Genomic DNA, 115343 nt, shown 5'->3' on the forward strand with positions numbered 1-115343 from the left:
TAAACAAGTGTTTGGCTATTATATAGATAGCTTTCTACGACTGCTTTATCAGGATCTGCATCCAGCAGCAACGCCCAAGGATACGCTTCATTAGGGGCGATTGGACGAATCATGGCTTTTTGGCTCCTTTTTTATATTTCTGTTGATTCCTTTTAACTTTTCCGATAACGGTACGTTGGTTTGACTTTGTCTTTCGTATTTCGTTTTAAAGTAAACGTCTGGGGTACGTAATCTATTCCGCCTTTTACAAAGGGATGGCAGCGTAAGATACGAGCTACCCCCATCAAGCCTCCTTTGGCTGCTCCATGGACTTGGATGGCTTGGATCATGTATCCTGAGCAAGTCGGATAATAACGACAGCTAGGAGGAAATAATGGGGAAATAAAACGTTGATAGAAACGAACAAAGCCGATCAAAAGTTTACTCATTTCTTGCCAGCCTTTCTTTTTAGCGTACGATTCAGTAAAGATAGATAGAAAAAACTAGGACTCAGCACGTGGCGTAAGTCCTAGTTATGGTTTATTTCATAAACTCAAAGATATGATTCCAAAGACTTGGAGAGAATACTTTAAAAGGACTGCCGTCACCGATCACTCCATAACCAATCATCGTTCCTGCTAGGAACAATAAAATAGCTAATAAAATGACGATTAAAATTTTTATCAAGCTAGTTAAAATATAACGGTTCAACTTCACTTTTTTCTCTCCTACTCCTATTAGGCGTTAACTGGTACGACTTCTTCTACTGCGTCAGAAACTCGTTCAACAGATGCCCCTAATTGTTGCAATTTTTCGTGGAATTTGTAGTAGCCGCGATCCAAATATTTTAGATTGCGAACACGCGTCCGTCCCGTTGAACGCAAACCTAATAAAATCAACGCTGCTGCGGCACGTAAATCTGTCGCATAGACCAGCGCACCTTGTAATTCATGACCGCCTTCGATCACTGCAACGTTGCCGTCAATTTTTACATGGGCATTCATGCGACGCATTTCTTCTAAATGTTGGAAACGATTCTCAAATACCGTTTCATTCACAACACTCGTTCCTTGCGCTAATAATTGAATAGCAGACATTTGCGCTTGCATGTCCGTAGGAAAACCTGGATGTGGCATCGTTTTTACATCAGTCGCTTTCAAGCGTTCTGGTCCGACCACACGAATCCCTTCAGCGACTTCAGTCACTTCTGCACCCATTTCGATCAATTTTGAAATCAATGGACGATTGTGCTCTGAGATCGCATCTTTAATAATAACGTCTCCTTGAGTCATCGCTGCTGCAACCATAAAGGTTCCTGCTTCGATACGGTCTTGCACGATCGAATGATCTACTGCATGCAGGTGTTCGACACCTTCAATACGCATCGTTTCGGTTCCTGCACCAAAGACCTTGGCACCCATTTTATTCAAAATGTTTGCTAAATCAACGATTTCTGGCTCACGAGCGACGTTTTCGATGATGGTGATGCCTTTAGCTTTTACGGCAGCCATCATGATATTTTGCGTTGCGCCGACACTTGGGAAATCCAAGTAAATGCTATTGCCTTTTAACTCATCGGCGATCGCTTCTATGTATCCATCTTTTTGGATGATTTGCGCGCCTAGTGCTTGAAATCCCTTCAAATGTAAATCAATTGGTCGTTTGCCGATTGCACAGCCGCCAGGCATTGCCACTTTGGCATGTCCATTACGGGCTAACAAAGGCCCCATGACTACGATTGAAGCGCGCATTTGGCTCACATACTCATACGGTGCTTCGATTGCTAATTCTTGTGACGCATCGATCGTCATTGTGTTGTTTTCTTCTTCAAAATCGATTGCGACATTTAAATGCCGAATCATTTCTTTCATTGTTAATACATCGGAAAGGATCGGTACATTTGTTAATGTCGTTGTTCCTTCTTCCGCTAATAAGCTTGCCGCTAAGATAGGTAGAACAGCATTTTTTGCCCCTTCGATCTTCACTGTTCCAGTTAATCGATTACCACCTTGAACGATCATCTCTTCCATTTATGTTCCCTCCAAATAATGCAGTGACTCACACAAATCTTGCCAATTATAGCATAATATTCGGTGTTTTTGCATATATTAATGAAATTCTTAAAAACCTGTTAAAAATAAATTACGACATAGCGCAATCAACTCAAGGAAAAAAGTACTGGCGGTGTAGCCTAATGCAATCGCAAGAAACACCATGACCATTCGTATCTGAGTCGTTCGTAAGGCTTTAAAAAAAGCATCGATCCGCACAGATTGCAATGCCCAAAATGCTAAATAGATGAACGCTAAATGACTCACGATTCGAATGATTGCATCAATTCCATACACTTGCATACTTCCTGCTCCTTTTTTCATAATTGAACATTCCTATCATACCACAAAGATGTCAAGATAAAAAATAATCTTTCTTGAAACCTTCATGAAAAGACTTTAAAAAGTTTTTAAAACGTTTTCTTGAAGAAACAAAAAAACAAAGGCAAGATGCCCTTGTTTTTTAGGAATGTTTTGACACGTTGATTCGATTGATGGCGCGGTGCAAAGCAACCGTTGCGCGCCGAAGCTGGTCGATATCCTCGACTTGTTTGGCTTCTTCGATTTGGCGTTCTGCACGCTGTTTTGCTCTTTCTGCACGTGAAACGTCGATGTCACGATCACGTTCCGCACTATCGGCTACGATCGAGACAACATTGTCTCGCACTTCTAATATACCGCCGTTGACAGCGACCCAGTCGACATGGGTATCTGAATCAATCCGTTTGACCCGGACTTCATCAATCGTCAATGGAACGATGATTGGGGCATGGTGCGGCAAAATACCGATCTCACCATCTGTCGTACGTGCAACCACGATTTTCGCGTGATGATCGTAAACCAAACCAGCAGGTGTCACCACATTGACTGTTAAAAATTGATCCATGAGGTTCCCCTCTTTCTTCAAGGCTGGTTAATTAATAGCCAATTTTTTTCGCTTTTTCAATGACATCTTCAATTCGTCCAACACTGCGGAAGGCTTCTTCTGGAAGATCATCATATTTTCCTTCAAGAATCTCTGCAAATCCTTTGATGGTTTCTTCAACTGGCACATAAGAACCAGGTTGTCCCGTAAACTGTTCCGCTACGTGGAAGTTTTGAGACAAGAAGAATTGAATGCGGCGTGCGCGGGCAACTAAGGTTTTTTCATCATCAGACAGTTCATCCATCCCTAAGATGGCGATGATGTCTTGTAATTCCCGATAACGTTGCAACGCATGCTGTACTTCAGTCGCTACTTCATAATGTTTTTCACCAACGATTTCAGGTGCTAACGCACTAGAAGAAGACGCCAGTGGATCAACGGCAGGATAGATCCCTTGTTCGGTCAATTTACGTTCCAAGTTGGTTGTTGCATCCAAATGGGCAAAAGCAGTCGCAGGTGCTGGGTCTGTATAGTCATCGGCAGGGACATAGATGGCTTGAATAGACGTAACGGAACCTTTTTTCGTCGATGTAATCCGTTCTTGTAATTGCCCCATCTCAGTTGCTAATGTTGGCTGATACCCAACGGCCGACGGCATCCGACCTAGTAAGGCAGATACTTCAGAACCTGCTTGAGTGAAGCGGAAGATATTATCGATAAACAAGAGCACGTCTTGTCCTTCCACATCACGGAAGTACTCGGCTAATGTCAAACCAGTCAAAGCTACCCGCATCCGGGCACCTGGTGGTTCATTCATTTGTCCAAACACCATGGCTGTTTTTTCGATAACGCCAGATTCTTTCATTTCATTATAAAGGTCATTTCCTTCACGTGTCCGTTCACCAACACCTGTGAAGACAGAGATCCCACCATGCTCTTGGGCGATGTTGTGGATCAATTCTTGGATCAAGACGGTTTTACCAACACCGGCACCACCGAAAAGTCCAACTTTCCCCCCTTTTAAATAAGGAGCTAACAAATCAATGACTTTGATCCCAGTTTCAAGGATCTCCGTACTTGTTGACAATTCATCAAAGTCAGGTGCTTTTTTGTGAATCCCACTGCGGGGTGCCTCTTCAGGAAATGGTGCTTCTAAATCGATGGTATCGCCTAGGACATTAAATACCCGTCCTAATGTTTCTGTCCCAACTGGAACAGAGATGGAGGCGCCTGTATCGATTACTTCCATTCCTCGTTGTAAGCCATCTGTTGATTCCATGGCAATCGTACGGATAACGCCGTCGCCAAGTTCTAGGGCAGCTTCTAACACAACTTTTGTTTTCTGCTCATCTTTTTTGTAAACAATCAACGCATTGTTGATATCTGGTAATGATTGGTCTAGAGAGAATTCCACGTCAACAACGGGACCAATGACTTGAACAATCTTGCCTGAACTCATTCGTATTCCTCCATTCGTTCTTGAAACTATTCTAACGCGGATGCCCCCGCCACAATTTCAGTAATTTCTTGGGTGATCGCTCCTTGGCGCGCTCGGTTGTATGAGATCGTCAAGTCCCCAATAATATTTTTGGCATTATCTGTTGCTGTTTTCATCGCTGTCATTCCGGCAGCATGCTCGGCTGTTTTTGCGTCAACAATCGCACCATAAATCAAGCTTTCAGCGTATTGAGGCAGTAATTGATTCAAAATCGCTTCTCTGGAAGGTTCAAACAAGTATTCTTGTTCATAACTTTCGGCTTCTTCAGGATCTAAATCGGATATCGGCAACATTTTCTCCACACGAAATTGGCTAGTCAATGAATTGATGTGATGGTTATAACACACATATAATTCATCGAAGACCTCGTTTTGGTACATCGTGGTTGCCAATGTTACGATTTTACGTACCTCATCAAAGCTTGGTTGATCCGAAAGGTTTCTTAACTCGTACGCCAAATTGATGCCCCGTGCTTTGAAAAAGTCAGCGCCAGTTGCACCAATGGCAATCATGACATACTCTTCTTCTTTTGCATGGTCTTCATCCAGCATGGTCATCATTTGTTTTAAGATGGAACTATTATAGCCGCCCACTAGACCGCCATCAGAAGTGATGACGATATAGCCTGTGCGTTTGACCGGGCGACTAACCAACATACTGTTATAGTTCACACCATCTTTAGGACCAGAACCTGCAAGATCGGAAAGCTGCTGCGCAGTCAAATGCGTAACGATTTCACGTACTTTGTTGGCATACACTTGAAACTGTTTCGAATGAGCTTCAGATTTTGTTAATTTTGCAGCTGAAACCATTTGCATGGCCTTTGTGATTTGGCTGGTTTTCTTTGTTGAGGCAATTCGTTGCTTGATTTCATTTAATGAAGCAGCCATTTTCTCTCACCTCTTTTATGCGTTTTGCATTGTCGATATTTTATCTTGCGGTGTCACCCGAGAACTGTTGGATGCCATGAAAATATCTTTGAATGCTTTAATGGTGTCATCTAACAAGCTTTCTTCTGGCAAGTCTTTCGTTGTCCGAATGGTTTCAAAAATCGTTGCTGCGTTTGCTTCGATATACTCAAATAATTCTGCTTCAAAGTCCAATAGTTTATTGACAGGTACACTATCAATGAATCCATGCGTCAACGCATAAAGAATCACGACTTGTTTTTCGACTGCCAATGGTTCATGTAGTTTTTGCTTTAAGATTTCAACGGTACGACGACCGCGGTTTAATTTGGCTTGTGTCGCAGCATCTAGATCAGACCCAAATTGTGTGAAGGCTTCTAGCTCGCGGTAACTTGCCAAGTCCAAACGCAAGGTTCCAGCAACTTTCTTCATCGCTTTGATCTGTGCAGAACCACCAACCCGTGAAACGGACAATCCAGCCGCTACGGCAGGACGCACACCTGAATAGAACAGGTCATTTTCTAAGAAAATTTGTCCATCTGTGATAGAAATCACGTTGGTTGGGATATAGGCTGAGATATCCCCCGCTTGCGTTTCAACGAATGGCAGTGCCGTCATTGATCCGCCACCTAGTTCATCACTTAATTTCGCTGCACGTTCCAATAAACGAGAGTGCAAGTAGAAGACATCCCCTGGGTATGCTTCACGACCTGGCGGACGGCGTAGAAGTAGAGAAAGTTCACGGTAAGCGACTGCTTGTTTTGATAAGTCATCAAAGACGATCAAAACATGTTTGCCGTTATACATGAATTCTTCTCCCATTGCTGCCCCGGCATAAGGTGCGATGTAAAGCAATGGTGCTGGTTGTGAAGCACCTGCTGAAACAACGATCGTGTAATCAAGTGCACCGTAACGGCGTAATGTTTCTACTTGTGCACGAACCGTTGAGTCTTTTTGGCCAATAGCGACATAGATACAAATCATGTCTTGCCCTTTTTGGTTGATGATCGCATCGATCGCAATCGTTGTTTTCCCGGTTTTCCGGTCACCGATGACTAATTCCCGTTGGCCACGTCCGATTGGCACTAAAGCATCAATAGCTTTCAACCCTGTTTGCATTGGTTCCGATACGGATTTCCGTTGCATTACACCTGGTGCGGCTGCTTCAACTGGGCGTGATTTGTCTGTTTCGATCGGACCTAAGCCATCGATCGGTTGCCCTAATGGATTCACTACCCGGCCAATTAATGCATCGCCGACAGGAACTTCCATGATTTTACCGGTTCGTTTTACTTTGTCTCCTTCACGAATGGTTTCAAAATCACCTAGGATGATGATCCCGACGTCGTTTGATTCTAAGTTTTGTGCCATCCCATAAGAACCGTTTGAAAACTCAAGCAGTTCTCCACTCATGGCATTTTCTAAACCGTGGGCGCGGGCGATCCCGTCCCCAACATATGTGACAGTACCGATTTCTTCTACAGAAAGTTCGTTCTGATAATTTTTAATTTGCTCTTTGATCAAGGCACTAATTTCTTCTGCTTTGATGGCCATCCGATTCACCTCTTATCTCTTGTTTATCTGCCGATTTTTTGTCGCAGATAATCCAGTTGGCTCTTAATACTACCGTCGATCACTTGATGATTTGCTTCAACGATGACTCCGCCTAAAATCGTTGGATCGACCGTTTCTTTCAATTGTGCCTGCTTGTACCCAAGCTTATCGGCGATTTGCTTTTCGATTTTGCTTTTTTGTTCTGCTGACAAAGCAACAGCCGTTGTGATCGTTCCGAGAACAAGACCTTGATATTCATCGTAACGACGTTCGTATTCATCAATGATCAGCAATAGATCATCCATGCGATCATATTCATAAACGATCTCTAAGAAATTTCTGACCAAGCCTTCAAAGCCCTTCAGCAATTGATCGACTAATTGTCTTTTTTCATGGAGATCCAAGCGGTTATCCGTCACGATCTGACCAAATGTTGGAATCTCCTGATAAATCTGACGCAAGGTCATTAATTCTTGGTAAACTTCTGTCAAGCGCTGTTCTTCCATCGCCAATTCGAACAAGGCTTTTCCATAGCGTTTTCCCACTGTGAATTTATCGAGTTTCATTAACTGAACCCAATCCTTCGATATATTGATTGATTAGGGATTCATGATTTTCGGGAGTCAATTCGCGTCCTAAGATTTTTTCTGCGATTTGAAGCGAAAGTTCTGCAACATCATCTTTCACTTCTTTTAACGCAGTTTCTTTTTCAAGGGTGATATCTGAGTTTGCTTTTTCTTTCAAACGAGCCACTTCTTCTTTGGTCTCGCTCAAAATATTTTGTCGACTCAATTCCCCGCTATCTTTGGCGCTCTTGATGATCTCCGCAGCTTCAGAATGAGAACGTGCCAATTTTTCTTGGCGTTCTTTTTCTAATTTTGCTGCATTCAAGCGTGATTGTTCCGCTGAATCCAAATCATTGGCGATTTTATCTTCCCGTTTTTGCATCATGCTGCTGATGGCATCCCATGCAAAATGTTTCAATAAGAATAGCAAAAGAAGAATTGATCCGCTGACAACGATAATATTGCCAAGCATTGGATTTTGAACTTCCGCTATAACCAACTGATTTAGCATAACGATTCTTCCTTTCTGAAAGTCATTGTTTCATTAGAAAAAAGCAAAAACGAGTGCAATTGTTCGTTTCTGCCTTTTCGTGCTTGTCTTATCGGAAGACTAATAGCAGCGCGATAACTACCCCTAGAATCGGTACAGCTTCGACTAACGCGACCCCGATAAACATTGTTGAACGTAGTTGACCTGACATTTCAGGTTGGCGTGCCATTGATTCGATCGTTTTTGCGATTACTTGTCCGTTACCATACCCTGCACCAATTGCTGCTCCGATAATTGCTAATCCTGCTCCAATAAAGTTCATTCTTTTTTCCTCCTAATTGTATGTCGATTCGATTAATGTTCTGCCACGATTTTGTGGCTCATAAATACCATGGTCAATGTAACAAATACATAAGCTTGGATCGCTCCAATAAAGAGTGAGAAGCCAATCCAGATCATTTCTAGCGGCATCACGATCGGTAATGACCACCAACCAAGACTAATAAACATGTTGGCAATCAATCCTAATAACACTTCCCCCGCGAATATATTTCCATATAAACGCAAGCCTAACGTGATGACATTCGTAAATTCTTCGATGATTTTTAGCGGTAATAAGAACCCCACCGGTTTCAAGTACGAATTGATCAAGTAATTTTTGAAGCCCAACGACTTGATCCCAAAGAAATGTGTCAAGGAAATAACCATAAGTGCGAGTGTCAGTGTAACAAACGGGTCTGCTGTCGGACTTTTCCATAAGGTAATGTCATCTGTCGTCACGATTTTTGTGACTAACCCGATCTCATTTGCCACAAACACAAAAAGAAACATTGTTACACCGAGCAAATGAAAGTTGTTCACTTGAGATCCTGGTAGATTGTCCGCTACGATACCGCGAACAAAGTCAATGACCCATTCAATGAAGTTCTGCTTCCCTTTCGGTTTCATTTGCAGATTACGTGTACAAATAAAGACCACCAAAAAAACAATAATACAAGAAATGATTGTCATCATAGCTACAGTTCCATCAAACCATATAGGACCGATATGAAACATAAGCGATTTATCTTCCAATCTTTCTCACCTCTTTTCCTGTCATCTCCAGAAAAAAATCTGGTGTTACAATGCGTTTCCTCTCATAACAATCGGTATCATACCACCACGAATGGAAAATTTCAAAGCATTTTCAAGAAAATTAGACAAAAAACTCACAATGCCAAAAATCCTAAATTAAATGAAAAATCCCCGTGTCGCTATGTGGAAGAAAAAGCCTGTTATATCAACAGCTTTCCCTTAAATGCTACCAAATTTAGCGCGATTTTCAAAGCAATAACCTCTATCGGATTCTAAAAGAAGTTCTTAGAAAATTAGAAATTTCTAAGAACTCGGTCAATTTGTCTTTCTTGATCTTTGCGTTTCAAGGATTCCCGCTTGTCATATTCGCGTTTTCCTTTCGCTAAACCAATCAAAACTTTGGCATAACCATCCTTGATATACACCTTTAACGGAACGATCGTCATGCCTGTATTTTTTGTTTCGCCAATCAGACGAGCAATCTGCTTTTTATGCAGTAACAGTTTTCTTGTCCGTAGTGGATCATGATTAAAAATGTTTCCTTGCTCGTATGGGCTGATATGCACATTGACTAAGAATGCCTCACCATTGCGAATGCGTACAAAGCCGTCTTTCAAATTGATCCGACTGTTACGGATCGCTTTGATCTCTGTTCCCTGTAAGACGATCCCCGCTTCGATCGTATCGAGGATCGTGTAATCATGGCGGGCCTTTTTGTTTTGGGCGATTAATTTCCCTTCTCCTTTAGGCACGGGCCATCCCTCCAATTATTTTTTCTTGATTCCTTTGTAAAAAGGTTTTTTCTTTTTCACTTTGCCAGCTTTCTTTGACTTGCCTTTACCGGTTTGTTCAAAGCGTTTCCCTTGTTTTTTCTCAAGGTTGTGTTGTTTTTTCCCGCGACGGTTCGCTTCATTTTTTTGATGGTTGTTTCGTTTGTTGGCTTTTGGTGCTTGCAGTTTTTCGACTTCTTCTGCTGCTACCAATTCGAAATCGATCTCTCTTGTTTCAGGATCAGCTTTCACGACTTTGATACGAACTTTTTGACCAATTTTAAAGGTCAAGCCTGTCCGTTCACCTACAAGTGCCAGATGGTTTTCCAAATAATGGAAGTAATCTTGCTTAAGATTATTGATATGGATCAGCCCTTCAATCGTGTTAGGCAATTCAATAAACAAGCCAAACTTAACGACGGAACTGATGATACCGTCAAACTCTTCTCCTACTTTATCGGCCATATACTCAGCTTTTTTAAGCGCATCGACTTCTCTTTCTGCATCGACTGCTCGTCGTTCCATTTGGGAGCTGTGCATTGCGATGTCAGGCAAGATTTCAGCCCATTTGTTTTGGTTGGCTTCAGAGACATCTTCACTGTAAGAACGAATCAAGCGATGCACGATCAAGTCGGGGTACCGACGGATCGGTGACGTGAAGTGGGTATAATCTTCCGCTGCCAAACCATAGTGGCCGACGTTTTCTTCTGAATACTTCGCTTGCTGCATACTTCTGAGCAGCATCGTATTGACAACCATTGCCTCTGGCTTATCTGCGACATCTTCAACCACTTTTTGCAGTTGTTTTGGTGAAATCGAGCCGTTGGTTTGTTTGACTACAATCCCTAAAGCAGAAGCAAAATCAAAGAAGCGACGCATTTTCTCTTCTTTTGGTTCCTCATGGATCCGATAAATAAATGGTAAATGCTTCCGATTGAAATGACGCGCCACGGTTTCATTGGCTGCCAACATGAAGGACTCGATCAATCGTTCGCCGACGCCACGTTCTCGCAGAACGATTTCTTGCGGGTGCCCTTCTCCATCGACCAAGACTTTCGCTTCGCGGTCTTCAAAAGAAACCGCCCCACGCTTGATCCGCATCGTTTCTAACACGTGGTGCAAGGCGGCCATATCATGGAACATCGGTACTAGTTTCGCATATTCTTTGCTGGTTTCTGGATCATTGTCTTCAATAATTTGATTGACTGCCTGATAAGTCATGCGGGCACTTGTTTGAATAATACTTTGGAAAATATTGTAATCCGTGACGATCCCCTCTTGGTTGATCCACATTTCACAGCTCATGGCCAACCTTGGGACATTCGGATTCAACGAACAGATCCCGTTTGATAAACGTTGTGGGATCATCGGAATCACTCGATCCGTTAGATAGACACTCGTTCCCCGCTCAAAAGCTTCTTTGTCCAACGCACTGTTTTCTGTCACATAATAAGAAACATCTGCGATATGCACGCCCAAATAGAAGCTGCCGTCAGGCAATGCTTTTACCGTCACCGCATCATCCAAATCTTTGGCATCCGCTCCATCGATCGTTACGATCTGTTGATCTCGCAAATCCCGTCGTTCTGGAAAGTCAGCAGGATCGATCGTATCGGGTACAGCATCTGCCGCTGCCAAGGTTTCTTCCTCAAATTTTGTGGGAATCCCATTCGCCACGACGATCGATAAAATATCCATTCCAGGATCGTTTTTATGCCCCACAACTTTTGTGATCAACCCCTCTAAGCTTTTCGAATAGCCTTTTTCTGGATAATGGCTGATCTCAACGATCACGATGCTGCCGTCTACTGGACGAATTCCTTGGGCGCCGATAAACACCTTTAAATCGCTTAGTTTTTTATCTTTAGGTTGAACAACGCCATATAGATCCGATTCTTCGATCTCTTTTTCGTCAAATAATGTAAACTCGCCGACCAACTGACTGATGGCGCGTTGCTTGATTTCTACGACCTTTCCCTCTGCGCCGCGATCTGAAAAAGGATCGGCAACATGCACGATGTCTACAGCAACGGTGTCGCCGTCCATGGCATAGCCTGTTGCTTCTTTAGGGATATAAATATCGTCTTCTTCTTCATCCAACGTGACAAAGCCGAAGCCCCGCTCGTTGGCACGGAAGGTTCCTTCCACAAACACTCGTTTCATTGGTAATTTCACTTTGCCTTTTTTGTTAAAAATCACACTGCCTTCTCGTTCCATCGCCGCTACTGTCTGGACAAGATTCTTAAAGTCTGTACTTTTTTGAAGTCCTAGACCTTCAGCAATTTCTTCCATTGAAAAACTTTTTTTACGGCTTTCTTCGAGAAACTGAATAATTTTTGTTTTAATCGTTTCTGTCATAACTCACTCTTTCCAAGCAAGTGTTTCTAAGAAAGCAAACACATCCTGCTCTAATTTTTTCCGTTCTGGTCCAACTGTCACCACATGACCACTTTGAGGATACCATTGAAGCGTATAGGGAACATGGGACAATGCCGCTGCGGTTTTGAAAACCGTCTGTGGATCGATCATTTGGTCCCTTCCTGCTTGCGCCAGGAAGATTGGGCGCTCGATTTTTCCTAAATGCTCAGCTGTGGTTTGTCCGACTGTTTCGATTCCTTGCAGTTGTTCTCTGACCTTACGAGGGACTTTTGCCAATATTTCTTTTTGGGTCGCCTCATCTAAATCAGCGTAGGGTATGACCATTTCAGCATACTTTTCAAAATTGACTGGTACTTCGTTCTTGGTTTCAAATAACGGTGAGCAAAAAAGACCGCCGCCCATCAATGTTGGGTCTTGCGTCAAACGATCCATCGCTAAAATCCCACCCATCGAAAGTCCAAGAACGGCAACTTCCTCATAGCCTTTTTCTTTCACATAAGCAACTGCATCCGCAGCATCCTGCTGCCAAACAGTCATTCCTTGATTTAAGATATCATCTGGATTCGGTGTACCATGTCCAGTAAACATCGGTGTATAAACCGTGTAGTCTTTTTGTTCTAACGAACGACAAAGCATGCGCACATCGTTAGGACTGCCTGAATAGGCATGGAACAAAATGACCGCTCGTTTGCCGTGTTCAGCAAAAACCGGTTTTGGTTGATTAAATGTTTTCATGTTTCCTTTCACCTCACGTCCAATTCTACCATAGTTAGCAAGAATACTTCGACAAATGCGATCAAAATCTTCCCGTTAAAAAGAAAAAAACCTCTCTTTACGAGAGGTTCGCTAACAAAGTGATTAGTTTGATGAAAGAAAAGCCAAAATAAAGAGCAAGACCATCCAAACAAAACCTAAAATGGCCGTTGAACGCTGCATCACCGCTTCAAATCCACGGGCTTTTTGCTTACCAAACAATTGATCTGCACCGCCGGTAAAGGCACTAGCTGCACTATTTTGCTTGCTAGGCTGCATCATGATCGTAATGACCATTAAAATCGAAATAACGATCACAGCAGTTAATAAGATGTTATACACGTTAGCTCCTCCTTGCTTGCTAAAGTCGTCCTTTCCATTTTAGCATTTTCCGCTGGAAATTACTACTCTCTTTTTGTCATTGACCGTTGCAGGACGGTTTAAAAAAAAGACTGTCCTTTCTGACAGCCTTTTTCTCATAGATCACTTTCGTTCAAATCAGCGAACGAGTACGTCATCGTATTCTGGTTTTTCTTTGAACTCTTTGACCGCAAAGGAGCAGACAGGCATAATTTTTTTCTCTTCCCGTCTTGCTTTTTCAACAACCGCTTTGAGTAATTTTTGCGCCAATTGCTGGCCGCGATAATCAGGGTTGACGAAGGTGTGGTCTACTTCTAGAACATCATCTGGCGTTTCTTGCCATGTGATTTCTCCCACCTCTTTTTCTCCATCATACAAAGCAAAACGTTTATTTTCTTCTTTGATTTCCATTGCTTTCTTCCTTTCTATCAGACGATGTCTGTATTTTGTTTGATATTCTCAATGAATTGCAAAACGGTTGGCCAATATTCTGGTGCATCTTTCACTGCCTGTAAATGTCCCATATTCGCAAAGAGGACTTTTTGTTTCGGTCCAGCCGTTGCTTCCATTAAGGTATTGATCTCTTTTTCCGAAAGAAACGAATCTTTTTCTCCTTGTAAAAACAGCACAGGTAAATGGTTGCTGCCGACTTGTCGGGTCACCGAGATCTGCAAGAAGGGATAACCGACTAATTGTTTGCTATAGCGATTCGCTAAGCGCAAAAAGCGTTTGATCGGTAACCGAGAAAATTGCGGCAAGCTTGATCGGATCGCACTGTAAACGGACGTATAGCTGCTGTCTGAGATCAACCCAGCCACTTGCACCGGCATGACTTCTCCACTAGCCAGCAGCAAGGTCGCAGCCCCCATTCCTAAACCATAGAGGAAGATTTGTGTTTGTGGGTCTTTTTCCAAAATCTTATCGATCCACAAAAGCAGATCCATCCGATCTAGCCACCCTAAGCCGATCTCTTTGCCTTCACTGCGACCATGTGCACGTAAATCAGGAACCAAAACATTGTAACCAGCAGACCAGAATTTCTCGGCTGCTTCTTGACAATCTGCTTGCCCATCACTGCGATACCCATGCAAGCAGATCACCCACGTTTTTGCACACTGATCAAAGACTTCCGCTGTTAGGATCAGATCATCGGCGGTCGTTACCGTACATTCCGAACCTTGTGTCCAAAAAGCCGAACTCTTTGTTGCGATCCGCTCTTTGTATGGAATCCCCAGTTTCTTTCTGCCTTCTTTTTCATACCATTCATTGTTTCGCATAATGATCGCCGAAACAAAATAGCGTACGCCCTTTTTCAAAACAGACGTGCGATATACATAGTACACCAAAAAACCAAAAATAAGCAGTAGTAGCAATAGCCAAACCATAGGATCCCCCCTTCATTTTAGTTTACCATTTACAATGGATTTCAGCCAAAGTTTTGTCGCACGTCTTAAATAAGTCCTATACTTTAAAAAAACTTTGCCCTGACTTCTAGCAGAGAAGCAGGACAAAGTTTTAATTGGTTAACTATGTTTTCGTCGATAAAGTATGCCAACGCTTGTAACGAGTAAAATACTTCCAAGGATACTCCACTCATAAGAAGAGCGCTCGTTTGTCTTAGGCAATCGTTTTTCAGTAGTCGCATGGTTTGCGTCATTCTTGTTATCATCTTCCGATTGTTTAGAAGTATCTGGCTTTTTAGGTGACAACGGGACCTGCGGCTTTTTAGGATCACTCGGTGTTTTTGGTGTCTCTGGCCCTGTATAAGTGTTGACTAAGTTATAGCCATTTATTTTGGTGGTGTAATCTGGAACTTTTCCTTCTTGGATCGTGTAGGTATAGGCTTTTCCTTCGGCATCGTATTTTGGCAGCTTATCAAAGCGATAGGTCCAGTTGCCTTTTTTATCTGCTTTTACGATTTGATCGTCGATTTCCTTATCATTTTGCATCAGCTTGACAGTGATGCTTTCAGGACGGGTATTGAACTTGTTGTCGTTGTCATTCCAAGTTTTTCTGCCTGAAACTGTGGTTGTTTCCGTATTGACTAGGTCATAGCCGTTTACTTCACTGATATATCCAGAAACGGTTTCTTCTTGAATCGTGTAGACATAGGCTTTTCCCTTGGAGTCATACTTAGGCAGATTCTCGAAGTGATAAGTCCAGTTCCCTTCTTTATCGGCTTTTACGATTTGATTGTCGATCTTTTTACCATTTTGCATCAATTCCACAGTGATACTTTCTGGTCGGATGTTGAGCTGATTGTTGTTATCATTCCATGTTTTCGTACCTGAAACTGTTGTTGTTTCCGTATTGCGGTACGTATTGACTAGATCATAACCGTTGATTTCACTGGTGTATCCTGGAACATTTTCTTCTTGGATCGTGTAGGTATAGGCTTTTCCTTCGGCATCGTATTTTGGCAGCTTATCAAAGCGATAGGTCCAGTTGCCTTTTTTATCGGCTTTTACGATTTTTTCTGCGTATTTTTCGCCGTTTTGCATCAGCTTGACCGTAATGCTTTCTGGGCGTGTGTTGAATTGATTGTCGTTGTCATTCCATGTCTTCGTTCCCGATACTTCTGTCGTTTCAGTGTTACGGTAGGTGTTGACTAGGTCATAGCCATTTACTTTGGTGGTGTATCCTTCAACGGGTGTTTCTTGAATTGCGTAGTCATAGGTCTGACCAGATTCGTCGGTTGTTGGTAGATCGGTAAATTCATAATGCCATTCCCCCTCTTTATTCGGGGTAACCGTTTTTGTTTGGAACACTTCACCGTTTTGCAGTAATTGAACCGTAATGCTTGTCGGACGAGTATTAAATTTGTTGTCATAATCGTCCCACGTTTTGGTTCCGCTGACTGTCGTTGTATCAAGAGACAGCAGGTGATTCATTGCAGCTAGTTTGATTATCGGTACAACTGTTTCATTGGCTTGAAGATCCCAGCGATGGGTTTCCGCATTGACCAACACCGTATCAGCAATGATACTGCCGTCAACATTTTGGTGGACATCAACTGTATCACCAACAGCCAAAATCGTTCCTTGGAAGGGACTATTAATCGAAAGCTTTTGATTTTCTGGCTGATTAATAAAATTCCACAGGATAACGGCATCATCAAAATCTTCTGTTTCATGACTATTGCGCGTCGTGCCATCTGTATATTCTAGTTTGATTTGCGACTTGATATTAACGGTACTTGCTCCTTCGGTATCCACATTGATCAGCACAGGAGTCGTGCCTTTTGTTAGCCCTTTGATGGTAATTGGTGTATCTTTTTCTAATTCTGTTTTTGAAAGAGTAACGACTACCTTTTGATCTTCTTCATCAATAGTGTCTGCCGAAAAGGAAATTGGTTTCTTGTCGATTAGATAACCATCTGGCGCTTCTGTTTCAACAAAGGAATAGTCCCCTTCTGGAAGATCCGTTTCGATTACTTGTCCATCATCATTTGTGACCTCTTCATCAACCTCTTTATGTGTCTTTTTATTTTGAAGTTCGTAAACACCGTCATCAAGCGGGTTTCCTTGTTCATCCGTTAAGGTCAAAACAACCTCTTGCGTATCATTTTCAGCACGGGCGGTATTGATGACCCGCTGATTATTATCAGTAAAGTCTTTGGTTACACCGGGCGTTTGCGGATAGGCTCCTAGCCTTTCTGACGTCGCCTGTAACGTTGAGAATACCTTTTTAAAATCTATATACGGTTCACTTGCGGATTGATCTTGGAAAACTTCGGAAGTTTTCAAGTGATCCATTCTCTGTCCATTTACAAAAACGGCAGGTTGTTGATTTTGATCTGCTAAATCTACTGTGATTGATGGGCCAAAGACAACTTTGTTTTTTCTGCTATCAGTTCCTGACACAAAGGAAGAATTTGCGATCGTATTGACCTTTTGAATATAATTGATTTCTGTTGCCAACGAACCATCCTGAATACTGGTTCCAAAATTGACATTGCCATTTAGTTCTCCCACTGCTAAGTTTCCGTTCGTGTGGGTATTTAGCGTCGCATGGTTAGCAAAAATATGAAAATATTGGGCTTCTCCAAGAAGTGCGTCATCAACTTCTGGCACATCATTTTTAAAGCTGCCGCCACTTGATAGTTGTGAATCTGCTGGCGCACTTACTTGTGTATCAAGCGGTGATTCGATTGCTGTTGATGCGGTAGTTGATTCTGCTTGTGGTTGTGACTCGCTGCTTTTTGTGGCAGGCTGGTTTTCGGAAGCCTCTGTTTGTTCCTGACTGTCAGTAAGCACTGCTTCGGCACTCGTTGCTTCTGTGGATTGATTGTCAGGTAGAACAACTGCTACATCTGTTGTGTTGATAATATCTTCTTTCACTTGTCCATTTTCTTCCTCTGTTTGAAGAAACGCGGATTTGATTGTCAATGTTTCAAGACCTTTTGTCTGAAACGTTAGCGTCATTTGGCTAAAGGAGCTGCTAGTAGTTTCTTCCATCAGCTGCTGTCTTTGCGGATCATATGTAAATGGCGTGCCGTTGCTTTGGATTGATTCCGGCAGAACCGTTCGTTCTCCTTCACTCAAGCTGAATGCCAGTTGATTAGCAGCAGACTGCTGATTCTTTTCTACCTCGATCGTCCAAGTGATTTTTCCTGTCGTAGGATCTGGTAATGAGGTCACTTGCGCTGTTCCTTTTTCATTTTGAAATAGAATTATTTTGGTGTTTCCCTCGGCGTCCGCATGAGCTGTAACGACTGGTAACAATGGTGTCACATAGGACATTACAAGCAAAGACAACATAACAATCGGGTAAGATATTTTTTTCACATAAGTACGCATTTCTCTTCCTCCAAACAACAAATTTTACTCAGGTGATTATCCTAATCGGAAAGAAGAAAAAAAGCAAAGCTAGTAAAATTTCAATTCTGTGAAAAAAGTGAGAGAACCCATTGATACCTGTCTTTTGATTTCAAGTGAATTTGTGAAAATGAAATATTATTTCTTTAAAATCAAAATATAAAAGAATAATACTTTCATAAAAAATAGTCAAAATCGATAAAGATTTTTTTGATCGTGACCAAAGTCTTTTTGTTTCAACTCAACTACCCAAAGCCTTTGCCACGCCTTCAACAAAATTTCACTTGTTAGAAACTATCATTTTGAAAATACCGATGAAAACTTTCATAAAACATCCGTTTATTTTCATTTTATATTAAAAAAATTTTAGCAGATTCTTTAAAACCTTCTGGTTATTTTCTGTCTATTTATAAGATCTCTTAACTTTTATGAAACAAACAACTCTGATGTCGTGGCAGCTGATAAGAATCAGCCGCCCACAGAACATCAGAGCAAATCAATGAAATTGATTATTTATTTTTTAAGTTGTAGAAAGCTTGTAAGCCTTTGTATTCGGCAACTTCACCAAGTTGGTCTTCGATACGTAGTAATTGGTTGTATTTTGCAATACGGTCAGATACCTCAGCCCCCTCGTCTAACTTATTTTACAAGTTAGACGTAGCGATTTGTAAATTCTATTGCGTTTTATTATGCAACAAAACACTGGTATAAAAGCATTTAACCTAAACACTATCTTTTTCTCTATTGTTATCATTGAATGATATAATGAACTTTTAATATTGTAGAGCAATATTGTTAAGTAGAAACGTTTGTGTTTAACAATACCGATTTCATTTTCGGTACGTAAAAATAGGTACACCTAAAAAATATTCCAGTTAGAATAGGCAATGTGATATTTCTGTTCAAAATTAATCTTGAAACGTTTTTAAGTAAAAAGAGACAGAAAAAACCTATCTCTACTATTATGTATTCATTTATTCTGTTTAGATATTCCAATCATTCCTTTAGTCAATCAGTACTTCTTAAAACACATGGATTTTACATATGCAATTAAATAATTCATGAGTTTCTGCTTCAATCGAGTCTAATGGCAGTATTTTATCATCATTTAAATAGTAATCTCTGCTGAAGAATCCTGTTACATAATTAGTAAAAGTATCGTCTATGTTCTTCATAGATACATAGTTACGTGATTAGCTCTAACGTTGAAGCTACCGGTAAAGAATAGTTGGGTAAAATCCCAAAAGCTGTTACTCCATCCGATGGTAATCCCTTTATTAAGCTGTATACTGTTTCGCAATCATATTTTATTTGAAGCAAAGATAAATAATCACTTAACGCTATGTAATTATCTACTATTCCACCACCATTCAGAATATTAAAACCTTTAGTTTTTTATCGACTGAGATACTATTTCATCTTACACTTTAGAAGACAGTTTACTCCCAAATTAAAAGATTATCTGACAAAATTGAAGTACACCAATTCTTAAAATATCACAATAATTATATCAAGAAAGTATCGCAAGAACAAACATAAGTTCGTTTTCGCTCAAATAGAAAGGGAAACACTAGTTAAGTATTTCCCTTTCTGTTTTCAATATTCACTTAGCAACTCAATCTTTCCATCTAATGGTTGACCATCATTTATTTTTTCAGAAAGGTCATCAATAAATACACGTCTATTCTTTTCATTGTAGAACCTTACGCCCATTAATTTTACTGACTCATTTTCACCAATAAGTTCAATATCAGAACCATTTATTGCTTCCAACATTTCCTCTTTCCAAGCATCTTCTTTAACTCTATCTTCACCTTTTGGCTCCATATAAATTTGATAGATAAAATCTTCATTAGATAAATAAAGAATAAAATCAGGCATGAAACCTCTTGGTCCATTAAATTCAGTTAGTTTGAAACGAGTTGCTTTTTCATCGTTCCGAATAAGATAAACATCCTTGTACTTTAATTGTAATTGATGAATAAAGTTTTCCATCAACTGAACCATATTGTATTCCAAATTATTCATGATGGCATCCGTGTAAACAAACCAATCTTTCCCCTTCATAGAGTGCGTATCAATTCTTTGTGTAACATGTTGTCCTGTTTCAAATTTTGGAACAACCACTTCATAATCTTTCAGGGTTTCTTTAATTGCTACAGGTTTAAAGATTTTCAGTCCAATCTCTTTCTTGTAATTTCTACGAATTTTATCTTCACAGTAAGAAAGAAATCTATCGACTATTTCTAACTTTTCTGTCGGAGTCAAGTCTGATACATTTTGGTCTTTAGGTAAAGAAACAGTAATAGAAACACCTTTAAAGTATTGGCTACTATTTAATAACTCATTCATGGATTTTAACATTGGTAAATATTCTTTCAAATTAGAAAAGCGATAAAAAGGATTCCTTTGAATAGCTTTTTTAAAAAATCTCTTATCTACACTTAATGCCTGTTCATGGCGTTCAATTTGTTGATTCTGCTCTTTTTCTTGAAATTTTACTTCTAATGTACTTCCGATATACTCTGTAAGCCATTCATTTGGAATTGTAAACTTTTCCAAAGAAGAATAATCCTCTGGAGTTGTAGGTCTACTTTCATTGACAAATATCTGACCTTCTTTAAATACTTTAGTATTTTTAAAAGCATTCTTTATCTTTGTCGATAAAATACGTACTGTTTCATCATTAGCAGTGATCAAGTTAACTGCATTCATAGATTTTTCAAGATTTGCCAAATAACCTTTTTCATTTATTGTATGATAATGTAATGTTTCTAAGAATCTTAAATCATTGTTAGTATTATCAAATCTTCTTGTATAACTACGTTGTCCATCGTATTCATAAGGATAATACCTTGCACCACGACCAATCAATTGTGCTTCACTATCTGTAGCAGTTCTTGTTGTGCCAGCACCTTCTGAAATACGAACAATATCATAAAGATTTAGGACATCCCAACCTTCATTAAGTTTTGCCACCGCAAAAATTACTCGAATAGGATTATTTACATTTTCTAAGGTATTTAATAGAACTGCATTGTCTACACTTAACATATTTTTTTCATTTGCATTTAGAATGTTTCTTGGTGCAAAATCTTCTTGTATTTCACGAATAATTGAATCTAAGTCTTCTTCTAAATAATAAGTGAACACAATATCTAATGTTGAATTTGGAAGGACACTAGCTTTTCTTTGTTTAATATAACGTGTTAAGTCTTCAACTGAAAAATTTTCTATAATACTATTGAATTCCTGCTGCTTTGTTTCAGAAATTTTGATTTTACTTGATTTAAACATCACAATTGGCTTAAAATAATCTATTCCATTTTCTCTTGCTATAAGTTTCCTAAACTGACTCAAAAGAATAGCATCTTTCATTTTCATTTCATCACTATCAGTTGCTTGTAGACGCAATACATTTTTAGAAAAGCCATCATTCATAAATTGACCTAAATCGTATTTATAGATGATTTTATCGCTGTATTTTTGCGAAATAGTTTTGTCATCCATATTGATTGTTGCAGAAAACTCTAAAAGTTTATTATTGTTTCTTAAATACAACATTTTATTGATAGTGTTCTCCCAAGAAGTCTCTTCTTGCTTTTCCTTTTTGGTAGAAGCATTAAAGTGATGGGCTTCATCACCTAAAATAATAATATCTTCATCTTCTAAATTTTCTAAGGAAATACCGTTTTCCCTTGGTCGAGTCAATTCACCATGTAATTTTTGAATGGTAGACAATTTTAAATAGATAGTATTCTTATCTTTAACAGCTGGGAAATTATCAACAGCTTGAATGATGATTTGTTCTCCATCAACAAAGATACCGTTTGGATTAAATAAATACTTAGTAGAGCTACTATTTAACATGTTTTCTTGTGTTTTTTTGATAATTGCATCCGTATTAACTAGAAAAATAAAATTCTGATAACCCAATTCTTTATATAGGTAGAGCATTAGACTTGCCATCACCATTGTTTTTCCGGAGCCTGTAGCCATGTTAAATAAAAGGTGTTTACGCTGATAACCTGCATCACTAATACCACTTGAATAAAGGTCATCTTGCATCAATTGGAATCGCCTAAATGCTTCTTCTTGATAGAATCGTAGGTCATCTTTCAAATTTGTTTTTACATAATCAGGAACTTCATGAGGATTCATGGTATAAGAAATAGTTCTCATTTCCGTGTCTAACCATTCATAAAGGCGTTCTTTTGCCATTATGCATCACCTCTATTTTCATAAAAACTATGGTTAAATTTTTTGTCATTTTCAGAAATAGTAATATCTTCATCTTCGATTTCAGAGAAATTCACATATAACTGATTTTTATCCAATGCTTTTTTGAAAATTTCTTTTTGTTCTTCAAAACTTAAATCATTAAAAGAAATTGAGCCTTCCACTTCATCTCGTTCTTTTAATAATTCATTAGTCAGCTTCTCTCTGTCTAATTGGAAATTTAAATCTGCATTATTATCTAATTCATTCCACAAATTAATCAATTCCTCTTTAGTAGAAGTTTGATTAATCTTATCTATATATATTTGATTTAGTTCCATAAGTTCAGCATATACAAATGAACCTCCACCTTGCCAATCAACATCCTTAGAGATTCCACCTTGTTCACCATCAATCACTTTTTGAAGTCGAGGAACTGAAACAGTATTGATATAATCCATTTGTTCAATACCAATAAATTTTCTATTCATTTTCATTGCTACTGCTTGAGTAGTTGCTGAACCCATGAAGAAATCTAATACTAAATCATTCTCATTTGACCCTATATGAAGAATTCTTTGAAGTAATCTTTCTGGCTTAGGGGTTGAAAACATTTCATTTGATATTCCCAAAGTACGAGTTTCATTTTTTGCTTCTTGGTTATCTCCAACATCTTCTCTTTTCCAGATAGTAAGAGGTGTAACACCTTGCTTTACTTCAGATAGATATCGTTTCAATTGAGGTGCCCCAGTTCCATCTTTCCCAAAATAGAATCTATTCTCTTCAAGATATCTTTTGGCAGTTTCAAAACTAAATCTATATGCACTACCTTCAGGCGGATAGTATTCAATCCCTGTTTTAGGATTCTTGATCGGAAAAACTCCACTTTGGGAGAAAGTTTTAACTAAAACATTATCAGACCGCCATTTCCCTCTACCATCATTATCGTCGAATTTATAATATTTATTTTGTTTCTCTCCTCTTGGTAATAAATTGGGTCTCCAAATTTCTTTGTTTTTCGCATAAATCATGATAAAGTCATGGCTATCGGATAACCATTTTGAATCATTAGTGGGAGAATATCTTTTTTCCCAGATAACAGTATTTGTAAAATTGTCTCGTCCAAATATCTCATCACATAACACTTTTAAATATGCCTGTTCATCATCATCAATATTAATCCAAATACTACCATCTTCACTTAGTAATTCTCTGGCTATCTCCAAACGGTTTTTCATAAATGTTAGCCACGTTGAATGATTAAATCTGTCATTATATTTAAAAGAATCACCACCAGTATTATACGGTGGGTCAATGTAAATCATTTTGATTTTCCCTTGATATCGTTGCTTCATTGAGTGTAATGCGATTAAATTGTTCCCTTTTATCACTAAGTTTTCTGATTCAGAAATAGTTGAAACTGGTTTTACACCGTCTTTGTTAACTATTTTTGCATCTTTTAAAATCTTTGCATCAAATAAAGTATCAATTTCATCTCTAGCAATTATCTCATTATAAAATATTTCTTCTTTCTTTTGTTCTTCCTTAGTCATGCCTCCCTCTAAAACAGTATCTTTATAAGGAAAATCCAAAACAACATCAGTATTATATTGAATGTATCTTCCAGATGCGGATAATCCAAGTGTATTAGAGTATCTTGTGTAGCTATTTGACCAATAATCTTTATATCTTAATAAGTCTATAAATTCCTCTACTTTAAAAATAGAGGTTTCACCTGCTTGTATACTAAAAACTTCTCGAATTTTCTTATTCTTTAATAAAGCAGAAATTAATAATACATCATAATTTCTCAAATCGTTTATAACCACAGCTCTTTGGAGTTCTTCATCTTGCCAATATTTAGGGTATTCTTTTAAAATTTTCCGAATTTGTTTCATTAGATTTGTATCCATATCGTTAAACTCCCTTTTAACATCAATAAGTATAATTATAGCAAAACTAGCCCCGAAATACACTGGATTAAAAGCATCAACTATTATATAGTTATAGGAAAAAGGAGTTGACTTTATGGATTTATTTTGTCAATACATGTATAACAGTAATTCAAGTTTTTTACCAATATTTGTCAGTAATCCTCCTGGCCCAGCTATTTTAATATGGTCGTGTGAAGATATAACAAAAATCTCTGGTATAACAGTTGTTGAATCAATTGAGTATTCACTTTCTCCAACCGAATATGCAAGAATTTATGACATTCTAAAACATTTTGAAATGTGCAATATTCCTAATTTGTATATAAAATATCCTATGAATATGGAATATTTAATTATCAACGAAACTAACTATGATATTCATGCTGGTGCTCATCTCATTTCTGAAAAATTTGGACTTCCATTAACAACTTCTTTTTTTACAAATGTGAAACCAGTCAACAATTTATCAAAGGTAACAGATTCTTTTCATACTTGGAGTCGATCAACTTTTGATGGTATTAAGGTGAAAAAACAAGACTTGGACATGGTCGTCCTCTCCGAAAAAGATAATAGAATTTCTTGTCTTTTTGAGACTAAAAGAAGTGCTGCTAAGAAAGTTGGTCACTGGACTCCGTACCCTAATGACAAAAATAATTATCTTCAGTTAATGGCAGTCAGCGATATGCTAGGTACGCCCTTCTTTACAGTACACAATGACCACCCGAATACAGATACACCTCTGCGTAACGATTCTTTAGTTGATGTTTTTTCTTATAAGAATAATTCTGGAATGAGTTACGATGAATATGTAAACTCTACAAATCGTTTAATCTTATCTTGTGAAAAGATTCTGAAAAATTTACTTAATAGATAATAAAAAGAGAGATCAGATTTTGGACTTGTTTCTGACATCTCTTTTTATTTTATTATACTCATAGACACTTCACTCTCATTTTAAATTAAAATATATTGCCAAGAAAACTAACTCCTTATTTTTAGGTCTATATGTTATCTTCCAAAAAGGAATTTCATATCATCTCTTACAATTTTTTTCCTATTTCCCTTTAATTGATTAAATCTTTTATTCTTGATATCTATTTCAATTGCCAAATTTTCAATACATTTTCCATCTATAAAGAAATTCACTTCAAACGAGTCTATTTCCTCTTTAGTGTCATTCAGTTCTATGTATGCTCCAAGTTGATACCCATTCACAATACTCTTAAACTCTTCGTTTATCCCTTCATCAGGTTTTGGAAAAGAAAACACCTTATAATAACCTCTTGAATTTTCTGGATTAACAGTTAAAGCACACAGTCTTGCTTTATCAGCTATTCTATTATTTTTTAGTTCTTCTTCGTATTCTCCTTTTAAGGATTTACTAGCATAACTACTTTTTTTCATCTCTATTGCGATAAGATTTTCTTTAGAAGTATTTTTCTCCCCTCTATTATGAACTACTAAATCACAAAAAATATTTTCCATCACAATATCTTTATTTCCAGTTTTCATTGATACGATTTTTTTACCACCTGCAAATCCTCGATTAACTTCAACATCATAATAAAATCCTCTAAAATCATCATTCAAGTATTCTTTTAATTTTTGAGCTAGAGAACCACATAGTTGTCGTTCAGATGAATTTTCTTTAAATAAAGTTTTGTTCTCTTCTCCCCATTCTACTAGACAATTTATTCCGTTGATTCACATATCCCGCTTTATTATAAAATCTAATCAGATCTGCAACTTCTTCCTCGGTAAAGGTCTTTAACAGTAACTTCTTCTCCTTCAAATACCTAATATCTTTCACTACATTTTCAATCTCATATTCATCAGAAATATATCGATAAAAAATTTTAATTGATTGTAGCAAAGTATTAATATAAGTTTCCTTCTTCCCTTCTTCTTGCCAGCTTAAAAGGAATTTTTTTTATATGAACTTTCTTCACTGCTGTCACATCATTTAAACACAAATCATCCTTTAAATATCTACCAAACGCTGTCAGTTGAAATTTATATAATTCTATTGTTCTTTTTGACAAATTCCTAATTCTACAATCCAATGAATATTCTTCTAACAACTCTTTTAACAGCAGAAAAAACACTACCTCTCCTCTATGTTTATAGAGAAAAGATAGTGTTTTGTGTTTGTAGTTTACCATTCGTTATATAACCAGTATTGCTAACTTGAAACCCAAAACCAGCTAAAATCACCTTTACGTAATAATTGGTATAAGTGAGTTTCACAGTTAGCAGCCTGAATCATCGAATTGAATCAAACTATCAAAAACCATTTTTACCAAGTAATTACTTATTTATTTTTCAAGTTGTAGAATGCTTGCAAGCCTTTATATTCAGCAACTTCACCAAGTTGGTCTTCGATACGTAGCAATTGGTTGTATTTTGCAATACGGTCAGTACGTGAAAGAGAACCAGTTTTGATTTGGCCAGCGTTTGTTGCAACTGCGATATCAGAGATTGTTGAATCTTCTGTTTCACCTGAACGGTGAGAAACGACTGCAGTGTAACCAGCTTCTTTCGCCATTTCGATAGCATTGAATGTTTCAGTCAATGTACCGATTTGGTTAACTTTGATCAGGATTGAGTTACCGATACCGTTTTTGATTCCTTTTTCAAGGATTTCAGTATTTGTAACGAACAAGTCATCCCCTACTAATTGAACTTTGTCGCCTAAGCGTTCAGTTAATAGTTTCCAACCATCCCAGTCGTTTTCATCCATACCGTCTTCGATAGTGATGATTGGGTATTTGTTAACTAATTCTTCTAAGTAGTCAACTTGTTCAGCAGCAGTACGTTTTACGCCGTTTTCGCCTTCAAATTTAGAGTAGTCGTAAACACCGTTTTCGTAGAATTCTGATGATGCACAGTCAAATCCTAGGTATACGTCTTTACCTGGTTCTAAACCAGCAGCTTTGATTGCTTCTAAGATTGTTTCAACACCGTCTTCAGTTCCTTCAAAACGAGGAGCGAAACCACCTTCGTCACCTACTGAAGTTTCTAAACCACGTTTAGACAAGATTGATTTCAAAGCGTGGAATACTTCAGTACCCCAACGTAAGCCTTCTTTGAATGTAGGTGCGCCTACAGGCAAGATCATGAATTCTTGGAAAGCGATTGGTGCGTCAGAGTGAGAACCACCGTTGACGATGTTCATCATAGGAGTTGGCAATACTTTTGTATTGAATCCGCCTAAGTAGTGGTATAAAGGTACTTCTAGGTAATCAGCAGCTGCACGAGCAACAGCGATAGAAACACCAAGAATCGCGTTTGCGCCTAATTTGCCTTTGTTAGGAGTTCCGTCTAAAGCGATCATTGCTTTATCGATAGCCATTTGGTCACGTACATCGTAGCCGATGATAGCTTCTGCAATGATGTTATTTACATTGTCAACTGCTTTCGTTACACCTTTACCGCCATAACGAGCTTTGTCGCCATCACGTAATTCAACTGCTTCGTGTTCACCTGTTGAAGCTCCTGAAGGAACCATTCCGCGGCCGAAAGCACCTGATTCTGTGTAGACTTCTACTTCGATAGTTGGGTTACCACGTGAGTCTAAGACTTCGCGTGCGTAAACATCAGTAATAATTGACATGTTTTGTCTCTCCTTTGAGTTTGTTTTATCTTAAGGGGAAAGCCCCTTGCGAACAACTTAATTGTAGTGAAAAAATCACGATTCTGCAAATGTTATTTTCATGAAAATGAAATTATTTTACAGCATCTAATAATGCTAGGAATGAATCAGCTTGCAAGCTTGCGCCGCCAACTAATGCTCCGTCAACGTTTTCTTTTGCCATGTATTCAGCAATGTTTTCAGGTTTTACAGAACCGCCGTATTGGATACGCACGCTATCTGAAACTTCTTTGCCGTATAATTTTTCAACGGTTTTGCGGACAACGCCACAAATTTCGTCTGCGATGTTTGCATCCGCTGATTTACCAGTACCGATCGCCCAGATTGGTTCGTACGCAATCACAAGATTACTTACTTGACCGTCTGTTAAACCGTCTAAGCCAGCAGTGATTTGTCCTTCGATCCACTCCGCTGTTTTGCCAGCTTCATAGGTTTCTAGAGATTCACCACAGCATAGGATTGGGATCATGCCGTTTGAAAAGATTGCTTTGGCTTTTTTGTTGATGTCTTCATCTGTCTCATGGAAGTATTCACGACGTTCTGAATGACCAATGATGACATAGTCAACACCTAAATCTGCTAAAGCTGCTGGTGAAGTTTCACCAGTAAAGGCACCTTCATTTTCCCAGTAGCTGTTTTGAGCAGCAATTTTTAATTCTGTTCCTTCAGCAGCATTCACTAATGTTTCTAAGAATAGAGCTGGCGAACCGATCACAGAGTCAACTGTATCGTTGCTAGGAATTTTTGTTTTGACTGCTTCAGCAAATTCTTTTGCTTCTTTCGTAGTTTTGTTCATTTTCCAGTTTCCGGCAATAATTGGTTTGCGCATGTTCTGGCACTCCTTTTCGTTATCAAGCGTGCAAAGGAGATCCTTTGCACGGCTTGTCATTGATTATTTATCGTTGATCGCAGCTAGGCCAGGAAGTGTTTTTCCTTCTAGCAATTCAAGGCTGGCACCGCCACCTGTTGAGATGTGGGTAAATTTGTCAGCAAAACCTAATTGTTCTGCTGCAGCTGCAGAGTCACCGCCACCGATGATCGTTGTTGCATCTTCAAGGTTGGCAATTGCTTCACAAACACCGATCGTACCGTTTGCGAAGTTAGACATTTCAAACACACCCATAGGTCCGTTCCAAACGACTGTTTTTGCGCCTTTTAATGTTTCAGCAAACAAAGCGATAGTTTCAGGTCCGATATCTAAGCCCATTTGTCCTTCAGGAACATCACCAGTATGTTCTTCTGTTGGGACATCATTTGAAAATTCAGCAGCAGTGATTGAATCAACTGGTAATACTAATTTATCGCCAGCTTTTTCGATCAATTCTTTTGCTAATTCTACTTTGTCTGCTTCCACAAGAGAATTACCGATTTCCATGCCTTTTGCTTTGTAGAACGTATACGTCATTCCGCCGCCGATCAAGATTTTGTCTGCTTTAGGAATCAAGTTTTCGATTACGCCGATTTTGTCAGATACTTTTGCTCCACCAAGAATCGCGATCATTGGACGTTTTGGTTCTTCGACTGCTTCACCGATGAATTTGATTTCTTTTTCCATTAAGAAACCAGCAACTGTTGGGATACCTGTTGAAGCGATCCCTACGTTTGAAGCGTGTGCGCGGTGTGCGGTACCAAAGGCATCATTTACAAAAACATCGCCTAAAGAAGCCCAGTATTTACCTAGTTCAGGATCGTTTTTGCTTTCTTTTTTGCCATCGATGTCTTCGAAACGAGTGTTTTCAAAAACAACGACATCGCCATCTTGCATGTTGTTGATCGCTGCTTCTAATTTTTCGCCGCGGGTTTCATCCACGAAAGTTACTTCTTTGCCTAACAATTCGCCTAGACGTTTCGCAACTGGCGCTAAAGATTTTCCAGCTTTATCTGCTTCTTCTTTCACACGACCTAAGTGTGAGAAAAGAATTGCTTTTCCGCCGTTTTCGATCACGTAATTGATTGTTGGTAATGCTGCTTTGATCCGTGTATCGTCTCCGATCACTCCATCTTTCAATGGAACGTTGAAGTCCACACGTACAAGAACTTTTTTATCTTTTAAATCGATATCTTGAACTGTCATTTTCGCCATGAACAGATTCCTCCTAGCATAATTGTTAAAAAAAGCGGAGAAGCGCGATGCTTCCCCGCTTTCTCTTGCGATGGTTTAAATTAAAGTCGTTCGCAACTCTTATAGGTTAGCGAAGTATTCTAAAGTACGTACTAATTGTGCAGTGTATGACATTTCATTGTCGTACCAAGCAACAGTTTTAACTAATTGTTTGTCGCCAACAGTCATAACTTTTGTTTGAGTTGCATCAAATAATGAACCGTAAGTCATACCAACGATATCAGAAGAAACGATTTCGTCTGTGTTGTAACCGTAAGATTCGTTTGAAGCTTCTTTCATTGCTGCATTGATTTCATCAACAGTTACTTCTTTGTCAAGAACAGTAACTAATTCAGTTAATGAACCAGTTGCAACAGGAACACGTTGAGCAGCACCATCTAATTTGCCGTTCAATTCTGGGATTACTAAGCCGATCGCTTTAGCAGCACCAGTTGAGTTAGGCACGATGTTTGCAGCAGCAGCACGGGCACGGCGGAAGTCACCTTTAGGGTGTGGTCCGTCTAGAGTCATTTGGTCACCTGTGTAAGCGTGGATTGTAGTCATTAATCCTTCAACTACACCAAATTTGTCGTTCAATGTTTTCGCCATAGGAGCTAAACAGTTTGTTGTACATGAAGCACCAGAGATAACTGTTTCTTCACCTGTTAAAGTTTCATGGTTTGTGTTGTAAACGATTGTTGGAACATCGTTTCCACCAGGAGCTGAGATAACTACACGTTTTGCACCAGCTGTTAAATGTTTTTCAGCAGCTGCTTTAGAAGTGAAGAATCCAGTACATTCTAACACGATTTCAACACCTAGTTCGCCCCAAGGCAATTCTTCAGGGTTGCGGTTAGCTAAAACTTTGATTTCGTTTCCGTTCACATTGAATGAACCTTCGTGAACTTCAACTGTACCGTTGAAACGTCCTTGTGTTGTATCATATTTTAACAAGTGAGCTAACATTTTAGCATCTGTTAAGTCATTGATAGCCACAACTTCGATTCCTTCTACTTCTTGGATACGACGAAATGCTAAGCGTCCGATACGTCCAAATCCATTAATACCTACTTTAACTGTCATTTAAGATTTCCTCCTTATGAAAATCATAAAAATATTTATTTTAAAGGGTTGCCCCTTTTAAAATCTCATTTGCGCAAGCTTCATCGGTGATGAGCCAGGTTTGTTTTGGTGCATTTTTCATGTATGCATTGACCGCTTTGGCTTTTGATTGTCCGCCAGCGACCGCAAAAATGATTGGGACTTTTTGCAAATCTTTTAATTGAAGTCCGATGCGAGGAACTTTGTAGACGACCTCGCCAGCTTCGTTAAAGAAATACCCAAAGGATTCTGCAACTGCATTTTTTTGTTTTAACATCAGAATTTCTTGTTCTGACATTTTTCGTCGAGCCGCCATATGCAACGCCCGTCCAATACTATGAATAACACAATTCGCTTGACTTATCAAGTTTAAGACATCAACGATGGCGGGTTCTTTCAAGAGAAACTCGTAGGTGTTCATGCTTAATTGTTCTGGTACAAACAAGGAGCGATAATCGCCGTTTGTCTGCATCGCCATTACTGAGCTGACTGAGTTTGCTTGCACGTTGACTGATTCTCCGATACCGCCACGGGCTGGAACAAACAAGTTATGACGTTTGGCGGTTTCCAAATTGCCCAATTCCTCGGCAACTTTCGCCATTGTCGTCCCTCCCATCACTGCGATGGTGTTTTTGCCTTCTGGCAATAAGAGATCCAACGATTCATTCAGCAACTGGCCAAATTCAGCAATCACTTTCGGTTGTCGATCACCATCGCCGCTCGCAATCAAACAACGTCCGATGCCAAAGGTCTCTGATAATCGTTTTTCGATTTGGTGCATTCCGAACAGCTGATCCATCAGTGCACCGATCTTCGTGTACACTTCTTCTCCATAGGCGGTCAATTGCATGCCGCTTTTTGAAGAGTCGATCAGTTTTAGCTTTTTAAGGATATCTGTTTCCGTCCTCAACACGCGTTCCGTCATTGATAAACTTTCCGAAAGTGTCCGGCGGCCAACGGGCTGCATCCAATAAATATTTCTTAAGATACGGTAACGTTCCTGGAGTACAGCGAGAATATCCGGGGTGATTGCCTCAATCAATTTTAATTCATCGAGCATTTTATATCCTCCCGTTGGACAATTTTCGTCCTACAATGACTTAAAATGACCCATCGATTGCAAAAAAAATTTAAATCTGTTTCCTACACCAATAATAGTAGCACTTATCGCCTTGATACGCAACTATTTCAGTCACAAAATCTTGCTTTTCATAAAATCGTCATAAATTGAAAATGAGGAAAGGATCGATAAAAAAAGGAAAGGCTTTGCTGCCTTTCCTACTCGTTAATAGTATGTTTTGCTTTACTCGAATCGTTTCCGCTTGGAAGAACCAGGGATATTCATGGCTTCACGATACTTTGCCACCGTTCGTCTGGAAATATCGATGCCCTGGGCTTTGAGGGCATCTGTCAACTTCTGATCTGACAATGGTTTATTTTTGTTTTCTTCATCGATCAGTGCTTTTAGCTGCTGTTTGATCGATGCCGTCGTCAAGTCATCACCGCTTTCTTGTGTCGAAACTTTCTGTCCAAAAAATAGTTTTAATTCAAACACCCCAAAGGAGGTTTCCAAGTATTTCCCGTTGACCGCTCGGCTGACCGTTGATTCATGAATCCCTAATTCTTCGGCAACTTCTCTTAAAACCAATGGCTTTAATGGGCGATCTGGTTGAGTGAAAAACTCCTTTTGCCGTGCAACGATCTGCACCCCGACACGATAGATGGTATCCCCTCGTTGCAGCAAGGTCTTTTTCAGCCACTCGAACTCTTGGGCTTTATTGTCTAAATAACTTAATACCTCTGGATCACCGCTTTGCTTCAATTGATCAAAATATTGCTGCTGAAAGCGAACCTCTGGCAAGGCGCGTTTGTTTGATTTCACGATCGGCTGTCCTTTTTCAACCGTCACCCGCAGGTCAGGAACGATGTAAAGCCCATCGGTTGACCCAAACGCAGCCCCTGGTGTGGGGGTCAATGTTTGAACATAATCAAAGACCTTTTGGATCTCAGTTAATGGAATCTGCAGCGCTTTGCTGATTTTGTCCCACTTGCGCTCTGCCATTTCCGTAAAAAATTCTTCTAAAATGAGATAGGCCATTGGCGGCGCATAGTCATCTCTTTCCGTTTGCAGCATCAAACACTCTCTTAGATCACGAGCACCGACGCCTGCTGGATCTAGCTGCTGGATCAAGGTCAAGGCATCGAGCATTTGGATTGGGGTCCCACCAACAAGCTTTCCAGCTTCTTCCAAGTCAATCGTCAAAAAGCCGTTTAAATCAATGTACTCGACTAAAAATAAAACGATCGTCCGCAAGAAGGTATCTCGGTAGTTTAAATGCACTTGATCGATGAGGTATTCGAATAAAGACGTATGCTGGTCAGGGATCTGGCTTAAATAATCCATCAATTGTTCTGATGAGCCATTGCTTTTGCTTGGTGTGATGGGCGAATCATATTCCCCCAGATCAATCAATGGATTTTCTAATGCTTGGTTATCTATGAAGGACAATAATTCGTCTGCAGAAAATTGCAACACTTGGATCGATTGCTGTAATTTCTGCGTCATAGCAAGCTTTTGCGTCTGTTTTTGTTGTTGTGAAAATTGCTGTTGAAATTTCATCATTCTACCTCTTGTTTTTTTCACTGAAATTGGTTAAACTAATATTTGTGCTTCGCGCCTTTAGTGTAGTGGATATCACGTAAGATTCCGGTTCTTGAGACGGGGGTTCGATTCCCTCAAGGCGCGTTTTTTCTTTTCGTTACAAGTATACTCGATTCAAATCAATAATTCAAAAGCACTTAGGGACCGCTGATGCGGTTCCTTTTTTTATTTGTATCTATGTAAGAAGACGAACTCGTCCTTCAACGATTAAAAGCTGCTTGCAGCCATAAGGCGAAAAAAAGAAGAGGATTACTCCTCTTCTTCCTCTTCATCCGCAAAATCATCTTCATCATCGTCATCGATAATGGTTAGATCTTCCTCAATGCTGTCAGGTAATTCTTCTTCATCATCGGTGCTATTGTCGGCGCCGATTTCTTGCAAGTCTGAATTGTATGCCGAGATTTCTTCATCCTCGTCATCATCATCATCAAAGAGATCATCTTCTTCGTCATCTGACAAATCAGTATCCTCAGGATCATCATCGTTATAATCGATTGCGTCTTCATCATCGTTGATAAAGGCATTGACTTTTTTACGTTTGCGACGACGTGGTGTATCTTCATCCTCGTCTTCGATGCCATGGTTGACTTCTTCATCGATCGAATCAATGGCGTACCATGAACGTAAGCCCCAACGATTGTCGCCTAAAGAAATAAAACTACCGTCGATATTCAAGTCTGTATAAAACTGCGCCAATGAATCACGAATCTCGCTGTCTGAAGTTTCAAGATAGTTTTGAATTTGGTTGACCAAATCAGAAAAATCCATCACGTCACCGCGCTGCTCTAAAATCGCATGGGCAACTTCAATCATCGACAATTCGTTTTTATTTACACCTTCAAATACATTAATTTCCAAACGGGACACGTCCTTTCACAGTCTACTCCTAATCATACAAAATTACGCCTCAAATTGCAATTTTTTCTTTCAATTCCCCTTTGATCAAGCGGTAAATTCTAAAGATAGTTTGTATTCGCCGACTTTGTCAGCAGCCATGAACAAGTCATAATCAATATCGATCTTTCCCGAGTATGGACGGTCTTTCAAGCTAACGTGCAGGTGATTGGTGAAGGTGTGGAACATCATCAAACCATACGGGGTTTGGTAGCTCGTCTCTAACCGTTCCTTATAAGAAAATTTCAAACGCATGCGCATTTCCCCTGAGCGAATCAATTGAATCAATCCGTCTGGCATGATTTTCATCGTGACGGGAACGTCGGTACCGTCTGGCTGGATCTCTTTGTAACGGATATATAAGGTATCACCGATCTTGACTGCTTGTCCTTGCAGATCAAACAGAAAGTTCTCTGTTTCCCCTGCTTGACGTACATTGGTTGTTAAATGAATTGAGATTGGGATTCCTTTTGATAATTCTTGCATGTACGTGTGCCTCCTTTGAAGATTTCAGTTTTATTCTTGCTTTTTTTCATTCGTTTGTCAATCATTTCAGTTGATTCTCCTTGGTCTATTTCTTCATTGAAAATAAAAAAGCGAAAACAAAAGCAAGTTTTCATTCTTTTCTCCAAGTAATTTTCCAAGAATCGTATATAATAAGGATAACAGGTATTTTTAAAGGAGTTTAACCGATTTGACTATCTATATAATGGATCAAACTTTACCACGTATCCACAATCCTTATGAGCCGTTTGCTTTTACCGATGTTGCCACCGAAGCTGCTGGCAAACTGGAACAAGTTTATTGTCATTTTTGGCAGTTGTCCGATACGATGATTTTAGGAATGAAAGATACCCGGCTGCCTTTTTTGATAGATGGTCTGCAGGTTTTGAAAGAAGCTGGCTATGCCTCGATCATCCGCAACTCAGGCGGGCTTGGGGTCATCAATGATGCCGGTATTTTGAATGTCTCCCTCATTTTCCCTAAACATTTGGCTGCCACTACGGATGCAGCCTATGAAATGATGGCGACATTGCTACAAGCAGCCTTTCCTGAGCGGACAATTTTGGCTTATGAAATTGCTGACTCGTACTGCCCAGGCACCTATGACCTGAGTATTGACGGAAAAAAAATTGCTGGCACAGCACAACGACGGATCAAAGACGGCGTGGCTGTCATGATGTATCTGAGCATCAATGGCGACCAACCAGCCCGCGGCTCTCTCGTTCGTCGTTTTTACCAAGCAGGTTTAAAAGAGCGCTTTGGTACGGATGGCTATCCAGCCGTCAATCCTGCGAGCATGACCACTTTAGAAGCGGCTCTCGGCCGTAAGTTTACCACACAAGAGGTGATTGACCGCTTGCAAAAAGCCCTGCTTTTCTTGATCACAGACCAATCCCTATATCCGCTTGAGTCACTGGATCAATGGCTTTCAGAAAATGACCTTAGCCAACAAATGCAGCAACGCTTAGCTGGCATGGAAAAGCGAAATCACCCAATAAAGGAGTTTAGCGATGAGCCTACCATATAAATATCAAACCTTAGCGATAGAAAAAGTGTTTCGTGACCCTGTTCATAACTATGTCCATGTGCAGCACCAAGTGATTTTAGACTTGATCAATTCCAAAGAAGTGCAGCGTTTGCGACGAATCAAACAACTAGGGACTGCTTCTTTCACCTTTCACGGAGCAGAACACAGCCGCTTTTCTCACTCCTTGGGGGTTTATGAAATCAGCCGCCGCATTTGCGATATTTTCCAACGCAATTATTCGATTGAAAAAGTTGGACCGAACGGCTGGGATGATAAGGAGCGTTTAGTGACCTTGTGTGCAGCATTGCTTCATGATGTGGGCCATGGACCATACTCCCACACCTTTGAGCATATTTTCCATACAGACCATGAAGCCATCACAGTGGCGATCATCACTTCTCCTGAAACGGAAGTTCATCAGATATTGAACCGAGTGGAAGCTGGATTTCCTGAGAAAGTGGCAAGTGTTATCACTAAAACCTATCCAAATCCCCAAGTCGTTCAAATGATTTCCAGTCAAATCGATGCTGATCGGATGGACTACTTGCTGCGCGATGCTTATTTTACCGGCACTGAATATGGCACGTTTGATCTGACCAGAATTTTACGAGTGATTCGTCCGTACGAAGGCGGTATTGCTTTTTCTATGAATGGCATGCACGCTGTGGAGGACTACATCGTCAGTCGTTACCAAATGTATGTGCAAGTTTATTTCCATGCGAGTTCTCGAGGGATGGAAGTGATCTTAGCCCATTTGCTGGATCGTGCTGCAGAACTTTATCAAGTGGATCAGGAAATGTTTCAAAGCCATTCGCAACTGCTTCTCCCGTTTTTAAAACAAGAATTCACTTTAGATGAATACTTGAAACTCGACGATGGCGTGTTGAATACCTACTTTACCCAATGGACGGAAGAGAATGATCCGATCCTCAGCGATTTAGCCAAGCGGTTCTTAAATCGTAAACCGCTAAAATCCGCTCGTTTTGACGATGAGACACAGTTGCCGATGATTGAAGAAATGCAGGGACTGGTGGAAAAAGTCGGCTTCAATCCCCGCTACTATACTGCCATCAATTCAAGCTTCGATCTGCCTTATGATTTTTATCGACCAACTTCTGGTAAGCATCGGACACAGATCGAATTACAGGAAAAAGATGGTTCCCTTGTAGAATTATCCCAAGCCAGTCAACTTGTTGCAGCCTTAGCAGGACAAACCCAAGGTGACCAACGCTTTTATTTTCCAAAAGAAATGATTGACCCCAACATCCAAAATCACTATGATTTATTTGGAGAGACGTATCAAGAGTTTGCCAAGCACATTCGCAATGGTGCTTTGATCAAACCAAGCCACTAGGAGGAACTTATGAGTATCAAACTGATCGCCATCGATATCGATGGTACCCTGCTGAACAACGACCGCAAGATCACTCCAGCAGTTTACAAAGCATTAAAAGACGCAGAAGCACAAGGCGTGCGCATCGTTTTGTGTACGGGACGCCCCTTAACTGGTGTCCAAGATTTATTGAAGGAACTAGACTTATTTACGGACAATGATTTCGTGATTACCTACAATGGCTCTTTGGTTCAAAAAACCAAAAATCAAGAGATCATCTCTGAATTCGGCTTGTCCCAAGATGACTATCTCTTTGTTGAGATGACTGCGAGAAAATTAGGGGTTCACCTTCATGTAGAAACTGAGGATACCATGTATACCGCTAACCGCGATATCAGTCCTTACACGATTTATGAAGCCTTCTTAGTCAACATGCCATTGAAATATCGGACACCAGAAGAAATGACTGCTGACTTGAATATCATCAAAATGATGATGATCGATGATCCCGCAATACTGGATCAGATCATCCCACAATTGCCGAGCAGTTTGACCGACAACTACAATGTGGTTAAAAGTGCTCCATACTTCTTGGAAGTCCTAAATAAACAAGCCCATAAAGGAGCTGCTGTCAAAAAATTGGCGGAGCACTTAGGCATCAAACAAGAAGAAGTCATGGCGATCGGCGATAATGAAAATGATTTAACCATGGTGGAATATGCTGGTATCGGTGTGGCGATGGCCAATGCTACTGAAAACGTGAAAAATGCCGCAGATGTCCTAACCGCTTCAAATGAAGAAGACGGTGTAGCAGAAGTAATCAACAAGTATGTTTTAACAAATAACTAAGTGTAAAAAAAGTCAGGTTTCCTTTTTATCGGAAGCCTGACTTTTTTATTTTGCCAACCACTGTTCAACTGCCCATTTATGGCTGCCGCGTTTCAATCGTTGGATCGCTTCTTCTGGCGTGTGCCAAGACAACTGATTGGTTTCTTCTGTCGGTTCGCAAACTTTTTTCCACTGTGTCATTAAATAGAAATAGCCCGGGTGATGGTAAAATGTATCGCGATGGCGCGAATAGAAGTATTCAACTGCCTCCCCTAGATACTCAGCAATCTCCCCTTCAAATCCAAGTTCTTCAATCAATTCTCGTTGGATCGCTTCTTCTTTGCTTTCATTTGGCTCAATTTCACCACCGGGCAAAAAGTATGCGCCGTTGGGTGCTTGCACCAAGATCACTTCATTTTTTTCGTTTGGAAGAACGACATACGCCCCATATCTTGATTTGTATGGCTTCCCCGTTTCTTTTTCCCCGAACACAATTTCCTTTTCTGGCATGATTCCCTCCACCAACACTTTCTTTCCATTTTACCCTATGCCAATAGTCTGGACAAGCTGGAAATAACGCTCGGTTGTCTTTTATTCGTTACAAAAAGAGAAAATATGTTATCATACAACTATCAAGATCGAAAGGATGATTTACCCATGAAAATGGCTCACACATGTGTCCGCGTCAAAGACTTAACGGCTTCTCTAGATTTTTATCAAACTGCCTTTGGTTTTGAAGAATCTCGCCGTCGTGATTTTCCTGAACATAAATTTACTTTGGTTTACTTAACTTTGCCTGGTGATGATTACGAGCTAGAGTTGACGTATAACTATGACCACCCTGGCTATGAGTTAGGCGACGGCTATGGCCATATCGCCATCAGTACCGATGATCTAGAAGCGCTTCATGAGAAGCACCAAGCGGCCGGATTTGATGTCACTGACCTGAAAGGACTCCCAGGAACTTCTCCTTCTTACTATTTTGTGAAAGATCCTGATGGCTACAAAATCGAAGTTATTCGCGAAAAATAAAGCGAAGGTGATCGAAAAAAGGACCTCGTGTCCTTTTTTCTTTTTCGATTCATTTACTAGTAGAAAGGTTTGATCAAATGAAGCCCATTATCGGCATCGCTGCTAATGAACGACCAATGATTGAAGAAGCAGAACATTGGTTGTCCTATACACCCAAAAATTTTGTGACCCATATCCAACAAGCCCAAGGCATCCCCCTATTATTACCAATGGGTGTCGTGGAAGATGCTGCGACTTACATCAGCAAAATCGATAAACTCTTGTTAGCCGGTGGTCATGATGTCTCCCCTGTTCACTATGGCGAAGACCCTCATCCCTTGATTCAAGGCATTCATCCTGATCGTGATGTCTTTGAATTGGCATTGATCAAAGAAGCAGTGGCTCAAAACAAACCGATCTTTGGAATCTGCCGCGGCATGCAGTTACTCAATGTCGCATTTGGCGGGAGTTTGTACCAAGATCTCTCTTTGATCGATCACCCAACGATCAAACACGTGCAATTGCCGACGTTCTTTCAATTCCCTACACATCGGGTAAAAATCAAGGTAGACAGTCGTTTGGCTGCTCTTTTAGGCACAACCTATCACGTCAATTCTTTTCATCACCAAGCAGTCAAAACCGTTGCGGATGATTTCAACGTGATTGCCACCGCTCCTGATGGTGTCGTTGAAGCCATTGAATCCACTGCCTATGGCGCACCGATCTTAGGCATTCAGTGGCATCCTGAGCTAGCCGCTCACAAGCTGCCTTCTGAGCAATCGATCTTCAACTTTTTTGTGCAGGAATTCTAAAGTCTTGCCCCTTGTTTTCTAGATTTTAGCGAATAAAAAACGCCCGATCACGAAAAGGATCGGGCGTTTTGCTTATTTTTCGTTTTTCATTAACACTAATGATTGTTTCAACGTTGCTAAAATGCCATTGTCGTTATAGATCAAGACATTTGATTTATACATTTTTGCAGAAACCAGCATCAGGACGATCGTGGTAACAGCAAGAATTCCTACTGAAATCAATGCACCGCCGATACCCACTGTATCATTAGCAAGCCGTACTGGCATAATGAAGGAAGATAAAAATGGTACATAGGAAGTTACTCGTAAGACCACGTTATGAGGATCCATACCGCCTAGCACGATTCCAAGCATATACCCGCCCAATGAAAGATACGTCACTGGAATGATGGCCTTCGCCGTATCTTCTGCTTTGTTCACTAACGACCCGCAAAGGGCTGATAAGACCGAGTAGATCAAAATTCCTAAGAAGACGAAAACGATCGCAAACACCAGGAAGGGACCAAAAATGCCATCTGTCGAAAAGTTTGCCAACAAGTCTTTTACCATTGGGTTATCCTTGATCCAGAAATAGCTCCCGCCAAAAATCGCAACATAAGCAACTAGCTGGGTCGCTGCAACCATGATTACACCAGTCAATTTGGCATAGTAATGGATTTGCGCCCGTGTACTAGACAAAATGACTTCCATGATGCGTGTGCCTTTTTCAGAGGCGATCTCTTGTGCAATGATCTGTGCGTAAGTAATGATAAAGAAAAAGAGGATGATTGTTGCGATCATACTTACTAGTGATTGCATCGCGGTATTGTCTTCCCCATAAGTCATTTCGCCATCTTCACCGAAGGAAACTTTTTGACGATCAAGCGGTGCGACTTCACTAAGGACTGCCACTTGCTCAGCAGTCAAGCCAAGCTCACTAGCTCTATAGGAAGACTGCAAACCCGTCAATAACTGTTGGATCGTCAGCTCTAAAGCTTGCCCCATCGAGGACTCGCTTAATAATTCCCCTTGCAGCGTATCCCCAGAAGCAGTAATAAGTAACAAAGCATCAGCATCTTTGTCTGCCATCTGTTGCTGCCCTTGTTCTTCGCTGTCAACAATTTCAAATTCAAAATCATCGCCGCTTTGGTCCACAAAGGTCTGCGCAATGGCTGGTTCATTCGCATAAACGGCAATTTTGTCGACACTGTTCATACCATCAGCAAAATAACCAATGAGATAAAATGCCCCCGTTGCAATAAATGGCACGAGAATCATAATCAAAAACGAAATTGATTTGATATTTTTTTTATAAACATCTAATGCGATTACCCAAAACTTACTCATTCATTTTTCCCGCCTTCCGCTTAAAGATTTCTTCTAACGTTGGCGGTTGTTGATTGAACATAGGGATATAACCATCCGCCGTTGCTAAATCAAATAAGGTTTTTCCTACTGCAGGATCAGCGATCGTAATATCATAGCTGCCATCTTCTCTGGCAAGAACTTCCTCGACACCTGCCACTGCCAAGAGCTGTTCTTTCGTCAAGTTGGATTCTAAATAGACTTTCGTCCGCCCAAAGGATTCACGAATTTCATGAACTTTTCCGTTTAAGACGGTTTGACCATCCCGCAGCATAATCAAGTGATCGCAGATTTTTTCCACATTATCCATATTATGACTGGAGAAAATGACACATGAGCCATTTTTTTTCAGTTCAATGATCCCATTTTTCAACAGTTCTGCATTGACGGGGTCTAACCCACTAAATGGCTCATCTAAAATCACCAATTTTGGTTCATGGATCAACGTTGAGATCAGCTGAACTTTTTGCTGATTTCCTTTTGATAGCGATTTGACTTTATCGGTTTTCTTGCCTTTGACTTTAAATTTGTCCATCCAATAGTCGATTTTTGGTACGATGTCTTCTTTCTTCTTGCCTCGTAACCGCGCGAAATAGATCAATTGATCTTCAATCGTTACTTTTGGAAACAAGCCGCGTTCTTCTGGCAGATAGCCGATAATATTGTATTCTTTTTCACTTATTTTATGGCCATCCCATAATACTTCCCCTTGATCAGCTTTCAAGAAATCCAAGATCAATCGGAATGTCGTCGTTTTACCAGCACCATTTTGACCAATCAAGCCCATGATCTGTCCATCATTGATGGTAAAGGACAATTGATCGACTGCTGTATAATCGCCAAATGTTTTTACTAATTGTTTTGCTTCTAACACATGCTCACCTTCCCTGTCTAATAAAATATATCACTAAAGAAAAAGCCGATAACGGCGCCAATGATCGCTCCGACAAACATCAAGATGACGGTATCGCGGATCACTCGTTGACGCTTCGCCAGTTTCTCTGGTTCATTGTAATAACTTGCTCGATTTTTATATAAGAATTTCATCAGGATCGTGGTCAATCCTACCCCAATCGGGATAAACACCAGCCCCGTAATCAATCCTAGTCCAAAGGACCAAAATGGATTTGTGCGAATATTGAAATAACGGATCAAAAAGTAAATTGCTGCTAATATCACTAAACTGATCACCGAAAGTAGAATCGATTTTTTCATTAAATACCGTGTTTCATTATCGATCCGTTCTTGATAGCTTTCTTGGTCACTGAAAATCGCTGGTGTGTCAGGAGACGCTTTAAAATAAAAATAGCGATCTTTATAATTGCTGATATAAGTCCAGCCTCCTGCTTGATACATCGCTAAGTAATCAACGATCTCAGAGGGCTCTCCTTCGAAAAAGTCTACTGCATATTTGGTCGTTTCTGGGTCTCCTTTGATAAACTTCAAAAACCCTAACCGATTCATCTTCACAAAGTGCCACCCTAACGACGCTTGTTTTTGCAGACGAACCATTTCCTTTTCTGGGTAATAGGCTACACCAAGTGAAAGAAGGTATTTCTTATTGATGCCCATCTTGCTCTCCCCCTAACGCTTCGAAAACCTGTTCTCCGATTTGATAAAATAATTTGCGCCGTTGAATATCTTTCTCCAGAACTTGTCTTCCTTCTGGTGTAATCTGATAGATTTTTTTTCGGTCAACGCTTTCCTCTAAATCGATCCACCCCTTTTTCGTCAGCTTCTTTAAAATCGTATACATCGTTGCGGGACCAATCTCAAACGTCCCTTGGCTTAGCTCATGGATCTGTTTCATGATGAGATACCCATGTTTCGGCTTTAAAAGCGCTAATAAAATCAAATAGGTTGAATCTGTCAATGCCTCATCCATTTGATTCCTCCGTCCCACTAGCTATATCACTTAATGATATATTATCGAATGATATAACCAGCGTCAATCTTTTTTTGAAAAATAAAAGCCGTCTCCACTAGGGGAAACGACTTTTTGAACATTAGTTAGCAATTTTGACAGGCGTATTATAAGGGATGTTATAGTAAAACCATTTGGCATCTGGGACTGCTAAACGAATGCAGCCATGAGAAGCCCGAGTGCCTAATTTTCGTCCTTCAACAGAACTAAAAGCATTAGTGGACCAAGCAATGCTCGTTGGGATCGTGTGGAATAAATAGACGCCGTGATCTTTAAAGGAACGGTAGTAAGCGGCTCCTGAAAAAGCTAAGCCTTTTTCTGCTTGGATACGGAAATTCCCTAAAGGTGTTGGCGTATTGAAGGCACCGGTCGAGCAAAGCATCGTATAAATCACTTTATTTCCTGATTTGATGTAGACCCGCTGTTTGCTGATAGATACTTCAATGTTTAAGTTTTTAACGTTTAATGAAGGATATTTCCCTCCTGTAGTATACATCCAAAAGTTGCTATTTACATTTGTGGTTTGATTTTCCTTGACCCAACCGATTCGACCAGCTGGCGAAACGAGATACAAGTAATTGCCATCACTCGTTTTTGCTAGTTTGGTCGCTTGTGCCATATAGCCTTTGTAGGCACTCTTTTTCCCAAGTTTCGCACTATTTGGATCGGCTTTTTCAAAGAAATTGCCATCCCCATTCTTGACGACCACGTAGCGGCTAATGTTGCTTTGAGAAGTGATCGTATGGGCATTGGTCACCCCACTTGCATTGATGTAGCCTAACCATTTGTTGTTGAGATAGAGGGAGTAGTAGGTGGATCCGTTGAAATGTAAAAATTTTCCTTTAACTTGTATATTTTTATTCACATATTGTTCAGCAGTACCCAATTTTTTTGTGAAATTCAAATGTTGCCATATTATATCATTTTTATTTTTGATACGAATAGTTTTCTTTTCACTCTGCCAGACTCCTCCTTTTGTATTGGCTAACGTTACAGCTTTTTCATCAATATAGCCCATCCATTTGTCATGTGAGTCATAGATTGTCAGATAAGTTGTGCCATTAAAATGAGTATATTTCCCTTTGGCTAAATAGGTTTTATAATAAAAATTACTTGTATTATATTTTTGGTTTTTTAAATTAAAACTTCCCAACATAGTCATATTTTTTTTAGTCAGAGAAACATACTTGCCATAATTTTCATAGGCACCTTGAGCCCCATCTCTAAGTTTTACATTAGTTTCACAAATATAACCCATCCAATTATTTTTATTGTCAAAAATGGAATAGTAAACGAAACCATTCAGGTGGTGAAAGCTTCCCTTAACCTTATACGTTTTACCTTTTAACTTAGTTGTATTTCCTCTAGTTTTTCTTGTCAAAAAATTTTGCCATAGTGTAGACTTACTGTTAGTAATAGTCGCATATTTTGATTCAGCACGCCACACACCCCCAGGAGTTGTCGCTAACTTAACGCCGGTGGCTTTTATCCAACCGATGAGAACATTTTTATTTGAATACAATGCGTAATAGGCCACGTTACTATTCGTCGTGAATACTTCTTTGATTTCAAAGGTTTGACCAGTAATACTTGAAGAAGTGCTCGTTTTTTTATCTAAAAACACATCTTGCCAAAGCGGTTCTTTCGCACTTGTAACGGTTGCATATTTTTTCTCGGTTTTGAAGGTTCCGCTGGCAACTTTCACTGCTGCTTCTGCTACGACACCGACAACTTTTTGATCGTCACGAATTTCAAGATAGGTCCGCTTATCAACACCTTGATACCGTTTGACACTACGGTATACCTTGCCAGCTAATTCATTGATCGTTCCTTGCTCGATCAATTGATCCTTCTCTAAACGGTAAAGGATGTTTTGCGTTTCAGGATTGGCTGCTGCAACCGGATTGATTTTTATATATTGGTTATTATCTGCAACTGATTCAACATCAATGATCCCTAAGTCTGGTTCTTCAGAAGATTCTTCCGTCGATTGAGTAGATGAATCTTGTGTGGTCTCGGTCTGACTGGTCTCAGTCGCAGCCGTGCTAGTACTTGACGTTGTTTCTGATGAAGAGGTAGACGTTGATGAAGACTCAGTTGCCGTGCTTGACTCTGTACTCTCTGTACTTGCCTCTTGAGATGATGCTGCGCTCGCTTCTGAAAAACTTTCTGACGTCGTCTCTTGCGCAGCGACAGACGCTGTAGTCGGATCCCCTTCATTTGCTGCATAAACTTGTGTGATCGTTCCTGCGATGGGTGCGACCAGTACCCCAACAATCGCAACGCCTTGAAGCAACCCACGTTTCAACTTCTTCATTTTTATTCCCCCTTTAATCCTATTTTGGTATCACTTTCTTACTATATTAACAAGATATTTTTTAGTGCCACTACCCACTTTAAGTATACCACTGCCTAATAGAAAATTTGAAAAAAACGTCCCCAAAATAAAAAAAGCAATAGCCACTTTCGGCTATTGCTTCAAAAACGTTTCTTCTATTACATATGTTCCGCAACTAAAGCTTTCAATTGATCTTTTGTATGCACCCCAATTGCTTTATCAACGACTTGGCCGTCTTTTTTCAACAACAAAGTTGGAATAGACATGATCCCGAATGAAGCTGGTGTTTCAGGATTTTCATCCACATCCATTTTCACGATCTTCAATTCGTCTTCCTCATATTCATTCGCTAATTGTTCCAAGATCGGCGCTTGCATCCGACATGGACCACACCAAGTTGCCCAAAAATCAATAAGGACTAAGCCTTTATCGGTTTCTTCTGAAAAAGTTTTATCAGTAATTTCTTTTGCCATCGTACTTACCCTCCATTTTTAAAACTAAAAAAAGTATACCACGTATCGGAAGTTTTTTAAAATCGTCTGCTTACAAAAGGTAAGGGTTCTTAAAGGTTAGTTAAACTTCACAATGGTCGCCCCATTGCCCCCTTGATTTGCTGGCGCAAATTCAAAACTTTTCACCGAGCGATGGTTTTTCAAATAATCGGTAATCCCTTGACGCAGCGCACCGGTTCCTTTTCCGTGGACGATCGTCACTTGCGGATAGCCTGCCAAAATCGCTGCATCCAAATACTGATCCACTTCATTGAGGGCTTCTTCGTACCGCTTGCCTCGTAAATCCAACTGATTGACCACTGGACTGCTGTCAGCAGAACGAATCGTATTGACGATACGCTGTGTAGGCTCCTTCACTGGCGCTGCTGGTTGGAGATCTGTTTCTGGCAAATTCATTTTCAAAATACCGATTTGGACTTGCCATTGATTTTTGCCTGCTTTTTTCAACAAGACTCCTCGCTGCCCATAAGAAGTTACGAGCACTTCGTCTCCTTCTTTCAGCGTCTTGGCTGCCTTGGCTTTTTGCAGAACCTTGTTTTTTTGCAGATGTTCTTCTTGCTGTAGACCTGATAACTTGGTGCGCGCGTCAATCAGCTCGTGTTCTTTGACCTTCGTTTGACCGCCGGCTAACTGCATTTTACGAATATCGGCAATGATTTTTTCAGATTCTTCTTTGGCTTCTTCAACGATCTGATTGGCTTTTTGCCGAGCTTTCGCCAATTCTTTTTCACGTTCTTCAAAGAAATAACTATAGGCTGATTCTAGCTCTTGGTGCAAGCGGGCTGCTTCTTTTACATGATGACGGACTTCAAGATACTCGGTTTCCGTCATTTTTCTTCGATTTTCTAAATCAGCGATCATTTCATTCAGGTCTTGGCTTTCTCCATCCATGATCTCTTTGGCTTGATCAATGATCGTCTCTGGCAAGCCAAGTCTTTTCGAAATCTCAAACGCATTGCTTCGTCCTGGAACCCCGATCAACAAGCGATAGGTCGGACTTAGGGTATCAACATCAAATTCCATAGAGGCATTGATCGTATTGGATCGGTTATAGCCATAAACCTTCAATTCAGGATAATGGGTCGTCGCCATGACATAAGCCGACTTAGCACCAAGTTCGTCCAAAATCGCAATCGCTAGTGCCGCCCCTTCTTGAGGATCGGTTCCTGCGCCTAATTCATCAAAGAGAACTAAGCTTGTCTCGTCGACTTTTTTCAACACTTCAACGATCGTTGTCATATGAGAAGAAAAGGTCGATAGACTTTGCTCAATGGATTGTTCATCCCCAATGTCCGCAAAAATCTCATTGAAGACACCCATTTGGCTTTCTTCTTCTGCCAGAATCGGTAAACCAGCTTGGCCCATGATCTGCAATAGCCCTAATGTTTTTAAGGTGATGGTTTTCCCACCGGTATTCGGCCCAGTAATGACAACGGCTTGATAGTCTTTTCCAATCGTAATATCGTTAGGAACGACTTTTTCTTGATCGATCAATGGATGACGTGCTTGCTTAAAAAAGACATGGTTGTCTTGATTGATCGCTGGTACGATTGCCTTCATCTCTTTTCCAAAACGAGCCTTGGCATTCATGAAATCCATGATCCCGATCACATACGCATTATGGAGAATCTCTCTTTGATATGGGGCTAACTCTGCTGACAATTCTGCTAGAATACGTGTAATTTCATCCCGTTCCGCAATTTGATGCTGGCGCAAACGGTTATTTTGTTCCACTACTTGTTTCGGTTCGATAAACAAGGTTTGACCAGAGGAACTTTGGTCGTGGACTACCCCGCCGAAAACACCTCGGTACTCTTGTTTGACTGGAATCACATAACGCTCATTTCGCATGGTTACGATCGTATCACTTAGATACTTTGCATTGCCACCTCGGACGATGCCATCCAATGTCTCGCGAATCGTCCGTTCTGCTCGTCGGATCGATTGGCGAATTCCACGTAGTGCTGGAGAGGCATCATCTGTGACTCGGCCATCCTCATCGATAGCTTCTTTCAAGCGTCGATTCAAGGTTGGCAAAGACACCAACTGTTCTTCCCAGTGATACAAGCGGGAAAATTCAATCTCGCTTTCAGACAAATCAGCAAAAAAGCGTTTCAATTCCTGCGTAGTTGATAAGACACGGGCAACTTGTGCCAACTCAATGCCGTTTAAATCGGCGCCAATTTCGATCCGTTTCATTTGGGGACGAATATTCTCAATCTTTGGTACAGGGATTCCGCCTCTTAAACGTTGGATCTTGATCGCGTCTTCTGTTTCTGCCAGCCAAGAGGAAATGACTTGCATATCACTTGATGGCACAAGCTTTGCTAAGGCTTCTTTCCCTTGGGCTGTTACAATATACTGACCGATTTGACTCTTTACTTGTTCAAATCCTAAAACATCAAGGATCTTAGTATTCATTCTTTTCTCACCTGCTTTGTTTTAACTTTTTGTTCCTAAGAAAAAGGCAGAATGGCTCTGCAACCATCTGCCTGCTTTTTACCCAATCACATCTGTGATCCACAATCGATAGAAGTAATCTGAGAGAATCGGCGACCGATCAACGATGAAATTCGCAGTTCCGCTCGTTTCAAACAGATTTTGAATCGTGGCAAACGGGATCATTGAGAGAATCATGAAAAACATGTACAAATTGATATACATCAAGATAACATTCAAAACACCCGCAACTGCCCAGTCATAACCACCTAAAAAACTTAGGCGTTTGTAACGCAAACTGTCTGCAAAAATCACCACTAGTTTTGTGATCAGCCATCCAGCAAAGAGCACCATCACAAAAGCGATGGCTGCATAATAGGCTTTGTCTAAATCTAAAGCCAGTTCCATATCGTAGTATTTTAACTTTGAGTCCGCCGTTACTGACATATAAGGAACATAGAGCTCAATTTTCTTCGCAATTTCTTGGTAATTTGCTACTGCAAAGAAAAAAGAGATCAAATAGCCCAAAACTGAGACCAATTGTAAACTGGTTCCGCGCCGTGCGCCGCCGTAAAAGGCTGCCAACAACAAAACCAAGACAAATAATCCAATCATTTAGGTATCCTTTCTACGCCGCACTACCCATGGGCTGTCTTTTCTTGAATTTTTCGTTTCCTTTGTTCATTTAAGATCTGTTGTGCTTCCACATGATTATGGATCTCCACATCACTGCGACCTGTCTCATCGAGAACTTTCCGTGCTTCGGATTCAATCGCTTCGATCCGCTTAATGCGATTCTCAAGCTCCGTTGCTTTAATGGCTTGTCCTCGCAGCTCGTCCACCTTTTTTTGTAGGACCAAAAGCTGTTCTTGTTTTTTCAGCTGGTCGGAAACAGCGTTGATCGCTAATAAGATCGACGCTTGTTCTTGATCGGTTTGTGGCGATAATTGCATGATCTCAAGCAGTTGGTCATTGACCAATCTTGTCACCATATCCATGTGTTCTTTGCTTTCGCGTCCAATAATCGTGTAACTTTGATTCGCGATAACTGCTTTATAACGTTTCTTTTGCTCCGTCATAGGAATATTTCCTCCCATTGCTTACATTCTGCTCTATTCTATCACTTATTGAACATGTGTCGCAAACTCTTAACTATTATACGTGATTTTCTTATGAATTTCCATGCCAATCGTTTGTTTGCTGATCGTCTTAGTAAAAAAGAATAAGAAGTATGGTAAAATCTTAAAGTATCCTTTTGTCTACCTAAAAAAAGACAAAAAATCAGGAGGAATCAAATGAGTACGATCGTTATCAAAGTACCAACTTCAACTATCCAAAAGATGCAGCAATTTTACCAACGAGATTTGCTAGCTAAGAAAGTTCCTTATACAGTGTTTGTCGCCAAAAAAGGGCCAACGACGATCACTGCTTATACGTCAGGAAAAGTCATGTTCCAAGGAGCGACTGCTGAAAAAGAAGCTTCCTTATGGGGCGATACGGCAAGTGCTGTACCAGATAAGAAAAAAGCGACTGTTTCATCCACTGCGTTGCCAGCAGGATTTAGCAAAAAAAGCGTCGTCGGCAGTGACGAGGTCGGTAATGGCAGTTATTTCGGTCCTTTGGTGGTCTGTGCCGTCTATGCAAAAAAAGAGCAATTACCACAGCTGAAAGCTTTAGGAGTCAAGGACTCAAAAATGCTGACAGATCCAGAGATCCGTAAGATGGCGCCGAAAATCAAAGAATTGGTTCCTTACCAATTGCTCACCGTCACGCCCAGCAAATACAACGAGATCCAACCAAAATACAACACAGTCCGAATGAAAGTTGCTTTGCATAATCAAGCCATTCGTTTGCTTTTGCAAAAGATTGCTCCTGAGACACCAGATGCCATTTTGATCGATCAGTTCACGAACGAAAAAAATTATCGCACCTATTTAAAGTCGGAACAAGGAGCGGTCACTGAAAAGCTCTATTTTGCGACGAAAGGTGAACAATATCATTTAGCAGTAGCGGCAGCCTCTATTTTATGTCGTACAGTCTTTTTGGATGAATTAGATGCAGCCTCTAAAGAAGTCGGTTTGCGCTTGCCTTCTGGCGCCCACGCAGCTGCTGATCAAGTTGCAGCAAAATTACTGCAGCAAGGTGGCATAGCACTATTAGGCCAATATGCCAAACTGCATTTTGCGAATACCGAAAAAGCACAGAAACTCGCCAAGCTGTGAGTTCTCGTATTTTCAAAAAAACTGCCGCTACTTCTGAATAAAGGAAGCAGCGGTAGTTTTTGTCCTCAGTACCAGTTGAATGCTGGGAATCAAAGCCCTAAGCCAGCTGCTTCGATTCCCATCGTGATCAACCCAGCCAAATAATTTTCTGAAAATCGATCGGAAAAGTGTAATTTTGGCAAGACGCCATATTGAAACACTGCTGCCAGCTGCTTTTCCAAAAAGGAGCGCGACACGAGCGCCTGCCATTCAGAGGGCAAAAACAAAATGACTTGATGCGGGTCCGTCACTGCCACGATCGCTTGAAGAGTGGCAGTCACTTGTTCTGGGATCGCCTCTGTTGCCAAAGGGTAAGAAGCCGTGTAGAGATGCGGCAAATGCTTGATTTCGCCACTTAAATGGTTGGCTCCTTTAAAGAGCTGTTGGTCGATGACCAGTCCCGCACCTGGCGGATAATTTTTCGGAAAATAAATGCCAGCCACGATTTTTTTCTCTTCTTTGAAATGAAATACCGCAGCATTCACGTCATTCTCAATAAGCGTTTTTACAGCGATCTCCTTTTCAATCAATTCCCCTAGCGCCATGTCCTTAAATGCTGGAGCATCCATGATCTTCAGTCTTCCAGCAATTTCCACACCAGGAATTCCCACGACTGCCAAGCTGATTTTCGGGTATTCCTGTTTTATCTGACGAATCACTTGCAAGAACTGCGGCAATCGGCCCTCTGCTGACTGCTCATGATGCAAAATGTTCCCGACGAGATCGACGACTGAAAAACGAATCACGATCTGCTGGTCTTCTTCGATAAACTGAATGATCAACAACAGTGTCCGTTGCGCATTGTACTGGTAAGCCGCAGCTTGACGTCCTCCCGTTCGTTGCGGTTGATCCGTCGTCAAAAGCAACTGCTTTTCAATCAATTCAGGAAGCAGCTTGTTGATCGTTACCACGCTTAATTGAGAGGCATCTGCCAGTTGGCGCTTGGTCATAGGCGCTTGCTGCTGTTTTAGCAAATCCAGCAATACTGCCTGATTATGTAATTTAATGGTCGTTGGCTGATAAGCTTTCATTTTTCTCCCCCTCAACGCTCCTATTTTAACAGATAAAAAGCTGGGAATATACCTTTATTAATTTTGTTAACAAAGGTATAATAGATGCAACTTATTAAACAAAGTTTACTAAGTTCAAAAAAAAAAACGATCTATGTTGCTTATTAAAGGAGTTGTCGATAATGAAAATTGAACACATCGCACTATATGTCAATGATTTGGAAAAAATGAGGACATTTTATGAAACCTACTTTCAGGCGGTCAGCAACCCAAAATACCATAATCCGAAAACAGGCTTTCAGTCCTATTTTTTGACCTTTGATTCTGGAAGTCGGTTAGAATTAACGACCAAGAAATTTTTAAGCCCTCGTATCAGCGAAAGCTTAGGCTACACTCACCTTGCGATTGCAGTTGGTGATCAGGCTGACGTCGATCGTTACGCTCAACGGTTTGTTGAAGATGGCTACCCTCTTTTAAATGGTCCTCGTACAACAGGCGATGGCTATTATGAAGCAGTTGTCCAAGACCCCGAAGGCAATTTGATTGAATTAACCACCGACGATTTACCGTCTTAGAAAGGATTTTGCAATGAAAGAAGACTTTGATTATCAAGCGATGTTGGCTGGTCAATTGTATCAAGCTGCTGGCATTCTCCCTGAGAATGGTTCAGCGGAGGGAAAAAAACGTGCCCAGGAAATCAACCACTTACCAGTCGATGACAGAGAACGAATCATCGCCAAAGAAAAAGCACTCTTTGGCAAATTTGGGCAGCATTGCTTTGTCCAACCACCCCTTTATGTTGATTATGGTCGCCATGTTGAGATTGGTGATCACTTTTATGCCAATATGGATTGCATTTTTTTAGATGTCAATAAGATTCTGATTGGTGATCATGTGATGGTGGGACCACGGGTCAGCTTCTATACCGCCGGTCATCCAATCGATTCTGTGGTCCGCAGTCAAGATTTGGAATTTGGCCTACCGATCACCGTCGAAGATTACGTTTGGATCGGGGGCAATAGTACGATTTTACCCGGTGTCACGATCGGCAAACATGCCATCGTCGCTGCTGGTTCCGTCGTCACAAAAGATGTGCCGCCGAATACGATCGTCGGCGGCAATCCAGCCCGTGTGATCCGTGAGATTCAGCCGGCTGACAAAGAACATTGGGAAACTGCAGCCCAGCTCTATCATCAAAAACGAGCAGACTGGCAGAAGCAGCAAAAATAACGAAACAAAAGGAGACGCCATGATTTTTACAGACTATCACGTCCATAGTGATTACAGCGATGATTCTTGGTATTTGATGGAAGATGTAGTCAAAGACGCCATTAAACTAGGCTTAGCAGAAATCTGCTTTACCGATCATGTGGATTATGGAGTCAAAGAAGACTGGCAAGCGACGGATACGTACCTCGTCGGGGCCAATAAAGTTGTAAAAAATGTCTACTACGACTTGTATTTTAACGAACTGGCACGCTTAAAAGAAACATACAGTGACCAAATCAAGCTAAAAACTGGGCTGGAATTTGGGATACAAATGCACACGATCCCACAATTTACCCGTCTTTATCATTCGCATCCCTTTGACTTCATTTTGCTTTCCGTTCATCAGGTAGACGATCAAGAATTTTGGACTGGAGAATTTCAAAAAGGACGCAGCCAACAGGAATGCTACGAGCACTATTATGATGAAATGTATCAGCTAGTCACGACATATAAAGAGTATTCCGTCTTAGCCCATATGGATTTGATTCGTCGTTATTTAGATAAAGAGAAGGACGCTTTTGAACAAACGAAAGAACAAATCGCAGAGATCTTGAAAGTCGTGATCAAAAATGGCAAAGGCATTGAACTGAATACCTCTTCCCACCGTTACGGAATCAACGGGTATACGCCATCGATCGAGATCCTCAAGCTTTATCGTGACTTGGGGGGAAGCGTGATAACCATCGGCAGCGACAGTCATAAACCAGAGCAGCTCGGGTTTCAAATCAAAGAGGGACAAGATCTTTTACGGTCATTAGGATTTACTAAGCTCTGTACGTTTGAACAGATGCAACCGATTTTTCATCGTTTTGCTTAACCTAAAAACACCTGATAAAACACGCACTGAAGCGACCTCGACTCGTTAGAATTTTGGTCTAACTGTTCGAGGTTGCTCCATGATCAGGTGATTTTTTGTTGCTCAACGAACCGAATGCTTTCGCGCAAACTCCATGACTGGCGCAAAGTTCAGTAATAATAAGATGCCAATCAGCCCTACCCCAAATAATGCCAGATAAATTGGAACCAAGGCTAACAGCAGCCAACTACTAATGATGATCATAAAACTTAGCATATATCGGCTGGATTTCAAAATAAATAATTGGAGATTAAGCAAAAGAGCTTCCTTGATTGAAAGAGACGGTGCCGTTGCGACCACTAAAAAATAGTTGATCGCAAACGTCAAGGCGACGATCAGCAGAAACAGATTTAACCATTTCAATTCAGTGATTTGGATCGTGACCCTCAGTAACAATAAATTTGCACTACATAACCCAATAACGACTAAAACAGGAAGCCACCCTAGAAGACTACGCTTAAATTTCCTGCGATAGGCCAATAAAAACACTTTTGGGGTACCATCTTTCTCCTTTGCTTCTTTCAAATAGATGAGTAACGCTGTAAAAGCTGGTGCTACTGGCAAGAAGGACAGGAGAAACAATGGTAAGGTGCTAAGTTTGATTTCCATTGTTAGCAATAAAAAAAGAAGGGGTACATTGAACAACCAAAACAGCAGCGTACCTAGAAAAGTATAGATAATATAGTTTAAATAAGATAGATGATGAAACAGTTTGTAGCTATCTTTTTGATTAATCTCCGATTGTCGAACATTTTTTTTCATCTGTCGCTCCTTATAACCCTATTTTTCTATATGAGATCGTCAGTTTTTTCCATAAGCTCTTCACCTTATTTTGTCCCGCTATTGCCAATCCCCAAATTGATTTGGAATAAATATTTTTGTCCTAAGAAATAGATAATGATCTGTGGAAGTGTCAGCAGCAATGACATTACCATCAACATTGACATATTGACGGTACCCGCTGGATTGGAGGTGGCGGACATTGATTGTGCGCCTAAAGCTAAGGTCATTTTGCTCGTATCTGATACATAGATCAAAGGACCCATGATGTCGCTCCAAGCAAAGTTAAAGGTAAAAATAGCAATAGCAGCCATCGCTGGTTTGATCAACGGTAAGACTATTTTGGTAAAGGATCTAAATGGTCCTAAACCATCCATTTCTGCTGCTTCAAATAAGTTTCCCGGAATCGCCGTAATAAATTGGCGAGTAAAAAAGATATTATAGGCAGAGCCAAAGAATTGCGGGATGATCAGTGGCCAAAGAGTGTTATAAAGACCTAAGTTTCTAAAAATCAAAAACACAGGAATCAAGGTGATTTGACCTGGTAACATCATTGTTCCTAATACCAATAGAAACAATTTGTTTTTATGTTTATACTTCATTCGGGCAAAGCCAAAAGCAACCAGTGTCGAAGAAATAATTTGTCCAACAATGCTGAGAACGACGATCAGCATCGTGTTGAAAAACCACAACAAGATTGGTCGCTCTCCTGAAAAGGAATCTCTAAACAAATTGGTGAAATTGGACAAATAGAATTCCGTTGGCAGTAAAGTAAACTGTTCTTTGATATTTGACTCTGGCGAAGCTAGTGCAATCGAAATCATATAAACGAATGGAATGATCAAAATTCCCGCAAACAAAACCAAGGTCAGATAGATCAATAATTTAGATACTTTGGATAGATTTTTATCTAACACTTACTTCACCTCCTCTTCATAAAATACCCATAAGCTTGAGCTCTTCAGCACGATCAAGGATAAGACCATCACGATCATAAACAACACCCATGCCATTGCCGAGGCATAGCCCATCCGATAGAATGAAAAGGCATTTCGATAAAGGTAGGGAACGATCATTTCGCTGGCATAATCAGGACCACCACCGGTCATCATATACACTTGAGTAAAGGTCTGAAGGGACCCGATAACTCCGGTTATCAGGTTGAAAAATAAAATCGGCGAAATTTGGGGAATGGTTATACTAATAAACATTCTGAATCTGGATGCACCATCAAGAAGTGCCGATTCATACATTTCTTCCCCCACACTATTGATGGCAGACAGCATCAAGATCATTGTTCCACCGACGCCCCATAGAGAAAGGAATACGAAGCTCCAAAGCACATGGTCCTTACTCAACAGCCAAACTGGTCCGTCGATACCAAATAAGGCTAATGCCTGGTTGACTAATCCTTTGGAAGAAAGCAGACGGGTAAACAGCATCGTGCTCGCAACGATTGGTACAATGGAGGGTAAGTAATAGATGGTACGAAAAACACGCATCCCTTTCAAATGAAAGCTCAATAAATAAGCCATACCTAATGAAAGTAATAAATTGATTGGCACACTGATCAAGGTATATTGAAACGTATTTGCTAAAGCTTTTAAAAAAATATCATCCTTAAAAAGACGCAGGTAGTTATCAAACCCAATAAAATTAAATTCCGAAAACATATCCCAATCAGTAAAACTCATGATGATCGAAAAAATCATTGGTCCAATGGTAAAACAAACAAACCCAATGATCCAAGGTGAAACAAAGGCAAAAAACCAGCGGGACTGAGTCCGCTTACGCTTTTTTTGATTTAGTTGAAGTTGTGTCGCTGAACGATCCAATAGGAAACCCTCCTTAACTAAGGTGCTTAAGGAAGAAAATTTTTCTTCCCTAAGCTATCCTTTTTCTGAATTAATATTGTTCCATGATTTTTTCGCCAGATTCTTGCATTTTCTCAAGCGCTTCTTCTGGTGTTAAACGGCCAAGGAGCATTTCTTTTACTTGATTGCTGAACTCTCCGGTCAGTTCTCCGTAGTAAGGACCTTCGAAAATACCATCGATCACAACACGTTCTGTCGAGATTCCTACGACGTCCAAGCGAAGATCTTTCCCATTTACTTGTCTATTGGTAAATTCTTCAGAGTTCAATACTTTGATATTGGCAGGAGAATCCACTAAACTTTCACCAAGAATTTTTTGTGCTTCTTCGCTCGTCATATATTCAATGAATCGAAAGGCGGCATCTTGTTTGGTTGATTGCTTAGAAATCGCTAAGGCACTTCCGAAAGGCCACGTAACTTTTTCATTGAAAAAAGGCATCGGTGCAATATCAAAATTTAAATCATCCAGTTGTGTGAAGTTGCCAATATTCCAAAATCCTGTCGTCAACATACCAATTCTACCTTGTGAGAACATTGAATCCGCACCAGACTGCGCAACAGACTCATAAAATTCATATGTGCCAACATAACCGTCTTGGTATAGATTATTAAACCAAGTAAGAACTTCTAAGTTTTCGGGAGAATTGATCACAACCTCGTTATCTTCCACAAGGGAACCGCCATTGGACTTGATAAATACTCCCCAGTTTGGCACCCAATCCATTCCACTAGCACCATACTGAACCGTTTCGCCGTTTTCTATTTTTGTTAATTTTTCGGCAGCAGCTGTGTATTCTTCAATCGTCCAATCATTCGTCGGGTATTCGATCCCTGCTTCATCAAATAAGTCTTTATTGTAGTAAAGAATTTCTGGGCCCCCTCTATCCGGCAAACCAAATGGTTGGCCATCATAGGTATATTGGGTCATTGCATCCCCCCAATTGCTTTCTACGTCAATCGATGATTCCGCAATATAGTCTGAAAGATCAATAAATAATCCCTTAGAAGCAAAGTTTTGCCCATTTTCTGCCACTTGGACAACGTCAGGTGCTTCATTTCCGGCATACATTGTTTGCAGTTTGGTGTCATAATCACTTGGCACTTGAACGAAGTCTACTTTTATGTCAGGATTCGCTTCCTCAAAGGCTTTGATACGTGGCTCATAGATGGGAAGGTCACCTTCACCTCCCCACGTATAAAACTGGATCGTCGTGATTTCTCCATCCGAATCGTTATTGTTGTTTTCTTGCCCACAAGCAGCAAATAAGACTACTGAAGACGCCAATAAAGATGTTTTAGCAATTTTCCCAAAGTTCATAGCCATTTCCCCTTTTCTTATTCATTCGTTGTAACGCTCTTCAAGGTAACGATCGATTGCCGAGGGATTGTCAGAGCCTGAGAAGCGATGCTCTCTTTTAAATCAGACTCACTATCTGTCGTATAGCTGATGATTTCGTCAAATCCGACGCCTTGAAGAGCAATCTCTTTTTCCTGAAAACTATTATTGATAAGCACTGTAATAAGTTCTTCTTCGTTTGCTTCATTTTTCCCCAAAAAGCTTACAACATTCACCTCTTTGTCGTCGCTGATTGCGGAAACTCTCGTGTACCCTGGTCGAATAAACTTGCTGAAATTTCCCATCCCCCAAAGTCTTTTTGTCGGAATAATTTCTTTTGAACCCAAATTTACATAAATCAGACCATCTCGATAATCGTAACTACTGACTGCGATCCAATATTGCCAAGCAACCACATCAAGGATCGTTAAATCATCGTGCATCTCGTTGGCTAAGTTTAGGGCAGAGTCCATAGTGTAGTCGCGACCATTGATCATTTCTGTCCACTCAGACATTTTTAAGGTAACATCGATTTCCTTTTCGTCTAACCACTCTTTAAAATTCATTTTCTCGACGTAAGTCGTCCAATATGAATGGACTTCCCACGTGTCAAAGTAATTCATCAATGTATCATTTTCGATGATTGCTTCGAAATATTCCTTGCTGGTGTTTGCCCATTCTCCTAATTCAGGCATCGATAGCGCTATTTGTTTCAACTCTGGTCTTTTTTGTTTTTCTTCAATAAATACCTCTAAGAGTGCGACTACTTCAGCTGGATCGTAGTAGGTTCCCTCCTGGCCACCAGTCCAATCCCATTGTGGTTCATTGATTGGCGACACATGCGTGACGGGAATGCCTTCTTTTAAGAAGTGTTCCGTTACATCATAGACGTAGTTGGCAAATGCTTGATAATTCTCAGGAGCTAGATTACTGCGTTTTTCTTCCAGCTGATCACCATATGCAGAACCATTTTTCGTTAACCTCGTCAATGGGCTATTGACGAATAAATAGATATCATCAATTCCATAATCAACCGCTGTTTTCAGCATCCATCGTGCATTTTCATCCTTCGACCAATCATAGACTTCGGGTCCTTCTTCAAAACTTTCTGCTCGTCGCCAGGGATCTTCAATGCGAGGACTATTTTGTAACGTACTTCCGGCGCCTAAGTTGTAGCGATAAGACGTCAAGCCAATCCCTTCAAGCGGATCAAATAATAATTCTGCGATATATTCTCGCTTCGAAAGTTCTGCTGTTTCTTCTTCGATCCAGCCACCGACATCTTGACTCCACCAAGCTCCACTTGCGCCAAAGCTTTCAATTGTCTGATAGGTTTCTGCCGTATTTAAGGTGATCGTCGCCGTTTCAATGACTTCATCTGTCTCTGGCTCTTTTTCTTTCTGTGTATTTTCCTCGACCGTTCCACACGCTGTCAGTATACTCAATAAGACCAAAGGAATAAGAAGTGTCCGCTTTTTTATCATGTACTTCCCTCTCTATTCTTTAGAATCAATCGTGTATCTGGTAGTCCAGGTGAGCGCAGCGTCACAACTGTCTCTTTCTTGCGCGCTCCTGCTACAAAGCAAAGCAACTTTCCTTGCATCGTTCGACGGAATGACTCTGTATAAGCGGTAGTATCTGCTAAATCACCATTCTCCAAACCTAGTAATGTCCCATTTTCGACTTCTAAATAGACCATTACTTCTGCTGCTATCGGATTTTCGGCATAATCCAAGACTTGGCATTCGATTTGATGAAGGTTCTTATTTAGTGTTAAATCGGTAGCAGCCAATTTCTCCCGCCATCTTTGAGGAATTTCATAGTTCATAGCTACCAAAGCAGTTGGCGCTGCTTCGGGTCTTATTTCATCATGCAGAATCGTTTCTTCAAATACCGCTTCCACCGACAAGGTTTTTGGCTGATAGTTGATCCGTGCAACATAATAACCAAAGGTATCATCATAACGAACATCGGGTACTTCCAAGTTGCCAACCTTCAATCGAATCTCTTTTGCATTTGTATAACACCTTACTTCAATTTCTTGCTCAGCTGGGTAAGACCATTTTCGATAGGTGGCTTCCCATTCTGCTCTTCGTTTGTTTTTCTCGTAAGGAATCGTTGTCAAATAAACAGTCGGTTCTTGACTCCACCAGCTCTTTCTCTTGTAATAACTAGGCTTTTCAATACCAGCCAATGTCAATAAGCCTGCCCCAGATCCGTGAATTGGCCAGCCATGGGCTTCCCCTAAATAATCAATGCCCGTCCATAAAAATTGTCCAGCGATATACGGAAGAGTGTTTGCCGTTTGCCATTCTTTAAACCCGTGACTGTTCTCACTCCCAATAAAAGGTTTATCTGGGAATTTGCGATGATCCTCTTCGTATAGATGTTCTTTGTAGTTATAGCCAACGACATCCAAGTGATCGATCAAGCCAATTTTCGTAGATAATTCTGGAAAAGCTGCTGCCAAGGTAACTGGTCGAATCGGATCAAGTGTTTTGCTCAAACGGACCAGCTTTTCGGCTATCGTGCGTAACCTTCTCATATCAGGGCGATGTGGATTATAGATACGCTCAGCTTCAGGTTTGCTATTGTCATTATTCCCTGTCATTTCAGCAAACAATGGACTAGCATATGGATCATTGGGATAATCAATCTCATTGCCAATGCTCCAAGCAATGATCGATGGATGGTTTCGATTGCGTAAAATCATGTTTTCCAAATCTTTTTCATACCAAGTTGGAAAATGTTCTGCTGCTCCTTCTAACTTGGGTGGATACACATTATGACCTTGCCACCATTTATTTTTAGGATTTTCCCATTCATCAAATGCTTCATCAAAGACTAAAAATCCCATGGTGTCGCATAAACGATACAAAGCAAACGAATGAGGATTGTGTGCCATTCGTATAGCATTTGCCCCCATCTCTTTTAACTTTATTAAACGCCGTACCCATACCTCCATCGGAACAGCTGTACCGAAAGAGCCCGCATCTTCGTGCAAGCAAACACCTTTGATTTTCAGCTGCTGCCCATTTAAAGAAAAACCCTCATTGGCATCAAATTGAAAGGATCTGATCCCGACATACTCGTTGTATACGCTCTCATTTTCCTTCAAGGATTCTTCTTGATAGCTCAGCTTTGTTCGTAGCTGATAAAGATTCGGCACTTCAGGTGACCATAGCTCTGGCTTTTCAATTTTTGCCTTCAATGTGACTGTGCGGCGTTCCCCTGCGTTAAGTTGGATTTCCTGACTTATGTTCATCACTTTTTCCGTTTGTAAGCTTTCCAGCATTTGTTCGATCCTAACAACACGGTCTTGTTTTAAGGTATTTACTAGCCGATGTTCAATCACTAGCTCTGCTTGCTGGTCTGTAACACACGGGGTTGAAAAACTCGTTCCGTATTCGTCGATATAAATAGAATCATGAATTTCAAGAGAAACAGGACGCGTGATTCCATTTCCGTTATACCATCTTGAATCTGCCAAATCCGTGTGCTCGACACGGACACTAATAAGCAAGCTATCATCCGAATTGTAAGTTAAAATCTCTGTCAAATCATAATAAAATGAAGCATATCCTGAAGGTCTCATCCCCATATGATAGCCATTGATCCAAACCCGAGCGTTTTTATAAACACCTTCAAAATGAATTTTTACGACTTTATTCGTAAGGTCACCCAACGCTTGCAGCGACTGCTTGGTTCGATACCAACCTATCCCTCCGGGTAGATACCCTGTTCCGCTGGAAAAGTGTTTTTCAAAGGGATAAGAGACACCCCAATCATGAGGAATCGTTATCTTTTCCCAAGTAGAATCATCAAAATCTTTTTTCCATGCTTCTTTTTCTTCTTGTTTTGAGAATCGCCATTCATTCAAAAAACGTTTTTCCATTTAATCCCTAACCTCCCTTTTACCAATACTCAAGTAAAGAAATCGCTTTCTTTCACTTAATTTTACTAAAACATTTAATGAAGAACATAGTCTATCCGATTCATTTTCATGTATTATATGATATGAAGAAAAAAAGCGCCTACCTTTTCGTAGGTAATAGGAGGGAACTATGTACCACATCCATTCGAATATATTTAATCCTGAAATTATTTATGTCGTTGACTTTTGGAATAAAAAGAAAAATCTTCGGGGCTACCACCATCATGATTTCATTGAGATCAGCATCGTATTAGAAGGAACCGTTGATTACGAATTTAATGAGACCCGCACAAGGTTATTTACTGGAGATGCCCTCCTTTTTAACCCTGGTCTTCCTCATACCGAAATCCATCCGGCTGGGATGGAATCCCATGAACTTCATATCGGCCTTTCCAATATTCTGATCGAAGGACTTCCTTTTAATACCTTTCCAAATGAAAATCCCCTACTAGACTTGGGAATTTATCAAGAAGCGTTTTTCAAAAAAGCTTGGCAGCTGACCCAGGAGTTCAATAGCCATAACCTTCATCACGATTTGATGGGCAAAGGAATCATTCTCGAAATGCTAGCTTTGATTTTAAGAAGTTTGACGCCCTCCGATCCAAACAATTGCCTGGCAGTGATCTCTGAAAAAGATAAACAAAAACAAACGCTAGTGAACCATACGATTTATTATTTGGAGAATCATCACCAAGAAGACATCACATTGGAAATGCTAGCAGACATGCTTTATATTAGTCCTGCCCAACTTTCAAAAGTCTTTCGGAAAATCACTGGTCGTAGTCCGATTAAATATTTGATCGAGATTCGGCTCAAACATGCCTATGAGCTGTTGCTTCATACCAATTTGACCATCAAAGAAATCGCAGAAAAAGTAGGTTATCATGATCCTTTTTATTTTAGTAAACTATTTAAAAAGCATTATCATCTTGCTCCTTCTAACGTTCGTAAAAGAAACTAACTGAATTTGCAGACAAAAAAGGATGCATCGCTGCACCCTTTTTCTTATACGATTACTTGCTTCATATAGCCTGCTTCGTCAAAATCTAATGGGGAAATGCGAACCTGTCGATGAAATCCGCGGGCTTCTTCTGGATACTTACTAAGTGGAACAGCAAAGCTGTGATAAGCAATATAATACCTATCAGAATACTCTAAAATACTGTGATGACCGGTTCCAAAAATGCCTTTTTCAACATTTTTTTGTAAGACAGGATAATGATAGTGAATCGGTCCATACAATGAAGAGGAGGTACCATAATTCACATGATAGTCTTCGCTGCGGGTATCTTCTCCCGACCAAGTAAAATGATACAAATCATCTTTTTTCAAAACGGTAATGGCTTCTCGAAAATCTTCCAGCCCTTGATATTCTGCTAGCGTATCAAGTTTGACTGTTCGCATGTCATCTCCCAACGCTACGATCGCAGCCGTTCCTCCCGCAGAATTGCCAAACAATAGATAGTACTTTCCAGCTTCTACGTAAACAGATGGATCAATGACTTGACTCATGTTTAACCCATAGTCATCGATAAGGTCAGGACTCAAAAGCGGTTTCTCATCTGCAATAAAGGGACCTGTTGGATGATCCGCATAAGCGACACCGATTCCTGAGCGTCCATCCGCCATTTTTCCAGTAAAGTAAAAATAAAACGTTCCTTCTTTTTCTGCTGTACAGGGTGCCCACGCACCACCGATCGTCCATTTCACTTGCGAGGATGCTAGATCAAGGATCGTTCCTTTATTTGTCCACTGAGTAAGATCTTCTGATTCGAATATCGAAAAGCTTGTCCCAGACCAATCGGTAAAACCATCTGATGTTGGATATAAGTAAAATTTCCTGTTAAATGACACCAAATCAGGGTCTGCATAAAGACCATCTAAAACCGGGTTTTTCTGTTGATAATAGGTCAGTAACCGTTGATACTCATCATCTGTGATCGTGATCACTCCACCATGGCGCTTGATAGATTGACCGAAGTCAAAGGCAGAAACAGGTTCGAAAACGCCTGTTGCGAGATCATCACTTACTGCGATCCCATATCCGGTGCCTTTTTTAAAGTGATCTGCGATCAGCGCCCATTTGCCATCAGGTAATTGGTACAATTGCGGTCCTTCAACCCCTTCTAATTGAGCGAGATATTCAGAAGCTACTTCCTGATAGTCTCCTGTCAGCTGTTGACTTCGATCTAAAAAAATGCGACTATTTTCTTCGTTTTTTGTAAAACGATAATAATACCCCTGACTAAAAACAATCGTTGTATCGATCACATCCATCGTTTTTTCAATAAATAGCACTGGCTCAGTAAACGTCTGAAAATCCTTGGTAGAAACAGAATAAATCTTATGTTTTCCACTGACATTTGCAGCAAAATAGACAAAAAATGTCTCTTTTTCTGCGTCATAAATTGCCTCTGGCGCCCACAAATTACCGGCATCTTCTGGAGCGATCGTTGCGGTCCATGGGTTTGTCCAATACACCAGATCCGTTGATGACCAGATAACCATCTGGCGGCTACCATTGGTTTGAGCCTGTGCCCAGCCAAGTCCCTTTTCAATACGCAAATCTGTCGCAATGAGATAATACGTGTCCTTCCCCTTAACTAGAAAAGGATCTCTGACTCCTTTTTCCCCAAGATCACTTTTCAAAACGGGATGGCCTTGATTTAAATCTGTAAAAGTCAACCCATCCTTGCTCACACTAAAGTATACTTGCTCACCATTTTTTTGCTCGCCGGTGAAATGGCAAAATAAATAAGCCGTCATCCAATCCCTCCTAATTCCTTCTCTATGCACTCGACTTCCTTCTCTCTCATTTTATAGAAGTTCCCGTGAATTTGTATAAGTTGATGAACGAACTTTTATAAGATTTTGAAACACTTGCTTTTCTATTTTCTTACACGAGCGACTCCATTGACTGGCCATTCTTTGCTATTCCTTGTCAAAAATCATCGGCCATTGTTTGCTCATTTTCTTTTTACCTGAAGTTTGTGCAGCAAATAAACGAACAAAAAAAGCACACATCCGAAGGTGGATGCGTGCTTTCTCAACATTAAAATCGATTGAAGATTTTATACATTTATTTGAAAGAAGTTAGTTCGTCCAAGCAGCAACTTCTTCTGGGTGATTGGCTACCCAATCTTTGGCTGCATCTTCGGCTGACGTTCCGTCATTGATTGCTAACATGACTTCTTCCATGTCTTCTTGTGTCCAGTTGAAACGATCAAGTACTTCGTAGACTTCTGGCATGTCATCTGCTAATCCTTGGCGTACAACAGTGTTGATGCTTTCTGCTTCACCCATTGTTCCTTCTGGATCATCCAGATATTTCAGATCATATTTCGCAAACATCCAATGTGGAGACCAGCCAGTAATAACGATCTCATCTTGGTTCTTGATGGCTTGGCCTAATGCCACTGTCATCGCTCCTGAAGAAGAGGTAGCGACATTCCAATCGGAAAGGTTGTCATACGTTGCAACCGTATTTTCCGCTGCATTTACGACACCAGCGCCTGGTTCGATACCAGTGATGGTTTTTCCAGCTTCGTCAGAAAGGTCTGCGATGGAATCTACATCCATATAACTTGGTACAACGATCCCCAGTTTTGCCCCCTCTAAGTTAGGACCTAAGTTTTCAACTTGGTCTTGGTACTGTTCATACTGGGATTGATGCGTAGATGGCAGCCAAGCAGCAACCATCCCGTCAACTTCCCCTTTTGCCACCGATTCCCACATGATGGCATTATCCAAAGGCGTTGTATTGACTTCGTAGCCCATTTGCGACAAAACTTCTGCCACCACATGGGTAGATGCAACTTCCGTATCCCATTCGACATACGCCAAGTTCACCGTGCCTTTGCTGTCAGAAACATTTCCAAAGGCAAACGATGCTCCAATCAAAGCAACGACTGCCGCTGCAGCAATCCCGCCAAAAAGACGTTTTTGTTTGCGACTTGTCTTGCTGGCTGCTTTTTGATGTGCCGAACGATTCAAATTCTGGGTAAAGCGATCCATGATGATCGCCAAAATAACTAAGGATACCCCACTGACAAATCCGTTACCGACTTGTGCTCGTTGCAAGGCGGACAAGACACCGCGCCCTAACCCAGGAGCACCGATCATTGACGCAATCACGACCATTGATAATGCCAGCATCGTGGTTTGGTTGACCCCAGCCAAAATAGTGCTTTTGGCTAGTGGCAATTCTAATTTGATCAGTTTTTGCCAGCCAGTCCCCCCGAAGGAATCAGAGGCTTCCACCAATTCACGAGAAATTTGGCGAATCCCTAAGTTCGTCATCCGAACGGTTGGTGGTAGAGCAAAGATCACTGAGGCAAAGACCCCAGGAACCATCCCGATCCCAAAGAAAGCAACCGCAGGAATCAAATAAACGAAACCAGGCATTGTTTGCATAAAGTCTAAGATCGGCGTCACGATACTTTGCGCTTTTTCGCTTTTCGCCATTAAGATCCCTAGTGGAATCCCAATGATGATCGAAACCAAACTCGACAACAAGACCAACGTCACGGTGTTCATCAAGTCTGTCCATAATCCTTGGTTATAGATGAACAGCAACCCGACAAAAGTAAAGGCTGGCAAGCCGAATTTTTTGCGTGAAACGAAAAAGGCAGCAGCCGTCAATAAGACGATCATTAATAACGGTGGTACAAACAGTAATACATTTGTAATAGCGTCCATGATAAATTGTCCGAAAGACTGTAAGGCTGAAAACAATCCACTGAAAGTTCCTGTTAGCCAATCAGTAAAGTTTTCGACCCAATCAGCCACCGGAATCGTATGTTGTAAGAAATTATCCATTTGTCACTACCCCTTCCTCTGCTTGAGCGGCTGAATCAGTCTCAGCCAATGCTTCAATCACACTTCCGCGGATCACGACTCCGATCAAACGATCGTTTTCTACCACGGCTAAAGGTGTAGGCGAATCATAGATCAAATTGAAGATATCCGTTACCAGCATATCTTTATCGATCTTTTTAACATTTTTATCAATAACTTCCTTCAAGGTCAGATTGTTTTTCCGTGCCTCACGAGCAGACTCGGCTGTCAGGCTTCCTTTTAGGTGACGACGTTTGTCGACGGCTAACAGCATGCTGACTTCTTCTTTCCGCATCCGGTTCAATGCTACGCTTGGTCCATCGATCTCGATGTTCGTCGTCAATGCTGGGACCATGATGTTTTGCGCAGTCAAGACTTTGGAACGATCGACATCTTCCACGAAATCACGCACGTATTGATTGGCAGGATTCGTCAAAATATCTTCTCCTGTACCGATCTGCATGATCTGACCATCTTTCATTAAAGCGATCCGGTCACCGATCCGCAAGGCCTCGTTCAAATCATGGGTGATAAAGATAATCGTTTTTTGAACATTGGCTTGCAATTCTAAAAGTTCATCTTGCATTTCACGGCGAATCAGCGGATCTAATGCTGAAAAGGCCTCATCCATCAAGAGGATCTCTGGATCATTGGCTAACGCACGGGCAAGTCCCACACGCTGTTGCATCCCTCCAGACAGCTGGTCAGGGTATTGGTCTTTAAAAGAAAGCAATCCTGAGTTTTCTAACGCTTTTTCCGCTTTCGCTGTTCGTTCTTCTTTCGAGACCCCACGGACTTCTAGTCCGTATTCTGTGTTCTCTAAAATTGTCCGATGAGGGAAAAGGCCAAAGCTTTGGAAAACCATGTTGATTTTGTGACGGCGAACTTCTCGTAGTTCCTCTTTACTCATTTTGGCAACATCCACGCCATCTATGTAAATATCTCCGCCAGACGGCTCGATCAATCGATTCAATAGTCGAATCAATGTTGACTTCCCGCTTCCAGAAAGGCCCATGATGACGAAAATCTCGCCTTCGTTGACTTCAAAGTTCACATCATAGACCCCGACGGTGGCACCCGTTTTTTCTAAAATCTCGTTTTTGCTGCGTTGTTCTTTGACCATGGCTAGAGCTTGCTGCTTTTTCTTGCCGAAGATTTTGGTTAAGTGTTCCACTTTAACTTTACTCAAATGATTAATACTCCTTTTTCTGAAAAATTTCACGAAAGTGACCATACTATCTTAACAAGATGTGGTCACTTTGTCAAAAAAAAATTCCCCATGCTTTTTCTTTTGCAAAAAAAGCATGGGAATCAGGAAAAAGAATTACGCTGAATGGTCCGTTGGATAGAAGAAATTGGTCATGCGCTGCAACGCCAATTCATTCCCGACAAAATAAATCGTATTGCCTGCACTGAATTTCGCATAAGGTCCTGGTGACAACAGCAATTCTTCGGTTGTTTGGATCGCGATGACCGTCGCCCCTGTGGCCTGCCAAACATTCAATTCGTTGATACTTTTTTCCAAATGCTGCGCCTGTTCCGTCAGCTGAAGCTCAAAGGGCACAAACGGACTCATATGGTGTACCTTTTTGGTTTGCTGCACTAGCGTGTTCAACAAGTCAGAAAAATTATCCAGCTCTTGCTGCTGCCGCTCCACACTGTCTAAAATATCTTGTCTAATTTCTTGGATCGACTGCACATCTTGGTATTGTTCCACAAAGGCCTGTGCTTTTTCCTTTGAAGCAATATAAGCGCCGCTGCCATGACGGACGTCCATGATTTCTAAATCAACTAATACATTGATCGCTTTGCGGGCTGTTTCAGGAGAGACATTGAAATTGCTGGCTAATGTTGAGCGTGCATGGATCTTTTGCCCAACTTGGTAGCGATTTTCAACGATTCGTTCCGCGATCGCTACGGCAATCTGCTGATAACGAGGCAAAGCGACCTTCTTTTTATCTTGAAACTTATTCGTCATGATGAACTTCCTTTACTTTTTTTTCATCATAACAAGAAACATTGTTGGTGGCAACTATTCACTGGTTCGCGAATTTTTGATCAAGCGGGCACGAATGATCGCTTTTTCTTGCTGTATCTGCTGCTGTAGATCTTGCAGCAGTGTTTCATTTGTCTCATCAAGATCAATCAAAGTATAGGCAACTCCGGCTTTTCTCTCACTCGCCAAATTATCGATATCCACGCCTGCTTCAGAAATGATCCGCAATAATGGGGCAAAAGCACCAGGCTTGTCGTGATAAAACAGCGCTAAGCGATACGGTGCCAAAAAAGGCAACTCTGCATGGGGGAAATTGACCGATTCTTGAATCGTCCCAGCGCGTAAATAGGCATGCATGCGATCAAAAACTACGTGATCCCCCTTTTCCAAGGCATTGGTAGTACTGCCGCCGATATGCGGATAACACAACACTTTCGGTTGTCCGATCAAGCCCGCACTAGGAAAATCAGTGATGTATTGTTTGAGCTGATTTTTGGCTAATGCTTCTAAGACGGCTGCTTCTTCCACGATTTCCCCGCGACCAAAATTCATCAACACTGCATTTTTTTTCATCTGTTGAATCGTTTGTCGATTCAGCATGCCTTTGGTCTCTTGACTTAAAGGGAGCAAGACCGCCACAAAATCTGATTCGGTCAACAGCATTTGCAGGTCACTGACTTGCTCGTAATCGTGTGCTGCTTTCTTCGTTCGGGCATAGCCCAAAACCTCCATCCCTAGCTGATGACAGGCTTTTGCCACCCGTTCACCGATCTCTCCTAACCCTAAAATACCGATGGTTTTTCCAGCTAATTCTTCGCCAATCACTTCTTTTCGCCGTTCTTCAGCTACCTTCAACACCTCTTCTGCTTCAATTTGACCGGACGTTAGTTCTTCTTGCAAATCGGCTACCGTCTGGATCGCTTTGAATAAGGGGCGGACGCTGAGAAATAAATTGGATAGCACCAACTCTTTGACTGCATTGGCATTGACACCAGGACTATTGAAAACTACTGTGCCATTTTGAGTACACCGTGCCAAATCGATCGTATTGGTGCCTGTTCCTGAGCGAGCGATCACAGCTAATTCTGGTGTGATCAATTCGTTAGGAACCGTTGAACTGCGCACAAACAGCGCCTCTGGGGCCGCTTGATCTTTTAACGAGTATCCTTTTTTGATTGCTCGCTTAGCTATCGTTTCGGTCATCTTATCTAACTGATAAATCGTCTCCATAAAGCAGACCTCCTTTTGTCTTTAGTGCGTATTAGTCAAATAGTACAAAAAAGTGCGGTAAAATGATAGCAATACGCAAGAGAGGATGATTTCTATGCACCTATCGATCACAAATTTTCCAGATGAACAGCCGATCGTTGGCAAAGACTCGCAGCTTCAAGACACAACTTTAGGAGACTATGTCGAAATTGGCGAAGCCAATCACATTGATCATTCTTCCATCGGCAATTATACCTATACGGGGCAATATTGCTTTATTCAGAACAGCCAATTAGGACGTTTTATCAGTATCGCAGCGATGGTCCGCATCGGCCCTACCAATCATCCCTATGAACGCCCTAGTCAGCATCTTTTTGCCTATAATGGCGAAGGCTATGGATTTGCGCCAAAGGACGAGTCCTTCTTAGAAAAACGCAAAGCAAAAACGACCGTCATTGGCAATGATGTCTGGATCGGCCACGGTGCCGTGATCCAATCTGGTTTGACCGTCGGTGATGGTGCCGTGATCGCCTCAAACGCAGTCGTAACCAAAGATGTGCCGCCTTATGCGATCGTCGGCGGGGTTCCAGCAAAAGTGATCAAATACCGCTTTGATCCAGAAACGATCACTGCTTTGCAAGAAATCGCTTGGTGGAATTGGAATCGTGCAGAATTAAAAGCACGCTATTTAGACTTTCGCCTCCCAATCGAAGATTTTGTAGCAAAATACACCCGTTGATTATGCACTTTTTCCGCTTAGTACGAGGAATGAATGATAACACATCACAGTCATTCATTCTTCGAAAGTCTTTGCCCGAATGATTTTTTAGAAATAAATAAAAAACACAAAATATCTATTGTATCGAGGAATTCCTGTGCTAAAATGGAGAAATCAAATGAAGTTTTTCACGAACTTTTAAAGGAGTGTTCTATTTGTCCATTTTAGACTATCGTCCATTGAATCTATACACCAATTATCGCGAAGCTGCTGAGACGTTTCCTGACACCCCCATCATCCATGATGAAGTGTTGCCAGCATTTCCTGAGCTTGGCTATCGTAGTACCTACCGTTCGAGCCATGAAATGATTTTAAAGCGTGCTTATCAACTTGCCTCACTTGGCGTGCAAGCCGGAGATAAAATCATTCTGTATAAATCTTCAAAATTCGATACGTATTTGTTAGCAACGGCTGCTTCTTACCTTGGTGCCGTTCCTGCTATGATCTCCTATCATTTTCCTGCTGAAACCATCGAAGTGTTTGTGGATCGCTTAGAAGATCCTTACATCTTATTTGATGAAGAAACCGAAGGCCGCGTCGCACAAGTGAAAAATAGCAGTACTGACAAACAGATCGCTGTTCGCCATTTGCTACAACAACCAGAGGAACCAGTGGAACAAACTGAATTACCGGTGGATCAAATTTCCTATATGACCCATACTTCTGGAACGACGGGTATTCCAAAATTGATTTGTCATTCAGCAAACTCCATGGGCTGGCGGACAAAATGGCAAAAAACGATCTTCACCAAGATCGATCGCACCAAAGCTGACTCTGATTTAATTGCGTTCCATATTTCACCGGTGCACTCCCGCTTCAATATCGGTATCTCCTCCTTGATGGCGATGGGCTTCCCGATGATGCCATTAGCCAATGCCAACGGTGCTCATGTCGTAGGCATGTTAAAAGAATACCCACCGATCGCTTTGGAAACTCATCCAAACAATTTTGTCCAATGGAGCTTTGTGGCAAAAGAACAACCAGATGCTTTTGCTAATATTCGTTACTATCACTCAACCTTTGATGCTATCAACAATCAAACAATGGCGACTTTTTTAAATACTTCAGTAACAAAAGAAGCACTCTTTTTACAAGTCTATGGCCAAAGTGAGTGCGGGCCAATGATCCTAAAAGCACATACCTTAGAAAGCATCACTACCAACGATGCCCGTGATATGGGTGTCGGTCTGGAGGACTTAACGAGAGCGCGGATCGCCGATGCCGAGGGCAACGAGCTGCCAGCCAATACCGATGGGCACATCCATTTCCTTTCAAAAGGACGCGCGTTGACCTATTATAAAGAAGATCAGCGTTTTGCTGACAATGTCTATGGCGCTTGGTGGGACAGTGGTGATTACGGCATGATGGATGATCAGGGACATCTTTACTTAAAAGACCGTCAAGTGGACTTGATCAAAAATATTGAAAGCAATCTTGCCTTGGAAGACCTTTTGCTGGATCATTTAGACTTCCTTGCCGAAGTCGTGATCGTTCGCGACAAAGAAAACTCACCGCAACCAATCATTGCTTTAGCACCAAATCGTCAAATGGATTGGGATGCTTGGTGGAAAATGGTGGAAGATCTCCCTCACCTCAATCAGCCAATTTTACGCGACTACGAAGATATCCCACGAACAGCAACCATGAAAGTCCAACGACTACAAATTGAAAAAGAATTCAAAAACGCAGAATAAAGCAAAAGAAACGGCCAGCAGATTTCCCTGCTGGCCATTTCTTTTGCTTTCGCTGTTTTTTCTTTGCTGATGTTATTCTTTCGCTGATCGTTTTCTTGAGTAGATGCATTCTTTAGGTTGCCCATACTGACTTAGCTTTGTTTCTGCTAACGTGATGCCAAAGCCCTTTCCATCAGGTACCAGCAGCTTGCCTTCATGCAAAGTTGCAGGCTGTGTAATGACATCATCATAAAAGTAACGATCAGAAGCGGAAAGATCCCCAGGAAAATGGAAAATATCTTGACTCGCAAATTGCAAATTCATGGCTCGTCCCACACCAGACTCAAACATGCCGCCTAACCAAACGAGTAGCCCATGGGTTTGACATCGATCAAGGATTCGCAAGGCTTCGGTGATCCCACCGACACGGGGGATTTTCAGGTTGATCGCACGGCAGCTGTCCAGGGCTGCGACGGTATCGACGTCTTCTGCCGTTCGAATATCTTCATCCAAACATAGAGGCGTCTTCATCTGCCGCTGTAGCTGACTGTGCCCCACCAGATCTCGTACCTTAAGTGGTTGCTCGATCATCACCAAGCCTAAGTCATCAAGTGCCAAAATGCGTTCTGGCTCACTCTGATAGGCTCCGTTTGCATCTGCCATCAAAAGCAATTCTGGAAAGGCTTGTCGAATCGCTCGCAAGGGTACCAGATCTTGCCCAGGCTTGATTTTTAATTTGATTCGTTGATACCCTTGGGCGACATAATCGGCAACAAGAGCCACTAGTTTTTCGACAGAGTCTTGTATGCCAAGACTAACGCCAACAGCGACACTCGGTCGGGTTGCGGTATAAAGCTCTTTCACACTTTGATGCGTTTGCTTGCCATATAGATCCCAAATCGCTGTTTCCAAAGCCGATTTTGCCATGTAGTTTCCTTGGACCGTTTGAAACAGCTGCCAAACTTCTTGCGGATGCTCGATCTCTTGGTCAATCAATAATGGGATCAGTGCTGTTTCAATCACTTGTCGAGCAGAAAAGAGGGTTTCTTCAATGTAATCTGGCTGCTCAAAAGCGACCAATTCACCGATGCCCATCGTTTTATCCTCTGTCGTCACCAAATAAAGATCAAAAGCTTTTTCTGTTAATTGTCCATAACTTGTCACAAAGGGTTGTTTGAGGGGCAAGCGACAGGCGATGCGTTCAATTTTTTCAATCTTCATTGCGTTCTCTCCTTGTCAATCAGCTGACTGTGGCCCCGATCCTTTTACAAACCATTGATCGATTTCATGACGAACCTGTGTCGGCTGTTCTAAATGGATACAATGTCCAGCATTAGCAACGACTTTGATGGTCATCTCTGGTTGCAGCTGCTTCATTTGGTGGGCGATTTTACGAAACTTTACATCTTTTTCCCCCGCTAAATAAAGAATTTCACAAGCTAGCTGCGGAAGTGCCGACCAACAGCTTGGCTGTTTGCCAGTACCACCGTAAACCAAGCTTACTGCCAAGCCAAATTTGTTTTGCTGCAAGCGTCCTTGCCGTACAGCAGCCTGCTGCGCTAAAGGTAGCTCCTTTTGACTAGCAAACAACGGCAGTTCTTGCCAGTAATCGACAAAATCGACCAAAGGCTCCCTTAGTAAGCGCAACGCTAAGCGACGATCGTGCCGCTGACGAGCGAGTCGTTCTGCTGGATCAGCTAACCCGGGTGAACCACTCTCAAGCAAAAGATGGGTCACTGCCGTTGGTTCCATGACCGCCCAGACAATTGCGATTCGCGCCCCCATCGAGTAGCCATACAGGCCATAACGTTCAATCCCTAACTTCGCTAAAAGGTGTGCGAGATCCTCCACCAGTAAAGGAAGTTCATAACGCATGGGATGGACATAAATCGATGAGCGTCCATGTCCAATCAAATCGATTGCCAATACATTGTAAGAACCTTCCTCTGCAAAAACCGGTCGAAAGCTTTCCGAAGAACCCGTGAAGCCATGCAATGCCACAAGGGTTGGTAAGGATGATCGATACGGCTGCAGCCACTGATAAAAATAACTGACGCCATTTATCGTGTCCTTCATTGCTGCGCTCCTGCCTCGCTAAACTGCTGTTGGAGTGCTTGCCAAGTGTTGACCGGATCTTTTTGCTCACCCTTCACTTCGATTATTTGAAAGCGCGGCTGTTGACTTGTTTCCGCTAAAATCGTTTGAAACTCTAGCAAAGAGGTCGGTGTGTGCCAATCTGCCTCATATAAGGCCGCCACTTTTTGAAACTCAAGATCTAACGGAGTACCAAAGAGCGGGACAAAGTCGTTTGGTTCTAAGGTGTTTTGTGACAGAAAGGAAAAGATCCCACCACCGTTATTATTCAGTAAAATGATCGTTACTGGCAATTGATACTGGCGCAGTAGTTGTAGGCCGTTCATATCATGGTACAACGCTAAATCACCAATCAACAAGTAGGTAGGCTTTTGACTGGCGGAAGCAATCCCAGCCACGGTCGAGACAAGGCCGTCGATCCCATTGACGCCTCGGTTTCCATACACGCGATAAGTGGAGGTAGTTTTGCTGCCGTAGCGATCAAAAAAACGGATCGCATTGCTGTTTGCCAAAAGAATTTGCGCTTCTTCAGGCAAACATTGTTGGAGCATGCGCACAGCGCTGCTCTCATCCCATTGTTGCAACTGGGGACTTGCAGCAATCACCTGATCTGCCCGCGCTTGAAGTGCTTGCCATTGTTGTTGCCACGCCGTATGTTTGACGATCGGCAACTGGGTGATGGCCGCCACGAAGGCGCTGATCGCTGCTTCGATCAAATAGTTTGCCCGATGCAGCTGATCTTGCCACTGCCCTGATGGATCAACAAAGAGCCACGTCGTCGTATCGGCTGCTTTGTTCAACCATAATAGGACATTTTTGGTGACTGGTAAGCGACCAAAACGCACGACCACTTCTGGTTGGAAGGCAGAAGTCAATTGTGGGAAAACAAGATCGGCTTGACTGATAAATGTTCCTACTTTGGTACCGGCTGTCGCCAGATTGGTCAATGGATCGCCGACGATCGGCCAGCCTAATTTCTCCGAAAAAGCCAGCAACTGCTGCGCTTCTTCGATCGTAAGGCTTTCTCCAGCAATCAGAATACCTTTTTTATCAAAGTAAGGGGCTAGCTGGGTGATCATCTCTGCTGACAGCTCTTGTTGTGGTGCCAGATAGCTCACGTCTTGCTGCATACTGCATTGGCGACTAAAGTCAGGCAACAGCGGCTCCCGTAATGGAAAGTTGATTTGGACAGGGCCTTTCGGCTGTTTTTGCGCTTCGATCGTGCAAGTTGCAGCTTGCCAAAAACTATAACGCAACAAAGCAGGATCGTTTTCTGGCACCGTCATCTCTACCATCTTTTTGACATGAGAGGCATACAAATTCTGTTGATCCATTGCCTGTGGCGCCCCAACGCCCCGCAGTTCTGGTGGGCGATCAGCCGTTAAGACGATCAGTGGCAAGTTGGTAGCTTCTGCTTCACAAACAGCTGGATAATAATTGGCTGCTGCAGTTCCAGAGGTACACAGTAAGATCGTCGGTTGGAGATCAACTTTGGACATCCCTAAAGCAAAAAAAGCAGCCGAACGTTCATCGACAGCCACCGTACAGGTGATCTCAGGATCACGATGCAATAGTAGCGCCAATGGCGTGGAGCGTGAACCGGGACTAATGACTGCTCGCTTCGCACCCGCTGCTTTTAGTCCTTGGATCGCCGCTAGTAAATAGTCTGTCATGACTGTCTGGTTATTCATCTCCTAAGATCCCTCTCCTCATCGGTTGAAATTTTAACCGTGTTTCTTGACGTTCGGATTCCGCATCTGAATCGGCAACGATCCCACAACCCGCATACAGCGTTGCTTGATTGCCGCTAAAGAATCCTGAGCGGATCGCCACAGCAAACTCGCCAATATCTTCTTGAATACCCAACCAACCGATCGGTCCACCGTACATCCCTCTGCTGGCTGGTTCATGGGTACGAATCCATGAGACGGCTGCTTCTTTCGGTTCTCCCCCCAATGCTGGGGTCGGGTGTAGTTTTTGCACGGCGGTCAGAAAGTTGACTCCTGCCTTTCTTTGCCCTGCTAAAGGAACAAACAAATGCTGAATGTCACGATTTTTGATCACGGAACGGGCTTCTGATTGAAAGCCGTCAGCTAACAAAGTGGCCAATGCCGTTTCTAAGCGATCGACAACTACTTGATGTTCATGGGTATTTTTTGCGTCCGCTAAAAGGGCTTGTGCCAGTGCCTCATCTTCTTCTTTGGTTTTGCCTCTTGGTGCGGAACCTGCGATACTCACCGTTTCAAACTGATCGACAGTCGCTTTTAGCAAGCGTTCTGGCGTCGCACCAGCAAAAACATGGCCCCCATGTTCGATGGCAAAAAGATAGGTATTCGGCTGCTGTTGCGCCAACCGTTGCAACACCGCTGCACTAATGATCGACTGCTTCGTTTCTACCTTCATTCGTCTTGCCAGAACCACTTTTTTCAACGGTGTTTCAGTTGAGCGAATGGCTGCCACTGTCTCTTCGACCGCTTGCAGCCATTGGGGCACATCTAGTTCCTCTTGTGCCTGAAAAGCAGGCGTTTCTGCTACAAGACTCTTGTCCGAATTGGCCTTCAACCAGCTTGCGACTTTTTCCTGTAAGGCAGCGACTTTTTGTTGTCGTTGTTCCTCGGAAGAAGCGGCTACTGTATAAACGACGCCACACTGATCTCCAGTTTTGCTGACCAGTATTTCTGGCAACGCAAAGAGACCAGCACCTAGCTCAGCCCAATCCTGACTGACTTCTGCCTGTTCATCAAAAGCAAAGCCGCCAACTAACTGCGCCTGAAAAGGTGCCTCTGGTTGATAGTGGGCTTGCTTTAAGAGAGAGCGGACTTCTGAAAAGTCTGCAAGTTTGGGTTGCGAAAAAGTGGCTAACCAACCCAACCCTACTATACTGGTCGTTTCATCAGGGGTACGCCAGAAGTAGCGTTCCCCTCGATATTCTTGTGCCGCTGCATAAAGAGCCAGTAAGTCACACCTTTCTATAGGTTGATACTCACTCAAATAGGTTTTCCCGGCAGCGATCGCTGCCTCATAATTACTTGTTGATTTGCTGTTCAATGTAGTTCACTCTTTCTTCACTCAGCAATAGCCTTTTTAAAACTTTACCGCTTGCTGTGCGCGGCATTTCTCGCACGTGATAAAAGCGGCGCGGAAATTTATAATGGGCGATCTGCCCTTCTAACGTATCCAATAAAGCTTGGAAGTGGATCGGTTGATTTAACGTTAAATAAGCCGCGACAGATTGTCCCCACTCCTCGTCTGGTTCCCCCACCACAGCTGCCTCTTTGACCGCTGGATGCTGCAACAAGGCTTGCTCCACTTCTGCGGGATAGATGTTTTCTCCACCAGATATGATCAGTTCGCTTGCACGACTGACTACATACAAAAAGTCCTCTTGATCAAGATAACCTAGATCTCCTGTGGCAAACCAGCCCTCTTGGTCCCACTGCTGTGGACTGCGATCGTTCAAGTAACGAGTCGTGATCGCAGGTCCTTGCAGTTGGATCTCTCCGATCGGCTGGGTATTTTCAGCAGTCTGGTGGTCTGCCATTTTCCCATCAGTCGCAATTCGTAAATGGACACCTTGTAGGGGAACCCCAGAGGCGCCGATTTTTTCAGAAGCTTTTTCTGGCGGCAATGCCACCACTTGTGAACAGGTTTCTGTCATCCCATAGGATTGAATCACAGAAAGCTGATTTTGCTGGCATTTTTCCAATACACTTTTGGCAATCGGACCGCCGCCTAGCAGGATATAACGCAACGAATCAAAGCCTTGTTGGGGCACCAAGGGCAGCAAATCTGTCAACATTTTTGCCACCAAAGAAACGATCGTCCCTTTCCCTGCTTCAAGGTCTTTTGCCATTTCTCCAGCATCAAAGCGCTCATACAAACGAACACTCATCCCAAGTCGCAAGGACCGCAAGAGAATTGATAACCCACTGATATGATACAGCGGAACTGCACAAAGCCAACAATCCTCGCTAGTGATGGCTAAGTTTTTTTGAGTCGCTTCGGCACTTGCTAGATGATTCCCAAAGGTTTGAGGCACACCCTTGGGATTGCCAGTCGTACCAGAGGTATACATAATTGAAGCCACTTGCTCTGCTTGATAGATTGCTTCATTAGGAACAAACGAAGGAACAACAGAACCGATAAAAGCCTCCGCCTGTTTGATCGCTTGTCCAAAGGTCAAGCTGCGAACACCCGAAACCGCAGCCTGATCCGCCGTGATCACCCAGTCGCAGTGGGCATCTTGCAATTGGAAGGAGATTTCAGCGGCTGTCAATCGCGTATTCAGCAGCTGGACTTCGATCCCCAACTCCCATAACGCAAGGATCGTAAAGACCATTTCAGGGGCGTTATTGCTAAAAAGAGCTACCCGGTTTGGCTGATCAACGAATTGGGCTTGATAATAAGCAGCGTAAGCATAAACCTCTTTTTGCAAGGCAGCAAACGACCAGCTTTTTTCATGCCAATAAAAAGCTGGTCGTTCTGGATGAAGTTGTGCTTGCCTTTGCAGCCAACTCCCAGTCATTATGGGAATTTAGGGAATTGGTCGAAGTCTGGTTGACGTTTTTCTTTAAACGCGTCACGACCTTCTTTGGCTTCATCCATCGTGTAATACAATAAGGTCGCATCGCCAGCTAATTGCTGAATACCAGCTAATCCGTCCGTATCTGCGTTCATTGATGCTTTGATCATGCGTAACGCCAACGGGCTCTTTTGCAGCATCGTTTCTGCCCATTCCATCGTTTCATCTTCTACTCGATCAAGAGGAACGACTGTATTGATCCAATTCATCGCCAATGCTTCTTCGGCGGTATATTGTTTTGTCATGAACCAAACTTCCTTGGCTTTTTTATGACCGATCGTCCGTGCAAGATAGCCCGAACCATAGCCACCATCAAAACTACCGACGTTTGGTCCAGTTTGACCAAATTTAGCGTTATCAGCGGCGATCGTTAAATCACAAACCAATTGTAAAACATTTCCGCCACCGATCGACCAGCCTTTGACCATGGCGATCACCGGTTTTGGTAACGTGCGAATCAATCGCTGCAGATCCAATACATTTAAGCGAGGAACCTGATCTTCCCCAACATAGCCACCGTGACCACGGACTTTTTGGTCTCCGCCTGAACAAAAGGCTTTGTCGCCGGCGCCTGTCAAGATAATCACGCCGATGCCTGGTTCATCGCGACTGATCGAAAATGCATCAATCATTTCAAACACCGTTTTTGGTGTAAACGCATTGTGGACTTCTGGGCGGTTGATCGTGATTTTCGCCACTTTTCCATGTTGTTCAAACAAAATTTCATCGTACTCTTTTAAGGTTTTCCATTCTCTCATTACTTGTTCCTCCTCAATTCACATAGCTCTATTATACACATATCTAGTCGCTTTTCGTTAGAAATTGCTTTGGTTAAGGGAATTTCTTAAGACTTCTCCCCCCTGTTGCCGACTTTCTGAGATCTTCGGCTATTTCTATCAAAACTCGTGCTATAATCATGGTAACTTTCTTAGAAAAAGGAGCAAAAAATGAATTTACTGGAAGCCTTAGAAATCGAAGTAGAAGCAGCAACAGCCGATTTTGTTCGTTTACGGATGCCGATCAAAGCGCAGCACAAACAGCCTTTTGGTCTCGTTCACGGTGGCATTAACGGTGTTTTGATCGAGACCGCCTGCAGCATCGGTGCCAATCAAGCTTTGGCTCAAGAAGAGGCCTTTGCCGCCGGCGTTGACCTGCAAGTCAACCATCTAGCCGCCGCCCAAGAAGGAACCCTGATTGTAGAAGCTAGTCCTGATCGCATCGGCGCTCGTATCCAAACTTGGCAAGCCACTATTTGGTTAGCTAGCGGGTTAAAAACTGCCGTTGGGCGCTGCACTTTAACGACTGTGCGCAAATAATCCTTTACGCTCCTGCATTGTGCTCACGGGAGCGTTTTTTGGTCTGTTTTGAAGAAAGAGGTCACCAGTCAACGCCTTATTAAAGATATTCTTTCATTATAAAGATATTGAGAATGTGAGCGTGGTTTTTTCGAAAGGTACGTTGTTTTTTTACAGAATAGGGGTCTTTCGTTATAATGTAGCTAAGAAAGCGAGGCTTATTATGAAAAATAACCGATTGATCCACTTTTTAGGCGGCAAAACAAGCTATTATGTCTTAGGACTGATTATCTTGTCGGCAGTTGCTGTCTTTTTGCTAAATCAGATTTCTTTTTTATTTACACCCTTTTCAGCCATTCTTACAGCTATTATCCCACCCTTTTTATTTGGGCTGATCCTTTACTATCTGTTTAATCCGGTGGTCGATAAATTGGAAACGAAAAAAATTCCCCGCAGTGCTTCGATTGCTGGGATCTATCTGTTGATTCTTTTGTTGATCGTCTTTGCTGGTTTCCAGCTTTATCCGATTTTGGAGCAGCAAACCACCGATCTGATCAATAGCTTACCAAGTTTGGTCAGTGACTTTGAGAAAAACGCGACCGCCTTTTTAGAAAATACCCCATTTCAAGATGAGATGGCACAAATTACAGACACACTACAAAATATCACCAGTAATATCATGAGTTTTATTGGAGACTATTGGCAAACTGGTGCCGCTGGGCTCAGCAGTTTGTTTTCAACCATTTCGACCTTGTTCATTGCTTTGTTTACTGGACCGATCATTGCCTTTTTCTTATTGCGTAACCCAAACAAGTTTTATTTTTCGGTCCTCTCATTAGTGCCACCACGTTTTCGCAAAGACTTTAATGAAATCGTCAAGATCTCTGACTTACAAGTCGGTGCCTTTTTGAAAGGACAAATCATTTCATCCCTGATTTTAGGGGCGATCTATTGGGTCGTTTTCCTCTTGATCGGCCTAGAGTATGCCAGTATTCTGGCGATCGCCGCTGGTCTGCTTTGCATCATCCCCTATATTGGACCTTTTATCGTCTTTTTCCCAGGGATTTTCATTGCCGCACAAGACTCCACCGGGATGTTGGTTAAGTTTTTGATTGCTTGGTTTGCTGTACAGCTACTTCATGGCGATTTAGTCGTGCCCCGTGTGATGGGTGACCGATTGAAAATCCATCCTATTACGATTCTGGTTGTTTTATTAGTGATGGGTGATTTGATGGGGATCGTTGGGGTGATTTTCGGAATCCCGATTTATTGTCTGCTAAAAGTTCTTGTCGTTTACGTGTTCCGCAAATTCAAGCAGCGCTACAACCGCTATTACGGTCAAGACGGCAAATACTTCCACAGTGCCTTCACTAGCAAAGATTACCTAGGTGACGAAGACAAAGACACCAAGAAAAAAGCCTAAAAAAACTGCCGCGAATCGTTGGTTCGCGGCAGTTTTTTTCTATTTTATTTCATCTCATGTTCCAAAAAGAAATGATAGAGCGCCCCTAATAAATTGGCGTCATTTTGAAATTTGCAGGCTTGGATTTCCGGCTTCGTCAAGGTCTGCTGCAAAATCGGTAAACTAGCCAGCAGTTGCTGATACTGACGGTCGATTTCTTCCACCACGATCGCTTGGGCACTGATGCCACCACCAATCACGAAGCGCTCTAAGTCAATCACGGCTTGAACATTGAGTATGACACACGCGATTTCTCGGCAATACGCTGTAAACAGTGCCCAGACCTGTGGCTCTTTTTGATTGATAGCGTCAAAAACTGCTTCACCATCAGCAAGATCAGCTAAGCCTAGCAGTTGGGCGCTGCGACGGATCATGGCGACCGCTGAACCGCTAAAACCTGCCAATTGCTGCAGGGTCAATCCCTGATTATTTGGTTGCTCAGCGTTTTCTGGAGCATCGCTTCTCTTAGTGGCATTTAGTAGAAAACTTAATTCCCCTGCTTGAAAATGTGCACCTTGGATCAGTTTTCCTTCAACGATCACACCACCGCCCAAACCAGTACCTAATGTTATGGCAGCCCCATTTTGAATCCCTTTAAGGTTTCCTAGCCACCATTCAGCTAATGCGGCTGCTTTGCCATCGTTGGTCACAGCAAGCGGCACTTGATACTTTGCCAGCAGCTGTTTTAAGGAGACTCCATCTAAAAAAGGCAATGCCCCGCCAAACGAGATCGTCCCTGTCTCTGGGTTGACTTTTCCTGGAGTACTAACAGCAATGCCCCGAATGCTTCCATGAACGTCTTCAACGATCGTTTCAATCCCTGTCAGAAATTCCGTAAGATTTTTCGGCGTATCCATCCGTCCTCGTGTCACAATATTCCCCGAGCGATCAACGACAGCCGATTTGATTTTCGTGCCGCCGATGTCGATGCTTAAATAGTTGGTTATCATAAATTTTATCCTTCCTGCGCCCCATATTTTAAACGATATTGATTTGGGGTCATCTGAAAATGAAGTTTGAACAAATGGCCAAAGTGACTTTGGCTAGAAAAAGATAAATAATTCGCGATTTCATGAATCTCATATTGAGAGTAACATAGCAGATTAGCCGCTACAAGAAGCTTTTCTTTTACAATAAACTGATGGACCGTAATCCCTGTCTCTTTTTTAAAAACAGTTGAAAGATAGGACGCCGTAGTATTTAGTTCCCTTGCTATGCTGCCTAGCGTTACCTTTTCATGCATTCTTTTGAAGATACTATTTTTTGCTCTTAAAACAAGAGGATTTTCGCTTTTATTCTGTTTATTCTCAGCCACTAATTCAGTAAAGTGAATTTCTGCATTTCGAACGATCGAATATATCTCATTTTCTGTCGCAGCTTCATCGATACTTAAAATATAGCTATCACTTAGTAAAAAAGCTTTTTCTGGGTGTAAGCCTCCTTCAATTGCTGACCTTGTGGATATAGCAAGAACAACAATCCCCAAATTCTTAAGAGAGCGAAGCTTGTTTTTAGATAGCCTGGCTAATTTTCCTGCATAATTTTCTTTGAAACTCATCATCAAACGATCCACATTGCCTTCTCGAATACTGCCTTGTTCACGCAGTTCTTGTGCATATGGATTGTGCAGTGTTTGCTCCTCGTGATAGCGAAAATGAGTATCAATTACTTTCTTTCCTTGATGACTCAAAAACTGACTGTCTGTTTTCATACTCATTAAAAAATCATGTTTCGTCAATTTGACACCAGTTAATACGGTGTAAACTAAAAGCCCAGAATCTAACAAAAGAGACCAATCAGATTCTATATAAACTTTTCTTTGTTTTTGATCTGGATCTGCTTGGACTGTACCTAGCAGATAGATACACTTCTTTGCATCATTTTCAATCAGAAAAATCGTTTGATCATTATGACTATACAGATACAGTGGATAATCAAGCTGTTCACGTTTCTCATTAAACCCAGCAATCGTTCGCAAATCATATAGAAACGAGTCGGGATAAGCATTAAACTCTCCGAAAACACGCTTCAATTTAAAGGAAGCATCATATTCACGAACCGGATAAGAAAGTACTTTCGATAGATAGTCCATCAACAGATCTAGTTCCATTGTCTTGCTTCCCCTTTGCTTAATCGATTACTAAAGAATGCTTCTCACTTTTTAAATGTCTAATCAAAAACAGACAAGCCATCACCACATAGATCACTCCACCAATTGTAAAAGAAAACGACGTTTGGTCATTTCCAAATAGTTCTCCCAACCATTGTAACACGTATGGAGAAATGAATGAGCCAAGATTACAAGCTACCATTGCTAAAGAGACAGCAAGATTGGTTGAATGCTCAGGTGCACCTGGTAGTAAGATGTCGTACATGTAAGGAACAAATAATCCAACAACTAGAAACGTAAAAATCAAAACGATCGTTAGGATCAACATATTCTGAGCATAAGGAATAAAGAAATACGTCCCTGCAACAAACAATAATGCTACGATGGGAGTATATGCTTTTAGCATGTTTCTGACTTGACTATATGCAAATCCCGTCAATGCTCCTACTAAACTCGCAATTGTTAGTGCTGTACCTAAAAAACCTTGATTGGCATAATTTTGTTCAACGATCAATGTACTCGTCTTTGTATAGATAGTCATAATCAAAATAAAAAAGACAAACATCATGGAGCAACAAAAAAAAACTAATTTATTAATCCTTTGCGTAATCACTTGAGAGGCTGCCTCATTTTGATTCAATAACGTATGCCGTGACCGATCTTGTGGAAGAAAGAAAAAAACAAATAGTAAAATCGGCAGAACTAAGAAATAGACACTATAAGCATAATGCCATGAAATATTGACCAAGATTCCTGCTAAAAAGGTGGCAAAACTGGATCCCAAGGTTGAAAACGCTGTCTGGTAACCCAACATTTTTTGCTGTTCTTCTCCCGAAAAATATTCTCCAATAAGCCCAATAGCAAGAGAGTTGTAGATCCCTGTTCCAGCACCTAATACAAAACGAGAAAGATATATGATCGTAAAATTAGAAACAAATACGGGGATGATTCCTCCGACAAAAGCCAAAAGCAGCCCTAACAAGACGGTGTTCTTCTTTCCAATCGCTTTGATGATAAAAGTACTTAGTAAAATGAATACCATCATAGTAAACGAAGGAATTGTTACTAAAGATTCCACTGTGGCCGATTGAATATCCGGAAATTGATTTTTTATCATTGGTAAAGTAACTGCAATCGCACTGGCGGCACTAATCATCAAAGAGATACTGAGAATGGTTAATTTTAATAATCCACTTTTAGACTGCTTCATCTTTGTCACACCTTTCTTTCCTTTACTTTGAATTGATAAACAGAAATTGATGCTGCCTTACTAGTTACACTGATTTGATCGTCCTGACAATAGACATCTTGGATCTTTTTGGTCGTCACTGTTTCGGGCTTCCCAAACTCGTTGAAAGCGCACATCGTTTCTCCGGTGAGCTCTTCACCAGTAACGAACTCCACTGGCAAATCAAAAAATATCGTGACTGCTTCTTCTTCGTTATCAGAAGTATTAATAATGTTTAATGTAAGCAGATTTTCTTTGATCGAGGCAAAACTATATATTTTTTTCAATGTCGGTTCATCTGAACGGGTAAAGGTCGGAGCATCGTCTGAAAGTGCAACTACATTGCCGTTTTGATGATTTTGATAAAGTTTAAATACATAATAATTAGGTGTAAGAACAGTTTCTTCTCCTTTCGTAAGAAATAATGAGTTAAGAACATTTACTGATTGTGCGATACACGCCATTTTTACCTTATCCGCATTTCGATGGAAAATATCCAATGTTAATGCGGTTGTAATGGCATCTCTCATGGTACTTTGCTGCCATAAAATAGAAGGAGCATTAAAGTCAATATTGTGCCAGTTCCCCCATTCTCCCACAATTAAATCGACATTTATATCCGTTGCAAACGCCCCTTCTTCTTGAGGAATCTGCTTGATGCCGTCTTGAATCAATGCATACTGCTCTTTAATGACATCTTCTAATTCAAGTGCCCCATTAATGACTCGATACCATGCATCAATGCTAAAATCCGTGATAAGATCTTTCGAATCTTCTAAATTCCAATTATAAAAGTGCAAATCGTATCCATTGATTCTCGGTTTGCGGTATTTTCCAAGTTCATTAAAAAAGTCTTTTGTCCATTCAACACGTTCTTTCGGCTTATTTCCATCTGGACCCACGGCAATCATTTTCATTTCTTTACTTGTTTTCACCCACGGCAAACCGACACCAAAGCTAGGAATAGCACTGGTATGCTTGCGGTATTCATCCGCATAGGCTTGCGCAGTATAATTGCCTCCGCCAGCCCAACTTTCATTCCCAATCCCCCAATATTCGACATTATATGGTTCACTACGCCCATTAGCTGCACGTTCATTTGCCAAAGAGGTACCAGTTTCTCTATTTACATACTCAACCCACTCCCTTGTTTCTCGGGTCGATCCCGTCAACATATTGATATTAAACCATGGCTTCGCCCCCACTAACTCGCATAATTTCATAAATTCATGAGTCCCGAATTCGTTATTTTCCCTCGTCATTGTCCCAAAATTCTCATTAAAGTATGTTGGTCGTTCCTTCCTGGGCCCTATCCCATCTCGCCAATGATAGACATCCGCGAAACAGCCACCCGGCCACCTTAAAACAGGCGGCTTGATTACTTTAAGTGCATCAACAACATCTTTTCTTAAGCCATGATAATTGGGAATAGAAGAGTCTTCCCCTACCCAAATCCCGTCATAGATACCGCTCCCAAGAAACTCAATAAATTGTCCATGAAGCTCCGGCTGAACGACAGCACCTCGTTTTTGTGACTCAATAATTATTTTTACCAATAGAATCGCTCCTCTCTTGATAAGAAAAGCATAATTTTTTTGGTAACGCTTTTATATCAGAATATTTTCCTTCCTATCATAAAATTTAAAAAAGAAAAATGCTCTTCAAGCGATGCTTGAAAAGCATTTTTTTATTCCCCTTTTTCTACTGCCCATCGCAGGACGGTTTTGGCTTTATCTGGTGAAACTTTTCGCGGATCAGACAAATAGATTTCTCGATGCTGGAACGTGTCCATCGTTGGACGGATCACTAACTGCTCTTGTTTTAACAGCTCCTTCATTTGCGCAAATGTTTCCGCTTCAGTGTCAAAAGAACCTGTATGCATCGCTTGCAGACACAATCCTTCTTCATAGCGCTCAAAGATGAGCTTTTCTAGATTTGGATTGTCTTTCTTCTCTTTGACGGCCAAGAGCTGTTCTTGAAACAGTGTTTCCGTGACTGGTTCTGGTTGGCGAATCATGATTTTGTAGATCAATTCTTCTTTATTGACGGCACCGTCTGGCTTTGTCAGAGAGGTCCACACACCTTCTAAAGGAAAGACCGTGTATTCAAAGGGTTCATTGCCAAAAGCCCCTTTTTTTAATCCCATCCTGAGTGAATAAGAAATCGTATATAAAGCGGCGATCTCTTCGCTGAATTCAGGTCGATTCGGATTGCCGCTGCCGCTCAAACTGATAAATTGATACGTTGGCACCTCGATCACTGTTGGTTTTTTGGGAAGATAGAGCTCTTTTTCTAGTTTGCGCCATTCATACTTCATAAGGACCCTCCTCGATTTGCTTTTCTTTATTTTACCATGAAAAAGAAGGACCATTGCAAAAACAGTTATCCCTTCAACTGCAAAGGGACAGCTGTTTTTTTTATAGGAATAATGTAGCTACTTGCTGTTTTCCCAACTGCTCGTCTTATGCGGCTTCTTGTTCTTCTTTCAGCAATTTTGTGTCATAAAACTTCGCAAATGGAAAATAGATCAAGAAAGAAACAACTGCACAAACAATGGCAACGACGCCTGCACGCCAGTCTCCACCGGTGCCAATAAAGCCACCAAGTCCAACGGGTGTTGGGAAAGGAATATTGGCGATCATGGGACGAATCAATTCCATCCTTGTGGCAAAATACGCGATCGTGGCGGATGCCATCGGTGCTAACAAGAAAGGAATTGCTAAATAAGGATTATAGATGATCGGCACGCCGAAAATGATCGGTTCATTGATATTGAAAATCGACGGGACGATGGCAGCTCTTCCTAATACTTTCATCTGTTTCGATTTAGCAATGTAGATCATAAATAAGGTAAAACCAAGAGTTGCTCCCGAACCACCTAATGTCACGTACCCGTTGGTAAATTGGCCTGCTAATGGGAAACTCGCCCCTTCAACATTGGCAGCTAAATTAGCTAACATGATCGGGGTAATCAGTGGACTAATGATATTGAATCCATGAATCCCTACCAACCACAAGGCATGTGCGAGGAAGTAAATCACCATGATTCCCAACCAGCTATCCGTAAGGTGGGTAACAAACCCGAACGGAATTGCTACTAGTTGAAAAATATCCGTCCCTAAAACCACTAAAACACCATTGATGGTCAGAACCACGACTGCTACCACAAAGGCTGGTATCAGTGCCGTAAAACTACGAGCCACACCTTCAGGCACTTCTTCAGGCATTTTGATGACCCAGTTGTTTTTTACACAGAGACGATACAGCTGAACGGCAACGACCGCCATCACGATCCCAGTGAAAATACCAACAGTTCCTAAACGTGCGACCCCATCGGCACCAATCAACCAACCATTGATCAGCCCTTCTTCCACATCATTCATCCGTGTCATTTTTCCGCCGTCAAAAACAAGCTGAGGAATCGACATCAATGTAGCAAAAACACCTAACAACGCCCCATTGATCGGCGTCAGGTCGAGATTTTCCTCGACTTGAATGATCTTGGAATACTCATAGCCCAGAACGATACAAAAATATAATGCCAATAACCCCATGGTCGTACTATTTGCTAACATATACAAATCACTAAAATTCAAAAAAGTCGCTTCAAAAAAGTCAGCTAAAAACGGAAACGTAATCGGTAAAATGTTGAATACTAAAAACATTGAGCCTACGATCGTAAAAGGAATCGACGCCATCCCTGCCGCCATGATGCTACGAACGATTTTGTATTGGGAAATCTTTCCCATCGGACCCATTACTGCTTTTTCCAAAAGTTGAAATAGTTTATTGTTCGATTCTGTCAAATCAATCACCCTTTCTTTCTATCTCTTCAAATTCGCGTATCCATTGCCAATGTCGGTCTTCATTGCGAAAAATTTTCTTCAGTTTTCTGATACCACTCCATGCAAAGACGCCACTTATCCAGAGAACTATGCGAACATACTCGGTACTTTGCGAGGTGAAATAGGGGAAAATAACTTCTGTCACTCCAAAAAAAGTCAATAAAAAAAGAATGGCCATTGTCCCCATTTGAAGGCGTAAATACCAAGTTGTAAAAAAGAGTTGCTTGGAAACGATGGTTGCGTGGTGTCCATATAAGCGGATAAACTCACTGATCGATCCCATTGAAAACAGCAACAGGCTCAGTGGAACCACGCGCAGCCATTGCCCTGCCAAAGAAGCAGCCAACAGCCAATATAGGTTAAAAAAGAAAAAGAATGCCACTAAGTATCGCAATAGCAACAGACGTTGAAAATAGAGATTTTTCTTCGTCAGTTTTTGCGACGCATCTCTTTGAGCAACTTTTGCTTGCTTACTCGCCATCTGCACTCCTGCATTGGATCGCTTCTTCAAGGCTACTCATTTTTTGATAAATCCCTAGCATTTCTAGTGCAACTTCTCTGAGGGTCATGGTTGTCATCAAATGATCTTGTGCATGGATCAACAAGATATCGCAGGTAAATGAAGTCCCTGAAGCATATTCTTGCAGCATTTTTGACTGGATGCGGTGGGCTTTGACTAATGAATCATTGGCTGTGTCCAACAACTCTTGCGCTTCTTGACAACTGCTGATTCGCATCTGTTCAAAGGCTTGATGAATCATCGTGCGGGCATCACCGCTTGCTAAAATAAGTTCAAAGGATATTTCTTGAATTTTTTCACTATCCATAGCCTACCTCCATTTATTTCGCACTTTTCTCTAATGCAATGCTTTCTTTGACTAGCTGTGCTAATTTCTCGATCCCGATCGGTATCGGAATATATGCTTGCGGGGGAATATTCACGATTGGTTTGCCGTATTTATCGGCGCTTTTCTTTAAATTGGCAAAATGCATTTTCGTTTGCGGGCTAACTAAATATAAATCATACTCATCCTTAGCGATCGTAGCGATCCCCTCTGAAGCAGAGATGGCATCGATCCTCACTGACCAGCCTTCTGTGGTTAAAAAGCTTGTTCCTTTTTTAGCGATCAACGATGAAGACATGCCTGCTGCACAAATTATCAATACTTTTTTCATTTCACTTCCTCCTTTTATGAAACGCTTCCATTTCGGTGCATCTATTCCTTTCTTCTACCCTCCTTCATGCTATAAAAAATCCTTGAGAACGATTCACTATCTGCTGATTCTTACAGGTAGTAATCCTTCTTCACATAAATAGTATTACATATCGAGTACTTTGTAAATGCAATAAAACTCTATTAGTGATATAAAACATTAATTTCTTTCTGCTTCTATCGTGTCATAGTAGAATAATTTTGTGGAGGGGATTTCATGTTTAAAGATCGTTTAAGACAGTTGCGGAAAACGCGATCTGGTTTAACACAAGCAAAAATGGCAAAATATTTAGGAATCGCCAAAACAACCTATGCTTCGTATGAGCAAGGCAATCGGATGCCCGATATTGAGATCCAAAAAGAACTTGCTGATTACTTCAATGTCAGTCTCGATTATTTGCATGGACGTCCGAATGATTTGGAAGCCCTCTCTATGAAACAGATTCGTGTGGCTTCAAGAATCAATGAGGACTTTACTGAATATCAACTATCTGAAATCATTACCTTTATCGAATTCATAAAAAACCGCCCAGAGTAAACGGTACTCTTCTGCCTTTTTTCTCTGGCTAACTTGTGGTGCTGCTTCATTACCTAAAAAAAAACTGCTGTCAATGTCTCACAAGGAAACATTGACAGCAGCTGAAGAGCCTCGGCTCTTTTTTTATTGTCTTACAGCCTCATTAGCGGCAAAGCGTTTTGAAAAATGTTGTTCTAATCGCTTTTGCCCGGCTTCAATCAAAATGCACAACAGCCAATAGATGATGGCAACTAGCACATACATGGACATGTAATCAAAGGTTCGTCCGCCAACGATCTTAGCTTTTTGAAAAATATCAGGAATCGTGATCATTGCTGCCAAGGAGGTTCCTTTCAACAAATCCATTGCCACATTACTCAATGCCGGTACAGAAATACGAAAGGCTTGCGGCAAAATAATCAGACGCATCGTTTTCGTAAAGGATAACCCTAACGCATAGGCAGCATCAAATTGCCCACGATCCACACCCGCAATTGATCCTCGGTAGATTTCTCCGATAAATGCGCTGCTGGTCAATGTAAAACAGATGATCGCAGCACTAAGCGCCGACAATTGATAAGGCAAGCCAAAATACAATAGGAACAACAAGACCAACGCTGGGACGCCTCTTAAAAATGAGAGGTAGCCCCGCACGAACCCTCTAATGATGGGGTTTTCCAGCATCCCTAAGAAGGTGAGCATGATCCCTAATACGTTGCCTCCTAGAAACGAAACGACAGCAATGCCGACCGTATAGGACAAGCCCGACAGCAAATAGGGCAATGACTCCCACATCAACGGCAAATCAAGGGTTGGAATATACATTAGTCTGTTTCAACCGTTTGGATCGCTTGATCAGATTTTACTGAAATATCGGTTTGAAAATACGTTTCCGCAAGTTCTTTTAAACGGCCGTCTTCTTTCATTTCTGCTAAAACAGCATCCACTTTTTCCTGCAATGCTTGATGATCTTTCACAAATAAGAAGCCCGTTTCATTCGGATTAAAGTAGACATCTTCTAAAATTTTAACAGGGATATCTGGCAAAGCAGCAACCGCCATTTTTTGCAAATAGTAATCATTCAAGATCACATCCGTTCGACCATTCGCAACATCTGTCAAATACTGATCATTCGTTGCGTTGTCGTAAGTCACTAATTCTGCCCCATAGGATTCGGCTAAGCGCATGTAGCTGGTATTCGGTTCACCAGCAGCTTTTTTGCCATCCAAATCTTCTAAAGAAGCAATCCCAGAGTCATCACTTTTACGCACGATCATACTATCGAACGAGTATTTAATAGGCGTTGAAAGACTGAATTTTTCCGCCCGTTCATCCGTCAAACCAAAATCGTTGGCAGCAAAATCGGCTTCTCCACGTGTTAAAGAAGAAACTTGTCCATCGACATTGTACTCTTTAAATGTGATCTCTACGCCTAATCGCTTGGCGACTTCTTTTGCCACATCGACATCATAGCCCACTAATTCATTTTCATCGTTATAGTAAGACGATGGATACAAGGTTCCCGAAGTAGCAACAACCAATGTTTTGGCTTCTTCCACCTTGCTTAAACTGGTGTCTTCTTCCGTTGGTTTGCTGCAGGCACTTAACAAGACTCCCGCAAATAAACCGAAAAAGCCAACCATTGCAACGATTTTCCCATTTCTAACTTGTTTCATAATATCCTCCTCTTAGTCTCCTTGTTTTGGCAACAGAAATCGTTGCTGTGTTTCAAATAAATAGCCGACTTGGAAAAGTAGATCTTCTCTGCCTTTAGACGCCATAAATTGGATCCCTAGCGGCAACCCTTCCTCACTAAGAGCAGTTGGCAAGCTGATGGCTGGCTGCCCCGTTAAGTTGGCTAATTGAGTGTAAGGTGTCAGAGCATAGCTCTTGGCAAACATTTCTTCGATCAACTCACCCGCAGCACTTTTTCCAAGCGATTCGATCTCATGCAGTCTTTGGCGAATGCTATCGCTTTGTAAGTCTTCCTCGATCAAAGGGGCTGGAAAAGCCGTCGTCGGGGTCAAAAAGAGATCATAGGTTGAAAAGACTTCTTCCATTTTTTCTGCCAGCTGATCCCACCACTGCAAGGCAAGGACGTAATCGGCGGCAGGCAGTTTTTTGCCATATTGGTAAAGTGCCCAGGTCATCAATTCCATCTCTTCCCGTCTGACCGGTACTTGACGAGCAGCATCGATCTCAGCAAACATCGCAGCTGTTTCGCCGCCATTCATGGCGTAATAGGTGGTCATCATTTGCTGACCATCCACTGGATAGCCCACTTCAACGACTTCATGCCCCTGCTTTTCTAAAAATGCGGCTGCACTTTGGACTGCTTGGATGGCAGTTTCAGACACTTGGCCATCGGTCGGCGATGCGGTAGTAAAAGCAACCTTCAACCGCGGTTTTTGACTCGCTTGCTGATGATGCCATTCTACTTGCGGTGCCTGATAAGGGGCTGTCGGCTGTGACGTCCGCAACGCATAAAACAACTGTTCCGTATCACGCATGGAAAGCGTCAACGCAAAGTTGATGGAAGCGCCTTGCCAGCTACGCCATTCACTAGGACCCACTGGCATCGTACCACGGGTTGGCTTCAAACCGATCAATCCGCTAAAGGATGCTGGAATGCGGATCGATCCGCCGCCATCACTGGCACCCGCAATCGGAAACATCCCCGAAGCCACTGCCGCTGCCGCACCACCACTGGAACCACCAGCTGAATAGGCAGGATTCCACGGATTACGTGTAGGCCCATACAATGTTGGATCAGTGATATTTTTGAATCCAAATTCTGGTGCATTGGTTTGCCCTAACGGCACAAAGCCTGCCTCTTCTAAACGAGAGACAAAATGAGCCGTGCGGCTGGCTCGTGCATTTGCAAACAGTTTGGCTCCTGACGTTGCTGGCCACCCTGCTTTGGTTTGGCCGAGTATTTTTAACGGCATGGGTTGTCCCCCAAAAACCGTTTTTTGAAGATGCTGCTCGTAATGCTGGATCGCTGCTTGCGGATCAAATGTTACAAGCGCATTCAAAAGCGGATTTTGTTGATTGACTTTTTCTTCGATCATCGCCACCCGCTCTGCAAAACTGATTTTTCCTTGCCGCAATTGTTCCGCCCAATAGGTCGCATCTTGCATGCTTGCCCCTCCTTTTTCTCAAAACCTCAAACAATTATCTATGCTGTAACACACGAAAAAATCTTCTTTATATAGACTACAATATACCAAACACTAGGAAATCTTTCAACAAAAATAGAACAGTTCTCAAACCTGTATTATATCATTATCAAACATTCCCATATTTTTTACTACCAGCTGTCGACCAACGCTTCTTCTTAGCTGCCCGAATCATTACCTAACAAAAACGGCACATCGCCAAACGATGTGCCGTTTTGATTTACTTGTATTTTTCTTCCAGCTTGCTCATCCAAAGACCTAACCAAGCCCCCAAGACAAACAAGATAATTCCGATGACAGCCGTTACCCAAGTAAAGCCGCTATAGTTTGCCACCGGAGGAATCACGATCAATATCGTTGAGGCAATAACGATCCCTAAAATGAAGTGATAGACTTTTGAATGATAATGGGTCAATAGCCACTCCATCAATTTCGAAAACAGCAGCATCACTGCCAAACCGCCAATGGCGATCGGTAGAAAGACCCCCATGATGTCAAAGCTCTTAAAGCCTTTCAACATCGGATCATAAAGGCCCAGAACGAGCAAAAGGTTTGAAGGACTCAAGCCGGGAACCAAAACACCTAACGCGATCAGACCGCCGGCGATCACAAAACCTATGAAATTGGCAGGGATCGTTCCTAAGATATCGCCCATAAAATAGAGGAACAAGAAGCCGATGACCATACTGCCGAAGAACCAAAGCAGGTCGCCGGTTGTCCGTTTGCTTTTCAAGGTCGATTCTTTAGTAAGTGCTGGTAACGTCCCAATAATTGCCCCCGCAAAGCCCCACAAAACGATGATTTGATAGTTTTGCAGCAGCCACTCTAATGGCTTTGATAAAAGCCCGATCCCTACGATTCCCCCGATCCCTACTGGTAGGAAAAAGAGGAGATTCTCTTTAAAATTCTTCGTGAGATGTGCCATAAAGCGCAGCATCCGCTCATAAATGCCTAAGATGGCTGCCAATACGCCACCTGAAACACCAGGCAAGATAAAGCCCAAGGCAATCACCACGCCTTTAAGAAAACGTGACAAAATACTTTCGTTTCTCTGTTTTTCCATTTACAATTGCTCTCCTTAGCGATGGTTTTCACCAATCGTTCTTTTTTCATCAATCCCTTTAACTATACTTGATTGCCAAAAAAATGGAAAGTAATTTCTAATTCCTCATACAAAGGCAGATTTCAAAGTTCTTTCAGCATCAAGAAATCCGTCTGCTCATCATCCCCCATAAAAAAGGAGTGACTGCCAACTCTTTCAAAGCCCATCGTATGATAAAAAGCCAACGCATTGTCGTTAAATTCCCAAACACCTAACCAGATCGACTTTTTCTGCAGCTCTTTAGCGGTCTCTTGGGCAAACAGCAGCAGTGTTTTGCCATAGCCTCTGCGCTTATGTTCTTTTTTAATATAGATTCGTTCAATTTCCAACCCCTCTGGGGCAATCGCTTCCGTCTGTGCCTCACCCCAGTTAAGTTTGATATATCCTACGGTTTGATCATTTTCTTGTAAAAAATAAAACGCCGATTGCGGATTTTCTAACTCTCGGGTTAGTTTCGGCAGATTGTAGGCTTCTTCTAGATAGATACGAGTATTTTCCTCCGTATTGAAAGGAGCAAATGTATCGTAATAGGTGGATACGCTGATTTCTCCCAATTCTTCTAAATCTGCCAAAGTACATCGTTTGATAGCCATCAAAACGCCTCCTCATTTTTTCAAGCTATTCTATCACATCTCCATCATCCCTTGCAAAAGCAAAAAGGACGGACAGCTTTCCCCACTGTCCGTCCTTTCATAGACTTACTCTTTTATAACCAAGAGCCAGAAAACTGATGGATCACCATCGTACTCGGATCTTCCTCGACCTCACCAGTGACATAGCTTTTTGGTGAAAACGTCATTTGCGGGAAGATTTCTACACCCTTAACGGTTTGTCGTTGATTATTCAATTCTAATCCGTGGTTTTGCAACAGTTCTGTCACTCGGATCACATTGGTGACGACATCCTCCGTTTTTTCTGCCCGGACAAATTTTCGGTCATCGTAATCGTGGTACCATTCTTCCATAAAGGGATGATGCGGCACCGCTCCAATGATCCCAGTAGAAATCTTGGTTTCGATCTCAAAGCCCATAAATGCCTCCAGTGTCAAGAGCTCATCTAAAGGTTTGACCACCTCGATATCGGTATCCATATAAATACCGCCTTCTGTCACTAATGCATACAAACGAACCACATCTGACACAAAGGCCCATTCTTCTTGGTCATAGGCCTCTTTTAGATAAGGACCGAATTTTGAAAGGTCGATCGTTGATTCATCCCAACGTTTGATCTCATAATCCGGACAATATTTTTTCCAGGTATCCATGTATTTCTTTTCTTGTTCACCTAATGGATTGCCGCCAAACCAGCAATAATGAATAATTTTTGGAATCATCAATCTCTCTCCTTTAGTTTATTGGTCTCTTTTAAGTGTAGCTGATTTTGCAATTGTTTCAAAATCATATACACTTTTTTCAGCGAAAGCAGTTGTTCCTGCTCCTGGGCATGATCAGAAAAATCCATTAAAAAAGCACCAGAATCAGCGATTCTAGCACCTTTTTGAGGGATTACTTATAAATAGCGATTGTCCCGTAAAACGGCTTTTTTGATGTCTGCCACCGTTTGCGTCCCCGCAAGCTGCATGACCATCTCCAATTCTTTTTTGAAGAAATCAAAGACTTGTTGAACACCAGTGGCACCACCTAGAGCCAACCCATAGATCACTGGGCGGCCGATCGCCACTAGATCAGCTCCGCAAGCGATCGCTTTAAAGACATGCTGTCCTCGCCGTACCCCGCTATCAAAGACGATCGGTGCCCGACCTGCCACTGCTTCAGCCACGATCTGCAAGGAATCAAAGGAAGCTGGACCACCATCCAATTGGCGTCCCCCGTGATTTGAGACCCAAATCCCTCGTGCACCTGCCCCTAAAGCTCGTTCCACATCTTCTTCTGATTGCACCCCTTTGACATAAACTGGTAAATCAGATTCTTTGGCGATAAAAGCGACATCCTGGGGACTTAATTTTTGTTTTGAGGAGCCGTAAACGGCATCCATCGTTTGTCCGATCCCTGATTGATAGGCCTGAACGATCGGCATTGCCAAAGGAAAGGTGAAGCCATTGCGGCGATCCGTTTCTCGATTGCCCCCAACAGTTGCATCTGCGGTCAAAACGATCGCTTTGGCGCCATTGCGTTTTGCCATCGCCAAGATGTCTTTATTGATGCCATCGTCTTTACTCATATAAAATTGGAACCACTGCGGCGCTTCTTGACCACCAGCTGCTCGGATTTCTTCCAACGTACAAGAGGCATACGAACTCGCCGTATAGATCGTGCCAAAACGTGACACACCTTTGGCTGACGCTTGTTCTGCCGCAACATTTGCTAAGCCGTGGGCGGCAACAGGCGCCATAATGATTGGCGCTGACAACGTATCGCCGCCAAAGGACAACGTTGTGTCCGGTAATTCAATGTCCTTTAAGACATGAGGAATGATCAATTTGTGATTGAAGGCGCGTTCATTTTCTTGATAGGTAAAAATATCTCCCGCACCACTGCTGATATAGCCATACCCACCTTTAGGAATCACTTCCTCTGCCGCGATCTCCAAATCGCGCATATTGATAAAATCGATTGCTCCTTCTGCGGTACTTGCTTGATAGATTTTTTCCATGCCTTTCCCTACTCTCCAATAAGATAACGTTTACATTTTCATCCTACCCCTGATTGCAGGATCACGCAACTCATTCGCTCACTCCTACTCAACACGCTGCTTTTACTTTTCCACTCAAGACAGCCCTCCATTTGAGTGGGCTGAATTATTTTTATGTTCGTGAGAAATATTCTGCCAACAACAACGGCTGAATCGTTGGATATGTCCAGTTGGCAGGCGGCTCTGCCATTACATAGATTGCTTCGATTTCTGAGGTCAATTCATCCTGCAAGTCCGTGATCTGGGCTTCAAACACCAAGCCGTAATCGGTCTCCCCGTTTTTTTCTACACCATAGATAAATAACGGTTCTAGGGTAAAGTGCTTGGCGCCTGTTTCTTCTTTTCATTCACGGGCGGCACACTCTGTGATGCTTTCTCCTAGTTCTCGCTTGCCTCCAGGGATCTCCAAGGTGTCTCGTTCTTTGTGTTTGACATAGACGAACTTTTCTTGGTACTTGCTGATGATCACGGCAAAAACTAGCTGCTCTTCTGCGATCTTTTCAAGCTCGAATATCGTTACGTTACTCATTTTTCTCATTCCTTTCAAAAAAGCAGACATGCTTCTATAATAAACAGTCGTTAAATCAAAAAAAGTGCTGATCCCTTATGGAAAGGGTCAGCACTTGCAACTTATTACTCTTCTTCTTCCGCCATGAAGTTAAGTCCATTAAAAATAATTGAAGATAGTTGGTATTTCAACGATTTTTGTATACAGTTAATCACTTTATTGATGCTAATTCATCTTGATTGGTATTCTAATCGTATTCAAAAACGTATTCATGTTGCGTGGCGTGCTTTTGATAAGGAAGCTCTAATCTAAACTCTATCCAATATTTTATTTTATTCAGTTACATAATAAAGTTTTATAGCATTCTACAGAAACACATATAATTACACATTAATTACAACAATGATGTGATATTTTTTAGTTTTTGTTAATTTAGTAGGGCCATTGATATCCTCTTTTAAGGCTTTCCTCTGAATCCGTTAGATATTTAATAATATTCTTATAACCTAATTTCTTCATAGTGACAATAACTAACTTGTTAAGCTCCCATGCAATTTTACGCCCGTTTAGAGCTTCGCTTTCAGTCAATCTATAGCCTGAATGTACAACTTTATTTCGCAAAGAATAAACCTCTGTCCAGTATTTATAAGCAATAGAATCTTTATTTTCGATATCAAAAAGCAAACCATTCTTGGTGAGGTACGGACCTAAATGTTGTGTCAATATGTTCTTATATGCTATTTGAGGTATATTGTCTATTTTGTCTTGTGGCTTCCCTTGACGAATAAAAATTTCCTTAACCATTGCATACATCAATCTCTCGATACAAGCATGGATTTTTAAAAAACCTGAATGAAAAGAACCTATTTTATAGAGATTACTGGCCTCCGAGAATAATACTGCCAAATCAAAGTATGGATTCTGATTTAAGTTTTCTACCAGAGTTACCAAATCACGCCGTTCTTCTGAAGAGAGTAGAACATGCTCTCGCTCAAGATTCGCAAAATGAAAATTCATGAGAAGTTTTGCCTCAAGATTTTTTTCGTTAAATTTCGATTTTCTACAGATCCAAACAGGTAAACCTGCTGGTAATTCATAACGATTAATTAGTGTAAAGTCTTCATATTTAAATCTTGCAATTAGAACTTTTATGATATTGTTTAGAAAATCCAACGAATCATCGACAGCTTCGCTAATAAGCCTATCTTCATTACTTGGGGTAATACGATCTGGTAATACACTGATAATATCAACTTCTGATGTTACTTTTCCGACTTCTGAATATTCACGGTCAGTATATTTATGTTTGACTTTAAGTCCTTTCCTATTTTTCCTTGAATAAATTCCACCCGACTCATCCAAAGGTAATTGAAAAGGCAAAGCAAATCGAACAATGATAAATCCAGAAGGAGTAAAATTATGTATTTGAATTTTTAAATTTTTATATTCAGCATTTGTAATGTAGCTCATAACCTTTTTTTCTTGCAACTTTCACTTTCTCCTTTAGCAACGCCAGAGTATACTCTATTGTTACATACCTTATTTCTTATTATATCAGTATTTCTCTGTGACACATAAGGGTGTAACATAATTATTTTAAACGAAATGACTACAAGTAGTCATTGAAGCAAATCTCCATAAGACATTTGTAAAATCTTTTAAAAAGAAGCGTCGAAAGAAGGAACTTTTCTTCAACGCTTCTTTTATTGACTCAATTTTCAATATTACTTGAACGAATAATCTGATTTCTAAACTCTCGAAAAACTTCTTGTGGTTGATAATAGTCTGGATCTATTTCAAATGTTTCTGAGAATAATTCATTGAATTTTTCTACTGAAATAATGATTTTACCATTCTTCTCTCGACTGTTTTCTATTATTTCTGCTTCTAATTCAAATAAATCTAGTGACGAACTAAAATCATAAATCCTGTCATATTGAATAAAAAAATCAAGAAAAAGTTGCTCAAACTCTTCCTTATTTATCACTAATGTTTCAAACGGAACAACTTTATTTTCCTCAGCCATTCTCCCAGTTCCCCCACTTCCATTTTCAAAAATCACAAAACTGATATTACCTTAAAAGCTACTGACAAAATAAAACTTATAAAGTAAATGGCAACCCAACTAGGTAACCATTTGCTCTACGTAATACGATTTGGTAATCCTGCATTTCATTCGGTAATTCATAATAGTAATTTATTGTTTCTGCTTTGTCACTTTCAATATACTCTGGATTATCTAATATCATAGCATACTCATAAAGCTCTTCACCATCCTTATTTTCAATCGACCATTGTTGTGGACGTATTGGTTTTTCTGTATCATTTTTAAGTGTATAGGTCACTTGTAATACACGATCATGTTGTGCAAATTCATTTCTTTTTTCGGTCACTTCAATATTTTTAAATGTTAGTTCAACCCCATCTGCCTGATAAGTTTCACCTATTTTTAAATCTATTGTTACAATTTTTATTGGCTTTTCTTCTGGAAAATGTCTGGCTTTAATTGTTAGATAACTTCCAAAAAGAATCAATCCTAGTAGCACTAAAAGAATTCCTTTAACGAGCCACTGAAACGGGAAGTAAACTTTAAACATCTTTTTTCTCCTCCGTTTTGTATTTGTTTTTTAGAGAATACGATAACTTTTGATCAATGTCATCAAGCTTTTCAATTACTTCATTACTTATCATTGATTCTAGTTCTGAAATTTTTTGTTCAAATTTAATGCTTTCAGAATCATTAAATTTATTATTTGATGGACTAGCTAACACTGGTAAATTTGAAACCATAACACGAAACATATTTGCCTTGGAACCAAAAACTCCTTTGTTTTGGTTGTAAAAATTGTTGAATATTTCTTTAGTTTCTTCTGAAGCCGAGACTTTAAAATATGGATAGTTCATTTTTTTCTTCCACCTTTCTTTTTTTGGGAGGGAGTCTGTAGGGAGCTTGCTCCCTCAGAGATTTACCCACCATCTGACTTGCCAGAAAGTAGCCTAGCGTGAGCGGGGCGGATTGACTGGCAAGTAGATGGGTAGCTGGCGTATGTCCTAAAAACTGCTTCTTTCCAAGCAACTCTTCATAGGCAAAAAACTGGAAAGTCCACTAACAAGCCCATTCAGAATTCCATTTCAAAATTTTGTTGCCTTTTTTGCTGATTTTCAATCATTTGTTGTGTGAATTCATAATCCTTTTTAGCACGATACATTTTTACATCGTCATTCATTATGCGACTGATTTGATAGTGAATCTGTTTAGCAGAAGGTGTATGAGAACAATTTTCAAAACCCTTTGCCGGTAGAAATAACTCTTTCTGATCAGTCTTTTTAATAGAAATTGTTTTACTTTTCGCACTACGTAAAGTTTGAGGATTCACATCCGTATGAAGTTTAATCGTGTATTCTTGATCATCTTCTAAAGACATTGTATTTACAAAATGCTTGTCTACCTCTCGCAAGAAGTCATCATATTTAATGAATTTTTCATCGCCTTCACGGTCGCTAAATTGCTTTTGTGCGATGGAATCTAATTCCACAAAAGGTACATTTAACTCACCAGTTTTGTAATTTACTCCACTAATTAGCGACATAACTTGCTCTCTTTCCATATTAAAAAAATTTTTTATATGTGATTCTTCTAAATTCTTTTCAAGTTGTTCAGAAACAGATTCAAATGAATATCTTTTCCCTAACTTTCTTGCACTAAAAGTACGTTCGACATACTGACTTTTTTCTTTTCTAGATTGTTTATCTCTTCCTAAAGTAATTAACTCACCTCTACGCTCATAGAAATTTACACCTTGTTTGTAAAGAACATAGCCAAGTTTGTTATTTGTTTTTGAAAATTGATAAACTTCAATGTTATATTCTTTTGCCAAATGATCCGAAAAATCTTCAAAAGAATTCACTTCGCATTTTTCCAACGTTGCTTCGATCGCATTTTGCACAAACTCTTGATAATTAATTTTTCCATATTTCATCTTAGAAGGATCGTTTGAATAAAGATTGGTTCTCTTTTCTAAGTTTTCATAGTACTCATTATTCACTGATTCAAGACCATGTTCATTGAGGACTTGATCGTTAATTTTTCGCATTAGTTCTAAATCTTTAGGGTCAATACGCAACCTTTTACATGTTTCCATGTTAATATTATTAATGACAAGATGACTATGAAAATGATCTTTATCATTGTGACTTGCAACAATGATTTGCGAATTTGGAAAAGCTTTCTCTGCAAATTCGACAGCTATTTCGTGCATTTTATCAATACTTAACTCTTTAGAAGTACTCTTATCAAACGAATGAATAACATGAAACGCTTGTGCTATATCTTTAGATTTATTCATCTTGGTACGTACTAAATTCATTTCTTGCAGTGCTTCCTCACTATCATCACTACAATTTATTCCTGAGACTGCAACACATTTTTCTTTTTTTGAAGGATTAGCTGCATATTGTAATAGCGAGGATAAATTTTTCTTGCGTCCTTTCGATGTTATAGTAGCTCCCAAAGTTGTTTCACCTCATCTTTTAAACTTGCAATAATCTGAATTGAGTGAATTAAATTCCGATCAACTTTTTGGGAATACTCTTCTTTCGTACCCGGTCTAGTTTGCTTTTCTATCCAATATTCGAAATATTCTTTTTCTACTTCTGATAATTTAAAAAAAGAGGGGGCACTCCGATTGGACTCCAAAAAAATGTCATCTGGATAACTAATCATCAACTTTTTTGCTATGCTATTCGCAAGTTCATCTTTAAAAATGTTGTAACGGCTAGCATCAAAACTAAAATGTAGGCTCTTTTCTTTTTTATCTTCAGATTCTTCTCTAAAATATTTAGCAATGATATTTAATGCCTTTACCGCTTGATTCAAATTGTTACCAATTTGATTTAACTGTTTGGTTAAAACTACCCTATCATCTTCAGCTAACAACGGCGGTTCATATTTGAGTCCCTTTAACCGCTCACGGCAAACGTCTGCTCTAGAAATTCCCCTTTGTTTTGCAATCAATGTCAGTTCAAGATAAGTCTTTTTATCGACACGAAAATTTAAGGCCTCACTATGTTTGCGATTTTTTTCGTACATTTTTTGTTTATCATCCATTGATTATCCCCTCACATTTTTTTCTAGAGAGCAACATTTGAAATTGCTCTCTATTTCATTTTTCATCTTTAATTCTTCTTGAATCATCAGTTCAATATAATTAGTGACCGTGATTTTTTCATTTGTTGCTTTCTTTACTGATTCACATAATTCGTCAAGTTCTAAGAAATCATGTGTACTAATCTGTAGAATTAATTGCATGACAATCACCTCTTTATTTTTTAAGTAAACTATCGAAAAGTGGATTAGGATCATTAAGTGTATCTCTGAATAACTCGTTGTCTTCATAGGTAAACCTTCGTCTTGGTTTTGATCCCTTATCATTTTCACGGATTTCACTATCAATAATCACTGTTTCATGATTTGAATCAAATTTTTTCGCTGACTTTCTGTCTTCAACGATATTGATTTTTTGTGTTTTTTCTTTCATTTCTCCACTATCTTTTTGAACGTTCTCCCGAACATCTACTGTTTTGAATCCTTGACTACTTGTAGAACTTTGTACATTTTCTCGAACATCTACTGTTTTTGGTTGACTTGCACTGCTACTTTGCACTTTCTCTCGGACATCCACTGATTTAAAGCCTTGACTACTTGTAGAATTTTGTACATTTTCTCGAACATCTACTGTTTTTGGTTGACTTGTACTGCTACTTTGCAGAGTTTCTCGAACATCAATTGTCTTAGTACCTTGACCATTTGAAGAACTTTGTAAATTCTCTCTTACATCAACATTCCGTCCGACATGACCATTCAATGAACCTTGAATATTTTCTCGGACATCTACTGATCGGCCACCTTGACTACTTGTAGAATTTTGTAGATTTTCTTTGACCAATTTTTCTAATCCAGTATTTGAATTTTTAGCTTCTTGGATTCTTTCTTTGGTCAACGCTTCTTTTTCGTCCATATTAGCGCCTGTACGTCCTTCTACACGTCTCCTTAACATTTCCTCACGATTCATTGCTTCAGGCGTGTATTTCGCTTCCTGTCGCTTCTGATTAATTAATTCTTCAGCAGACTTAGCTTGACCGTGCATAGCATTTTTACGTTCTTCAATATCTTGTTGGACTTTTTGCTGAATTGCACTTACAGGATTATTATTCGATTCAGCATTATTTTTCATTGCTTCACGCATACGTTCAGAACTAGACATAATCCTATCGGCATTTTCAACCTTAGCACCATCTTTTCTATCCGAAAGACGTGTTGGCATGGAATCAGCATATTTTCCAGTTTCATCTTCTTTATTTTTAGCTAACATAGGTTTGCTATTTTTATTAATAGCGGACACTGTACCATCATCTAAACCTTCTTTGAACTTATTCTTAGTATCATTAGCTATATCACGCATACTTTTAAATGGTTTTGTTGCTCTTTCACTAGCTATTGTAGCTCCATCTGAAGCTAAACCTGATAATCCACGTTCATGGGCATATCCCAAAGCTCTTCCAGTTTTGCCAGCTTTTTTTGATAGAGTTTCGCCGAAATTCTTTTCTGGTTTTCGATCTTCTCCTTCTCCGCTGTCTGATCCATTTCCATTTCCGCTTCCTTTAGCACGATTAAATCCATTTGATCCTTTTCTAAACAGCATTGCGCCCATTCCAAAAGCAGAAGCAAGTTGCCCATAGCCTTCTTTGAGTCCAATATCAACACCAAAGTATCTCATGACTGTTCCACTGCCTTTGATTAAAACAAAAACGGCACAGATATAAGCAATTGTTTTTATAAAAATATTTGTTGAGATACCTTGTCCTGAGTTCAGAAAATTGATAAACATAGCAAACATGGATAGTCCAAATCCTTGAAAGCCTACAGTCAAATAGCACTGTAGAATATCTGATAGAACAACTTTTGAACGCTGTCCTGTTTCTAAGTCAGTAGCAAATACTAAAACTCCGAGTACACGTTTAAATGCTAACTCGAGTATTGCTGTAATTATAATGAAAGCACTAAAAACATACGCTACCGCTAAAGCAATCAATCCAACTGAAATTCCCCACAGGTTCGCTTGATAGCGATAATATCCTGATTTGATACCATCAACAAAGGTTGATAAAAAATTATCTGAAAATTTAGTAGCAACAAATTCATTATCAGAATTTTCAACTAATTCATAACGCAGGTTATCAGCTGTTGGGTTCTCTTTTTCCATTTTATCAATTACATTATCTGTCAATACTTGCGTAAGATCCGTTTTCCAGAAATTTTCTTTTGTTAGATTATTTCGGTCATTTGTTTTATCAATTGTCGAATATTGATCTGTCTTATTAATATAAGCTAAATCTGTCACTCCCTGCTCAATCAATGACCATGCTACACCGCCATCTTGATTATTGATACTAGTTGCGTCATTATAAAGAGTCTTTGCAAACATTATTCCTGAAAGTTTTTCTGTTGATCCAATCAAAGTCGGCATTAAAAGAATTAATGCTACAGACATCACTACGTTCATTCCAACCGATTTTAAATCCACTGTTCCTTTTCCAGTAATCATTTTGTAACCAACAAACATCAGTGAAAGTATCATTAAACCAATAACAACTGTACTTAAGACCGATTGATAAACTTTATTCATTCCCGTACTTTCAATAAAGCTAAACAAATCTAACACTTCGGGAATCATATTTTGAATACCATCTACAATTGCAAACATCGATTTTATAACAGACCACCCTATCCACAATCCAAACTGACTGTAAAAATTTCCGTTATATTTTTTTAAATACGATTGATAGACAGGATTATTCAAAAATTCAGTTTGACTTTCCGTGTCATCAAACCAATTGAAAATGCTTGCTTGGACAACATTACCGGTGAAAACAACGATAAACATTAAAACAAGTATGCTCAAAGCTAACCAGTGTATTTTTCTACTGGCAATCTTTTCTTTAACTATTTTCATTATTACCTCCCTCAGCCCATTTTCTGAGACTCTCAGAGAGCTTCTGAGCTGTTTTTCTGTCAATTATGATATGAGTTACACAATTGTCATTTTCAGATCTTAAATCGAGAACTATAGTGTTGAAGCAAATAGTCTCGATTAATTCGAGATTATCTGTATTTTGATCTAGACACCAAACTTGATCTATTAAACGATTTTCAATCAAAATAACCCCTCCTATATTCAAAGTTCTCAAATGAAGCGGAGATACCCCTCCACTTCATTTGACTCAATTCTATTCTTATTGCTTATCTATTCCTTCACTGATTTGCAATTCAATTAGTTCTAACGCTTTATTTTTTAGAGAAGCAAAGATATAATCGTCTTTTTGTTTGATACGGTGATCTGTTTTTGCTCTTCGTATCAAGTCACGTAAAGTCATTGATAGCTGTTCTCTAACATAATCTACAAAATACTTGTTATTACAGATTTCATAGATAATTTTCAGTTGAATTTTTTGTTCTTTTTCAGCAGATTTAATCGCATATTTGAATTTTTTATACCAGTCATAAAATTGACTGTAATCGTTATTACCCACTAATTTCAGACAGTTTACAATATTATCCCCCCATACCTGATAAAGCCATTCTTTTTCAATTAATGATTCAATTAATATTTCATCTAATTTTTTATTTTCAACTGAAAGTGAATCAATAAAGTCAGCATTTTGAGATTCTTTAAAATCTTTAAAATCTTTAGAAGAATGATTAAGTTCTTGTAAAAATTTTTCACCTGGAAGCGGGAATGACTTATCACCATCGAATGTTGATTTGTCGGAAGGTGTATTTTTTTCACTTGGACTGTAATGTTGATTTGTCGGAAGGTGTAAATTTTCCTCAATGCACTTTTTTTTGTAGAAATCTCCTTCGCTGAATTCTGGTTTCAATAAATAATAAAAATTTGGATTATTCTTCCCAGTTTTTTTGTTAAATCCATTTTTTTTAATCGTAATTAATTTATATTCTTCTAGCTCTCTCAAAGCGCTTATTACCGTTTTCTTTGTTAAACAAGATTTTTCAGCTATTTTTTCTATAGCAAAAATCAAAAAAATTCTTCCTTTGCTGTCAACTTTTGAATTCTCTAAAGAATATTCATTTTGTTTTTTCAAATACATATAAACTTTTTTTGTACTTTGTTTCATCTTCTTATATTTTTTATGTTTATCTAAAAAAATCGGATACTTCAAGTATTTTTCAGCATATACGTCATCTTTTGAGTATGCATACTGAGCAATTAATTTATCTATTTCTTCCATTTATTCCTCTTCTTTCTAATAAATGTTAAAATGTAGTCAAATAAAGTTTTCTTAGAACTTTATTGTCGAGTGTTTCCTGTGGTCGCCAAACTGTCGGGAACACTCCTTTTAATTTTTTTCAAAGTATTTTTATATTTTCTATACTTCATCATTATTCAAACAAACACTTCCTTTTTTCTATCAAAAGCACGCCACGCAACTTTTTATACTTCATATTCTTTGATAAACCTTGCTAATTCTTCTTTTCTAATAAATTGACAATCTCCGATTATGCTTACTTTTAAACCTTTCTCTCTGATAAATTTTTTTAATGTACTTCTGCTACAGCTTAAATACTTACAAGCTTCTCCCAATCTAAAAACTTCTTTGCTTAGAGATGTTTCAATTCGAACTTGATCTACTGCTTCTTTTGCAACTCGATAGAAATATCTTCGCAATTCTTGATCTAAATCCGATGGCAGAATAACTTGAATCTCAGATTTCATTTTCTTTGCCCCCACTAATTTGACTACATGTATTCAAATTCAACTTTTCGTCACTTTTCATTAAAAAAAATTTGATCAATTGTGATATTTTCAATTCCTTTTTCTTTCACAAGATACTTCAAAATAATCATTTCTTCTGGAGAATAGTTTGTTTTACCGCTTTCTTTGTTTCTTACCGCTTGTACTGAAATGCCATATTTTTCAGCAAGTTCAGATTGTGATAATCCACAAAACTTTCTAAAATCTTTAGGCTTCATGACTCCTCCTTCTTTTCAACTTTTCGTCACTAAAAGAATAACATATATTTATTCATACCGCAACGTAAAATTCAACTTTTATCTACTTTTTCATTTCATTATATGAGAATGTAGTGTAAACTGTAGAATAGAATAGATGAAGGTGGTGAAACCATTTTGTTTGATAAAAACATTAATCCTGAAATTGGAAAACGAATACAAGAAATACGTGTTTCTTTAGGGTATACTCTTGAAGAATTTGGCGAAAATCTGACACCTCCCGCAAGCAAAAGCAATGTTTCTAGATGGGAAAAAGGAAAGAACATACCCAACAAAGCGCGGCTACTAAGTATTGCTAAACTTGGTGGTGTTTCTACTGAATATCTACTGACAGGTAATTCTCAAAAAACTAAGAAATATATCAAGTATTTATTCAATGAGATTTTTTTTGACAACGGTACCTTCCATAACAAATTCAAAGATTTCGGTAAAGACAGAGATAGGCTTGGTCTATATGACTTATTTTTAGCAGTATCGAAAACATATAGTCTAGATAAATCACCTTCTTTAAAAGATAACTTTGTAGAAATGATTATAGATGATGTATATAAAAAACTCTTGCAAACTGATAAATCAGATGACCAACTCATCCTGGGTTTCATATATATTTGTCTTGATGAAAAACTTTCAAACAGACAGAAAAGTCTTAAAAGTATCAATTATGAGGTATTCAATTATTTAGGTGTTGCATTTGGTTTAATTGATAGCGAAATCAAATCTACAAACGCAGGTAACGATGAAGATTTATTAAATTATTTAAAAGAATTAACATCTTTTATTGATGAAATAAAAACAACTACATTCAACAAAAAAAAATATTTTCAAAATCAATATGATATAGAAGAATAAAGATTACATTTTCCTATCAAAAGCACGCCACGCAACTGATAGGAGGAAAAACAATGGCAACAATTAAACAATATGAAAAGAAAGACGGAACCAAAGCTTGGATGTTTCAAACATACCTTGGAATCAGCCCGCTAACTGGTAAAGAAGTCCGTACTACACGTAGAAATTTTAAAACAAAAAAAGAAGCTCAAATAGAGCTTAATAGACTACTTGTAGACTTTGAAGAGAATGGACTTAAAAGGGAAACGAACGAAACTTTCCAAGAAGTGTATGATCTCTGGTATGAAAGCTATAAAACTACTGTAAAAGAAGTCACTCAATTAAAAATTGAGATCAAGTTTAATAAATGGATTCTTCCAAAATATGGGCAGTTTAGAATTAAAGAAATTACTACAAAACATGTTCAGAAGATATTGAATCAGTGGGCTAAAACAACAGATCAATATAAAGTCCTACATTCTACCGTAAGCCGTATTTTCAAATACGCAATGACTCTAGGGCTGATCACTAAAAATCCCTGTGAGCTCGTAATCATGCCCAACAGAAATGTTGAAAAAAAGAAGGATACTGTCAAAATTTATTCACGAGATCAATTAGAAACCTTATTTCAATATTTGGAATCCAAAAGAAGTACGTATAGGGCAGAGTACGATAAAACTTTACTGCGCTTTCTATTTTTTAGTGGCTGTCGAATCAGTGAGGCTTTAGCCTTAGACTGGTCAGATATTGACTTTGAATCAAACACCGTCACTATAAACAAAACCTTAAGCCAAACAAAATATGGGTACAAAATTTCAAGTCCAAAAACGAGAAATAGCTATGGTTCCCTATCTTTAGACAATAAAACCATTAATTGGCTAAAGAAATGGCAAATCAATCAAAAAAGATATATGTTAACCCTCGGGATTACTGATCCAACAATGATTTTTTGTGGAATCTACAAAGAAATCATTACTAAACACGCTATCTATTCTCGTATGATCACAATCTGCAAGAATTCTGGTATTCCATTTCTAGGTAACCATGTAACCAGACACACTCATGCTAGTATGCTGTTAGAGTCGGGAGTCTCCATGAAGGAAGTTCAAGAACGCCTTAGACACTCATCAATCAAATTAACAATGGATACCTATGCTCATCTAACTAAAGAAACCAAAGAAAAAACCGTTGAAAAGCTTGCAGAGCACCTAAATTTCTAGCGGAACGTATTCAATCCCGTATTCAATTCAAAACAAAAAAAAGCTGAACCCTTATCTACCAAGGGTTCAGCTATCATTTACAGCTTATTCTTCTTCTTCCGCCATGAATGTGTTGAAGACTTCTTCAATCATATCCCATTCTGCTTCTGTTTCGATCTGTTCTAATTCACCTTCAGAACCGTCTTCGTTTTCAATATAAGCGTACGCTTGTAATTCAACGTCTTCTTCTTCTGGTACGCCTGCTGGATAAAGCAAGACGTAGTTGCGGCCGAATTCTTCCGTACCGTCAACCGTTAATAGAATTTCGTATAAGGTTTCATTTCCTTGATCATCGATTAAAGTAATGTGTTCATGTCCTTCATGATCGTGATCGTGGTTATGATCGTGTGTATGTTCTGACATTTATTTTCCTCTTTTCTGTAAATTAAAACAGCTGTTTCCCAGCACCATCTAAATAATTCTGCAAAATCATGACTGCTGCTAATTTATCAATCACTTTTTTTCGTTTGGCACGCGATGTATTCGCCTGTTCTACCAGCATTCGTTCTGCTTGAACGGTCGTCAGACGTTCGTCTTGGTAAACGACCGGCAAACCGAATTGCTGTTCGATCGCTGCGCCGTAAGCCATAGAAGCTTCCGCTCTAGGTCCGATCGTATTATTCATATTTTTAGGTAGTCCTACCACAAAACGTGAGACTTCATATTCTTTCACCAATTCAGCAAGTCGATCATAACCGAAATTGCCTTCATCTTCATTGATGCGAATGATCTCGATCCCTTGTGCTGTCCAGCCCATTGGGTCACTGACCGCCACGCCGACTGTCCGCGAACCAACATCCAATCCCATGATTCTCATTATAGGTTGATCCCGTGATTGCCTAAATAATAACGGATCAGAACTTCCATGATCTCATCCCGTTCGTGACGACGAATCAAATTCCGGGCATCCCGATAACGAGGAATGTAAGCCGGGTCGCCAGAAAGGAGATAACCGACGATTTGATTGATCGGATTGTATCCTTTTTCCTCTAATGCTCGGTAGACGATAGCTAATGTTTCGCTGACTTCTTTTTTACGGCTATCATCAAAATCAAAGCGAACTGTTTCATCTGTAAAACCCATTTCACGACACCTCTCTTTTGTATAGATTTTAGCATATGTTCCTACTATATTGTACTAAACGTTTGATAAAACTACAAACATATGCTTAGATTTTCTCCATTATAACAAAGGTTTATGATGTTTTTATGAACTTTCTTAAAAAAAGCTAGAAAGCGCGATAGACATACTGGTTTTCTGGTGCTTCAATCGTCTTCTCTTGGTCTGCTACCACCATCGGCAAGTCCCGTTTGAAGGGTTGATAGTATTTCGATTGGATCGTCCCTTCCACGTGGAGCCACTGGTTATTTTCTGCCGTTGTTTGTTGCGGTAATTCCACTCGCAAGCCAAAAACGCCTGAATCAGCCACACAATGGATAATGCCAAAACGAAACAAAAAGATTTCATTGGCATCATCTTGATCTGCATGGTACACAAATCCATCATAGGTGATTTTCTTGCCAATAAATTCGCTCGGGTACGTATAGATCAACTCCATGACTTCCAAGTAATTTTCTTCCGTTACCGCAATCGTCTCATCTTTGGCGTAACGTGCCAACGCTGCATCCATCTGAGTGTCATAATCTTCTTTGTTAAAATAAAGACTTGTATCGGGTTTCAGATATTGGGTCGTCATTTCTGGATCCCCCACAGATTCTTCACTTAGGGGGAAATTAAACCCTTTTGCTTCAACGATCGTCGTATCCAAACTAACGGTGGGGAAAAAGAGACCCACGATGATCGGTAAGGCTAATAGAAAATACGCAATCACTCGTTGGTGTTTTTTCTCTAATCCATGCTGGTGCTCATCGTCATGATGATGCTCAGGTTCTTGTTTGACCCAAAAATACAGCTGGACCAAAGCCAATAATAAAGAAATGATCATGGATAAAATAGCGAGATAGCGATAATGAATGTTGATAAACTGATTGAGTTTGCCTGTCACTTGCAAATACATCATCAATTCAAAATAGCCTGATAAGATCAAAAAACGAACCATTCTTTACACCACCCATGCATAAATTGAAACGACGATTGCGACTAAACCAACTAAAGAAGCGATAAAACGCCCCGAAAAGTACCGCTTCATCATCAACAGGTTTTTAATATCTACCATTGGACCAAAAACCAGGAAACCGACGACTGGTCCCGTGCCGAATAAACTCAACAACGAAGAGCCGATAAAGGCATCTGCTTCGGAACATAGGGATAACGTTAATGCTAACAGCAGCATGACGAAGACCGCTAACAGCTTCGTGGAGCCTAATGTCAGCATCAAGCCAGTTGGCAGATAGGTCTGCATCGCTGAGGCGATCAACGCACCAACGATCAAATAACGCCCAGTATCGAAAAACTCATCCAAACTATGCTGCAGCAAATGACGAATCTGCCGAAGGAGCGGATGACTGCTCTTTTCCGTTTGATGGTGGGCGTGATCATGCCCCTGATGGTGTGGGTGAGCTGCCTGCTCATTCCCGCCACTTAATTGATTGGCAAGCCGTGTTTTTAAGATCTCTTGTTTGTTAAAATACGCCAGCCAGATCCCCACGACCATTGCGACCAATAAGCTGCCCAGTACACGCAAAAAGGCGAACTTCGCGGAATTTCCAAAGGCAATGAATGTAGAAAAAATCACGATAGGATTGATGATCGGTGCAGTCAGCATAAAGGCAAACGCCGTATACACTGGCACCTCTTTTTTTACGAACTGATTAACGATCGGTACGATCCCACATTCGCAGGAAGGAAAAAAGACCCCCAGACCACAACCAACTGTGATCGATGCCAATTTGTTTTTTGGTAAGAGTCTTGTGACTCTTTCTGGCGTCAAGAAGACTTGTAAGGCACCTGAGATCAAGCAGCCCAATAGGACAAACGGCAAGGCTTCAATGACGATAGATAAAAAAATAACACTCATTTGCAGGACAGAATTCGGTAATGCCTGAAACATAACTTTAACCTTCTTTATCAATAAATTCGAAACGCTGGAATTACTATACGTTTTTTCCTTTTTTTATACAACGTTTTTTTTAAAGCAGCCTATTTTTTTAATCGTTGCTTTAGATTTCCCTTATCTTTGAATCCTTCTTATTCACCTAAGCGATCAGCTGCTAGCAGATATTTTGACTTTTCCTCAAGAACAGCGTACATTTTCCATGGAGGAATGACTTATGCAAAAAAATCAACCGATCCAAGAGTAGCTCGCCCAACAACCGTTGGCACTACTCTATCTCTCTCAACCGAATTGCAGTATTTGTGTTGCAGACAAACCACGCATCCAAAAACTGGCACAAACCCAGCAACTCCCCCTATTTACCATCAACACGCTGGCAGAGCCAGAAGCAGCCAGTTTATTTTCGGTCTTGACGGTTCCCGTCGTCCTCTTGTTCGCGAATGGGAAAGAAGTGCATCGTGAAGCCCGCATCATCGATTTCACACGTTTGACTCAACAAATCTTGCGATATCAAGAAGCGCTCACAAGCGTTGAAGAGCAAGATTCCTACGAATCACTTTTTGACCAGTTAGACGAGTAAGATCAGTGGTGAAAAAGCAAAAAACAGCTGTCAGATCCTTGTATATACTACGATCTGGCAGCTGTTTTGCTGATTCCTATTTATGTGATGCGATTATTCGCTTAGTGATGGTTCTTCTACTGGTTCTTCATGGGACAAGACGTTGCCTGAATGCAAGAAATAAATCAATGTTTGCAATTCATTGGTTAAGTCAACGTTTTGAATCAGCACGCCTTTTGGTGCAGTGATCCGTGCAGGTGTAAAGTTCAAGATTCCTTTAATGCCAGCTTTCACAAGCTCGTTCACTAAATCTTGTGAATGTTGTGCGGGAACCGTCAAAATAGCCACATCGATCTGCTGGATCTTCACTTGTTCCTTCATGTCATCCATTGGATAGACCGGCACACCATCTACGATTCGACCAACTAGATCTTCGTTGACATCAAATGCGGCACTGATCCGAATGCTGTTGCTTTGGTGAAATTTGTATTTCAACAAGGCGCTCCCCAAGTTTCCGACACCGACTAAAGCTACATTCGTCATGTGGTCTTCGTTCAATGTCTTCGCAAAGAACTGCATCAAGCTTTCAACGTCATAGCCATAGCCGCGTTTTCCTAATTCACCAAAGTAGGAAAAGTCGCGGCGGATCGTCGCACTATCAACTTGAACAGCTTCACTTAGTTCGGTCGAAGAAACTTTTAATTTGCCAGCTTGGTGCAAAATACGCAAGTAACGATAATATAAAGGCAATCGCTTCGCTGTTGCCTTTGGAATTTGATGATCTTTCAAAGAATACTCCCCCATTGTGAAAAATTCACTTGTGATGAAGCTATCATAACAAATACATTGTTCAAAAATCAATTTGAATGCTCATAATTTGAAATATAAATTTTATAATGGTAAAATCAAACTTTTTCCCAATCGCCGTTTCCCTTAAAATATGATAGACTTGTAGTATTGTAACCTTGATACAGACAAGTTTCTTAAAGATAGGAATGACATACACATGATTTTATTACAAGCCAACCAAATCGCCCGTCTTTTCGGAGCCGAGGTTTTATTTGAAAATATCCAATTAGAGATTGCCAGCAATTCCCGAATCGCGCTTGTTGGGCGCAACGGTGCTGGTAAATCAACGCTACTGAAAATTATTGCTGGACTCGAAAGTCCTGATAAAGGAACGATCGCTAAAAATAAGACCGCTACGATGGGCTACTTAGCTCAAGATACCGGACTTGATAGTCAGGCCACCGTATGGGAAGAAATGCTGGGCGCTTTTGCAACGGTTCGGCAGATGGA

The 115343-nt window shown here is 40.7% G+C and carries 113 protein-coding genes, 1 tRNA gene and 2 pseudogenes (2 of these 116 running past the window's edge); 21 read left to right on the forward strand and 95 right to left on the reverse strand.

All coding sequences use genetic code 11. From position 1 onward, the window contains the following. From ACTW1R_RS12370 to ACTW1R_RS12480, 23 genes and pseudogenes are all read right to left on the reverse strand, one after another. A protein-coding gene (locus ACTW1R_RS12370) for a GNAT family N-acetyltransferase (protein ID WP_087627834.1) crosses the window boundary here: on the reverse strand, positions 1-113 show its 5' end (the start). It extends 346 nt beyond the left edge of the window; the window shows 113 of its 459 coding nt (coding positions 1-113); it begins with the start codon at positions 111-113; the stop codon falls past the left edge of the window. A gap of 39 nt (positions 114-152) precedes the next feature. Beyond that, positions 153-428 carry a membrane protein insertion efficiency factor YidD gene (gene yidD / locus ACTW1R_RS12375; protein WP_016608771.1) on the reverse strand — a complete coding sequence of 92 codons (276 nt, stop codon included), beginning with the start codon at positions 426-428 and terminating at the stop codon, positions 153-155. A gap of 91 nt (positions 429-519) precedes the next feature. After that, positions 520-696, reverse strand: a complete 177-nt coding sequence (locus ACTW1R_RS12380; RefSeq protein WP_005228723.1) for a DNA-directed RNA polymerase subunit beta — start codon at positions 694-696, stop codon at positions 520-522. A gap of 20 nt (positions 697-716) precedes the next feature. Further along, positions 717-2009, reverse strand: coding sequence for a UDP-N-acetylglucosamine 1-carboxyvinyltransferase (gene murA, locus ACTW1R_RS12385; RefSeq protein WP_489927286.1), 1293 nt, complete (start codon positions 2007-2009; stop codon positions 717-719). 90 nt (positions 2010-2099) lie between these two features. Then, positions 2100-2333, reverse strand: coding sequence for a DUF1146 family protein (locus ACTW1R_RS12390; protein WP_008380880.1), 234 nt, complete (start codon positions 2331-2333; stop codon positions 2100-2102). A 160-nt stretch (positions 2334-2493) separates the two neighbouring features. Continuing rightward, the gene (locus tag ACTW1R_RS12395; protein ID WP_005228716.1) at positions 2494-2916 is read right to left on the reverse strand and encodes a F0F1 ATP synthase subunit epsilon; all 423 of its coding nucleotides are present in this window, start codon (positions 2914-2916) and stop codon (positions 2494-2496) included. A 31-nt stretch (positions 2917-2947) separates the two neighbouring features. Then, positions 2948-4354, reverse strand: a complete 1407-nt coding sequence (atpD, locus tag ACTW1R_RS12400) for a F0F1 ATP synthase subunit beta (RefSeq protein WP_005231864.1) — start codon at positions 4352-4354, stop codon at positions 2948-2950. A 26-nt stretch (positions 4355-4380) separates the two neighbouring features. Then, a complete protein-coding gene (locus ACTW1R_RS12405; RefSeq protein WP_005228710.1) occupies positions 4381-5283 on the reverse strand; it encodes a F0F1 ATP synthase subunit gamma in 903 nt (300 codons plus the stop codon). 15 nt (positions 5284-5298) lie between these two features. Then, positions 5299-6855 (reverse strand): F0F1 ATP synthase subunit alpha, encoded by a 1557-nt coding sequence (gene atpA, locus ACTW1R_RS12410; protein WP_005228708.1) that lies wholly within the window; start codon positions 6853-6855, stop codon positions 5299-5301. 23 nt (positions 6856-6878) lie between these two features. Then, positions 6879-7421, reverse strand: coding sequence for a F0F1 ATP synthase subunit delta (locus ACTW1R_RS12415; RefSeq protein WP_010749797.1), 543 nt, complete (start codon positions 7419-7421; stop codon positions 6879-6881). Continuing rightward, positions 7408-7932, reverse strand: a complete 525-nt coding sequence (gene atpF, locus ACTW1R_RS12420) for a F0F1 ATP synthase subunit B (RefSeq protein ID WP_005228706.1) — start codon at positions 7930-7932, stop codon at positions 7408-7410. Before atpF ends, ACTW1R_RS12415 begins: the two co-directional genes overlap by 14 nt. 88 nt (positions 7933-8020) lie before the next feature. Next, positions 8021-8233, reverse strand: coding sequence for an ATP synthase F0 subunit C (gene atpE / locus ACTW1R_RS12425; protein WP_005228705.1), 213 nt, complete (start codon positions 8231-8233; stop codon positions 8021-8023). Positions 8234-8265: 32 nt separating this feature from the next. Continuing rightward, positions 8266-8985, reverse strand: coding sequence for a F0F1 ATP synthase subunit A (atpB, locus tag ACTW1R_RS12430; protein WP_008380872.1), 720 nt, complete (start codon positions 8983-8985; stop codon positions 8266-8268). A gap of 293 nt (positions 8986-9278) precedes the next feature. Then, entirely contained in the window at positions 9279-9737 is a 459-nt protein-coding gene (gene smpB, locus ACTW1R_RS12435; protein WP_008380870.1) for an SsrA-binding protein SmpB, read from the reverse strand. A 15-nt stretch (positions 9738-9752) separates the two neighbouring features. After that, positions 9753-12113 (reverse strand): ribonuclease R, encoded by a 2361-nt coding sequence (gene rnr / locus ACTW1R_RS12440; protein WP_081116363.1) that lies wholly within the window; start codon positions 12111-12113, stop codon positions 9753-9755. Positions 12114-12116: 3 nt separating this feature from the next. Then, complete coding sequence (locus ACTW1R_RS12445) at positions 12117-12869, reverse strand: alpha/beta hydrolase (RefSeq protein WP_005228701.1); 753 nt, start codon at positions 12867-12869, stop codon at positions 12117-12119. A 123-nt stretch (positions 12870-12992) separates the two neighbouring features. After that, positions 12993-13229 carry a preprotein translocase subunit SecG gene (secG, locus tag ACTW1R_RS12450; RefSeq protein WP_005228700.1) on the reverse strand — a complete coding sequence of 79 codons (237 nt, stop codon included), beginning with the start codon at positions 13227-13229 and terminating at the stop codon, positions 12993-12995. 156 nt (positions 13230-13385) lie between these two features. Beyond that, positions 13386-13658 (reverse strand): GNAT family N-acetyltransferase, encoded by a 273-nt coding sequence (locus ACTW1R_RS12455; protein WP_015510184.1) that lies wholly within the window; start codon positions 13656-13658, stop codon positions 13386-13388. A 17-nt stretch (positions 13659-13675) separates the two neighbouring features. Then, complete coding sequence (locus tag ACTW1R_RS12460; RefSeq protein ID WP_074536102.1) at positions 13676-14632, reverse strand: alpha/beta hydrolase; 957 nt, start codon at positions 14630-14632, stop codon at positions 13676-13678. A gap of 138 nt (positions 14633-14770) precedes the next feature. Beyond that, positions 14771-18046 carry a Cna B-type domain-containing protein gene (locus ACTW1R_RS12465; protein WP_271812971.1) on the reverse strand — a complete coding sequence of 1092 codons (3276 nt, stop codon included), beginning with the start codon at positions 18044-18046 and terminating at the stop codon, positions 14771-14773. A 527-nt stretch (positions 18047-18573) separates the two neighbouring features. Further along, positions 18574-18681, reverse strand: a pseudogene (locus tag ACTW1R_RS12470) (hypothetical protein); the annotation flags it as partial. 979 nt (positions 18682-19660) lie between these two features. Next, positions 19661-22285 (reverse strand): DEAD/DEAH box helicase family protein, encoded by a 2625-nt coding sequence (locus ACTW1R_RS12475; RefSeq protein ID WP_270289861.1) that lies wholly within the window; start codon positions 22283-22285, stop codon positions 19661-19663. Beyond that, on the reverse strand, positions 22285-24195 hold the full coding sequence (locus ACTW1R_RS12480) for a site-specific DNA-methyltransferase (protein ID WP_115232656.1): 1911 nt from the start codon (positions 24193-24195) through the stop codon (positions 22285-22287). The genes ACTW1R_RS12475 and ACTW1R_RS12480 overlap by 1 nt, the downstream gene beginning before the upstream one ends. A 115-nt stretch (positions 24196-24310) precedes the next feature. On the opposite strand from ACTW1R_RS12480, the gene ACTW1R_RS12485 reads away from it, so the two are divergent. Continuing rightward, on the forward strand, positions 24311-25090 hold the full coding sequence (locus ACTW1R_RS12485; RefSeq protein WP_271814025.1) for a hypothetical protein: 780 nt from the start codon (positions 24311-24313) through the stop codon (positions 25088-25090). 134 nt (positions 25091-25224) lie between these two features. Here ACTW1R_RS12485 and ACTW1R_RS12490 read toward each other — a convergent pair whose 3' ends face one another. The 7 genes from ACTW1R_RS12490 to rpoN form a co-directional block, all read right to left on the reverse strand. Further along, positions 25225-25806 (reverse strand): hypothetical protein, encoded by a 582-nt coding sequence (locus tag ACTW1R_RS12490; RefSeq protein WP_271814023.1) that lies wholly within the window; start codon positions 25804-25806, stop codon positions 25225-25227. A gap of 721 nt (positions 25807-26527) precedes the next feature. Next, a complete protein-coding gene (eno, locus tag ACTW1R_RS12495) occupies positions 26528-27829 on the reverse strand; it encodes a surface-displayed alpha-enolase (RefSeq protein ID WP_005228686.1) in 1302 nt (433 codons plus the stop codon). A gap of 112 nt (positions 27830-27941) precedes the next feature. After that, the gene (gene tpiA, locus ACTW1R_RS12500; RefSeq protein WP_271814021.1) at positions 27942-28697 is read right to left on the reverse strand and encodes a triose-phosphate isomerase; all 756 of its coding nucleotides are present in this window, start codon (positions 28695-28697) and stop codon (positions 27942-27944) included. A 63-nt stretch (positions 28698-28760) separates the two neighbouring features. Then, the gene (locus ACTW1R_RS12505) at positions 28761-29951 is read right to left on the reverse strand and encodes a phosphoglycerate kinase (RefSeq protein WP_005234355.1); all 1191 of its coding nucleotides are present in this window, start codon (positions 29949-29951) and stop codon (positions 28761-28763) included. Positions 29952-30050: 99 nt separating this feature from the next. Continuing rightward, positions 30051-31052, reverse strand: a complete 1002-nt coding sequence (gene gap / locus ACTW1R_RS12510; RefSeq protein ID WP_005228677.1) for a type I glyceraldehyde-3-phosphate dehydrogenase — start codon at positions 31050-31052, stop codon at positions 30051-30053. 40 nt (positions 31053-31092) lie between these two features. Next, positions 31093-32130: a sugar-binding transcriptional regulator gene (locus ACTW1R_RS12515; RefSeq protein WP_489927287.1), complete on the reverse strand. Its 1038-nt coding sequence runs from the start codon at positions 32128-32130 to the stop codon at positions 31093-31095. 243 nt (positions 32131-32373) lie between these two features. Beyond that, positions 32374-33693, reverse strand: coding sequence for an RNA polymerase factor sigma-54 (gene rpoN, locus ACTW1R_RS12520; protein ID WP_176323943.1), 1320 nt, complete (start codon positions 33691-33693; stop codon positions 32374-32376). A 51-nt stretch (positions 33694-33744) separates the two neighbouring features. On the opposite strand from rpoN, the gene ACTW1R_RS12525 reads away from it, so the two are divergent. Continuing rightward, positions 33745-33816 (forward strand) — tRNA-Arg (locus tag ACTW1R_RS12525). A gap of 165 nt (positions 33817-33981) precedes the next feature. Here ACTW1R_RS12525 and rpoE read toward each other — a convergent pair. Both rpoE and ACTW1R_RS12535 read right to left on the reverse strand, forming a co-directional pair. After that, positions 33982-34590, reverse strand: a complete 609-nt coding sequence (gene rpoE / locus ACTW1R_RS12530) for a DNA-directed RNA polymerase subunit delta (RefSeq protein ID WP_005234347.1) — start codon at positions 34588-34590, stop codon at positions 33982-33984. A gap of 84 nt (positions 34591-34674) precedes the next feature. After that, positions 34675-35112: a YwiB family protein gene (locus tag ACTW1R_RS12535; protein ID WP_005228669.1), complete on the reverse strand. Its 438-nt coding sequence runs from the start codon at positions 35110-35112 to the stop codon at positions 34675-34677. A gap of 223 nt (positions 35113-35335) precedes the next feature. Between ACTW1R_RS12535 and ACTW1R_RS12540 the strand changes: the two genes are divergently transcribed. Genes ACTW1R_RS12540 through yidA form a run of 3 tightly spaced genes read left to right on the forward strand, consistent with a single transcriptional unit; the run spans position 35336 to position 38339 of the window. Beyond that, positions 35336-36157, forward strand: coding sequence for a lipoate--protein ligase family protein (locus tag ACTW1R_RS12540; RefSeq protein WP_375826541.1), 822 nt, complete (start codon positions 35336-35338; stop codon positions 36155-36157). Further along, the gene (locus tag ACTW1R_RS12545) at positions 36141-37511 is read left to right on the forward strand and encodes an HD domain-containing protein (RefSeq protein ID WP_010749809.1); all 1371 of its coding nucleotides are present in this window, start codon (positions 36141-36143) and stop codon (positions 37509-37511) included. The genes ACTW1R_RS12540 and ACTW1R_RS12545 overlap by 17 nt, the downstream gene beginning before the upstream one ends. Before the next feature lie 9 nt (positions 37512-37520). Beyond that, positions 37521-38339, forward strand: a complete 819-nt coding sequence (gene yidA / locus ACTW1R_RS12550; RefSeq protein WP_005228663.1) for a sugar-phosphatase — start codon at positions 37521-37523, stop codon at positions 38337-38339. 45 nt (positions 38340-38384) lie between these two features. Here yidA and ACTW1R_RS12555 read toward each other — a convergent pair whose 3' ends face one another. Further along, positions 38385-38828, reverse strand: coding sequence for an NUDIX hydrolase (locus tag ACTW1R_RS12555; protein WP_271814017.1), 444 nt, complete (start codon positions 38826-38828; stop codon positions 38385-38387). 147 nt (positions 38829-38975) lie between these two features. On the opposite strand from ACTW1R_RS12555, the gene gloA reads away from it, so the two are divergent. Together gloA and ACTW1R_RS12565 are read left to right on the forward strand one after the other, a co-directional pair. Continuing rightward, positions 38976-39350, forward strand: a complete 375-nt coding sequence (gene gloA, locus ACTW1R_RS12560; protein WP_005228659.1) for a lactoylglutathione lyase — start codon at positions 38976-38978, stop codon at positions 39348-39350. 77 nt (positions 39351-39427) lie between these two features. Next, entirely contained in the window at positions 39428-40141 is a 714-nt protein-coding gene (locus ACTW1R_RS12565; protein WP_271814015.1) for a gamma-glutamyl-gamma-aminobutyrate hydrolase family protein, read from the forward strand. 72 nt (positions 40142-40213) lie between these two features. On the opposite strand, the gene ACTW1R_RS12570 is transcribed toward ACTW1R_RS12565, so the two are convergent. The 9 genes from ACTW1R_RS12570 to zapA all read right to left on the reverse strand — a co-directional run bounded on the left by ACTW1R_RS12570 (position 40214) and on the right by zapA (position 49777). Beyond that, complete coding sequence (locus ACTW1R_RS12570) at positions 40214-41467, reverse strand: ABC transporter permease (protein WP_005228656.1); 1254 nt, start codon at positions 41465-41467, stop codon at positions 40214-40216. Then, complete coding sequence (locus ACTW1R_RS12575) at positions 41460-42359, reverse strand: ABC transporter ATP-binding protein (RefSeq protein WP_016608790.1); 900 nt, start codon at positions 42357-42359, stop codon at positions 41460-41462. The genes ACTW1R_RS12570 and ACTW1R_RS12575 overlap by 8 nt, the downstream gene beginning before the upstream one ends. A 17-nt stretch (positions 42360-42376) precedes the next feature. Further along, the gene (locus ACTW1R_RS12580) at positions 42377-43057 is read right to left on the reverse strand and encodes a DUF2812 domain-containing protein (protein ID WP_010749814.1); all 681 of its coding nucleotides are present in this window, start codon (positions 43055-43057) and stop codon (positions 42377-42379) included. Continuing rightward, positions 43044-43370: a PadR family transcriptional regulator gene (locus ACTW1R_RS12585; protein ID WP_015510192.1), complete on the reverse strand. Its 327-nt coding sequence runs from the start codon at positions 43368-43370 to the stop codon at positions 43044-43046. Before ACTW1R_RS12585 ends, ACTW1R_RS12580 begins: the two co-directional genes overlap by 14 nt. Positions 43371-43491: 121 nt before the next feature. After that, a complete protein-coding gene (locus ACTW1R_RS12590) occupies positions 43492-45726 on the reverse strand; it encodes a L,D-transpeptidase family protein (protein WP_271814012.1) in 2235 nt (744 codons plus the stop codon). Between the two features lie 179 nt (positions 45727-45905). Continuing rightward, positions 45906-46220 carry a thioredoxin gene (trxA, locus tag ACTW1R_RS12595; protein ID WP_005228645.1) on the reverse strand — a complete coding sequence of 105 codons (315 nt, stop codon included), beginning with the start codon at positions 46218-46220 and terminating at the stop codon, positions 45906-45908. 96 nt (positions 46221-46316) lie between these two features. Next, positions 46317-48680, reverse strand: a complete 2364-nt coding sequence (locus ACTW1R_RS12600) for an endonuclease MutS2 (protein WP_271814010.1) — start codon at positions 48678-48680, stop codon at positions 46317-46319. Positions 48681-48758: 78 nt separating this feature from the next. Further along, positions 48759-49313 (reverse strand): CvpA family protein, encoded by a 555-nt coding sequence (locus ACTW1R_RS12605; protein ID WP_010749817.1) that lies wholly within the window; start codon positions 49311-49313, stop codon positions 48759-48761. A gap of 23 nt (positions 49314-49336) precedes the next feature. After that, a complete protein-coding gene (zapA, locus tag ACTW1R_RS12610) occupies positions 49337-49777 on the reverse strand; it encodes a cell division protein ZapA (protein ID WP_005228634.1) in 441 nt (146 codons plus the stop codon). A 216-nt stretch (positions 49778-49993) separates the two neighbouring features. Between zapA and rnhC the strand changes: the two genes are divergently transcribed. Continuing rightward, a complete protein-coding gene (gene rnhC / locus ACTW1R_RS12615) occupies positions 49994-50920 on the forward strand; it encodes a ribonuclease HIII (RefSeq protein ID WP_271814008.1) in 927 nt (308 codons plus the stop codon). Between the two features lie 89 nt (positions 50921-51009). Here the strand turns inward: rnhC and ACTW1R_RS12620 are convergent, their stop codons facing one another. Beyond that, positions 51010-51990 carry an ROK family protein gene (locus ACTW1R_RS12620; protein WP_016608796.1) on the reverse strand — a complete coding sequence of 327 codons (981 nt, stop codon included), beginning with the start codon at positions 51988-51990 and terminating at the stop codon, positions 51010-51012. Positions 51991-52151: 161 nt separating this feature from the next. Here ACTW1R_RS12620 and ACTW1R_RS12625 point away from each other — a divergent pair, with 161 nt between their 5' ends. The 3 genes from ACTW1R_RS12625 to ACTW1R_RS12635 are packed head-to-tail and all read left to right on the forward strand — an operon-like array spanning position 52152 to position 54055. After that, the gene (locus ACTW1R_RS12625) at positions 52152-52544 is read left to right on the forward strand and encodes a VOC family protein (protein WP_015510196.1); all 393 of its coding nucleotides are present in this window, start codon (positions 52152-52154) and stop codon (positions 52542-52544) included. 13 nt (positions 52545-52557) lie between these two features. Beyond that, entirely contained in the window at positions 52558-53199 is a 642-nt protein-coding gene (locus ACTW1R_RS12630; RefSeq protein ID WP_016608797.1) for a sugar O-acetyltransferase, read from the forward strand. A gap of 19 nt (positions 53200-53218) precedes the next feature. Further along, positions 53219-54055: a histidinol-phosphatase HisJ family protein gene (locus ACTW1R_RS12635; protein ID WP_375826509.1), complete on the forward strand. Its 837-nt coding sequence runs from the start codon at positions 53219-53221 to the stop codon at positions 54053-54055. A 102-nt stretch (positions 54056-54157) separates the two neighbouring features. On the opposite strand, the gene ACTW1R_RS12640 is transcribed toward ACTW1R_RS12635, so the two are convergent. From ACTW1R_RS12640 to ACTW1R_RS12665, 6 genes are all read right to left on the reverse strand, one after another. Continuing rightward, complete coding sequence (locus ACTW1R_RS12640; RefSeq protein WP_271814004.1) at positions 54158-54856, reverse strand: YesL family protein; 699 nt, start codon at positions 54854-54856, stop codon at positions 54158-54160. A gap of 65 nt (positions 54857-54921) precedes the next feature. Continuing rightward, positions 54922-55791 carry a carbohydrate ABC transporter permease gene (locus ACTW1R_RS12645; protein WP_087627851.1) on the reverse strand — a complete coding sequence of 290 codons (870 nt, stop codon included), beginning with the start codon at positions 55789-55791 and terminating at the stop codon, positions 54922-54924. Further along, positions 55792-56709, reverse strand: coding sequence for a carbohydrate ABC transporter permease (locus ACTW1R_RS12650; protein ID WP_223597543.1), 918 nt, complete (start codon positions 56707-56709; stop codon positions 55792-55794). Positions 56710-56779: 70 nt separating this feature from the next. Next, complete coding sequence (locus ACTW1R_RS12655) at positions 56780-58066, reverse strand: ABC transporter substrate-binding protein (RefSeq protein WP_223597542.1); 1287 nt, start codon at positions 58064-58066, stop codon at positions 56780-56782. A 17-nt stretch (positions 58067-58083) separates the two neighbouring features. Beyond that, a complete protein-coding gene (locus ACTW1R_RS12660; RefSeq protein WP_271814002.1) occupies positions 58084-59568 on the reverse strand; it encodes a glycoside hydrolase family 30 protein in 1485 nt (494 codons plus the stop codon). Then, positions 59565-61979 carry a glycoside hydrolase family 2 TIM barrel-domain containing protein gene (locus tag ACTW1R_RS12665; RefSeq protein ID WP_271814001.1) on the reverse strand — a complete coding sequence of 805 codons (2415 nt, stop codon included), beginning with the start codon at positions 61977-61979 and terminating at the stop codon, positions 59565-59567. Before ACTW1R_RS12665 ends, ACTW1R_RS12660 begins: the two co-directional genes overlap by 4 nt. Before the next feature lie 169 nt (positions 61980-62148). On the opposite strand from ACTW1R_RS12665, the gene ACTW1R_RS12670 reads away from it, so the two are divergent. After that, positions 62149-62979: a helix-turn-helix transcriptional regulator gene (locus ACTW1R_RS12670; RefSeq protein ID WP_087627855.1), complete on the forward strand. Its 831-nt coding sequence runs from the start codon at positions 62149-62151 to the stop codon at positions 62977-62979. A 44-nt stretch (positions 62980-63023) separates the two neighbouring features. On the opposite strand, the gene ACTW1R_RS12675 is transcribed toward ACTW1R_RS12670, so the two are convergent. The 5 genes from ACTW1R_RS12675 to ACTW1R_RS12695 form a co-directional block, all read right to left on the reverse strand. Beyond that, entirely contained in the window at positions 63024-64784 is a 1761-nt protein-coding gene (locus tag ACTW1R_RS12675) for a glycoside hydrolase family 43 protein (RefSeq protein ID WP_271814000.1), read from the reverse strand. 327 nt (positions 64785-65111) lie between these two features. After that, entirely contained in the window at positions 65112-66836 is a 1725-nt protein-coding gene (locus tag ACTW1R_RS12680; protein ID WP_005228611.1) for an ABC transporter permease/substrate binding protein, read from the reverse strand. Next, entirely contained in the window at positions 66829-68043 is a 1215-nt protein-coding gene (locus tag ACTW1R_RS12685; protein ID WP_005228609.1) for a quaternary amine ABC transporter ATP-binding protein, read from the reverse strand. Before ACTW1R_RS12685 ends, ACTW1R_RS12680 begins: the two co-directional genes overlap by 8 nt. 135 nt (positions 68044-68178) lie before the next feature. Next, entirely contained in the window at positions 68179-68832 is a 654-nt protein-coding gene (locus ACTW1R_RS12690; protein ID WP_074535519.1) for a GntR family transcriptional regulator, read from the reverse strand. A 54-nt stretch (positions 68833-68886) separates the two neighbouring features. After that, positions 68887-70080 (reverse strand): NAD(P)-dependent oxidoreductase, encoded by a 1194-nt coding sequence (locus tag ACTW1R_RS12695; RefSeq protein WP_270289839.1) that lies wholly within the window; start codon positions 70078-70080, stop codon positions 68887-68889. Positions 70081-70174: 94 nt separating this feature from the next. Here ACTW1R_RS12695 and ACTW1R_RS12700 point away from each other — a divergent pair, with 94 nt between their 5' ends. Then, positions 70175-70798, forward strand: a complete 624-nt coding sequence (locus ACTW1R_RS12700) for a DapH/DapD/GlmU-related protein (protein WP_015510201.1) — start codon at positions 70175-70177, stop codon at positions 70796-70798. A 194-nt stretch (positions 70799-70992) separates the two neighbouring features. Then, on the forward strand, positions 70993-72531 hold the full coding sequence (locus tag ACTW1R_RS12705) for an AMP-binding protein (protein ID WP_271813997.1): 1539 nt from the start codon (positions 70993-70995) through the stop codon (positions 72529-72531). Between the two features lie 72 nt (positions 72532-72603). Here the strand turns inward: ACTW1R_RS12705 and menC are convergent, their stop codons facing one another. Genes menC through menB form a run of 6 tightly spaced genes read right to left on the reverse strand, consistent with a single transcriptional unit; the run spans position 72604 to position 79944 of the window. Further along, positions 72604-73731 (reverse strand): o-succinylbenzoate synthase, encoded by a 1128-nt coding sequence (gene menC, locus ACTW1R_RS12710; RefSeq protein WP_060792820.1) that lies wholly within the window; start codon positions 73729-73731, stop codon positions 72604-72606. Between the two features lie 15 nt (positions 73732-73746). Continuing rightward, the gene (gene menH / locus ACTW1R_RS12715) at positions 73747-74586 is read right to left on the reverse strand and encodes a 2-succinyl-6-hydroxy-2,4-cyclohexadiene-1-carboxylate synthase (protein WP_271813993.1); all 840 of its coding nucleotides are present in this window, start codon (positions 74584-74586) and stop codon (positions 73747-73749) included. After that, complete coding sequence (gene menD, locus ACTW1R_RS12720; RefSeq protein ID WP_218213204.1) at positions 74583-76295, reverse strand: 2-succinyl-5-enolpyruvyl-6-hydroxy-3-cyclohexene-1-carboxylic-acid synthase; 1713 nt, start codon at positions 76293-76295, stop codon at positions 74583-74585. The genes menH and menD overlap by 4 nt, the downstream gene beginning before the upstream one ends. Beyond that, on the reverse strand, positions 76288-77652 hold the full coding sequence (locus ACTW1R_RS12725; RefSeq protein WP_270289835.1) for an isochorismate synthase: 1365 nt from the start codon (positions 77650-77652) through the stop codon (positions 76288-76290). Before ACTW1R_RS12725 ends, menD begins: the two co-directional genes overlap by 8 nt. Continuing rightward, complete coding sequence (menE, locus tag ACTW1R_RS12730; RefSeq protein ID WP_375826505.1) at positions 77630-79129, reverse strand: o-succinylbenzoate--CoA ligase; 1500 nt, start codon at positions 79127-79129, stop codon at positions 77630-77632. The genes ACTW1R_RS12725 and menE overlap by 23 nt, the downstream gene beginning before the upstream one ends. Next, positions 79129-79944: a 1,4-dihydroxy-2-naphthoyl-CoA synthase gene (gene menB / locus ACTW1R_RS12735; RefSeq protein WP_005228595.1), complete on the reverse strand. Its 816-nt coding sequence runs from the start codon at positions 79942-79944 to the stop codon at positions 79129-79131. Before menB ends, menE begins: the two co-directional genes overlap by 1 nt. A 189-nt stretch (positions 79945-80133) precedes the next feature. Here menB and ACTW1R_RS12740 point away from each other — a divergent pair, with 189 nt between their 5' ends. Then, complete coding sequence (locus tag ACTW1R_RS12740; protein WP_005228593.1) at positions 80134-80502, forward strand: PaaI family thioesterase; 369 nt, start codon at positions 80134-80136, stop codon at positions 80500-80502. A gap of 202 nt (positions 80503-80704) precedes the next feature. Next, the gene (locus ACTW1R_RS12745; RefSeq protein ID WP_489927288.1) at positions 80705-81904 is read left to right on the forward strand and encodes an AI-2E family transporter; all 1200 of its coding nucleotides are present in this window, start codon (positions 80705-80707) and stop codon (positions 81902-81904) included. A gap of 44 nt (positions 81905-81948) precedes the next feature. On the opposite strand, the gene ACTW1R_RS12750 is transcribed toward ACTW1R_RS12745, so the two are convergent. The 9 genes from ACTW1R_RS12750 to ACTW1R_RS12790 all read right to left on the reverse strand — a co-directional run bounded on the left by ACTW1R_RS12750 (position 81949) and on the right by ACTW1R_RS12790 (position 90302). After that, complete coding sequence (locus tag ACTW1R_RS12750; RefSeq protein ID WP_271813988.1) at positions 81949-82893, reverse strand: ROK family protein; 945 nt, start codon at positions 82891-82893, stop codon at positions 81949-81951. A 5-nt stretch (positions 82894-82898) separates the two neighbouring features. Continuing rightward, complete coding sequence (locus ACTW1R_RS12755) at positions 82899-84053, reverse strand: helix-turn-helix transcriptional regulator (protein WP_087627867.1); 1155 nt, start codon at positions 84051-84053, stop codon at positions 82899-82901. Positions 84054-84072: 19 nt separating this feature from the next. Further along, entirely contained in the window at positions 84073-85263 is a 1191-nt protein-coding gene (locus tag ACTW1R_RS12760; protein WP_271813987.1) for an MFS transporter, read from the reverse strand. Between the two features lie 5 nt (positions 85264-85268). Continuing rightward, the gene (locus ACTW1R_RS12765; RefSeq protein WP_271813986.1) at positions 85269-86837 is read right to left on the reverse strand and encodes an alpha-N-arabinofuranosidase; all 1569 of its coding nucleotides are present in this window, start codon (positions 86835-86837) and stop codon (positions 85269-85271) included. Between the two features lie 131 nt (positions 86838-86968). After that, on the reverse strand, positions 86969-87598 hold the full coding sequence (locus tag ACTW1R_RS12770; RefSeq protein WP_271813985.1) for a GyrI-like domain-containing protein: 630 nt from the start codon (positions 87596-87598) through the stop codon (positions 86969-86971). Positions 87599-87743: 145 nt separating this feature from the next. Continuing rightward, a complete protein-coding gene (gene celB, locus ACTW1R_RS12775) occupies positions 87744-89096 on the reverse strand; it encodes a PTS cellobiose transporter subunit IIC (protein ID WP_005228585.1) in 1353 nt (450 codons plus the stop codon). After that, on the reverse strand, positions 89089-89607 hold the full coding sequence (locus ACTW1R_RS12780; RefSeq protein ID WP_142973388.1) for a hypothetical protein: 519 nt from the start codon (positions 89605-89607) through the stop codon (positions 89089-89091). Before ACTW1R_RS12780 ends, celB begins: the two co-directional genes overlap by 8 nt. Then, positions 89597-89953 (reverse strand): PTS lactose/cellobiose transporter subunit IIA, encoded by a 357-nt coding sequence (locus ACTW1R_RS12785; RefSeq protein ID WP_010749836.1) that lies wholly within the window; start codon positions 89951-89953, stop codon positions 89597-89599. The genes ACTW1R_RS12780 and ACTW1R_RS12785 overlap by 11 nt, the downstream gene beginning before the upstream one ends. A 13-nt stretch (positions 89954-89966) precedes the next feature. Continuing rightward, entirely contained in the window at positions 89967-90302 is a 336-nt protein-coding gene (locus ACTW1R_RS12790; protein ID WP_010749837.1) for a PTS cellobiose transporter subunit IIB, read from the reverse strand. A 255-nt stretch (positions 90303-90557) separates the two neighbouring features. On the opposite strand from ACTW1R_RS12790, the gene ACTW1R_RS12795 reads away from it, so the two are divergent. Then, complete coding sequence (locus tag ACTW1R_RS12795; RefSeq protein ID WP_005228576.1) at positions 90558-90878, forward strand: helix-turn-helix domain-containing protein; 321 nt, start codon at positions 90558-90560, stop codon at positions 90876-90878. Positions 90879-91001: 123 nt separating this feature from the next. Here the strand turns inward: ACTW1R_RS12795 and ACTW1R_RS12800 are convergent, their stop codons facing one another. The 20 genes and pseudogenes from ACTW1R_RS12800 to ACTW1R_RS12895 all read right to left on the reverse strand — a co-directional run bounded on the left by ACTW1R_RS12800 (position 91002) and on the right by ACTW1R_RS12895 (position 108346). Then, the gene (locus ACTW1R_RS12800; RefSeq protein WP_005228575.1) at positions 91002-91682 is read right to left on the reverse strand and encodes an amino acid ABC transporter permease; all 681 of its coding nucleotides are present in this window, start codon (positions 91680-91682) and stop codon (positions 91002-91004) included. Next, positions 91682-92533, reverse strand: coding sequence for a transporter substrate-binding domain-containing protein (locus ACTW1R_RS12805; RefSeq protein WP_271813984.1), 852 nt, complete (start codon positions 92531-92533; stop codon positions 91682-91684). Before ACTW1R_RS12805 ends, ACTW1R_RS12800 begins: the two co-directional genes overlap by 1 nt. Before the next feature lie 12 nt (positions 92534-92545). Beyond that, positions 92546-93997 carry an amidase gene (locus ACTW1R_RS12810; protein ID WP_271813983.1) on the reverse strand — a complete coding sequence of 484 codons (1452 nt, stop codon included), beginning with the start codon at positions 93995-93997 and terminating at the stop codon, positions 92546-92548. Positions 93998-94256: 259 nt separating this feature from the next. After that, entirely contained in the window at positions 94257-95099 is an 843-nt protein-coding gene (locus ACTW1R_RS12815) for a DUF368 domain-containing protein (RefSeq protein ID WP_489927289.1), read from the reverse strand. A gap of 122 nt (positions 95100-95221) precedes the next feature. Further along, positions 95222-95731, reverse strand: coding sequence for a GNAT family N-acetyltransferase (locus ACTW1R_RS12820; protein ID WP_015510214.1), 510 nt, complete (start codon positions 95729-95731; stop codon positions 95222-95224). A gap of 113 nt (positions 95732-95844) precedes the next feature. Further along, positions 95845-96471 (reverse strand): glycosyltransferase family 32 protein, encoded by a 627-nt coding sequence (locus ACTW1R_RS12825; RefSeq protein ID WP_271813982.1) that lies wholly within the window; start codon positions 96469-96471, stop codon positions 95845-95847. Between the two features lie 176 nt (positions 96472-96647). Continuing rightward, positions 96648-97751: an alpha-hydroxy-acid oxidizing protein gene (locus ACTW1R_RS12830; RefSeq protein WP_128488358.1), complete on the reverse strand. Its 1104-nt coding sequence runs from the start codon at positions 97749-97751 to the stop codon at positions 96648-96650. Between the two features lie 151 nt (positions 97752-97902). Further along, positions 97903-98319, reverse strand: a pseudogene (locus ACTW1R_RS12835) (NUDIX hydrolase). Between the two features lie 411 nt (positions 98320-98730). Beyond that, a complete protein-coding gene (locus ACTW1R_RS12840) occupies positions 98731-99786 on the reverse strand; it encodes a hypothetical protein (protein ID WP_489927290.1) in 1056 nt (351 codons plus the stop codon). A 223-nt stretch (positions 99787-100009) separates the two neighbouring features. Further along, positions 100010-100324 (reverse strand): hypothetical protein, encoded by a 315-nt coding sequence (locus ACTW1R_RS12845; RefSeq protein WP_002331591.1) that lies wholly within the window; start codon positions 100322-100324, stop codon positions 100010-100012. 76 nt (positions 100325-100400) lie between these two features. Further along, positions 100401-100895, reverse strand: a complete 495-nt coding sequence (locus ACTW1R_RS12850) for a hypothetical protein (RefSeq protein WP_002340436.1) — start codon at positions 100893-100895, stop codon at positions 100401-100403. Further along, complete coding sequence (locus ACTW1R_RS12855; RefSeq protein ID WP_002340435.1) at positions 100888-101202, reverse strand: hypothetical protein; 315 nt, start codon at positions 101200-101202, stop codon at positions 100888-100890. The genes ACTW1R_RS12850 and ACTW1R_RS12855 overlap by 8 nt, the downstream gene beginning before the upstream one ends. A 215-nt stretch (positions 101203-101417) precedes the next feature. After that, the gene (locus tag ACTW1R_RS12860; protein ID WP_002321375.1) at positions 101418-102809 is read right to left on the reverse strand and encodes a relaxase/mobilization nuclease domain-containing protein; all 1392 of its coding nucleotides are present in this window, start codon (positions 102807-102809) and stop codon (positions 101418-101420) included. Then, positions 102794-103405 (reverse strand): plasmid mobilization protein, encoded by a 612-nt coding sequence (locus ACTW1R_RS12865; protein ID WP_002321374.1) that lies wholly within the window; start codon positions 103403-103405, stop codon positions 102794-102796. The genes ACTW1R_RS12860 and ACTW1R_RS12865 overlap by 16 nt, the downstream gene beginning before the upstream one ends. A gap of 3 nt (positions 103406-103408) precedes the next feature. After that, positions 103409-103606 (reverse strand): hypothetical protein, encoded by a 198-nt coding sequence (locus tag ACTW1R_RS12870; protein ID WP_002331596.1) that lies wholly within the window; start codon positions 103604-103606, stop codon positions 103409-103411. A gap of 13 nt (positions 103607-103619) precedes the next feature. Next, positions 103620-106310 (reverse strand): pLS20_p028 family conjugation system transmembrane protein, encoded by a 2691-nt coding sequence (locus ACTW1R_RS12875; RefSeq protein ID WP_489927291.1) that lies wholly within the window; start codon positions 106308-106310, stop codon positions 103620-103622. After that, entirely contained in the window at positions 106297-106515 is a 219-nt protein-coding gene (locus tag ACTW1R_RS12880; protein WP_025481104.1) for a hypothetical protein, read from the reverse strand. Before ACTW1R_RS12880 ends, ACTW1R_RS12875 begins: the two co-directional genes overlap by 14 nt. A gap of 75 nt (positions 106516-106590) precedes the next feature. After that, complete coding sequence (locus ACTW1R_RS12885) at positions 106591-107604, reverse strand: replication initiator protein A (protein ID WP_069314812.1); 1014 nt, start codon at positions 107602-107604, stop codon at positions 106591-106593. 203 nt (positions 107605-107807) lie between these two features. Continuing rightward, positions 107808-108089: a helix-turn-helix domain-containing protein gene (locus ACTW1R_RS12890; RefSeq protein ID WP_010729034.1), complete on the reverse strand. Its 282-nt coding sequence runs from the start codon at positions 108087-108089 to the stop codon at positions 107808-107810. Positions 108090-108139: 50 nt separating this feature from the next. Next, a complete protein-coding gene (locus ACTW1R_RS12895; protein ID WP_010729033.1) occupies positions 108140-108346 on the reverse strand; it encodes a helix-turn-helix transcriptional regulator in 207 nt (68 codons plus the stop codon). A gap of 156 nt (positions 108347-108502) precedes the next feature. On the opposite strand from ACTW1R_RS12895, the gene ACTW1R_RS12900 reads away from it, so the two are divergent. Next, on the forward strand, positions 108503-109234 hold the full coding sequence (locus ACTW1R_RS12900; RefSeq protein ID WP_010729032.1) for a helix-turn-helix domain-containing protein: 732 nt from the start codon (positions 108503-108505) through the stop codon (positions 109232-109234). 53 nt (positions 109235-109287) lie between these two features. Beyond that, the gene (locus ACTW1R_RS12905) at positions 109288-110433 is read left to right on the forward strand and encodes a site-specific integrase (RefSeq protein ID WP_154694607.1); all 1146 of its coding nucleotides are present in this window, start codon (positions 109288-109290) and stop codon (positions 110431-110433) included. An 84-nt stretch (positions 110434-110517) separates the two neighbouring features. Here ACTW1R_RS12905 and ACTW1R_RS12910 read toward each other — a convergent pair whose 3' ends face one another. The 5 genes from ACTW1R_RS12910 to ACTW1R_RS12930 form a co-directional block, all read right to left on the reverse strand. Further along, positions 110518-110835 carry a DUF1292 domain-containing protein gene (locus ACTW1R_RS12910; RefSeq protein WP_005228559.1) on the reverse strand — a complete coding sequence of 106 codons (318 nt, stop codon included), beginning with the start codon at positions 110833-110835 and terminating at the stop codon, positions 110518-110520. A 22-nt stretch (positions 110836-110857) separates the two neighbouring features. Further along, positions 110858-111289: a Holliday junction resolvase RuvX gene (ruvX, locus tag ACTW1R_RS12915; RefSeq protein ID WP_005234242.1), complete on the reverse strand. Its 432-nt coding sequence runs from the start codon at positions 111287-111289 to the stop codon at positions 110858-110860. Then, a complete protein-coding gene (locus tag ACTW1R_RS12920; RefSeq protein WP_005228556.1) occupies positions 111289-111555 on the reverse strand; it encodes an IreB family regulatory phosphoprotein in 267 nt (88 codons plus the stop codon). The genes ruvX and ACTW1R_RS12920 overlap by 1 nt, the downstream gene beginning before the upstream one ends. Before the next feature lie 145 nt (positions 111556-111700). Continuing rightward, positions 111701-112531, reverse strand: a complete 831-nt coding sequence (locus ACTW1R_RS12925; protein ID WP_005228555.1) for a TIGR03943 family putative permease subunit — start codon at positions 112529-112531, stop codon at positions 111701-111703. 3 nt (positions 112532-112534) lie between these two features. After that, the gene (locus tag ACTW1R_RS12930) at positions 112535-113482 is read right to left on the reverse strand and encodes a permease (protein WP_271813981.1); all 948 of its coding nucleotides are present in this window, start codon (positions 113480-113482) and stop codon (positions 112535-112537) included. Between the two features lie 265 nt (positions 113483-113747). Here ACTW1R_RS12930 and ACTW1R_RS12935 point away from each other — a divergent pair, with 265 nt between their 5' ends. Further along, positions 113748-114065, forward strand: coding sequence for a thioredoxin family protein (locus tag ACTW1R_RS12935; protein WP_489927292.1), 318 nt, complete (start codon positions 113748-113750; stop codon positions 114063-114065). Positions 114066-114158: 93 nt separating this feature from the next. Here the strand turns inward: ACTW1R_RS12935 and ACTW1R_RS12940 are convergent, their stop codons facing one another. Further along, on the reverse strand, positions 114159-114833 hold the full coding sequence (locus tag ACTW1R_RS12940) for a redox-sensing transcriptional repressor Rex (protein WP_005228549.1): 675 nt from the start codon (positions 114831-114833) through the stop codon (positions 114159-114161). Positions 114834-115050: 217 nt separating this feature from the next. Between ACTW1R_RS12940 and ACTW1R_RS12945 the strand changes: the two genes are divergently transcribed. Beyond that, positions 115051-115343, forward strand: the 5' portion of a protein-coding gene (locus ACTW1R_RS12945) for an ABC-F family ATP-binding cassette domain-containing protein (RefSeq protein ID WP_271813980.1). 1639 nt of this gene lie beyond the right edge of the window; only the first 293 of its 1932 coding nucleotides appear in the window; the start codon lies at positions 115051-115053; its stop codon lies beyond the right edge, outside the window.

The organism is Enterococcus sp. R12 (genome assembly GCF_058135755.1).

Coding starts and splice junctions, on each gene's coding strand:
- ACTW1R_RS12445 (WP_005228701.1), bottom strand. CDS start 12,869: ATGAAAACATTTAATCAACCAAAACCGGTTTTTGCTGAACACGGCAAA.
- ACTW1R_RS12655 (WP_223597542.1), bottom strand. CDS start 58,066: ATGAACTTTGGGAAAATTGCTAAAACATCTTTATTGGCGTCTTCAGTA.
- menD (WP_218213204.1), bottom strand. CDS start 76,295: ATGAATAACCAGACAGTCATGACAGACTATTTACTAGCGGCGATCCAA.
- ACTW1R_RS12790 (WP_010749837.1), bottom strand. CDS start 90,302: ATGAAAAAAGTATTGATAATTTGTGCAGCAGGCATGTCTTCATCGTTG.
- yidD (WP_016608771.1), bottom strand. CDS start 428: ATGAGTAAACTTTTGATCGGCTTTGTTCGTTTCTATCAACGTTTTATT.
- ACTW1R_RS12390 (WP_008380880.1), bottom strand. CDS start 2,333: ATGCAAGTGTATGGAATTGATGCAATCATTCGAATCGTGAGTCATTTA.
- ACTW1R_RS12540 (WP_375826541.1), top strand. CDS start 35,336: ATGGATCAAACTTTACCACGTATCCACAATCCTTATGAGCCGTTTGCT.
- ACTW1R_RS12795 (WP_005228576.1), top strand. CDS start 90,558: ATGTTTAAAGATCGTTTAAGACAGTTGCGGAAAACGCGATCTGGTTTA.
- ACTW1R_RS12405 (WP_005228710.1), bottom strand. CDS start 5,283: ATGGCTGCTTCATTAAATGAAATCAAGCAACGAATTGCCTCAACAAAG.
- atpE (WP_005228705.1), bottom strand. CDS start 8,233: ATGAACTTTATTGGAGCAGGATTAGCAATTATCGGAGCAGCAATTGGT.
- ACTW1R_RS12590 (WP_271814012.1), bottom strand. CDS start 45,726: ATGAAGAAGTTGAAACGTGGGTTGCTTCAAGGCGTTGCGATTGTTGGG.
- ACTW1R_RS12660 (WP_271814002.1), bottom strand. CDS start 59,568: ATGATAAAAAAGCGGACACTTCTTATTCCTTTGGTCTTATTGAGTATA.
- ACTW1R_RS12555 (WP_271814017.1), bottom strand. CDS start 38,828: ATGCCAGAAAAGGAAATTGTGTTCGGGGAAAAAGAAACGGGGAAGCCA.
- eno (WP_005228686.1), bottom strand. CDS start 27,829: ATGTCAATTATTACTGATGTTTACGCACGCGAAGTCTTAGACTCACGT.
- gap (WP_005228677.1), bottom strand. CDS start 31,052: ATGACAGTTAAAGTAGGTATTAATGGATTTGGACGTATCGGACGCTTA.
- rnhC (WP_271814008.1), top strand. CDS start 49,994: ATGAGTACGATCGTTATCAAAGTACCAACTTCAACTATCCAAAAGATG.
- ACTW1R_RS12600 (WP_271814010.1), bottom strand. CDS start 48,680: ATGAATACTAAGATCCTTGATGTTTTAGGATTTGAACAAGTAAAGAGT.
- ACTW1R_RS12820 (WP_015510214.1), bottom strand. CDS start 95,731: ATGGCTATCAAACGATGTACTTTGGCAGATTTAGAAGAATTGGGAGAA.
- menC (WP_060792820.1), bottom strand. CDS start 73,731: ATGAAGATTGAAAAAATTGAACGCATCGCCTGTCGCTTGCCCCTCAAA.
- ACTW1R_RS12485 (WP_271814025.1), top strand. CDS start 24,311: ATGGATTTATTTTGTCAATACATGTATAACAGTAATTCAAGTTTTTTA.
- menE (WP_375826505.1), bottom strand. CDS start 79,129: ATGACTGGGAGTTGGCTGCAAAGGCAAGCACAACTTCATCCAGAACGA.
- ACTW1R_RS12460 (WP_074536102.1), bottom strand. CDS start 14,632: ATGGTTTGGCTATTGCTACTACTGCTTATTTTTGGTTTTTTGGTGTAC.
- ACTW1R_RS12850 (WP_002340436.1), bottom strand. CDS start 100,895: ATGTTTAAAGTTTACTTCCCGTTTCAGTGGCTCGTTAAAGGAATTCTT.
- ACTW1R_RS12785 (WP_010749836.1), bottom strand. CDS start 89,953: ATGGATAGTGAAAAAATTCAAGAAATATCCTTTGAACTTATTTTAGCA.
- ACTW1R_RS12695 (WP_270289839.1), bottom strand. CDS start 70,080: ATGGAGACGATTTATCAGTTAGATAAGATGACCGAAACGATAGCTAAG.
- ACTW1R_RS12455 (WP_015510184.1), bottom strand. CDS start 13,658: ATGGAAATCAAAGAAGAAAATAAACGTTTTGCTTTGTATGATGGAGAA.
- ACTW1R_RS12780 (WP_142973388.1), bottom strand. CDS start 89,607: ATGGCGAGTAAGCAAGCAAAAGTTGCTCAAAGAGATGCGTCGCAAAAA.
- ACTW1R_RS12415 (WP_010749797.1), bottom strand. CDS start 7,421: ATGAAACTCGATAAATTCACAGTGGGAAAACGCTATGGAAAAGCCTTG.
- trxA (WP_005228645.1), bottom strand. CDS start 46,220: ATGGCAAAAGAAATTACTGATAAAACTTTTTCAGAAGAAACCGATAAA.
- ACTW1R_RS12875 (WP_489927291.1), bottom strand. CDS start 106,310: ATGAAAATAGTTAAAGAAAAGATTGCCAGTAGAAAAATACACTGGTTA.
- ACTW1R_RS12800 (WP_005228575.1), bottom strand. CDS start 91,682: ATGTATATTCCAACCCTTGATTTGCCGTTGATGTGGGAGTCATTGCCC.
- ACTW1R_RS12805 (WP_271813984.1), bottom strand. CDS start 92,533: ATGAAACAAGTTAGAAATGGGAAAATCGTTGCAATGGTTGGCTTTTTC.
- ACTW1R_RS12635 (WP_375826509.1), top strand. CDS start 53,219: ATGATTTTTACAGACTATCACGTCCATAGTGATTACAGCGATGATTCT.
- ACTW1R_RS12690 (WP_074535519.1), bottom strand. CDS start 68,832: ATGACGAATAAGTTTCAAGATAAAAAGAAGGTCGCTTTGCCTCGTTAT.
- ACTW1R_RS12920 (WP_005228556.1), bottom strand. CDS start 111,555: ATGGGTTTTACAGATGAAACAGTTCGCTTTGATTTTGATGATAGCCGT.
- murA (WP_489927286.1), bottom strand. CDS start 2,009: ATGGAAGAGATGATCGTTCAAGGTGGTAATCGATTAACTGGAACAGTG.
- ACTW1R_RS12895 (WP_010729033.1), bottom strand. CDS start 108,346: ATGAAGCCTAAAGATTTTAGAAAGTTTTGTGGATTATCACAATCTGAA.
- ACTW1R_RS12630 (WP_016608797.1), top strand. CDS start 52,558: ATGAAAGAAGACTTTGATTATCAAGCGATGTTGGCTGGTCAATTGTAT.
- ACTW1R_RS12905 (WP_154694607.1), top strand. CDS start 109,288: ATGGCAACAATTAAACAATATGAAAAGAAAGACGGAACCAAAGCTTGG.
- ACTW1R_RS12755 (WP_087627867.1), bottom strand. CDS start 84,053: ATGGAACTAGATCTGTTGATGGACTATCTATCGAAAGTACTTTCTTAT.
- ACTW1R_RS12535 (WP_005228669.1), bottom strand. CDS start 35,112: ATGCAAGAATTATCAAAAGGAATCCCAATCTCAATTCATTTAACAACC.
- ACTW1R_RS12890 (WP_010729034.1), bottom strand. CDS start 108,089: ATGAAATCTGAGATTCAAGTTATTCTGCCATCGGATTTAGATCAAGAA.
- atpD (WP_005231864.1), bottom strand. CDS start 4,354: ATGAGTTCAGGCAAGATTGTTCAAGTCATTGGTCCCGTTGTTGACGTG.
- ACTW1R_RS12565 (WP_271814015.1), top strand. CDS start 39,428: ATGAAGCCCATTATCGGCATCGCTGCTAATGAACGACCAATGATTGAA.
- atpA (WP_005228708.1), bottom strand. CDS start 6,855: ATGGCCATCAAAGCAGAAGAAATTAGTGCCTTGATCAAAGAGCAAATT.
- ACTW1R_RS12625 (WP_015510196.1), top strand. CDS start 52,152: ATGAAAATTGAACACATCGCACTATATGTCAATGATTTGGAAAAAATG.
- ACTW1R_RS12930 (WP_271813981.1), bottom strand. CDS start 113,482: ATGTTTCAGGCATTACCGAATTCTGTCCTGCAAATGAGTGTTATTTTT.
- ACTW1R_RS12580 (WP_010749814.1), bottom strand. CDS start 43,057: ATGGGCATCAATAAGAAATACCTTCTTTCACTTGGTGTAGCCTATTAC.
- ACTW1R_RS12570 (WP_005228656.1), bottom strand. CDS start 41,467: ATGAGTAAGTTTTGGGTAATCGCATTAGATGTTTATAAAAAAAATATC.
- ACTW1R_RS12675 (WP_271814000.1), bottom strand. CDS start 64,784: ATGACGGCTTATTTATTTTGCCATTTCACCGGCGAGCAAAAAAATGGT.
- ACTW1R_RS12845 (WP_002331591.1), bottom strand. CDS start 100,324: ATGGCTGAGGAAAATAAAGTTGTTCCGTTTGAAACATTAGTGATAAAT.
- rpoN (WP_176323943.1), bottom strand. CDS start 33,693: ATGATGAAATTTCAACAGCAATTTTCACAACAACAAAAACAGACGCAA.
- ACTW1R_RS12885 (WP_069314812.1), bottom strand. CDS start 107,604: ATGGAAGAAATAGATAAATTAATTGCTCAGTATGCATACTCAAAAGAT.
- rnr (WP_081116363.1), bottom strand. CDS start 12,113: ATGACAGAAACGATTAAAACAAAAATTATTCAGTTTCTCGAAGAAAGC.
- ACTW1R_RS12515 (WP_489927287.1), bottom strand. CDS start 32,130: ATGCTCGATGAATTAAAATTGATTGAGGCAATCACCCCGGATATTCTC.
- ACTW1R_RS12665 (WP_271814001.1), bottom strand. CDS start 61,979: ATGGAAAAACGTTTTTTGAATGAATGGCGATTCTCAAAACAAGAAGAA.
- zapA (WP_005228634.1), bottom strand. CDS start 49,777: ATGACGGAGCAAAAGAAACGTTATAAAGCAGTTATCGCGAATCAAAGT.
- ACTW1R_RS12680 (WP_005228611.1), bottom strand. CDS start 66,836: ATGGATAATTTCTTACAACATACGATTCCGGTGGCTGATTGGGTCGAA.
- ACTW1R_RS12475 (WP_270289861.1), bottom strand. CDS start 22,285: ATGGCAAAAGAACGCCTTTATGAATGGTTAGACACGGAAATGAGAACT.
- menH (WP_271813993.1), bottom strand. CDS start 74,586: ATGAAGGACACGATAAATGGCGTCAGTTATTTTTATCAGTGGCTGCAG.
- atpF (WP_005228706.1), bottom strand. CDS start 7,932: ATGCTAAATCAGTTGGTTATAGCGGAAGTTCAAAATCCAATGCTTGGC.
- ruvX (WP_005234242.1), bottom strand. CDS start 111,289: ATGAGAATCATGGGATTGGATGTTGGTTCGCGGACAGTCGGCGTGGCG.
- ACTW1R_RS12545 (WP_010749809.1), top strand. CDS start 36,141: ATGAGCCTACCATATAAATATCAAACCTTAGCGATAGAAAAAGTGTTT.
- gloA (WP_005228659.1), top strand. CDS start 38,976: ATGAAAATGGCTCACACATGTGTCCGCGTCAAAGACTTAACGGCTTCT.
- ACTW1R_RS12830 (WP_128488358.1), bottom strand. CDS start 97,751: ATGGAAAAAATCTATCAAGCAAGTACCGCAGAAGGAGCAATCGATTTT.
- ACTW1R_RS12815 (WP_489927289.1), bottom strand. CDS start 95,099: ATGGAAAAACAGAGAAACGAAAGTATTTTGTCACGTTTTCTTAAAGGC.
- ACTW1R_RS12620 (WP_016608796.1), bottom strand. CDS start 51,990: ATGAAAGCTTATCAGCCAACGACCATTAAATTACATAATCAGGCAGTA.
- ACTW1R_RS12760 (WP_271813987.1), bottom strand. CDS start 85,263: ATGAAGCAGTCTAAAAGTGGATTATTAAAATTAACCATTCTCAGTATC.
- ACTW1R_RS12740 (WP_005228593.1), top strand. CDS start 80,134: ATGAATTTACTGGAAGCCTTAGAAATCGAAGTAGAAGCAGCAACAGCC.
- ACTW1R_RS12855 (WP_002340435.1), bottom strand. CDS start 101,202: ATGAACTATCCATATTTTAAAGTCTCGGCTTCAGAAGAAACTAAAGAA.
- ACTW1R_RS12750 (WP_271813988.1), bottom strand. CDS start 82,893: ATGATAACCAACTATTTAAGCATCGACATCGGCGGCACGAAAATCAAA.
- ACTW1R_RS12585 (WP_015510192.1), bottom strand. CDS start 43,370: ATGGATGAGGCATTGACAGATTCAACCTATTTGATTTTATTAGCGCTT.
- ACTW1R_RS12825 (WP_271813982.1), bottom strand. CDS start 96,471: ATGATTCCAAAAATTATTCATTATTGCTGGTTTGGCGGCAATCCATTA.
- ACTW1R_RS12605 (WP_010749817.1), bottom strand. CDS start 49,313: ATGATTGGATTATTTGTCTTGGTTTTGTTGTTGGCAGCCTTTTACGGC.
- ACTW1R_RS12910 (WP_005228559.1), bottom strand. CDS start 110,835: ATGTCAGAACATACACACGATCATAACCACGATCACGATCATGAAGGA.
- ACTW1R_RS12770 (WP_271813985.1), bottom strand. CDS start 87,598: ATGAAGTATGAATGGCGCAAACTAGAAAAAGAGCTCTATCTTCCCAAA.
- ACTW1R_RS12640 (WP_271814004.1), bottom strand. CDS start 54,856: ATGAAAAAAAATGTTCGACAATCGGAGATTAATCAAAAAGATAGCTAC.
- ACTW1R_RS12870 (WP_002331596.1), bottom strand. CDS start 103,606: ATGCAATTAATTCTACAGATTAGTACACATGATTTCTTAGAACTTGAC.
- ACTW1R_RS12925 (WP_005228555.1), bottom strand. CDS start 112,531: ATGGTTCGTTTTTTGATCTTATCAGGCTATTTTGAATTGATGATGTAT.
- ACTW1R_RS12505 (WP_005234355.1), bottom strand. CDS start 29,951: ATGGCGAAAATGACAGTTCAAGATATCGATTTAAAAGATAAAAAAGTT.
- ACTW1R_RS12810 (WP_271813983.1), bottom strand. CDS start 93,997: ATGCAAGATGCGACCTATTGGGCGGAACAATTGCGGCAAGGAAAAATC.
- ACTW1R_RS12865 (WP_002321374.1), bottom strand. CDS start 103,405: ATGGATGATAAACAAAAAATGTACGAAAAAAATCGCAAACATAGTGAG.
- menB (WP_005228595.1), bottom strand. CDS start 79,944: ATGAGAGAATGGAAAACCTTAAAAGAGTACGATGAAATTTTGTTTGAA.
- ACTW1R_RS12700 (WP_015510201.1), top strand. CDS start 70,175: ATGCACCTATCGATCACAAATTTTCCAGATGAACAGCCGATCGTTGGC.
- ACTW1R_RS12480 (WP_115232656.1), bottom strand. CDS start 24,195: ATGGATACAAATCTAATGAAACAAATTCGGAAAATTTTAAAAGAATAC.
- tpiA (WP_271814021.1), bottom strand. CDS start 28,697: ATGCGCAAACCAATTATTGCCGGAAACTGGAAAATGAACAAAACTACG.
- ACTW1R_RS12395 (WP_005228716.1), bottom strand. CDS start 2,916: ATGGATCAATTTTTAACAGTCAATGTGGTGACACCTGCTGGTTTGGTT.
- yidA (WP_005228663.1), top strand. CDS start 37,521: ATGAGTATCAAACTGATCGCCATCGATATCGATGGTACCCTGCTGAAC.
- ACTW1R_RS12745 (WP_489927288.1), top strand. CDS start 80,705: ATGAAAAATAACCGATTGATCCACTTTTTAGGCGGCAAAACAAGCTAT.
- ACTW1R_RS12670 (WP_087627855.1), top strand. CDS start 62,149: ATGTACCACATCCATTCGAATATATTTAATCCTGAAATTATTTATGTC.
- ACTW1R_RS12465 (WP_271812971.1), bottom strand. CDS start 18,046: ATGCGTACTTATGTGAAAAAAATATCTTACCCGATTGTTATGTTGTCT.